The sequence below is a fragment of the Frigoribacterium sp. Leaf8 genome, assembly GCF_001421165.1.
Lineage (GTDB): Bacteria > Actinomycetota > Actinomycetes > Actinomycetales > Microbacteriaceae > Frigoribacterium.
This window is the reverse complement of the sequence record NZ_LMKB01000001.1, coordinates 171,259-286,601: the sequence shown is the minus strand read 5'-3', so window position 1 is coordinate 286,601 and position 115,343 is coordinate 171,259. Positions and strand designations below refer to the sequence as shown.

The window sequence follows — 115,343 nt, the reverse complement described above, 5'->3', positions numbered from 1 at the left end:
ACCCGGGCACGACGCCCGGAGCCGGTCCGACCGTGCCGGGTGCCGGTCCCGGGGCGGTCACCCCGGGCACGAGCGCACCGACCGCGGACGGCTCGCTCGCCTTCACGGGTTCTGCGCCCCTGGCCGGGTGGCTGGCGCTCGCCCTGGTGCTGATGGCGATGGGTGGCACGGTCCTCGTGGTCCGGCACCGCGCCTCCCGCATGGGCTAGGCGGAGGCGCCCGACGGCGGTCGTGACCCGGGTGACCGGGTCGCGGCCGCCGTCGTCGTCCGCCGACCCGACAGGCCGAGGAGGCGCGGTGTCGGCCCCGTAGGATCGTCGGGTGACGATCGACGCCCCGGCCCTGACGCGCCTCCGCCTCGGGGTGGCGTACGACGGCACCGGCTTCTCGGGCTGGAGCGAACAACCCGGCCGTCGCACGGTGCAGGGCGAGATCGAGGCCGCTCTGCAGACGCTCTTCCGTCGGCTGGGGGACGTGCCGACCGTGACCGTGGCGGGTCGCACCGACGCCGGCGTGCACGCGCGCGGACAGGTGGTGCACCTCGACCTCACCGACGCCCAGATCGCCCAGCTGCAGAAGCCGCACCGCGGCATGCGCGACCAGTCCCCGCTCGACGCCCCGACCGTGCTGGCCCGGCGGTTGAACGGGCTCGCGGGCGCGTCCGACGAGATCGTGATCTCGGGTGCCCGGGTCGCGCCTCCGGGTTTCCACGCCCGCTTCGGCGCCCTCTGGCGCCGCTACGAGTACCGCATCGCCGACCGGGGGGCCGAACGCGATCCGACGAGGCGCAGCCACACCCTCTGGTACGACCAACGCCTCGACCTCGAGCTGATGAACGCGACGGCGTCCGCCCTGCTCGGCCTGCACGACTGGGCCGCGTACTGCCGACACCGCGACTACGCGACCACCATCCGCGAGCTGCAGGAGTTCTCGTGGAGGCGCGAGGCCGACGGCGTGCTCGTCGCCTCGGTGCAGGCGGACGCGTTCTGCCACAACCTCGTGCGCAACCTCGTGGGCGCCTGCGTGGCCGTCGGCGAGGGAGCGATGGAGGCGCATCGTGCGGTGGGCGTGCGGCGCGAGGCCCAGCGCAACGGCGAGTTCCGGGTCGTGCCCGCCCACGGACTCACGATGGTCGAGGTCGGCTACCCGCCCGACGCCGAGATGGCCGCCCGGGTGGCCCTGACGCAGGTGAAGCGGTCGCACGATCAGCTGGGGGAGTGACTCCCCGGGGCGAGGCGGGCGATGGTTGACCGTCCGGCCCGTGTCGGGTAACGTGAACCCTTGGTGTCTGCGCAACTGCGCGCTTTCGCCCGAAGTTGAGCCCTCCACCTGACTCGTTCTCATCGCCTCTGCGGTGACAACGGCAACGGAGCGGGATTCACGAACCTCTCACCTCGACCAGAAAGCAGCACTACTGTGACGCGCACTTTCTCCCCCAAGCCGGCTGACGTTCAGCCGAACTGGCTGATCATCGACGCCAACGACGTCGTGCTCGGCCGCCTCGCGAGCCACGTGGCAGCCCTGCTGCGCGGCAAGCACAAGCCGACCTTCGCCCCCCACATGGACATGGGCGACTTCGTCATCGTCATCAACGCCGACAAGGTGGCCCTCACCGGCTCCAAGCTGGCCGAGAAGCTCTACTACCGTCACTCGGGTTACCCGGGCGGCATCACGGCCACCACGTACTCCGAGATGGTCGAGAAGCACCCCACCCGTGCGGTCGAGAAGGCCATCCGTGGCATGCTGCCGAAGAACTCGCTGGGCCGTGCCCAGATCAAGAAGCTGAAGGTGTACGCGGGTGCCGAGCACCCCCACGCTGCTCAGCAGCCCACGGTTTACACCCTCGACCAGGTCGCCCAGTAGCGTCCGCCTTCAGACTTAAGGACCCCCACACAGTGGCTCAGATCGCAGATTCCATCGACCAGGCTCCCGAGAGCTTCACCACCGAGAGCTCGGCCCCCGAGGCCGCCGCGACGCCCCGCCCCGTGCTGAGCGTCGGCGGTTCCGCCGTCGGTCGCCGCAAGGAGGCCATCGCTCGTGCGCGCCTCACGCCCGGCTCCGGCACGATCGTCGTGAACGGTCGCACCCTCGAGGACTACTTCCCCAACAAGCTGCACCAGCAGCTGATCAACGACCCGTTCAAGGTCCTCGATCTGCTCGGCTCGTACGACGTGGCCGTCAAGGTCACCGGTGGTGGCCCCTCGGGCCAGGCCGGTGCCCTCCGTCTCGCCATCGCCCGTGCGCTGAACGAGATCGACCGCGAGAACAACCGCGCCACGCTCAAGAAGGCCGGCTTCCTCACCCGTGACGCCCGCGTCATCGAGCGCAAGAAGGCCGGTCTCAAGAAGGCCCGCAAGGCCTCGCAGTTCTCGAAGCGCTAACCAGCACCACACAAGGCAGGTCTCGCGATGTCGCGTTTGTTCGGTACCGACGGTGTCAGAGGCCTCGCCAACCGTGAGCTGACCGCCGCGCTCGCCCTGGGGCTCTCCCAGGCGAGCGCGGTGGTGCTCACGAAGGGGCATCACGCCGATGCCCGTCGTGCCGAGGGACGGCGCCCCGTCGCCGTCGTCGCGCGCGACCCCCGCATCTCCGGTGAGTTCCTCACCGCGGCCGTCTGTGCCGGGCTCGCCAGCTCGGGTGTCGACGTGCTCGACGCCGGAGTCATCCCGACCCCCGCCGCGGCCTTCCTGGTCGACGACATCGGCGCCGATTTCGGCGTGATGATCAGCGCCTCGCACAACGCCGCGCCCGACAACGGCATCAAGTTCTTCGCCTTCGGCGGCACCAAGCTCCCCGACGAGGTCGAGGACCGCATCGAGGCCGCCATGGCCGATCCGCAGCTGATGCCGATCGGTGGCGACGTGGGCCGCATCCGTCGGTTCGCCGACGCCGAGGACCGCTACGTGCTGCACCTGCTCGGCGCCCTGCCCAACCGACTCGACGGCATCCACGTCGTCCTCGACTGCGCCCACGGGGCCGCCTCGGCCGTCTCTCCCGAGGTGTTCACCGACGCCGGCGCGACGGTCACCCTGATCGGCGCCGATCCCGACGGCGTGAACATCAACGACGGCGTGGGGTCGACCCACCTCGACAACCTCGCGAAGGCCGTCCTCGAGCACGGGGCCGACGTCGGCATCGCGCACGACGGCGACGCCGACCGCTGCCTGGCCGTCGACGCCACCGGCGCCGTGGTCGACGGCGACCAGATCATGGCCATCATCGCCCTGGCGCAGAAAGAACGTGGCGCGCTCGTCGACGACACGCTCGTCGCGACGGTGATGAGCAACCTCGGCCTCATCCGCGCCATGGCCGAGCACGGCATCACGGTCCGCCAGACCAAGGTCGGCGACCGCTACGTGCTCGAGGACATGAACGAGCACGGCTTCACCCTCGGCGGCGAGCAGTCCGGCCACATCGTCTTCGCCGACTACGCCACCACCGGTGACGGCATCCTCACCGGTCTCTCGCTCGTGGCCCGCATGGCCGCGACCGGCAAGAGCCTGGCCGAGCTCGCCTCGGTCATGACGGTCTTCCCGCAGATCATGATCAACGTGCGGGACGTCGACCGCTCGCGAGCCGCGTCCGACGAGGGCGTGGCCGAGGCCGTCCGCCGGTTCGAGGCCGAGCTCGGCGACACCGGCCGCGTACTGCTCCGCCCCTCGGGCACCGAGCCCGTGGTGCGCGTGATGGTCGAGGCCGCCGACCAACCGACCGCCGACCGCGTCGCCCACTCGCTGGCCGACGTCGTGCGCGAGCGACTCGCCCTCTGACCCGGGCGGCGGACGGGGCGCGACGTCCCGGTGACGTCACCCGCGCCTCCTGACCGGACGCGGCGCCCGACCGGACGCGGTGCGCGACCGGCTGCGGCGCCCGACCGGACGCGGCGCCTGAGCCGGCCCGGCGTCGCCGCGGGTCAGATCTTGCGCAGCAGGACCGAACTGACCTTGTGGTCGGCCGACTTCCGCAGGACGAGCGTCGCCCGTGACCGGGTCGGCAGCACGTTCTCGATCAGGTTGGGCTCGTTGACCGACTTCCAGATGCCCGAGGCGAACGACCGCGCCTCGGGTTCGCTCATGTCGGCGAAACGGTGGAAGAACGAGCGCTCCTGGGTGAACGCGCCCTTCTGCAGCGCGAGGAACCGTTCGACGAACCAGTTCTCGATGTCGCCGGTGCGGGCGTCGACGTAGACCGTGAAGTCGAACAGGTCGCTCAGGGCGAGCCGGCCGGCGACGGCGGGCTGCAGCACGTTCAAACCCTCGACGATCAGGATGTCGGGCCGCCGCACGACGACCTCGGCGCTCGGCATGATGTCGTAGCTGGTGTGCGAGTAGAACGGCGCACGCACCTCTTCGGCGCCGCTCTTGACCTGCGAGACGAACCGCAGCAGGTGGCGGCGGTCGTACGACTCGGGGAACCCCTTGCGGCTCATGATGCCGCGGCGTTCGAGTTCGGCGTTCGGGTAGAGGAACCCGTCGGTGGTCACCAACTCGACGCGGGGGGTGTCGTCCCAGCGGCTGAGCAGCTCCCGCAGGAGGCGCGCGACGGTCGACTTGCCGACGGCCACCGACCCGGCGACGCCGATCACGAAGGGCGTGCGCTGGGCCCGTTCGCCGAGGAAGTCGCTCGTGGCCCGGTGCAGGTTGCGGGCGCCGGCGGCGTAGAGGTTGAGGAGGCGGCTGAGCGGGACGTAGACGTCCTGCACCTCGCGCATGTCGAGGCGGTCGCCGAGGCCGCGCAGCTGGACGATCTCGGTCTCGGTCAGCGGCAGGCGCGTCGTCGGGGCCAGGTCGGCCCAGGCGTCGCGCCCGATCTCGACGAAGGGGCTCGCGTGCACGGCGGAGGGCGCGGTCGTCGGGTTGGCTTCGGCCATGCGCACGAGGCTACCGGTCCGGGGTCGACGCGAGTCGGCACGGCCCGCCGGGCTCTCGGACGGGAACCTCTAGGATCGACCCCATGTGTGGAATCGTGGGATACGTCGGAACGGGTGACAAGAGCATCGAGGTGCTGCTGGGCGGCCTCAAGCGACTCGAGTACCGCGGGTACGACTCGGCGGGAGTCGCCGTGATCGACGCCGCGGGCGACCTCGGCACCCGCAAGAAGGCCGGCAAGCTGCAGATGCTCGTCGACGACCTCGAGGCGACGCCGCTCACCGACGGCACGACCGGCATCGGCCACACCCGGTGGGCGACCCACGGTGGCCCGACCGACGCGAACGCGCACCCCCACCTCGCGGACGACGGCAAGCTCGCCCTCATCCACAACGGCATCATCGAGAACTTCTCCGAGCTCAAGGCCGAGCTGCTCGCCGAGGGCGTCGAGTTCCTCAGCGAGACCGACTCCGAGGTCGCCGCGCACCTGGTGGCCCGGGCCTACCGTTCCTCCGGCGACCTGACCGAGGCCCTGCGCACGGTCGTCAACACCCTCGACGGCGCGTTCACGCTGCTCGTCGTGCACGCCGACCAGCCGGGCGTCGTCGTCGGCGCCCGCCGCAACTCGCCCCTCGTCATCGGCCTGGGCGACGGCGAGAACTTCCTCGGCAGCGACGTCGCGGCCTTCGTCGCCCACACCCGTCGGGCCATGTCGATCGGGCAGGACCAGCTCGTGACGATCCGTCCCAACTCGGTCGAGGTCGTCGACTTCTCCGGGGCGCCCGTCGAGACGACCGAGTTCGAGGTGGACTGGGACGCCTCGGCCGCCGAGAAGGGCGGTTGGTCCAGCTTCATGGCGAAAGAGATCAGCGAGGAGCCCGAGGCCGTCGCCAAGACGCTGCTCGGCCGCATCACCGCCGAGGGCGCCGTGACCCTGACCGAGCTCGACGGCGTGCGCGAGCGCCTCCTGACCGTCGACCGCGTCATCGTCATCGCCTGTGGCACCGCCGCCTACGCCGGCATCCTCGGCAAGTACGCCATCGAGCAGTGGGCCCGCATCCCCGTCGAGGTCGAGCTGGCGCACGAGTTCCGCTACCGCGACCCGGTCCTCGACGAGAAGACCCTCGTGGTGTCGATCAGCCAGTCGGGCGAGACGATGGACACCCTGATGGCCGTCAAGTACGCCCGAGAGCAGGGTGCCCAGGTGCTGTCGATCTGCAACACGCAGGGCTCGACGATCCCGCGCGAGTCCGACGCCGTGCTCTACACGCACGCGGGCCCCGAGGTCGCCGTCGCGTCGACCAAGGCGTTCGTCGCCCAGGGCACCGCGCTCTTCCTGCTGGGCCTGCACCTGGCGACCCTGCGCGGCACGCTCAGCGCCGAGGCCATCGCCGAGCAGGTCACCGACCTGCACGAGATCCCCGGCAAGATCGAGCAGGTGCTCGAGTCGTCCGAGCGCATCAAGACCCTCGCCGGCTGGATGGCCGACACCCGGTCGGTGCTGTTCCTCGGGCGTCACGTGGGCTACCCCATCGCCCTCGAGGGTGCGCTCAAGCTGAAAGAACTCGCCTACATCCACGCCGAGGGCTTCGCCGCCGGCGAGCTCAAGCACGGCCCGATCGCCCTGATCGAGCCCGGTCAGATCGTCTTCGTCGTCGTCCCCAGCCCGCGCGACCCGCGGTCGTTGCACCCCAAGGTCGTCTCGAACATCCAAGAGATCCGCGCGCGCGGCGCCCGCGTCATCGCGATCGCCGAAGAGGGCGACGCCGCGGTGCTGCCCTTCGCCGACGAGGTGCTGCACATCCCGCTGGCGGCCCCGCTCTTCGAGCCCCTGCTGTCGGTCGTGCCGCTGCACATCTTCGGCATGGAGCTCGCCGCCGCCAAGGGCCTCGACGTCGACCAGCCGCGGAACCTGGCCAAGTCGGTCACCGTCGAGTAGCGGGTCGTGCAGCCGGGGCAGGGCGTCAGGCGGGTGAGGACGTGATCGTGGGCATCGGCGTCGACGTCGTCGACCTCGGACGCTTCGACCGCTCGATCGAGCGCACGCCGGCGCTCGCCACGCGTCTGTTCCGAGCCGACGAGCTCGTCCTCCGGGACGGCAGCCCCCGCGGGCGCCCGTCGCTCGCGGCCCGCTTCGCCGCCAAGGAGGCGCTGATCAAGTCCCTGGGCGGCTCCACCGGGGTGCGCTGGCACGACGTCGTGGTCGTCTCCGACGACCAGGGAGCCCCGTCGCTCGTGCTCAGCGGGGGAGCGCGGTCGCTCGCCGACTCGCGAGGCGTCTCGCGCCTCCATCTGTCGCTCAGCCACGACGGCGGGGTGGCGGTCGCGTACGTCGTCGCCGAGGGCGACGGCCGGGCCCCCGTCGACCACGACGCACACCACGAAGGGGCGGACCGATGACCCACGACGTCACCATCACCGTCGACACGGCCGCGTTGCGCCACAACGTCGAGGTCCTCCGGGCCGCCGTCGCGCCGTCGGCCGTCATGGCCGTGGTCAAGGCGAACGCCTACGGCCACGGTGCCGTCGAGTGCGCCCGGGCCTTCGTCGAGGCCGGCGTCGACTGGCTCGGGGTGGCCGACCTGACCGAGGCCGTGGCCCTGCGTCGAGCCGGTGTCGAGGCGCCGGTGCTCGCGTGGCTGCACGCTCCCGACGAGGACTTCGTCGAGGCCGCGGCGCTCGGCATCACCCCCGCGGTGTCGAGCGTCGACCAGCTCGAGGCGGCCGTGGCGGCCGGCGTCCGCGCGGTCCACCTGGCGATCGACACGGGTCTGAGCCGCAACGGGGCCGTCGAGTCCGAGTGGCCCGAGCTGTTCGACCGCGCGGCCGACCACGACGCCGTCGTGCCGGTCGAGGGCCTCATGACCCACGTGTCGAACGCGTCGTCCGAGGACGACGGCCTGCAGACGGCCCGCTTCGCCCGGGCGTCCGCGATGCTCGACGAGCGGGGGGTGCGGCCGCCCCTGCTGCACGTGGCCGCCTCGGCGGCGGCGCTCGACTACGTGGGGACACGAGCCACGATGGTGCGCTTCGGCCTCGCGAGCTACGGGCTGAGCCCGTACGCCGACCGCACGTCCGCCGAGCTCGGCCTGCGCCCGGCCATGACCGTCACGGCGCCGGTGACCACCGTCAAGCGCATCCCGGCGGGCGAGGGCGTGTCGTACGGCTACCTCTTCCGTCCCGAGCGCGACACGTCGATCGCCATCGTGCCGGTCGGGTACGCGGACGGCATCGACCGGGCCGCGAGCGAGCGCGCCTCCGTCACGATCGGTCGGGGCACCTACCGCGTCCGGGGGCGCATCGCCATGAACGCCCTCGTGATCGACGTGGGCGACGACCCCGTCGAGATCGGCGACGAGGTCGTGCTCTTCGGCGACCCGGCGCTGGGTCGGCAGTCCGCCGCCGACTGGGCCGAGGCGATGGGCGGCATCACCTACGAGGTCGTCGCCTGCCTGGCCGCCGGCCTCACCCGGAGGTACACCGCATGAGCGCCGCGACGTCCCTGCGACGGGCCACGGTCGACCTGGCCGCGTACCGGGCGAACCTCGAGTCGTTGATCGCCCGTCTCGACCCGGTCGAGATCCTGGCGATCGTCAAGGCCGACGCCTACTCCCACGGCGCCCCCGTGCTCGTGCCCGAGGCCGTGGCGGCGGGCATCCGCTGGTTCGGCACGGTCGAACTCGCGCCGGCCCTCGAGATGCGACGGCTGGGCATCGGAGGCGACGCCTCGTTCTTCGCCTGGCAGCTCAGCCCGTCCGACGACCTCGAGGCGGCCGTCGACCTGCGCGTCGACCTGGGGGTGTCGACCTTCGACCAGCTCGACGCCGTCGCGGCGGTCGCGCGGGCCCGCGGCGGGGTCGCCCTCGTCCACCTGACGATCGACACGGGCCTGCACCGCGAGGGGTGCCTGCCCTCGGACTGGCCGGCCTTCGTCGCCCGTGCCGTCGAGTTGCGCGACGAGGGAGTGGTCCGCCTGCGCGGCATCTTCTCGCACGTCAGCGAGACCAGCGAGGCCGACGACCAGGCCGCGGCCCGCGTGTTCGAGCAGGCCGTGGCCGAGGCCGAGGCGCTCGGGGCCACCGTCGAGAAGCGGCACATGTCGTCGAGCTCGGCCGCGCTCGAACACCCCGAACGACGCTTCGACATGGTGCGCATGGGGTCGAACGGCCTGGGCATCCCCGTGACCGAGGGCGTCACCGCCGCCGACCGGGGACTGCGTCAGGTGCTCACGCTGAGCGCGTCCGTGGTCAAGGTCAAGCGCGTCGCCGCGGGCACCGGCGTCTCGTACGACTACACGTTCCGTGCTCCGTCCGACACGACGCTCGCGCTCGTGCCCCTGGGGTACGCCGACGGCGTCAGCCGGCGGGCACAGGGCACCGTGCACGTCGTCGTGAACGGCGCGCCCCGCCCGATCGTGGGCCGCGTCGCGATGGACCAGTTCCTGGTCGACATGGGCGACGACCCCGTCGCGGTCGGTGACGAGGTCGTGTTGTTCGGGCCGGGCGACCAGGGCGAGATGACCATCGGCGAGTGGGCCGACGCCACCGACACGATCCCCGAAGAGGTCGCCTGCCGCGTCGGAGCCCGGGTGCCCCGTGTCTACGTCGGCGGACGGCCGTGACCGTCCAGGGCGACCCCCTCGAGCTGACCGTCGCCGACGCCGACGCCATGGAGGCGCTGGGGCGTCGGATGGCCGGGTCGCTGCGGGCGGGTGACCTGCTGGTGTTGACCGGACCGCTCGGCGCCGGCAAGACGACCTTCACGCGCGGCCTCGGTGAGGGGCTCCAGGTGCGCGGCCAGGTGGCGAGCCCGACGTTCGTCCTGGCGCGCACGCACCCGACCGCGTCGGGTACGCCCTTGGTGCACGTGGACGCGTACCGGCTGTCGGGCGAGGCCGAGCTCGACGACCTGGACCTCGACTTCGAGGGCTCGATCGTCGTGGTCGAGTGGGGAGCCGGGCTGCTGGACGGCGTCGCCGAGTCGTGGCTCGACATCGTCATCGAGCGTCCGACCGGGGCGGCCGAGGTGCCGGTCGTCGACGCGTCGGACGACGGGTCGGCGGGCCACGGGCCGGACGACGGGCAGGAGGCGCTCGCTCCCGAGGTGCTGGACGAGCCGAGACGCGTGACGATCACGCCGCACGGCACCCGCTGGGCCGACACGGCCCTGCTCGCCGACTGACCGTCACGGGCACGGGCACCCCCTCCGGGGGTCGTGAGGACCTCTCTGCTCCGGGTATGCTCGCCAGGTTCCACCACCTCAACCCGGGAGTGTCCGTTGGATCCTCAGCACTACTGGCGCGCTCTCCTGAAGAGTTGGCCCCTCGTCGTCGTCCTCGCCCTCGTCGGCGGAGGCGCGGGTTACGCGTACGCCCAGACGCAGCCCGACTCGTTCCGGGCCACGAGCAGCGTGTTCGTCTCGGCGACCGAGGGCTCCGACCCCAACGAGCTGTTGCAGGGGTCGTCGTACACGCAGAACCTCGTGCAGAGCTACACGCGTCTCGCCACGTCGTCGGTCGTGCTCGAACCCGTCATCCAGCAGATGGGCCTCGACGTGACCTCGACGCAGCTGGCACGTCAGATCACCGCCGAGAACCCTCTGAACACCGTCATCATCGACGTCGCCGTGGTGGACGGCGACGCGCAACGGGCGGCCGACGTCGCGAACGCGGTCACCATCTCGTTGAGCCGGCAGGCCCGGGCGCTGTCGCCCGAGAACACCGCCGGCAACTCGACGCTGAGCGTCGCGCCGATCGCCGAGGCCACGCCCCCGACGTCGCCCATCAGCCCGAACCGCCGACTGATCGCCCTGAGCGGTCTCGCCGTCGGAACCGTCCTCGGCATCGCCCTGGCGCTGCTGCGATCGGTGGTCGACACCAGGCTCCGCACCGCCCGCGACGTCGAGGACCTGCACCTCGTGCCGTTGCTCGGCAGCGTCACGCGCCGCAACCGTGGCGTGCTGGCTCTCTCCGACGAACCCCAGGGCGCGGCGGCGGACGACTTCCGTCGCATCCGGGCCCAGCTGCAGTTCGCGGACGTCGACCGGGCCACCCGGACCATCGCTGTCTCGTCGGTCGCGGCCGACGAGCGCGAGGGTCGGGCTGCGGTCGCCCTCGACCTCGCGCTGGCCTTCGCCGAGCGGGGCCTCGAGGTGCTCGTGGTGGACGCCGACCTGCGCGGCAGCGGTCTCGCCGAGCTCGCCGCCGTCTCGGACGAGGTCGGCCTGACCGACGTCGTCGTCGGCCGACTCGAGTTCGCCGCCGCCGTGACGTCGTGGCGCGACGGCGTCGACATCCTCACGGCCGGCGACGTGCCGCCGAACCCGAGCCCGCTGCTGAGCTCGCGATCGATGGCCCTGCTGCTCGAGACCGCCGGGGAGCGCTACGACGTCGTCGTGGTCGACGCCCCCGCGGTGCTCACGTCGTCCGACACGCTCGAGATCGGTCGCCTGACCGACGGCGTCGTCATCGTCGCCACGGCGGGCCGGTCGACCCGGCCGCGGCTCGTGTCGGCCGTCCGCGCGCTGACGAACGTCAAGGTGCGCGTCATCGGCGTCGTGTTCGACGGGGTGGCCCCGGGCCGTCAGCGGGCATCGCACGACCTGCCGCCGTCGGTGCTCGTGCCCGTCTCGACGTCGTCCGACGAGCAGACCTATCCCTTCGGCTCCGCCACGTCGGCCGACGCGACCGCCACGACGGCCGCCACGACCGACGCGGCGGCCCCGGGCAGGTCCCGCCGCACCGCGGGCCGCCAGGGCGACGCCACGTCGTGAGCCCCACCCGCCCGGCCCGCCCGTCCCGGGGGCGCACGCCGCGCCTCCCGGCGGTCCGCCTCTACGAGTCCGTGCGCACGGCCCACCTCGAGCGGGCGCACGAGCTGGCGCCCGCCAGCATCGTCTACCGCGTCACCCGCTACGACTTCGACGACTCGCTCGCCGCGGGGCTCGACCTCGTGCAGGCCGGTCCGCTCGCGTCGGCCTGGCTGATCGCGCGGTCACGGGTCGAGACGCTCGAGGTGAACGAGCCGCTCATGACGTCGAGCCTGCCGACCACGGCGCTGGTGCTGGCCGCCCTCGCGGTGCGACGCCGGCTGACCGGCCGCCGCACGGTCGTCGTCAGCTACCTGATCGGCAACGCCGACCCCTTCGACGCGGCCACTGCTCCGCGCCTGCGGACGCGACTGCGCCGACGAGGCGAACGCGTGCTGGCACGCGCGGTCTGGCGCCGTCTCGACCGGGTGGTCTTCGGGACGGACGCCGCGCGCGAGACGTACGCGCGCCTCCTGGGGGCCGCCTCGCCCCGCGTCACCACGACCACCGTGCCGGCCCTGCCGACCCGGCACGCGGACGCCCGCGGTGGCGGCGTCCGCCCGCCCGCGGTGGCCTTCGTCGGCTCGTTCGTCGAGCGCAAGGGGCTGCGCGTCCTGGCGGCGGCCTGGCCGCTCGTCGTCGCCGCCCGCCCCGAGGCGACGCTGACCCTGCTCGGCAAGGGCGCCCTTGAGCAGGAGGCGCGGGCCCTGTCGGTCGCGCAGCCCTCGGTCGCCGTCGAGGTCGACCCGCCCCGTCCCCGCATCCACTCCGTGCTCGAGGAGGCGCGCGTGCTCGTGCTCTGGTCGCAGCCCAGCCCGACCTGGCGCGAACAGGTGGGGCTGCCGATCGTCGAGGGGCTGTCGCACGGCTGCACCGTCGTCACGACCACCGAGACGGGGCTCGCCGACTGGCTCGACGCCCACGGTCACGTGGTCGCGTCCGACCCCCGCGCACCACAGGTGTTGGCCGACGCGATCGTCGAGGCGCTCGACGCCGGACGCGCCGCGGACGACGTGCTGGCCGACCTGCCCGACCGGGACGGACGCCTCTCCGCGGACGACCGACTGTTCAGGAGCGCCTCGTGAGCCGGTCGACGACGGGCTCGGCCGGTCGTCCCCGCCGGGGCGGCGCGATGGCCGCCGTGGGCTCGACCGCGGCGACGAAGGTCATCGTGATGGGCCTGTCGGGCGTGCTCGGCATCATCACGAGCCGCATGATCATCCAGAACTTCGGCACCGACGCCTACGCGCAGTACGGGCTGCTCTCGACCTTCCCGACCCTGTTGCCGTTCGCCGACCTCGGCATCGCGGCCATCGTCATCAACGCGGTGGCCGGGTCGTCGTCGGTCCGCACCGACGACTTCGTCAAGCGCTCGATCGTGACCGCCTTCCGCGTGCTGCTGGTGTCGGGCGGCATCATGGTCGCGGTCGCCCTGCTCATCACCCTCGCGGGCTGGTGGCCCGTGCTGCTCGGCGAGGGGTTGCTGCCCGACGGCGGCTCGCTCGCGGCGGGACTCTGCCTCGCGGTGTTCGGCCTCGTGATCCCGCTCACGGTCGGGCAGCGCATCCTCGTGGGGCTGAAGAAGACCAGCACGCAGGTCGCCAGCCAGGCCGTCGTGGCACCGTTCATGCTGCTCGCCATCGGTTCGGCCGTCATGTTCAGCGTGCCGGTCGGCAGCTACCTCGCGGTCATCTCGTACGTGGCCAACAGCCTCGTCTCGGTGATCTGCCTGATCGTGGCGGCGCGCGCGCTGTCGCCCCAGATCGGGTCGGCCGTCAAGCTCGTGCCCCGCATCCGCAGCTACCGCGGCGTGCCCGCGCTGGGCCTGGCCTGGCCGATGCTCGTGCAGATGATCGCCCTGCCGGTCGCGATGCAGACCGGCCGCCTGCTCCTCAGCCACCTGGCCGGGCCGGACGAACTCGCGCAGTACAACCTCGCCTCGCAGCTCTTCGGCATCGTGCTGCAGACCGTCGCGGCCGCCGGCATCGCCCTCTGGCCGGTCTACGCCGCGGCCCGCTCGGCCGGGCGGGTGGAGTCGCCCACCGTGCCGACGCTGTGGTTCCTGCTGGGGGGACTCGTGCTGGGCACGGCGCTCGCCGTGCTGAGCCCGTTCCTGGCGCGCTTCGTCTCGGGCGGGGCGATCACGCTCGACGGCTGGATGCTCGTCGGCTTCGTCGTGTTCGTCGGCCTGCAGGCGGCGAAGTACCCGGTCGGCATGTACATGACCGACAAGACCGGGCTGGTCTTCCAGGTGCTGCCGATCGTGCTGATGGTGCCGCTCAACCTGGGGCTGTCGTGGTGGTTCATCGGGCAGGTCGGGGCCGCCGGACCCGTGCTGGGGTCGGCGATCTCGGTGGCGCTCTGCCAGCTCGTGCCGAACCTCTGGTACGTGTCGCGCGACCTCGGTCGCCGTCGGGCCGAGGCGGCAGCGGGCGGAGCGGCCGGCGACGATGCCGACGACGACGGCACCGTGGGCCTCGACGTCGACGAGCAGCGTGGCGACGAGACGGCGACCGACCAGGCCATCGTCGAGCGGGCGGCGGCCGAACAGGCCTCCGACGCACGGTCCGGCGACGGGCGTGGCGACGGACCCGAGGAGGCGCGGTGATCGAGGTCCTGTTCGCGAGCGAACGCGACGTCCCCGGTTGGGCGGCCGACCACGCGGCGGGCCTCCGCCCCGGCCTCTGGCCGTACGGCCTCGAGGCGCTGCGCGACGCGGACCGGGAGGCGCGCATCGCATCGGTCCCGGAACCCGGCCGCCTGCAGGTGCTGCGCGACCGGGTGGTGCCGCGCCGCGCCTCCTCGTCCGGGGTGCCGTCCGACGACGTCGGGGTGACCTGGGACGAGAACGTCGCGCGTCGGATGCTGCTGGCACGGCCGCACGAGCGCATGTACACGGGCGTGATCTGGGTGACGGACCGGGTCGAGCGCGGGCAGGACGTCGGGCGCATGCGTGACGTGCTGCGACGCATGAGCGGACTCTGGGTGATCAGCCGCGGGCAGGTCGAGCCGTTGCGACGGTTCGTCGGCGAGGACGGCCCGCCGGTCGGGTTCTTCACCTTCGGGGTCGACGAGGACTTCTTCGCGGCGCGCCCGTGGCCCACGCGACCGATGGTGCTGAGCATCGGAGGCGACCGCGACCGCGACCCGGCGACCCTGTTCGCGACGCTCGAGCAGGTCCACGCCGAGCGACCGGACGTCGAGCTGGTCGTGCAGACGACGAGCGACGCGGCCCCGCCCGAGGGCGTCACCGTGGTGCCGCACGTCTCGCACCGCGAGCTGGCCGAGCTGTACGCCCGTGCCTCGCTCGTCGCCGTGGCGACGCGCCACAACCTGCACGCGTCCGGCATGACGGTCAGCCTCGAGGCGATGGCCACGGGTCGGCCCGTCGTGATGACGGACACGCCGGGCATCGAGGACTACGTGGTGCACGAACGCACCGGGCTGCTCGCGCCGGTGGGGGACTCGGCGGCCCTCGCCGGGCACGTGCTGCGGCTGCTCGGCGACGAGGCCGAGGCACGCGCGTTCGGCGCGGCGGGACGGACCCTCGTCGAGGAGCGGCTGACGACGCGGCACCTCGCGGCGTCGCTGGCGGAGTTCGTCGGCGCCTCGGCATGAGCTCGGGGGCGCCGAGGGGCATGGCCCGGTTGTGGCCGTTCAAGCGCAGGGACGCGAAGGTGCCGGGTGTCGGTGGCGGAACCGTCCGGACCGAGGCGAGCGAGGCCGTCGAGGGTGCCACGCACGTGAAGGTCCGCGTCCTGCTCGACCAAGAGGACGGGTGGCCGGACACGGAGTCCGAGGGGCTGTGGGCGCTGCCGCTGATCTCCGGTGACTACCGCCTCGAGAACACGCCGTTCTTCGCCTTCGGGATGTCGAACGGCGACGAGGTCGCGGTCTCGTCGGATGCTGACGGCGTGCTCTGGGTGAGCGGAGTCGTCTGGCGCAGGGGACGCATGACGGTCCGCATCATCACGAGTGATCGAGACGACTCGCTCGAGGGCATCCTCGCGGAGTTCGCGCCCCTTGGCGTGATGGGTGAGGGCTTTCAGCAGTTCCGGTTGCTGTCGTTCGACCTCGGCCCGGAGTCGGACGTCCCCGCCGCGAAGAGGCTGCTGGCGCACGGTGCGGCGTCCGGGCGCTGGGAGTACGAGGAAGCCGACGTGTCGGACGCGTGGCTGGCCCTCTGAGGTAGTCAGCGAGCGGCCGGCGGTCGCAGGCGTGGATCATCAGGGCGCCGTCGGGCTCAGGCGGTCCGGGGCCAGTCCGTCGTCAGGTAGGCCTCGACGGCACGGTTGCGGAACGCGTACGGCTTGCCCCGGCTCACCACCCCGCGCACCGTGTCGAGCCGTTGGGAGGTGGGCCCGAGCTGGGCGCCCGAGGCCAGGCCCATCGCCTCGGCGATGGCGTTCAGGGTGCGCCCTGCCGGGGGCAGCGACGCCATCGCCCGGAGGAACTCGTGCTCTCGTGGGGGGAGGCGGTTCAGGATGCGCTCGACGTGGGCCGACGCTTCGCCCTCGGCTCCGCGCCAGCCCGCCACGACGTCGTCCTCGGACACGACGGGTGCCGTCCCGACGTTCCACGCCCGCTGCCCGGCGAGCTGGAACAGGAAGGGCTCTCCGCAGCTGAGGGCCGCGATGGCCCTGGCCGCCGCGGGGTCCATGCGGACGGTCTCGACGACGCCGTGTTCGCCCGGGGTCTCCCAGCCGGCGATCACGAACGGCTGGAGTGCCTCGAGGATGTCGCCCTCGTCGAGGGGGCCCAGCGTGGTGGTCCGGAACCGCCGGGCGAAGGTCGCCCCCTTGCGGGCACCCGCCATGTCCTCGAAGTCGGGGAGGCCCGTCAGGTAGACGGCGACGGGCAGGTGCCGGGACACGGTGCCTCCACCGGGGACGGCGACCTCGACCTCGTGCGAGAGGGTGTCGCCGAGCGCGATGAGGAGCTGCGAGAGGGCGGCCTCGTCGCCGATGTTCTGCACCTCGTCGACGTGGATCACGACGACGGCGTCCTGCTCGATCGCCGCCTGCCCGAGTTCGACGAGGAGTTCGAAGAGCGCCGTGAACGGCTCGGGGCCGTCGGCGCCGCGCGTCGTCACCGAGAAGCCGGTCACGGCCACCTGCTCGACCCTGGCGAGCAGGTCGAGCACGCCCCGACGGGTCGAGGCACGAAGCCCGGCGCCGTCGGCCAGACGCAGGACGGCGGAGGCGATGATCTTGAGCGGATCGGCCCCGGTGGGCATGCGCAGCTGAGGCGTGACCCAGTCGCCGACCTCGGCGGCGTCGCGGGCGATGCGTCGGACGAGGCTCGACTTGCCGGTGCCCGGTTCGCCGAGGATCGTCCGTCCGGTCTCGTACAGACCCGCACGTCGGCGGGGTCGCAGGACCTGGTGCCAGTCGCTCAGCTGCTCGGTTCGGCCGGCCCAGACGTCGGGGACGACGTCGGAGCCCGCCTGGAACGGGTTGGTGAGGGGAGATCGCACGGTGATAAATTTATCAGACGGAGCTCCGGCCGGTGATAAATTTATCGACGACCTGGGACGAACGAGCCGACCTGGCTGAGCGGGTCAGCTCCGGGCGGCGGAGACGGCCTCGGGTCGCTCCGGCCGATCCGTCGCGCGCTTCTCGAGCCGTGCCTTGAGGCCCGCCACGGGGCGCTCCACGACCACCCAGCTGACGATGCCCGCCGCGATCGAGACGACGACCGTCGTGACGGGCACCTCGGGGGCGCCGCCGTCCCTGAGCCACCAGCTGACCGGATAGTTCCAGAGGTACACCGCGTACGAGATGACGCCGAGCTTGACGAGCAGGCCGAGCCCCCGCGGCACGACCGTCCACTCCTTGAGCTTCCAGAGCACGAGGACGGTGCTGACGCCGATGGCGGAACCACCCACGAGGTAGGTGACGAGGTGGTCCTTCGCCTCGGGCACGAGGGCCATGGCGACCAGCGCCACCGCGCCGACGACGGCCGCCCGAGCGGACCGGCGGCCGCCGACGAGGGCGTCGAGCCGTGGTTCGGCGAGCTTCGCCGCGGCGCCGACGACCATCGAGATGGTCCACGTCGTGGGGTAGTTGTAGATCGTGCCGATGTCGTCACGATGCCAGGCCACCGTGGCGACCAGCAGGACGAGGAGGACGCCGGCGGTGACGGCGACGACGACGCGCAGCTTGCGGTAGCGGACGCCGACCAGGACGACGAGCGGCCACACGAGATAGAACTGTTCTTCGTTCGCCAGGGTCCACAGGTGGCTGAAGTTCGGGCTTCCGTGGTTGAACAGGGGGATGTTCATCGTGTACGTGAGGGCGACGCCGATGGTCCGGGGTACGAACCGGCGGGTGTCCGAGACGTCGAGCAGCCCCTCCATGACGACGAGGCCGACCAGGACGAACAGCAGCGCCGGGATCAACCGGAAGAACCGGTTGCGGTAGAAGCGTCCGTAACGGATGCGACCGAAGCGTCGGACGTCGTCGGCGAGCAGACCGGTGATCAGGTAGCCGCTCAACGTGAAGAACACGACCACCCCGACGATGCCCGCGCCCCCGAAGTGGTCGGGCCACGAGTGTCTCAGCAGCACGAGCAGGATCGCGGCTCCGCGCAGCAGGTCGAGCCCCTGGATGCGACGGTGGACGGGGACGGAGGGCAGGGGCGTCGCGGTCATGGCTGCCCTTTCGGGGAGGAGGACGTCCGGCGGGCCGGCCAGGCGTAGAGACCGGCGACGAGCCGCGACCGGCGGGAGAGGCGCGCCATCACCCACGGGGCCGTGAGGCCGGCGGTCAGCAAGGCGACGATCATCAGGGTGCCCTGGTGGAGGCCGATCAGACCGAGGGCGTGGACCCCGAGGGTGACGACGATCCAATGGGTCGTGTAGTAGACGATGGAATCTCGGCCCATGGCGCTCAGCCCCCGCCCCAGCAGGGTCGGCGCGAGTCGGCCGCCGAGGGGCACGGCGACCACGACGAGCCCGACCACGCCGACCGCGGCCACGAGGTCGTATCGCAGACCGGGCAGTTGCGTCGACGCGATCGCGGTGCCCAGGGCGGCGACGGCACCCAGGGCGATCACGATGCGACGTCGGGCCAGGGACTCGAACACGTCCTGGTGTCGGGCTGCCGCGTCCCCGAGGAAGAAGAACGCAAGCAGGAAGGTCACGCGGGTCCAGCCGTCGCCGTCGTGTACGACGACGCTGACCACGAGCAGCAGGGGCACCGCCGCCGAGCGGGCCGCAGGGGGGATGACGAGGGAGACCACGTAGAAAGCCAGCAGGTACGCGAGGTACCAGGTGTACGTCGTGGGGGAGAGGACCAGCTCGACGAGTCGACCGGGGCCGTAGTTGCCGTCGCCGGCCACCGAGCTGCCCGCCCAGAGGAACACGACGATGACGGTCGTCCAGACCGCCCAGGGCCAGGCGATGTGCCTCAGCTTGCCGACGAGGTACGTCCCGGGTGGTTTCCGCAAGGAGCGGGCCAGCAACAGGCCCGAGCAGAACATCAGGGTGGGGATGCGGAAGGGCGCCAGGGCGTCGTTGAGCACGACGGCCCACCCGGGCGCGGCCACGGAGTCGACCTTCAGGGCGATCACGACGTGGTAGAAGACGACGAGCAGGACGGCGAGCCCGCGCGTCACGTCGACCCAGTGCAGTCGACCGGGGCGTGCGACGACCGGTGTCGAGGGTCCCACGGCCGTCATGACGGGGCTCCCGGTGACGTGCGTCGTCGACGCAGCTCGGTCGCCACGATCCGTCGCCCCTCGAGGACGGCCCGCAGTCCGACGAGCAGCGTGCCCGGTGACCGGACGAACTGGCGCCGCCCGCCCTGCAGCAGCACCTCCCACGCGATGCGGGGGGTCAGTCGGCGCCACCGGCGGAGGTCGTCGTCGCCGAGGTGCTTCGCGGCGAACAGCAGCCGGTTGCGGATGTTGTACCGGTAGTACCCCGCCGATTTCGCCTGCCCCGACCGGTCGGCCCCGCCGTCGGTCTGCGTGCCGCCCTCGGCGTGGACGACGGTGACGTCGTCGAGCAGCCGCAGCGCGCCTCCCGAACCGACGACGCGACGCGACAGGTCGACGTCCTCCCAGTACAGGAAGTAGTCGTCGTCGAAGCCGCCGCAGCGCTGCCAGAGGTCGTCGCTCAGCACGAGGCAGGCGCCGCTCAGCCACTCCTCGACGCGGGCGCCGGGCAGCCGTCGTCGCCGCGAGCGGATGCGGCCGTCGTCGAGGTACAGGTCGCTGCCCGCCGACCAGACGCTGCCGTCGGGGCGCAGCACGGTCGGCGCGCTCATCGTCAGCGGGTCGGACGAGGAGGCGCGGTGCAGGGCGGCGAGGGCTCCCGCGTCCGCGACGGCGTCCGGGTTGAGCAGCACGTGGTGACGCGCCCCGGCCTCACGGGCCCGGGCGACGCCGAGGTTCACGCCGGTGCCGAAGCCCTCGTTGCCGTCGGGCGCGACGAGGTGCCAGCCCTCGGCCGCGGCGAGCTCGCTCACGCGGGCGCGCTCGGCCGCTCCCGACCAGTTGTCGACGACGACCACGACGAGGCCCTCCGTCGACCGCGAGACGGGCGCGAGGTTCTGGCGCAGCAGGTCGGTCGAACCGTAGTTGACGACGACCACCGAGAGGCCGGCGAGCGACTCACCCACGGTTCGTCCCCCGTCCACCCGCAGGAGGCGCGGTGCAGGGCCCGTCGCCCCTCACCGACCTGACATGCTGGGGGCCGTGACGACCGACCCGACCACGCCGCGCCTCCTGACCATCGCCGTGTTGACCTTCCGCCGGCCGCGCGATCTCGACGCGGTGCTGCCGCTGCTCGTCGAGCAGGCCCGCAGCGTCCGCGGACGCGGCGTCGAGGCGCGCGTGCTCGTCGTCGACAACGACGCGAGCGGATCGGGCCGTGGACGCGTCGAGGCGGCGGCGCTCGCGGCGGCCGACCCGGGCGACGGTGCCGGACCCGTGACGGTCGACTACGTCGTCGAGGCCACGCCGGGCATCGCCTCGGCCCGCAACCGTGCGCTCGCCGAGAGCGGCGACGGCGACGTGCTGGTCTTCATCGACGACGACGAGCGGCCGTCCGACGGGTGGCTGGGCGCCCTGGTCTCCCTGCAGGCCGAGACGGGTGCCGCGGCCGTCGTCGGTCCCGTGCGCAGCGAGTACGAGGTCGAGCCCGAGCCCTTCATCGTCGAGGGACGCTTCTTCGTGCGACGCCGGCTCGCGACCGGCACGCCCGTCGACGTCGCCGCCACCAACAACCTGCTGCTCGACCTCGTCGAGGTGCGTCGCCAGGGCCTGGCCTTCGACGTGGCCCTCGGCCAGCTCGGCGGTGAGGACACCCTGTTCACCCGCAGCCTGGTCGCCGGTGGCGGCACGATCCTGTGGTGCGCCGAGGCGGTCGTCACGGACGTCGTCCCCGCCCACCGCGTCACGCGGCGATGGGTCGTGCGGCGTGCCTACAGCAGCGGCAACGGTTGGAGCCTCACCTCGGTGATGCTGTCCGCGCGAGGGGCCTCGCGACTGTCCACGCGCCTCCGGCTCTCGGCCAAGGGCGGCGTGCGCGTCGTCGGCGGGCTGGGCCGGTACGCGGTCGGCACGGTGACCCGCCCCCTCGGTCGACGGTCGCTGGGGCAACGCGCTCGCGGCATCCGGACGATGGCCCGGGGCGCCGGCATGGTGGCGGGTGCGTGGGGCGCGGGGTACCGGGAGTACGGCCGCGTCGACGGCTGAGCTCACGGGCGCGCCCGGCGTCCGCCGACGGCACGTCGACCACGGGTCGCGGCGATCGCCCGACGGTAGGCCGCGACGTGTGCCTCGCCCGCGCGGTCCCAGTCGCGGGCCGACAGGTCGGGGCGCGCGTCGTCGTCGAGCCGCGAGGCCGCGTCGAGCGCGTGCTCGACGTCGTCGGGACCGAGTTCGTCGGCGTACTGCCGGACCCAGTCGGCGCCGACCTCGTCGGCCAGGCGGGCGTTGACCTCGTTGGCGGGTACGAGCACGGGCCGGCCGAGCGACAGCGCCGTCAGCACCCCGCCCGAGTTGTGCATCTCGCGGTAGGGCAGCACGACCAGCTCGGCCCGGCGCACCACGTCGATGAGGTCCTCGTCGTCGAGGAAACGCAGGTCGAGGCTGACCCGGGGATCGTCGGCCGCGAGCTGCTCGAGCCCGTGGGCGAGCTCGGGCGTCGAGGGCTTGCCGGCGGCGTGCAGCCTCCGGTCGTCGCCCCGGACGCCTCGGAAGGCCCGGACGAGGCCGTCGACCCCCTTGTAGCGGCGGATGAAGCCGAAGTACGACACCCGGCCTGCCTCGCGCGACGGCCACGGCCAGCGGGCGAACCAGTCGACGTAGTGGCCGTGGGGGATGAGCGCGCCGAGTGCGTCGGCGTGCTCGGGCGTCTCGTCGTTCAGCCGCACCCAGAGCGCGGTGCGTCGCTCGATCCAGCGCAACAGGACGCGCTCGCGCCGGGAGATGCCGCTCGGCAGCTCGAGGTTGTGCTCGGTGCGGACGATCGGGGTGCGCGTCAGCCGCAGCTTCGTCACCAGGGCGACGGTCAACGCCTGACGCACGAGCGCCTTGAGCGGGCTCTGCCCCGAGACGAGGATCTCGGGCCAGTGCACGTGGAAGACGTCGTAGCGGCCCAGCAGGGCGCCCTTCCAGTCGAAGGTGCGCACCTCCACCCCGGGCACCGCGCCGACGGCGTCCCGGAGCATCACGAGGTAGGGGTTCGTCGTCGGGCGCGGTCGCGGGAACGACTGCTGGACGACGAGCCTGCTCGCGTGCTCCGGGGCGGCGTCGGTCACGGCTTGAAGACGCTCAGGTCGTCGAACGAGACCGTCTGCGGGGCGTTGGTGGTGCTTCCCGAGGCGTAGGCGCCGAGGGCGACCCAGCCGGGTGCCTGCAGGCCGGCGAAGGTGTCGGTTGCCGACACCGTCCACGCGGTCGGCTCGGCCGTGCCGTCGGCCCAGACCTTCGCACGGATGGTCGTCGTGCCGGTGCCGCTGACCTCGAGTCGGACGTTCAGCTTCGCGCCCGGTGCGACCTTGCCGGGGACCAGGGTCTCGGCGGCGAGGTTCGTCCCCGAGGTCGATCCCTTGAAGGCCGTGAGGCCCACGACGACGGTGCCGTCGGGACGGTAGCGCATCGACGCCCGGTACTCGGTGTTCGCCGCGACCTTGCGCCCGGTGACGTAGACGTAGGTCCCTCCGCCGGTGGCCACCTTGTCGAGGCTGACGCTGGTGCGGAGGTCGGCGTCCGTCGTGCTGACCCCGGTCAGGGCCATCGACGTGTTCCAGCCGGCCGCCCCGAGGTACTGGGTGCCGACGCCGCCGGCCACCGAGTACTGCGAGGCCTGACCCGTCCTGGTCCAGCTGCCGCCGACCTCCGCCGTGCCCCAGCCGCCCGTCACCGAGCGTCCGAAGCCGTCCTTGACCGCGGCCGTGACCACGGGAGGCGCGGTGACCGTCACCGTGGAGGTGCGGGTCGCGGTGGCTCCCTTGTCGTCGGTCACCGTGAGGGTCACGGTGTAGGTGCCGCCGACGGCATAGTCGTGGGCCGCCGTGCTGCCGGTCGCCGTGCCTCCGTCGCCGAAGTCCCAGGCGTACGCCGTGACGGTGCCGTCGGAGTCGGTCGAGGCGCGTCCGTCGGTCGACACCGAGAGGGCCTTGGTCGACGTCGTGAACGAGGCCGTCGGAGCAGCGTTCGGGATCGGCGCGACGGTCACGCTGCCGGTCGAGGTGCCCGTGGCGCCCTTGTCGTCGGTCACGGTGAGGGTCACCGTGTAGGTGCCGGCCGCCGCGTAGGTGTGCGCGGCCGTCCTGCCCGTGGCCGTCCCTCCGTCACCGAACGTCCAGGCGTAGGCCGCGACGGTGCCGTCGGGGTCGGTCGACGCGGTGGCGTCGGTCGAGACGGCCAGTCCCGTGGCGGCGCTCGTGAACGAGGCCGTCGGGGCCACGTTCACCGGGGGAGCCGGGGCGACCGTGACCGTCCCCGTCGAGGTGCCGGTGGCACCCTCGGTGTCCGTCACGACGAGCGTCACCGTGTAGGTGCCGGCAGCGGCGTAGGTGTGGTTCGCGGTCGGGCCCGTCGCGGCGACGGTGCCGTCACCGAAGTCCCAGCGGTACGACGCGACGGTGCCGTCGGAGTCGGTCGAGGTGCTCGCGTCCACGGCGACGGCCAGGTGGTCGACCACCGAGGTGAACGAGGCGGTCGGTGCCGCGTTGACCCGGGGCGCCGTCACGGTGACGGTGGCCGTCGACGTGCCGACGGCTCCCTGGTCGTCCGTCACGGTGAGGGTCACGGTGTAGGTGCCCCCCGCGGCGTAGGTGTGCGAGGGGGCGGCGCCGCTGGCCGGGGCGCTCCCGTCGCCGAAGTCCCAGCCGTACGAGGCGATCGTCCCGTCGCGGTCGACCGAGGTGCGGCCGTCGAAGGCGACGCCGAGACCGGTGGGCGACGAGGTGAAGGCCGCCGTGGGCGCGGCGTTCGGCTTGTTCGCACCGAGCGCGTAGTGCTGCGCGACCGTCGTGGCGTCGAGGGGTCGGGCGTAGACCGCGGCCTCGTCGAGGCTCCCGGCCCAGTAGCCCGAACCCGAGTTCCACGAGCTGTCGCCGCCGAGGCGCCAGAACCCGCGGTAGCCGTCCGAGGCCGTGGTCGGGTTCGACCCGACCTGGGCGCCGTCAACGTAGAGCTTCATGCCGTCCGAGCCCTGCGTGGCGACCACGTGGTGCCAACGGCCGTCGTTGTAGCTCGCCGTGCTGCTCGCGAGGTTCATCCGACCGGTCCAGTTGCCGAACTGCAGGCGACCGTCCTGCTCCATGTACACGTGGCGGTCGTAGTTGCCGCTGTAGCCGGTCTGCTGGTTGCCGAAGCCGATCAGCTTGCCACCCGAGGTCGTGGTCGTGTTGAACCAGGTCTCGAGCGTGTAGTTGTTCGGGGTGTCGTACGAGGTGGTGGTCGCGACGCCGGCGTCCTGGCCGTTGAACGTCGCCGACTGCCCGGAACCGCCGACAGCGGGCGTGCCGCCGGTGCCCACGCCCCCGGCGACGACGCCGTTGGTGCCCACGGGCGACGAGTCGGCCGAGACGGTGGAGGCGTCCCCGTCGAGGCGGAAGTACGCCTCGGGGTCGTCCTGGAACACCCGGGCGCCGTAGGCGTCGGCCGGGGCCTTGGGCAGCTTGCTCGTGCGACCCGAGGCGACCCACTGGCCGTCGACCTGCTTGGCGCTCAGGGCGGCCGGGTACACGGAGACGTCGTCGATGTCGCCCTGGAAGTACGGGGCGCCGTCCCAGTTGTTGTCACCGCCGATGCGCCAGTAGCCCGTGTAGTCCTGGGCACCCGTCGTCCCGGCGTCGGTCGCGACCTTCTTGCCGTCGACGTAGAAGGACTGGCCGGCCGAGCTCAGCGTCCCCACCACCTGGTGCCATTGGCCGTCGTTCAGAGCCGTGGGGCTGGTGATGATCCTGCTCGCGTTCGGGTACACGCCGAACGACACGCGGCCCCGCGGGTCCATGTACAGGTGCCGGTCGTACGAGTTCGAGTTGCCGGTGCGGCTGCTGCCGAAGCCGACGATCTTGCCACCCGTGGTCGACGTCGTGCGGAACCAGGCCTCGACCGAGAAGGTCTGCGGGCCCGCGATGGCGGAGGTCGTCGACGCGAGGCCCGTGGCCGTGCCCGAGAAGGTGCTGGCGCCGTCGGCGTCGGTCGTGGTCTGACCGGTGACACCACGGGTCACGCCGTCCTGGGCCTGCTGGTCGTCGTAGCCGACCCAGTCGTAGACGGTCGTTCCGCTCTTCTCGCCAAGGCGCCAGAGCGAGGTGGCGCCGTCGGCGGCGACCTGCTTGGCGTAGGGCGAGACCGCGTCTGCGGTCACGGTGACGTTCACGCCGTCACCCAGGACCGTGTTGCCGAGCGGGTCGGTGGCCCGGATGCGGTAGCTGTGGGTGCTGCCGGGTGCGAGGTCCTTGTCGACGAAGCCGAGCGCGGGGCGCTTCCAGAAGGTCGACGATCGGGTCGTCGTGTAGACGGGGTTCGTCAGGTCGCCGTCGCGGTACACGGCGTACGTCAGGTTCGCGTTGTCCTTGTCCCAGTTGGACTGCCAGCTGACCCGGACCGTGCCGGACGACAGCGAGACGAGGTTCGGGGTGAAGAGGGCGCCGGAGGCCTCCGGGCCCATTTTGTTCGGGGCGATGCTCGACACCGCGAAGCGCACGAGGCCGTTCTGCGCCTTGCCGTTGACGGACGGGAACTCCCCGCCGTAGACCACGTACTTGTCGTTGGCGGCGACGCTCCACGGGCCCTGGCTCAGGCCGGTGTAGCTGCCGGTGGCGAAGTCGGGGAACCAGTTGAGGATGCTCGGCGCTGGTTGGCCGGCGAAGTTGTAGTAGCCGTAGGGGTCGTTCGTCGCGGTCTGCGTGGCCGAGTCGCTGAAGGCCATCGCCCGCTGGAAGGTCCAGGGATCGGTCTGCGGCTGCCCGCCGATGTTGCCGCAGTAGTGCGGGTGGCCGGCGACGAAGACGGCGGTGCTGTTCGCGGCCACCGAGTACGTGTCGCCGTGGCAGTCCTCGACCCAGGCGAGGTCGCCGCTCCAGGTCGACTTGAAGGCGCCTTCGAGACGACCGCCGCCGCCGAAGGTATAACCCGACCCGTAGAAGCCGTTGGCGGTCGCGCTCAGGCTGTAGATCGCGGCCTGTCCGCCACCGTTGCGGATCACGTCGTTGGTCTGCAGAGGCAGGTTGGCGCCGGTCGAGGAGTCGACCATGGCGAGACCGTATCCCGGTTGCGCCGACCCGTTGACCGATCCGAACGAACCGCCCAGGACGATCTTCGAGCCGTCAGGGCTCGTGACGAGGCCGAGCACGTCGCCGTTGGCGATCTGGGGTGCCCAGGGCAGGTTGGTGCCGTTCGAGGCGGTGACCGCCGCTGCCTTGATCCGGGTGTCCTTACCCACGCTGGAGAACGCTCCGGCGAAGTAGACGTTCGGGCCCACGGCGGCGATGGCGTTGACCGATGCGTTCGTGCCCGGGTTCCAGCCGCTGAGGACGGCGCCGGTGGTCGGGTCGAGGGCGGCCAGGCGGTACTTGTTGACGCCGTTGACCTTGGTGAACGCCCCACCGATGTAGAGGCGCTTGCCGTCCGGAGAAGCCGCGATGGCCTTCACCTGCTGGTCGATGACCGGCGCGAAGGTCGTTGAGAGCGCTCCCGTGGTGATGTCGTACGCGAGGAGGTAGCTGCGGGGGACCTCGTCGACGCCCGCTGCCGAGCCCGCCGGGCGGGCCTTCGTGAACTTGCCCGCGGCGTAGACGGTGTTGCCCACGATCACCTGCGTGAAGACGGACCCGTCGATCTGGGGTGCGGGGAGCGCGTCGGCCGTGACGGTCGCCGGCGTCGACGGCGACGTCGGGTCGAGGGGGGCGGAGTCGGCCGCAGCGGGCTGGACTCCGACCAGGACGGACAACAGCACGGCGGACGCAGCGACGATCGCGGGGAGACGAAGGCGCGACGAGACGGTTCTTCCCATGGGGGAGCCTCATTCGGGTCGGGTAGGCGTCATCGGCATTCGGGTACCGATGGCTTGACGACTATAAGGTCCCCCCAAGGGGGGACAATGGCCCCCGTTGTGGGTACAGGGGTATTACGAGGTCGATCCCTCGAAGACGACGACCGGCACGTCGACGGCGTAGTCGAAGGTCAGGCGGAGGTCGGAATGCCCGTCGACGGGCACGGCGAAGACGTAGACGCCGTCGGCCGTGGCGCCCGCGGCCACGCTCGCCGGGAACGAAGAAGTCCCGGTCGAGAACGTGTTCGCGGGTGTGCGGTCGACACCGTAGGCCAGGTTGACCACGACGGTCGAGAGGTCCACGGGAGCAGCCGACGAGTTGTACACCTCGAGTTCGGCACGGACGGCCGGGCCGGTCACCTCACCGGGCAGCGCGGCCTCGCCGTCGACCGCGTCGAGGCTTTTCACCCGGACCGTCACCCCGTCCACGACGGTGGGCGACTCGTCGAGGCCCACGGGTGGTGCCTCGGGTGTGTCCGGCCCCGCGGCGGGAGGCGCGGTATCGGTCGGGGCCGTCGTCCCGTCGTCCGACGACTCGCCGGTCGTCGACGAGCTCGAGCCCGACCCCGGTCCGGCGGCGCCGGGTTCGTCGGCGTCGCCGCCCGAGACGGCGGGCACGACCACGAAGGCGACGACGAGGGCGAGCGCCACGGCGACGGCGGCCAGCGCGATCACCAGGCGCCGACGGGACCTCGTCGGTGTGGGGTCGGGCGTCTGGTCGTCTGACGACATGGTGGCTCCTCGGTCGGGTGGCCCGTCCCGCCGGACGCCGGTGGGGTCCAGGGCCGCTGCTAGCATGCCAGCACTCCGGGCCACCCGCACCCGACCCGTCGGTCCGGTCGCCCTCTCCCTCGTCCACGAGGCGAGGGCTCGCGGTCGGCACGCACGAGGACGGCCATGACGACCACCACCCCGACGACGACCCACCCGGCCGGGTCCACGGCGTCCTCGAGACGACCTCGCGCCTCCTCGATCGGCGTCCCGCTCGCGCTGGGTCTCGCCGGCACCGCCGTGGCGCTCGTCGGTTCGTCGACGGTGTCGCTGTGGACCGACGAGGCCGCGACGGTCTCGGCGGCCACCCGCAGCCTCCCCGAGCTCTGGGCCCTCGTCCAACGCATCGACGCCGTGCACGCCGCCTACTACCTGCTGATGCACGTCTGGACGACCGTCGCCGGGACCTCCCCGGTGGCCCTCCGCCTCCCGAGCGCGGTCGCGGCCGGAGTCGCCGTCGTCGGCGTCCACCGGCTGTTGGTCGTGCTCGGACGCCGGGACGCGGCCGTCGCGGGGGCGGTGGTCGCCGTCGTGCTGCCGCGCATCACCTGGATGGGGATCGAGGCGCGTTCCTTCGGGCCCAGCGCGGCCGTGGCCGTGTGGGCGACCGTCCTGCTCGTCGTCGCGCTGAACCGAGGAGGCGCGGCGCGGTGGATCGGGTACGCCGCCCTCGTCGGGGTGGGCACCGCCCTCAACATCTACGTCGCCCTGCTGGCCGTCGCCCACGCCGTGACCGTGGCCGCCTGGCGTCGGGTCCCGGTGAGGCGCCGCCTGGCCTGGCTCGCCTCCGCCGCGGCGGGCGGTCTCGCGGCGTCGCCGGTGGTGCTGCTGGCAGCCGGACAGCAGGGGCAACTGGGCGACAACGATATGGGTCTCGTGCAGATCGCCCGGGGGGTGGTCGTCAACCAGTGGTTCCTCGGTGGAACGCCGACGCGCGTGACGTCCACGGCTTCTCCCACCGAGCCGTGGGCCCTGGCGTCACTCGTGCTGGCCCTCGTCGGGTGGGCGGCCATGGCGGTCGCGGTCGTCGTCGGGGCCCGCCGTCGGCAGGCCGCGACGTCGTGGGTGCTCGTGCCGGTCCTGGTCGTCCCGACCCTCGTCGTCGTGGGCTACAGCCTCGTCGTCAGCCCGCTCTACAACCCTCGCTACTTCACGTTCGCCGCTCCGGTCTGCGCGGCGCTGATCGGGTTGGGGGTCACCGCCCTCCGGGGGCGGGTCCTCCGGCTGGTCGCCCTGGCCGTCGTGGTCGTGCTGGCCGTCCCCGTGTACGTGTCGCAGCGACAGGTGACCGGCAAGAGCGGAACGGACTGGTCCGAGGCCGCGGCGGTCGTCGAGCGTGGTGCCTCCGCCGGCGACGGGGTCTACTTCGCGCCGCTCGACGACTCGTCGGACCCGGTGGTCAGGAGGACCACCGACAACGTCGAGGTCACGTACCCGGAGGCGTTCGACGACCTCGTCGACGTGACGCGGCGGAGCGAGCCGACCGACGAGGACAGCCTGAGGGGCACGTCGTGGCTCCTGTCCTCGGACCGGACCCGACTCGCGGACGTCGACCGCGTCTGGGTGGTCGAACCCGCGACCGCCCCCACGGGTGACGCCGACGAAGGTGTCCTGACCGACGCCGGGTTCGAGCGCGTCGATCGGTGGGACGGCGGGATGACGGCCGTCGAGGAGTGGATCAGGGCCTGAGCGACTCGTCGGGCATGAGCGTGCCCGAACGGGGGCCTCGCTCGCGTCGCCGTGCGACCGGCAGGAACGCCAGGCCGAGGGCGAGGATCAAGGTCGTGAGCGCGCCGTAGAACGGTGAGAAGAAGAGGTTCCAGATGCTCTGGGCCGAGGCGTAGAGCAGGATCCCTGTGGCGGTGCCGTCGGCGATCCGGCGTGCCATGCCGAGGGCCAGCACGGCGAACATCAGGCCCACGAGGACGAGCCCGGCGACCCCGGTCTGCGACCACAGGTTGCCGAAGACGGAGTGCAACTCGAAGTTGCCCCCGAACATGAAGCGTTCGACGTAGCCGTTGTTCGGTTGGTAGCCGATGCTGCTCATGCCTTCTTTCGCGATGAGGATGTCGTCGGGCGTCGGGACGGATCCGGCTCCGAATCCCCAGGGGTGGTGCTGCATCAGGGCCAGGGTCGCTGCCAGCTCGGGGCGTCCGCCCAAGATCAACGAGCCCGACACGCGCAGCTGTTCAACGCTGCGCGACTGGGCGGCGAGGCCCAGGTAGCCGTCGAGGATGAGGGCTTGGCCGAGTTGGAACACCACGAAGCCGAGCGCCCCGAGGCCGACGAGCACGGCGACGGGTGAGGGGCGTCGGTGAGGCCTGACGATCGCCAGCTGGACGAAGACGAGGATGGCCGCGAGCAGCAGCAGGCCGAAGGCCGACCGGAAGTCGTTGAGGGCGGCCACCAGCGTGAGCACGAGCAGCGTCGCGAGCTCCCAGCGCCGACCGAGGCGGGCTGCCAGTGCCAGCGCGATGACGGTCGCGGGAAGGGCGAATCCGAACTTCCAGGGGTTGCTCGCGAAGAGGGCGGTGCTCGGGGTGAGTTGCAGCGCCAGTCCCACGCCGAACCAGAGCGTCGCCCATTCGGCGCCCAGGACGTCCCTCGCCCAGATGAAGAGCCCCACGCCCAGCAGGGCGCCCACGAGCAGGATGGTCATTGGCAGGGCCGACGCCGGATCGACCTCGTGGTCGCCCAGGTTGGCGACGCCGAGCCAGAGTCCCGCGAGCGCCGCCACGGCGCCCACCACCATGAACGCGACACCCCAGCGACGGCGCGTGACGTTCGCCCACCAGACCGGCAGCAGGACGGCGGCCACGACGAACCCGAGCTGCAGGCCTTGCGGCAGCGTGAGGCGCATGCCGAGGACGACGACGGCTGTCGCGGCCAGGACGCGGACCCAGGTGCGGGCCTCGACGCCGCTGCCGGAAAGGGCGACCGACGAGCCGGTCGCCGCGACCGCCGGGTCGGTTCGAGGCTGGATCATCCGTGAACTCTAGGCGACCCAGACGGCTCCGACGACCCCCGTCCTGGTGTCCCCCACAGTGCCGACACCCGAGGGGGAGCCACCTTGTTGGGGGCTGACGCCCCCTTGCGGAGTACGCGTGAATGTAACAAGATCACCTCTTGTCCTGACCGGGTGAGATTCCGTCCCCTCAGATCCATTCCGCGCAAGCCCCCGTCCTGGGGGCACGGCGTGGTGTTCTCCCTCTCGCACGAGCCTCCGTTCCCGAGGCATGTCGCGGGATCGCCCACACCTTCCCTTGATGAAAGCAGTGACGATGCCCAGCGCCCCCGAGCACCGCCCCTCTCCGCCCATCCGTGTCCGAACCGCGATCGGTGCCCTCGCGACGGTCGTCGCCGTCGTGGCCGGCGTGGTCGTCCCGGTCACCAGCGCGTCCGCAGCTCCGACCACCGTCGCCTCCGACTCGTCGGCACGCGTGTCGACGTCCGGGTGGGGAACCGCCGACAAGGGAGGGGCCTGGTCGACGTGGTCCGGCCCGTCCACGGCGTCGTTCTCCGTCGCCTCGGGGGTCTCGACCATCTCCGGCCTCGCACCGGGCGGCTCGGCCACGGCAGCGCTCGCCAGCGTCTCCGTGAAGGACGTCGAGGTCCGCGGCAAGATCCGTCTGCCCGACTCCAAGGCCGGGTTCTACCAGGGCTGGGAGCTCCGCCGTCAAGGTGACGGCTCGGCTTACCGGGGCCGCCTCGAGACGGGCGGTTCGGGTGCGGTGTCACTGGCCGTGACCAAGGTGAAGAAGAGCGGCGAGACCTCCCTGGGTCGTGTCGCACTCCCGGCCGGCATCTCGGCCGGCTCCACGGTCTCGATCGCGTTCCGGGCCGAGGGCTCGACCGCCGTCAGCCTCAAGGGGAAGGCCTGGCCCGTCGCGTCGTCCGAACCCGGCTGGCAGCTGTCGGTCTCCGACTCCGCCGCCGACAGGGTGTCCCAGGGCGGTTCGGTCGGTCTCTGGCAGTACGCAAGCGCCGGCAACACGAGCCGCTCGACGACGAGCTTCGACGACCTCGTGGTCGTCGGCTCGCCCTCGGAGTCCGCCGAGGCCGCGCCCGCGCCGACGACTCCGGCTCCCGCGCCGACGACTCCGGCGCCTGCGCCGACGACTCCCACTCCCGCGCCGACGACTCCGGCGCCCCAACCCGCTCCCGCTCCCGCGCCCGTCCCGGCGTCACCTGACTCGTCACAGGGCTCGGTGCCGGTCGGCTCGGCCCGTTACGCCGTGCCGTCCGGAGCCATCGTCGTCGCCCCGTCGGGTTCCGACTCGGCGGCCGGCACGAGTGCCGCTCCGCTGCGCACGGCGACGGCGGCGGTCGCCAAGGCGAAGTCGGGCGGCACGATCGTCCTCCGCGCCGGCACGTACAACGAGGGCGTCGTCGTCCCCTTCCAGAAGAAGCTGACGATCCAGTCGTGGCCCGGTGAAGCCGTCTGGTTCGACGGTTCCGTCCCGGTCGGCGCCTGGCAGCGCTCCGGCTCCGGTTGGAGCACCCCGTGGTCCTTCTTCCCCTCGGCGGAGATCGGCGGGGCGGTGGACAACCCCCGGTTCGTCTCCCCGGCCTTCCCCTACGCCGCTCGACCCGATCAGGTCTTCCTCGACGGCGTCCAGCTCACGCAGGTCGCGCCGTCGCAGCTCGCGCCCGGCACCTTCGCCCCCGACCCCTCGTCGGGACGCGTGCTGTTGGGGACCGACCCGGCCGGGCACGAGGTGCGGATCAGCAACAAGCAGCAGGCCATCTGGGTGCAGTCGGCCGACTCGACCGTCCGTGGCATCGGCATCCGTCGCTACGCGACTCCGAACTCGGACAAGGGCGCCATCCGCTTCGGCAACACCGGGGCCACGGCCGAGAACCTGGTCATCCAGGACAACGCCATGATCGGTCTCAACCTCGAGAACAACGGAGGCACCCTGTCCAGGCTGACCGTCGAGCGCAGCGGCATGCTGGGCGTCGGGACCAACGCCTCGTACGACCTGTCGATCACCGATTCGGTGATCCGTCAGAACAACTGGCAGCGCTTCAAGGAGGCGCCGGTCTCGGGCGGCATCAAGATCACCCGCTCACGCGGCGTGACCGTGTCGAACAACGACATCAGCCGCAACTACAGCTCGGGTCTCTGGCTCGACGAGTCCGTCTACGACAGCAAGGTCATCGGCAACACGGTCGAGGGCAACGAGTGGACGGGCATCCAGCTCGAGCTCTCGAGCAAGGCCGTCGTGGCGGGCAACACGATCACCGGTGGCAAGGCCGGGCTGCAGCTGATGGACACGGACGACGTCCGCGTCTACAACAACTCGATCGGCGGCTTCAGCCAGTACGGCATCAAGGTCACGCAGGACGAACGTCGGCAAGCGACGGCGCCCACCGGGCAGGACCGTCGACGCCCGATCCCCGACCCGACCATGACCTGGGTCACCGGCAAGATCACGATCGCCAACAACGCCTTCGGCAGCGGGGGTTACTACCAGGTGTTCGTCCTCGACAGCAAGACCCACCGGTCGGCCGACTCCATGGGCATCACGGTGACGGGCAACGCCTTCAACCAGCGACGCACCACGGCGCAGGCGACGCTCGTCGGCTGGGGGGCCGGGGACAACAAGACCGTGACCCGTCTCGACTCGGTCGCCGCCCTGTCGGCCAAGAACGGATCGTGGCGCAACGTCGAGACGTCCGGGGTGCTCGACCTCGGCGGCATGGGCAGCCTGCTCGCCTCGTCGCTCGGCATCGTGTCCACCCTGCCGGCGGACGTCGCGGCGCTCCTCGGGCAACCCGGGACCGCCCGCCGCATCGGCGCTTTCTGATCGACCGACGACGCCCGGCACCTCGTGGTGCCGGGCGTCGTCGCGTCCGGTCCGGGGTCGACGAGGCATCGGTCGAGGAGGCGCGGGTCGCCTCGTCGACACCGCTTACGATTGACCCCGTGATCCTGGCCATCGACACCTCCGCCGGCTCGTCCGTCGCCGTCGTCGACCGCGACGGCGGCGTCCTCGCCGAGCACACGGTCGCCGACACCCGGCGACACGCCGAGGTGATCGGCCGTCTGATCGCCGACGCCCTGCGCGAGGCCGGCGTGACCCCGTCCGAGCTCTCGGCCGTGGTGGCCGGTCGGGGCCCGGGCCCCTTCACCGGCCTGCGCGTCGGCATCGCCGCCGCCCGGGCCTTCGCCTTCGGTGCCGGGGTGCCGTGCCTCTCGGTCGGCAGCCACGACGCCGTCGCGTTCGAACGGCTCTCGGCGGCGGCGGGCCGTTCCGTCGGCACCGCCGGCGGGTCCGTCGACTCGCCGCTCGTCGTCGTCACGGACGCCCGTCGCCGCGAGGTGGCACACAGCTCGTGGTCGGGGCTCGACGACGACGGCCTGCCCGTGCTGGTGGCCGGCCCCGCCCTCGTGAGGCCGGCCGACCTCGACGAGGCGACCGGCGCCTCCTCGTCCTGGCCGCGCACCGACCCCGACGCGACGACGGTCTCGGCGGCCGCGCTGGGCATGCTGGCCGAGCGGCTCTTCGAGCACGGCCGCGCGTTCGCCGCCGCCGAGCCGCTGTACCTGCGCGAACCCGACGTCACCCCGTCGGCCGGCCCGAAGCCGGTCACGCAGTGAGCGTCCTGCTGCGCACGGCCACCCTCGACGACCTCGACGGCATCATGGCCATCGAGACGTCGACCTTCCTCACCGACGCCTGGTCGCGGGCGAGCATGACGCACGAGCTCACCGCCCCGGGCGGTCGCTATCTGGTCGCCACAGCCGAGGGGGACGACACCACCGTCATCGGTTACGCGGGCATGCTGGCACTGAAGGGGGCCCCCGAGGCCGACATCCAGACCATCGCCGTCCTCGCGGAGCACCAGGGGCGCGGGCTCGGGCGGGCGATGCTGACCCAGCTGCTCACCGAGGCTCGTCACGGCGGGGTGCGCGAGGTGTTCCTCGAGGTGCGGGCCGACAACCCCGGGGCGCAGCACCTCTACGAGACGCTCGGCTTCGAGCGCATCGCCGTCCGTGCCCGGTACTACATGCCCGACGGGGTCGACGCCGTCGTCATGCGACTGCGCGTCCCGCCGGCCGTCACCGAGACCACCGCGGGCCCCCTCGAGCCGATCGACGACGTGCCCCTCGACGAACAGGACGTCCGCCCGTGACCGCGACCCGCGCCTCCTCGTCCGCCGCCGAGCAGGCGGCCGCCGAGCCCGCCGTCCGCGAGCCCCTCGTGCTCGGCATCGAGACCAGCTGCGACGAGACCGGCATCGGCATCGTCCGCGGACGCACCCTCCTCGCCAACGTCATCTCGTCGTCGATGGACGAGCACGCCCGCTACGGCGGCGTCGTGCCCGAGGTCGCCGCGCGCGCGCACCTCGAGGCACTCGAGCCCGCCCTCGCCGCGGCGCTCGCCGAGGCCGGCGTGACGACGGCCGAGCTCGACGCGATCGCCGTGACGAGCGGACCCGGGCTCGCCGGGGCGCTCATGGTCGGCGTCGGTGCCGCCAAGGCCCTCGCCCTGGCGACGGGCAAGCCCCTCTACGCCGTGAACCACCTCGTCGGCCACGTCGGGGCGGACGTGCTCCGCGCCGACGGCAGCGAGCTCGAGTTGCCGACCATCGCGCTGCTCGTCTCGGGCGGTCACACCTCGTTGTTGCACGTGCGCGACCTCGTCGACGACGTCGAACTGCTCGGCGAGACGATCGACGACGCCGCGGGTGAAGCGTTCGACAAGGTGGCCCGCCTGCTCGGCCTGCCCTACCCCGGCGGGCCGCAGATCGACCGCGTCGCCGAAGGCGGCGACCCGAGGGCCGTCCGCTTCCCGCGCGGGTTGACCCTCCCGAAGGACCTCGCGAAGCACCGGTACGACTTCTCGTTCTCGGGGCTCAAGACGGCCGTCGCCCGGTGGGTCGAACAGCGTCGCAGCGAAGGAGGCGCGGTGCCCGTCGCCGACGTCGCCGCCAGCTTCCGCGAGGCCGTCGCCGACGTCCTGCTCACCAAGGCCCTCGCGGCCTGCGCCGACCGGGGCGTCCCCCGCCTGCTGCTCGGCGGGGGAGTCGTCGCCAACGCCCGCGTGCGCGAGCTCGCAGCCGAACGCTGCGCGGCGGCCGGGGTCGAGCTGCGCGTGCCGCCCCTCTCGCTCTGCACCGACAACGGCGCCATGATCGCGGCACTCGGTGCCGAGCTCGTGTCGCGGGGTCGGGCGCCCTCGCCTCCCGACTTCGGGGCCGACTCGACGCTGCCCGTGACGACGGTCCAGGCCGTCTGAACCCCTCGGCGGGGCCCGGGCGACCGGCCCCCGGTCGCCAGCCATGGGCCGCCGATAGCATGGGCGCTCGACCGACCGCGGCCGTCACCGGCCGACCCTCAGCAGAAGGACGTCTCCGATGACCGACCAGAACCCCACGCCCCACGGCCAGCCCTCGCCGCAGAACCCCTACCAGGGCCAGCAGCCGGCCTACCCGGGGCAGCCCTCCGGTGGTCAGCCCTCTTACCAGGGGCAGAACGCTCGTCCCGGTCAGCGCAACACCCTCGCCCTCGTGTCGATGATCCTCGGCATCGCGGGCTTCGTGACCTCGATCACGGCCATCGGTGCCATCGTCACCGGCCACATGGCGTTGAGCCAGATCAAGAAGCGGGGCGAAGAGGGCCGGGGGATGGCCCTGACGGGGCTCATCCTCGGCTACGTCGTCGTGGCGCTGACGATCCTAACGATCATCCTGCTCTTCGTCGTCTTCGGTGCGATCGCCAGCAACCCCGACCTCTACGACGGCAGCTACAACTCCTGAGGCCGCGGGCGCGCCCCCGTGGACGACGCCTCCCAGGGGCCGCTCATCGGCGGCCTCGCTAGCATGACGGGGTCCGCACCGGACGGTGCGGGCCCTTTCGTGTCCCGGGACGCGACCGTCACGGGTGTGACCGGCCGCTCCGACGGCACGACCGACGCACCGCTCGCGAAAGGCAGCTGATGGCCACCGACGACACCACCCCCGAGAAGCCGTCCTCGGCGCCGACCGCGCCCTCGGCTCCGACGCCGCCCGCGGCACCCACCGCGCCCCCGATGCGCCCGACCGAGGGGGGCGACGCGGCCACCGCCTCACCGCCGCTGCCTCCCACCGCCTTCCCGGGAGCCGCGTCGCAGCAGCCGTCGTCCCAGCCGCCCGCGTCGTCGCCCTACGCCGGGGCCGGCGTGCCGCCGACGGGGTCGGCGCCGTACGGGGCACCCCAGGGCGCCCCGGCGCCGCAGTCCCGTCCGGGTCAGGTCCCGCCGGGTGCTCCTCAGCCGCCCCGGCCGCCCTACGGCCAGCCGGGTGCACAGCCGCCGGCGGGGTACGGGCAGCAGGGCTACGGGCAGCAGGCGCAGAACCGGCCGCAGGGCTACGGGCAGCAGCCCGGGTACGGCCAGCAGCCGGGTCATGGCCAGCAGCCTGAGTACGGCCAGCAGTCTCAGGGTCAGCGACCTGGCTACGGGCAGCCACAGGGGCAGCCCTCGGGCCAAGGCCAGCCTGAGGGCTACGGCCAACACCCCCAGGGGCAGCAGCCCTCCGGGCAGTCCGGTGCGCCGTACGGTCAGCAGTCGTTCGGCCAGCAGGGTCAGCCCGTCGGACAGTACGGTCAGCAGCCCTACGGCCAGCAGCCGTATGGCCAGCAGGGCCAGCCCGGCGGAGCGTACGGCCAGCAGGCCTACGGCTCGCCCTACCCGCCGTACGCCTCGGCCGGCGCCGCACAGCCCCCGCGCCTCCTCAGCCTCCTGGCGATGATCGGCTCGATCGCCGGTCTCGTGCTCGCGCCCGTCACCTTCGGGCTCTCGATCGTGGCGTCCATCGCGGGCATCGTGCTCGGGCACCTGGGCATGTCGCGTGAGCGTCCCGCGAGGGGGTTCTGGCTCACCGGGCTCATCGTCGGCTACGCCGGCGTCGTGCTCATCGTGATCGGCTGGATCGCCTTCGGCCTCTTCATCGCCGGCTTCTCGTCGGGTTCCGACTACTACGGCGGGTACTGACCCTCTCGACGGGACGTCGGGCGGCTTCCTCTGGGTGAGGCAGCCGCCCCTCACCCTTGCGCCCCTCCTCCCCGGGTGAACCCAGGGCGGAAAGCCGCCGCGGACGAGGTGTCCCGGGGCCGCGACGAGCTATCGTGTCCTGCCACCACCCGAACCGTTCCCCGGCACCCGAATGCGACACGGAGGACCGATGTCCGCGCCTGCCCGCGACCACGCCGCCGTCGACCCTGCGTCGGCCCCGAACCGGGCCGACGTCCTCGGGGACGTCCTCGATCCGCGGCGCAACGCCTACAACCTGATCCGCCTCGTCATGGCCTCCGCTGTCGTCATCTGGCACTCCGTCCCCCTCACCGGCCACGACATCGGTTTCGAGCCCGCCCGGCAGCTCGCGTCGCGCCTGCCGGTCGACGTGTTCTTCGCGATCTCGGGCTACCTCATCGTGATGTCGTGGTCGAGGACGCCGCAGGTCGTCGCATTCCTGCGGGCGCGCGTGCTCCGGATCTTCCCGGCGTTCTGGGTGTGCCTCGTGCTCACCGCCGCCGTCTTCGCGCCGGTGTCGCTGCTCATCCGCGGTGTCCCCGTGCCGGACGGCTTCGTGGGCGACGCCGTCTCGTACGTCCTCCGCAACGGCCTCCTGCGCGTGTGGCAGTACGACATCGCGGGCACGCCCCTGGGCACGCCGGTCGAGGGGGCCTGGAACGGATCCCTCTGGACCCTGGGCTGGGAGTTCGCCTGCTACCTCGGCGTCCTCCTGCTCGGCGTCGTGGGACTCCTGCGCTCGCGCTGGGCCCTCCCCTCCGCCTACGTCCTCTGCACGGTGGGCGTGGCGGCGAGCACCTACGGTGGCGTCCACAACTGGTACGTGACCAACGGGTCACGCTTCGGCATCGTCTTCGTCGCGGGGGCCCTCGTCTACCGCTGGCGGAACGCGATCCCGGTCCGGCCCTGGCTGCTCGTCCTGGCAGCCGTGCTCGTCTTGGCATCGTCGGCGCTCCCCGACTACGGCCTGGTGGCTGCGCTCCCGCTCGCGTACCTCGCGCTCGGCGTCGGTGCGCTCGTCAAGCACCCGCGGGCGTCCATCCGCACCGACATCTCGTACGGCACGTACATCTACGGTTTCCCGCTGCAGCAGCTGCTCGCGACGGCGGGCGCCGCAGCATGGGGCGTGCCCCTCTTCGCCCTGGTGTCGTTGGCGGCCACCTTCGCGGTGGCCACCCTCAGCTGGCATCTCGTCGAACGGCCGACGATGAAGTTCAAGAGACGCAGGCGGGTCGTCGAGCCGACCGATCCCGTCGCGACGGTCGCCTGACCCGACGCCGCTCTCGCGTCCCGCCCGGCGTCAGACCAGGCGCTCGCAGAGCAGGGCCGTGTGCCGCCCGGCGACCCGGGTGAGGACGAGGGTCGCCGACCCGGTCCCCTGCAACGAGAGTCGCTTGCGGAACGTCGCGGGGTCGACGTCGACTCCGCGCTTCTTGATCTCGAGTCGCCCGATGCCCCGGGCCCGCAGCTCGCGCTTCAGCGTCCGCTCGTCGAGCGGGAACGTCTCGAGCACGCGGAATCCCTGCGCGAAGGGGGTGTCGACCCGCGCCTCCGTCGTCAACCAGGCGATGTCGCGACTGATCATCCGGGCGTCGATCGAGCGGGCCAGGTCGCCGATGAGGCGTGCCCGGATCACCGCGCCGTCGGGTTCGTAGAGGTACTCGCCGAGGTCGCCCGGGTCGACGTCGTCCGAGTCGGCGGCGGCCGTCAACTCCGACGCCCCGGAGGCGCTGATCACCAGGGCGGACCGGCCCACTCCCGGCCGCGCGAGCGGCCCGAACCACACGCCCACCTCGACCACGTCGCGGTCGACCGAGATCCACTGGCATTCGGCGTCCGTCGGCAGCAGCTCGCGGTCGACGCCCGGACCGAGCTTGACCCCGGTGGGCAGGCGGTCGGCGAAGCCGAAGGCGACGTCGAGGCCGGGGGACCAGTCGGCCGGATCGGCGAGGCGCTTGGTGGCGGTGTGGCCGGACGTCCGTCGCGCCGGGTCGAGGAAGACCCCCTCGACGCCTGCGAGGTCGGTCGTGGCGGCGTCCCCCTGTTCGACCCGTGACGACGGCCACGGCGCGAGGTTGTACGAGGCGACGGCCGCGGTCACCTCGTCGCGGTCGACGGCGAGCACGTCGAGGTCGAGTGCGGCGAAGGCCAGGGCGTCGCCCCCGATGCCGCAGCCCAGGTCGGCGACGCTGCCGATCCCCGCCGCGGCGTAGCGTCCGGCGTGGCGGGCGGCGACCGGGAGGCGCGTGGCCTGTTCGAGGCCCGCGTCGGTGAACAGCATGCGGCTCGCGAACTCGCCGAACTTGGCCACGGCCCGGCCGCGGAGCCGGGCCTGTGTGAGCACCGCCGACACGAGGGCGGGGGAATGGCCCTGCTTGCGCAACGCGGCCACCTTGCCGACGACGTCGTCACCGGAGGCGCCGCCCGCCGGCAGCGAGTCGAGCAGCCGCAGCCCCTCGGGCGAGAGGACTTCGAGCAGCTCGGAGGAATCCATGTCGTCCAGTGTGACGCACGCGGGCAGACGCGTTGGCACTCGGATTGACCGAGTGCCAGTCTCGTCCTACAGTTGTTCTGGCACTCGCCCCCGGCAAGTGCCAGCCCCCATGTTTTCGTAGCACCGAGAAAGAAGAGGTCACCCGTGTCGGTCAGCATCAAGCCGCTCGAAGATCGCATCGTCATTCGTCAGGTCGAAGCCGAGCAGACCACTGCTTCGGGTCTCGTGATCCCCGACACCGCCAAGGAGAAGCCCCAAGAGGGTGAAGTGGTGGCGGTCGGCCCGGGCCGCATCGACGACAACGGCAACCGCGTGCCGCTCGACGTCGCCACCGGCGACAAGGTCATCTACAGCAAGTACGGCGGAACCGAGGTGAAGTACGGCGGAGAAGACCTCCTCGTCCTCTCGGCTCGCGACGTCCTGGCGGTCATCGTCCGCTAGCACCCCGGCACGGTTCCGGCCGTGCTCCGCGACCCCGGTCGCCGTCCCGAAGGCCCCTGCTCCGGCAGGGGCCTTCGCCGTGTCGGCACCGTGTCGGCCGACGAGGGTCCGTCCCCAGGCGTCGTCGTCCGTCGATCGATCCACGGTGGCAGGAGTGGCCGTTCCTGCGGCGGGCGCAGCCACCTAGAGTCGCCTGGTGACCTCGACCCGCGCCTCCTCGTCCCCCTCCGCCCCGACCTCGGGGCTCGGCGTCGACGGGGCCGGCGGGGCGGGCCTCGCCTACGCCCTGGGGGCCTACGGGCTCTGGGGCGTCCTGCCGGTGTACTTCCTGCTGCTGGCCCCGGCCGGCCCGTTCGAGATCGTCGCCTGGCGGGTGCTCTTCTCGCTCGTCTTCTGCGCGGTGCTGCTCGTCGTGACGGGGGCGCTGCGCTCGTTCCTGGCCCTGCTGCGACAGCCGCGCCTGGTGGCCACCATGGGGGTGGCCGGCGCGTTCATCGTCGTCAACTGGACGGTCTTCATCTCGGCGACGCTCAGCGGGCACGTGGTCGAGGCGGCGCTCGGGTACTTCATCAACCCGATCGTCACCGTCCTGCTCGGCGTGGTCGTGCTGCGCGAGCGTCTCCGCACGACCCAGTGGGTGGCCGTCGGGCTGAGCGCCGTCGCCGTCCTCGTGATCGCCGTCGGGGCGGGCCGGCCGCCGTTCATCTCGCTCGTCCTCGCGTTCTCGTTCGGGCTCTACGGCCTGGTCAAGAAGCAGGTCGGCGGTCGGGTCGACGCGGTCGGCGGGCTCACGCTCGAGACGCTCTGGATCGCCCCCTTCGCGGCCGTCACCCTGATCGTGCTGCACGTGACGGGCCTCGGCGGCGGCGTCGTGCTCGGCACCGTGAGCGTCGGGCACACCCTCGCGACGATCGGCACGGGCGTGATCACGGCCGTGCCCCTGCTGCTCTTCGCCTCGGCGACGCGTCGGTTGCCCCTGACGACCGTGGGGTTGACCCAGTACGTCGCTCCCGTGCTGCAGTTCGTCGTGGGGGTCGTCGTGCTCGGCGAGCACATGTCGACCGCGCGGTGGGTCGGCTTCGCCATCGTCTGGGTAGCGTCGATCGTGCTGACCGTCGACATGGTCCGTGCGGGGCGACGATCACGCCGGCCCCTCGCCGTGGCCCCGACCGCCTAGAAGCGACCATCCCTCGCAAAGTCACGAATGGCTAACGAAACGTCACTTTGACGTCGAGAACACACGCCAGAAACATTCGACCCCTAGTTTCGGACCAATCGCGGCAGGTTCGACCGCCACCGGTCGGGCTGCACTGCCGCTGTCCACGAAAGGGTTCCACGGATGATCCGATCCAGCACCGCCCTCCGAGCACTGGCTCTCGCCGGCGCAGCCTCCGTGCTGCTCGCTGCCTGTTCGACGGCATCTCCCTCTGACGACGCCTCGTCGTCGTCGTCGGCCAAGGCCGATCCCGCCGCCAAGTGCGAGGTCGGGACGCCCAGCACCGATCCCTTCGCGATCGGCACCATGCTGCCGCTGACCGGAACCCTGGCCTACCTCGGCCCGCCCGCCATCGCGGGCGCCAACCTGGCCATCAGCGACATCAACGCCGCCGGCGGCGTGCTCGACCAGCCGGCCGAGATCTCGACCAGCACCGACTCGGGCGACAGCAACGACATGACCGTGTCGAGCAACGCCGCGACGCAGCTGATCGACGCCAAGGTGCCCGTCGTGCTCGGTGCCGAGTCGTCGAGCGTCACGCTCAACGTGGTCGACCAGCTCACCAGCAACTGCATCATCGAGATCTCGCCCGCCAACACGGCGAGCTCGCTCAGCGGCTACTCGTCCTACTACTACCGCACCGCTCCGCCGGACTCGGTGCAGGGCTCGGCGCTCGGCCAGCAGATCACGGCCGACGGCAACGCCAACGTCGCGTTCCTCGTCTTCAACGACACCTACGGCACGGGTCTGCGCGACTCGACGCAGAAGTCGATCGAGAGCTCGGGCGGCACCGTCGTGTACGGCGGCACCGGCAAGGGCGAAGAGTTCCCTCCCGGTCAGACCACCTTCTCGTCCGAGGTGTCGGCGGCCATCGCCGCCGAGCCCGACGCGATCGTCATCCTGGCCTTCGACGAGACCAAGTCGATCGTGCCCGAGCTGAAGAGCCAGGGCTGGGACATGAGCAAGGTCTACATGTCCGACGGCAACACGGCCGACTACAGCGCCGACTTCGAGCCCGGCACCCTCGCGGGCGCCAAGGGCACGATCCCCGGTGCCGACGCGAGCGCCGACTTCAAGTCGAAGCTCGTGGCCGGCTACAAGGCGAGCGAGGGCGGCGACCTGGCCGACTTCTCGTACGCGGCCGAGTCGTACGACGCCGTCATCCTGACCGCTCTCGCGGCACAGGCCGGTGGCGGCACCGACGCCGGGACGATCCAGGCCAACATGGCCGCGGTCTCCGGAGCGGACGGCGGCACCGAGTGCACGACGTACGCGGACTGCAAGACCGCGCTCGACGCCGGTGACGACATCCACTACACCGGCCCCTCGGGCATCGGAGCGTTCAACGACAACAACGACCCGTCGTCCGCCTCGATCGGCGTCTACACGTTCGACGACGACAACAAGCCCGTCTACCAGACCGGCATCGAGGGCAAGGTCGAATAACGGCACCTCGCACCACCCGGGGCCCGGCACGAGTCATCGTGCCGGGCCCTTCGGCGTGCCGAGGAGGTGACGTGTCGGGTCTCGGCCCCGGCCCCGGCCCAGCACCTGTCCGCTCCGCCCCACACCTCGTCACACCGCGTTTCGTGCACCGCACCGCGTCGAGACGGGGTGCGCTGCACGAAACGCGGCGCGCAGCACCCGCGTCCCCGACGCCAGCGCCCGACGCCAGCGCCCGACGCCAGCGCCCGGCGCCCGGCCCCCGGCGCCGGACGCACGCACGAGGCCCCGACCACGCCAGGGCGTGATCGGGGCCTCAAGGCGCCACCGGGGGCGTCAGGACGCGTCGACGTCCTTCGCCAGGGTGCCGAGGTAGAGCTCGATGACCTTGGGGTCGTCGGCCAGCTCGCGGCCGGTGCCCGAGTAGGCGTTGCGGCCCTGGTCGAGGACGTAGCCGCGGTCACAGATCTGCAGGCAGCGGCGGGCGTTCTGTTCGACCATGATCACCGAGACGCCGGCCTTGTTGATGCGGCGGGTGCGGATGAACGTCTCGTCCTGGCGCACGGGCGACAGGCCGGCGGACGGCTCGTCGAGCAGCAGCACCTTCGGGTCCATCATCAGGGCCCTGGCCATGGCGACGGACTGCCGTTCGCCGCCCGAGAGTGAGCCGGCACGCTGGCCGCGACGGTCGGCGAGCACCGGGAACAGGTCGTAGATGACCTCGAGGCGTTCGGCGAACTTCTTGGGCCGCAGGAACATGCCCATCTGCAGGTTCTCCTCGATGGTGAGCGAGGGGAACACGTTGTTGGTCTGCGGGACGAAGCCGACGCCCGCCTCGACCAGCTTGTTGGCCTTGAGGTTCGTGATGTCGGTGCCGCCGAGCGTGACCGATCCCGAGTGGATCTTGACCTGGCCGAAGAGCGCCTTGAGCAGCGTGGACTTGCCGGCGCCGTTCGGGCCGATGATGCCGATCAGTTCGCCCGGGTAGCAGACGAGGTCGCACCCGTTGAGGATGTTGACGCCGGGCAGGTAGCCCGCGACGAGGTCCGTGGCGTTCATCACCGGCTCGACGCCCGCGAACTTCTCGGTGCCCGGGTGCTTGGCCGCGGTGGTGGCGCCCGCGCCGTCCTGTGCCGTGCTCATCGCTTGTCTCCGCTCTGCCGTCCGTCGGACAGCTGGTCGTCGGCCGCGTTCGTGGCCTGCGGGGTCGAGGGGTCGGGGTGGCCGGGCAGGTCGCGTCCGGCGACGCCGCCCGTCGACGAGGAGGCGCTGGTCGCCTCGGCCGCGCGGGCCGCGTCCTCGCGTGCCACCTCTTCTTCGAGCTGTTCGAGCGTGGCGTCGTCGAGCAGCGAGTCGTCGCCCAGGTCGGTGTCGTGGTGCGCACCCAGGTAGGCGTCGATGACGGCTTGGTCGTCCATGACCGTGTCGGCCGGGCCCTCGGCCACGATGCGTCCCTCGGCCATGACGATCACCCAGTCCGAGATGTGGCGGACCATGTGCATGTCGTGCTCGACGAAGAGCACCGTGGTGCCGTCGTCGCGCAGGCTCTGGATGTGCCCCAGCAGCGACTGCGTCAGCGCCGGGTTCACGCCGGCCATCGGCTCGTCGAGCATGATCATGGCCGGGTCGCTCATCAGGGCACGGGCCATCTCGAGCAGCTTGCGCTGGCCGCCCGAGAGGCTGCCGGCGAAGTCGTCCTTCTTCTCGAGCAGCTTGAACCGGGCGAGGAGGTCCTCGGCCTTGGCCTCGATCTCGCGCTCGCGCTTGCGCCAGAGCGGCGCGACGATCGCGACGAAGAAGTTCTCCCCGGGCTGGTCCTTCGCGCCCAGGAGCATGTTCTGCATCACCGTGAGCCGCGAGAGCGCCTTGGTGAGCTGGAACGTGCGCACCATGCCCGAGCGGGCGACCTTGGCGGCGCCGACGTTGCCCATGGCCTTGCCCTCGAACACCCACTTCGCGACGCCCGGGCCGCTGCGCTTGAACGCCGTGGGCGCGGACGAGGCCTTGTCGAAGCCGGTCAGCAGGTTGAAGAAGGTCGTCTTGCCGGCGCCGTTGGGGCCGATCAGCGCCGTGATGGCACCGCGCTGCACCTCGACGTGGCCGACGTCGACGGCGGTCATGCCGCCGAAGCGTCGGACGACGTTGTCGACCGTGAGGATCGGGTCGGGCTTGGCCGCCCCGGGGGTCCGCTCGACCGTGGTGAGCTTCGAACGCAGGACGCTGCGGTCGTAGTCGTAGCCCTCGCGGCGGGGCAGCGTGCTGCCGCTCGAGGCCGGTCCGTTGGTGGTGCTCGAGGTGTCAGACACTGAACGCCAACTCCTTCTTCTTTCCGAGGATGCCCTGTGGCCTGAAGATGATCAGCAGCATGAGGGCGATGCCGACGAGGATGTACGAGAACTGCTCGGCCTGCTGGCCGTTCATGATGCTCGACGGGATGAAGTCGCCGGCGAGGGTGCGCACCAGCAGGCGGGTGACGAAGAACAGGATCGCTCCGAGCACCGGGCCGAAGACGGTGGCGGCACCACCGAGCAGCAGGGCCGTCCAGATGAAGAAGGTCATCGACCGTCCCATGCTGTCGGGCTGCACCGAGCTCGGCAGCACGTAGATGATGCCGGCGAGCGACCCCATCAGCGCACCGAGCACGAGCGCCTGCATCTTGTACGAGTAGACGTTCTTGCCGAGGCTGCGCACGGCGTCCTCGTCCTCACGGATGCCCTTGAGCACGCGGCCCCACGGGCTGCGGCTGAGCAGGAAGACCAGGAGGCTGAGGAGGGCGACGATGCTCCAGCCGGCGATGCGGATCCACCAGCCGTTGACGCCGTTGTTCTCGTAGGTGAACCACAGGATCGTCGTCTGGCCGTCGGGCAGCGGCGAGAGGGCGGTGAAGGCCTCGCGGTACGAGGCCCCGGGGATGCCGTTCGAGCCACCCGTCGTGGTCGTCAGGATGCTCGACCGTCCCACGTACCGGATGATCTCGGCCGAACAGATGGTGACGATGGCCAGGTAGTCGCCCCTCAGCTTCAGCGTCGGCACGCCGAGGATGAGCGCGAAGACCAACGAGCAGAGCAGGGCGATGATGACGGCGAGGCCGAGGGGCAGGCCGTTGCTGATCGAGATGGCGAAACCGTAGGCACCGAGCAGCAGGAACGCCGCCTGGCCCATGTTGATCAGGCCGGTGAAGCCGAAGTGGATGTTCAGGCCGATCGCCGCGATGGCGAAGGCGGCCGTCGTGGGCGCGAGGGCCTCGGCGCTCAGCGCCCGCAGGAGTTCGATGAAGTACATGGTCGTGTCCCCTTAGCCCACTCGTTCTTTTCGCCCGAAGATGCCCTGTGGTCTGAACACGAGGATCAGGATCAGGATCAGCAGCGCCGTTGCGTACTTGAAGTCGCCGGGCAGCCAGATGTTGGTCAGCTCGACGATGATGCCGATGATCAGCGAACCGACCAGGGCCCCGAAGGCCGTGCCGAGGCCGCCGAGGGTGACGGCGGCGAAGATCAGCAGCAGGATCTGCAGGCCGGTCATCCAGTTGACGCCGTTGAGCACGAGGCCGAGCATGACGCCCGAGAGGCCGGCCAGGCCGGCGGCCAGCGTCCAGACCAGGCGGATGATGCGGTCGACGTCGATGCCCGAGGCCGCGGCGAGGGCCGGGTTGTCCGACACGGCGCGGGTGGCGCGGCCGGTGCGGGTCTTCAGCAGGAACAGTCCCGTGCCGACCAGCACGACCACCGAGATCGCCATCGCGACGTACGACTGGACGGTCAGGGTCACGCCGAGGAAGTCGACGGTGGTCGGGTTGTCGCGGTCGATGCGCACGGTGCCGGCGCCGTAGAAGTACTGGAATGCGTACTGCAGGGCGATCGAGAGGCCGATGGTCACGATCATCAGCTGGGTGAGGCTGAGTCGGCGCTTCCGCAGCGGTTTCCAGATCGCGAGGTCCTGCAGGTAGCCCGTCGCCGCACAGATCACCGTGCTGAGCACCGCGGCCAGGATCAGTGGCACCCCGATCGAGGTGAACGAGTAGGCCAGCAGACCGCCGAGGGTCACCTGCTCGCCGTGCGAGAAGCTGCTGAGGCCCGTCGTGCCGTAGATCAGCGACAGGCCGATGGCGGCGAGGGCGAGCAGCAGGCCGAGCCGGATGCCCGAGGCGAACTGCTGCGCGAAGCGGTCCCAGTTGAAGCTCGACGCGGTCGCGGCTCCGCTCGTGGCGCCTTCCTCGGCGGTGAGGGCGAACAGGGCGCTCGCCGTGGCGCCGAGGTTCACGGTCACGGTGCGCTCGGCGTTGTCGGCGTTCACCAGGAACTGGCCGTCGGGCAGGGTGTCCTGGTCGACCGTCACGGTGTAGCTGCCGGCCTCGGTCACCGCGATGCTCCACCGACCGGTGTCGTCGGTGGTCGCGGTCTGCTCGTCGCCGGTCGCGTTCGTCGCGGTCACGTCGACGCCCGAGGCGGGTTCCCGCTCGCTGTCGTTGATCGTTCCCTGGATGCAGCCGGTCGTCGCGTCGGTGGTGCAGGCGGCGGCCGCGGCGTGGGCGGCCGTCGGGGCGAAGGCCCCCATGAAGGTCGCCAGGAGTCCGAGCAGTACGGCGGAGGCCGTCACGATCAGGGACTGCCGCAGCCGTGGCCGCGACGCGATGGTCGTCGAGAGTCTCACAAAACCTCCTGGTGGGAAGCGCCCCGTCGAGATTCGGGCGGTCTCGTTCTGCTCCCGGGGCGTCGTCGTCGCTGACAGTAACTCCGCTGTGTGTCGAGCATGTTTCAGGTGCGCGACGGAGTGGAGTCGGTACAGAATCCCCCATGTCGAGCGAGAATCACGAATCTTCCGTGTGTCGGATCGGTAACGGTGCCGTTCCGTTGCGTCCCGGGGGGCCGCGCGCGCCTCCTCGGCGATGCGGCGGGTGCGCCGCCGAGAGGAATGCAGGAGGCGCGGGCTGGGTTAATATCGACTACCGGGCTCGACGGCGATCCGGTGCCAACCCACCCACCCTCATCTCGCTCCTTCGAAGGGGACTCATGGACCAGCCGGACCCGTTCGGATTCATCGGACTCACCTACGACGACGTCATGCTGCTTCCGGGCCGCACCGACGTCATCCCGAGCGAGACCGACACCTCGTCGCAGCTCACCAAGCGCATCCGGGTCGCGGTGCCGCTGCTCTCGGCCGCGATGGACACCGTGACCGAGTCGCGCATGGCCATCGCCATGGCGCGCCAGGGCGGCATCGGAATCATCCACCGCAACCTCTCGATCGCCGACCAGGCCGCGCACGTCGACAAGGTCAAGCGCAGCGAGTCGGGCATGATCACCAACCCCGTCACGACGACGCCCGACGCCACGGTGGCCGAGGTCGACGCGCTCTGCGGGCAGTTCCGCGTCTCGGGCCTGCCGGTCGTCGAGGGCGACGGCACGCTGGTCGGCATCATCACCAACCGCGACATGCGATTCGTCTCGCCGTTCGAGATGTCGACGACGCTCGTCCGCGACGTCATGACGAAGGCGCCGCTGATCACCGCGCCCGAGGGCGTCGACCCCGACTCGGCGATCGCCATCTTCGCGCAGCACAAGATCGAGAAGCTGCCCCTGGTGGACGAGGCCGGGCACCTGCGCGGCCTCATCACCGTCAAGGACTTCGACAAGAGCGAGAAGTACCCCGACGCCACGAAGGACGACGAGGGCCGCCTGCGGGTCGGCGCCGCGATCGGCTTCTTCGGCGACGCGTGGGAGCGCGCCAGCGCCCTGCGTGACGCGGGGGTCGACGTGCTCGTGGTCGACACCGCCAACGGCGAGAGCTCGGGCGAGCTCGACATGATCCGTCGCATCAAGGCCGACCAGAGCTTCGCGCACATCGACGTCATCGGCGGCAACGTGGCCACGCGCAGCGGCGCCCAGGCGCTGATCGAGGCCGGCGCCGACGCCATCAAGGTCGGCGTGGGCCCGGGCTCCATCTGCACCACCCGCGTCGTCGCGGGCGTCGGCGTGCCCCAGGTCACGGCCGTCTACGAGGCGTCCCTCGCCGCTCGCGAGGCCGGCGTCCCGGTCATCGCCGACGGCGGGCTGCAGTACTCGGGCGACATCGCCAAGGCCCTGGTGGCCGGCGCCGACACGGTCATGCTCGGTTCGCTGCTCGCCGGCTGCGACGAGAGCCCGGGCGACCTGGTCTTCGTCAACGGCAAGCAGTTCAAGAACTACCGCGGCATGGGCTCGCTGGGTGCGATGCAGACGCGCGGCAAGAACACGTCGTACTCGAAGGACCGCTACTTCCAGGCCGACGTGCCGAGCGACGACAAGCTCATCCCCGAGGGCGTCGAGGGTCAGGTGCCCTACCGCGGCGCGCTCAACAACGTCGTCTACCAGCTCAGCGGTGGTCTCCGTCAGTCGATGTTCTACGTCGGGGGCCGCACCGTGGCCGAGCTCAAGGCGAACGGCAAGTTCGTCCGGATCACCGCCGCCGGCCTGAAGGAGAGCCACCCCCACGACCTGCAGATGGTCGTCGAGGCCCCCAACTACCGCCGGTGATGTCGCCGGGCCGGGGGCGCGACCCCCGGCTCCGGTAGGGTGGCACGGTGACTGAGGTAGAGATCGGCGTCTCCAAGCGAGCCCGCCGCGCGTACGCGTTCGACGACATCGCCATCGTTCCGAGTCGGCGTACGCGCGACCCGCGCGACGTCTCGGTCGGGTGGTCGATCGACGCGTTCCAGTTCGAGTCGCCGGTCATCGCCGCGCCCATGGACTCGGTGGTCAGTCCGGCCACGGCCATCCGCATCGGCCAGCTCGGCGGCCTCGGCGTCCTCGACCTCGAGGGCGTCTGGACGCGGTACGACGACCCCGAGCAGGTGCTGGCCGAGATCCGCGAGCTCTCCGACGACGACTCGGTCGCCCGCATGCAAGAGATCTACAGCGAGCCGATCAAGCCCGAGCTCGTCCGCGACCGCCTCGCCGAGATCCGCGCCGCCGGGGTCACCGTCGCCGGCGCCCTCAGCCCGCAGCGCACCCAAGACCTGTACCAGACGGTCGTCGACGCCGGCGTCGACCTCTTCGTCATCCGGGGCACGACGGTCAGCGCCGAGCACGTCGCGAAGAACAGCGAGCCGCTGAACCTCAAGAAGTTCATCTACGAGCTCGACGTCCCCGTCATCGTCGGTGGCGCCTCGACCTACACCGCCGCCCTGCACCTGATGCGCACCGGTGCCGCCGGCGTCCTCGTCGGGTTCGGGGGCGGCGCAGCCAGCACGACCCGCGCCTCCTTGGGCATCCACGCTCCCATGGCGAGCGCCGTGGCCGACGTGGCGGGCGCGCGCCGCGACTACCTCGACGAGTCGGGCGGGCGCTACGTGCACGTCATCGCCGACGGGGGCCTGGGCACCTCGGGCGACCTGGTCAAGGCCATCGCCTGCGGCGCGGACGCCGTCATGCTGGGTGCCGCGCTGGCCCGCGCCGACGACGTGCCCGGCGGCGGCTACCACTGGGGCGCCGAGGCGCACCACCCCGAACTGCCCCGCGGCCGACGCATGCACGTGGGCACGATCGGCTCGCTCGAGAAGATCCTCTACGGTCCCGCCACGACGGTCGACGGCACGTCGAACATCATGGGCGCGCTGCGTCGTTCGATGGCGACCACCGGCTACAGCGACCTGAAGGAGTTCCAGCGCGTCGAGGTGGTTGTGGCCCCCTACCAGCCTCACTAGCGTTTGATGGGGTGGTCCGGTCGAGAGACCGGGCCGACCGAATCCAACGATGGAGGCTCGCATGGCCAAGTCCGCGTCCGTTTCGCTCTCCACGAAGCTCGGCCCCGACGAACGGGCCGCAGCCGTCGAGGCGTTGAAGACGAAAGAACTCGACATCCTCGTGATCGGGGGTGGCATCGTCGGTGCGGGTTCCGCGCTCGACGCCGTGACCCGCGGGTTGAGCGTCGGCATCGTCGAGGCCCGTGACTGGGGCTCCGGCACGTCGAGTCGCTCGTCGAAGCTCGTGCACGGTGGCATCCGCTACCTCGAGCAGCTCAACTTCCGTCTCGTGCGCGAGGCGCTGATCGAGCGTGGCCTGCTGCTGCAGCGCCTGGCACCGCACCTGGTGAAGCCCGTGCGGTTCCTCTACCCGCTCAGCAAGCCGGTCTACGAGCGGTTCTACATCGGTGCCGGCATGGCGCTCTACGACATCTTCAGCTGGACCGGTGGCCGCCCGCCCGGCGTCCCCCACCACCGTCACCTCACCAAGACGCAGGTGCTCCGCGCCATCCCGAGCCTGTCCAAGGACGCGGTCGTCGGCGGCCTCACCTACTACGACGCCCAGGTCGACGACGCCCGGTACGTCTCGTCGCTGGTGCGCACCGCGTCGAGCTACGGCGCCCACGCGGCGAGCCGCATCCGGGTCGAGGGCTTCGTCAAGGTGGGCGAGCGGGTCGTCGGCGTGAAGGCCCACGACTACCAGACCGGCGAGCACTTCGAGATCCGCGCCAAGCAGGTCGTCAACGCGACCGGCGTCTGGACGGACGACACGCAGGCCATGGTCGGCGAGCGGGGACAGTTCAAGGTGCGGGCGTCGAAGGGCGTGCACCTCGTGGTGCCGCGCGACCGCATCCACTCCGACATGGGCATGATCTTCCGCACCGAGAAGAGCGTCCTGTTCGTCATCCCGTGGGGCCGCCACTGGCTCGTGGGCACGACCGACACCGACTGGGATCTCGACAAGGCCCACCCCGCGGCGACGGCAGCCGACATCGACTACATCCTCGAGCACGTCAACAAGGTCATGGCCGTGCCGCTCACCCGGGCCGACGTCGAGGGCGTCTACGCCGGTCTGCGTCCGCTGCTGGCGGGCGAGTCCGACCAGACGTCGAAGCTCTCTCGCGAGCACATCGTCGCCCACACCGTGCCGGGCCTCGTCGTCGTGGCCGGTGGCAAGTGGACGACCTACCGGGTCATGGCCGAGGACGCCATCGACGAGGCCGTCGCGGCCCTCGACGGCCGCATCCCGTCGAGCACCACGATGGAGATCCCGCTGATCGGCGCCGAGGGCTACCACGCGGCGTGGAACAAGCGCGGCAAGATCGCGAAGGCGTTCGGCGTCCACAAGGTGCGCATCGAGCACCTGCTCAACCGGTACGGCACCACGACGGACGAGATCCTCGACCTCATCCGCGACGACCCGTCGCTCGCCGAGCCCCTCCCCGGGGCAGACGACTACATCCGCGCCGAGGTCGTCTACGCCGCGAGCCACGAGAGCGCCCTGCACCTCGAGGACGTCCTCGCCCGCCGCACCCGCATCTCGATCGAGGCGTGGGACCGGGGCGAGTCCGCCGCTCCCGTCGCCGCCAAGCTGATGGCCGGCGTGCTCGGCTGGAGCGACGACGAGGCCGAGGCCGAGGTGGCCAACTACCTCAAGCGGGTCGCCGCCGAGCGGGCGAGCCAGCTCGAGCCCGACGACGAGTCGGCCGACCGCGTCCGCCTCGAGGCGCCCGACATCACCTTCGGCTTCGACGAGGACGACATGGTCGTCGCCGGTGCCGACCAAGGAGGCGCGCCCAAGCCGGGAGAAGAGGTCACCGAGCCCGCGGGCACGCCGGGCGACGACACCTCGGCGGGCAGCCCGGGCGGTCGCCAGGGCTGACGCCCGGTCGCTCGCGCGACCACCTGCAGGAGGCGCGGTGCCCGTTCGTCGGGCACCGCGCCTCCCGCGGTTCCTCCGTCCGCGGACGCGGGAACACCTGTGGAGGGTGACGGGTTGTCCCCACCGTGAGCAGCCCGGCTGCTGCGGCCGAACCCGCCGCTAGGCTGAGACGACTGCCCCCGAGTCCACTGGAGACGAACCATGGTTGACGTGCGTCGAGTCAAGCTCCCCGGCGTGGGTGTGCTGCACACCTTCATCACCGACGACGGCGGCAAGTGCGGTGTCATCACGCACCGCTCGGGTCACAGCGACCTCATCACGTTCAGCGACGACGTCGACGGCGACCACGTCAAGAAGGTCTCGCTGCGCCTCAGCGAGGACGAGGCGCACACGCTCGCCGAACTGCTCGGCGGCACGCGCATCACCGAGTCGCTCTCGGCCCTCGACCAGATCCCCGGCCTCAGCATCGACTGGTTCACGGTCGACTACGACGACCACATCGCCGGTCAGCCGCTCGGCGACCTCGGCGCCAAGGGCGTCGTCGGCCTGACCGTCGTGGCGGTCGTCCGGGGCGACGCGGCCAACCCGGCGCCGTCGGGCGACTTCAAGGTGTTCCCCGGCGACACGCTCGTCGTGGCCGGTTCACCCGAGAAGGTCGCCAAGGCGTTCTCGTTCTACCGCACGGGCGAGCTCAAGCACCGCTCGCCGGTCGACGCCCCGCCCGGGGGCTAGGCCGATGCACCTGGGTGAAGAGCTGATCGTCCTCGGCATCCTGCTGCTGATCGCGTACGTGCTCGGCCGCGCCGGCAAGCTGATCGGCCTGCCGTCGATCCCGATCTACATGATCGTCGGCCTGCTCGCCAGCACGAACACGGGGTGGTTCCCGCTCAGCTTCGAGTCCGACAACATCGAGTTGATCGCCATCTTCGGGTTGATCCTGTTGCTGTTCAACCTCGGCCTCGAGTTCGACCAAGACGAATTCTTCTCGAACGCGGGGCGGCTCATCGTCTCGGGCGGCAGCTACATCGCCATCAACATGGGCGTCGGGCTGATCTTCGGCTTCATGCTCGGGTGGGGCACGCGCGAGGCGCTGATCATCGCGGGCATGACGGCGACGTCATCGAGTGCGATCGTCACCAAGCTGCTGATCGAGTTGAACCGCCTGGCGAACCGCGAGACGCCGATGATCCTCGGCGTCACGGTCGTCGAAGACATCTTCATCGCCATCTACCTCGCGATCGTGTCCGTCGTGCTCAGCGGCGAGACCGACCCGGGGCCGGTGATCCTGAAGCTCGGCATCGCCTTCGCGTTCCTCGTCGTGATGTTCGGCGTGGCCCGATGGGGTGGTCGCGTCGTCTCCCGGCTCATGCGCACGCGGGACGACGAACTCTTCACCGTGCTGTTCTTCGGACTGGCCGTGCTCTTCGCCGGCCTCGGCGAGGTGCTCGGGGTGACCGACGCGATCGGCGCGTTCCTCATCGGCCTGATCATCGGGGCCACGAAGTTCCGCAACCGGGTCGAACAGTTCGCCCTGCCCATGCGCGACGTCTTCGGGGCGTTCTTCTTCCTGAACTTCGGCCTCGGGCTCAACCCGGCCCTGTTCCCGAGCGTGCTCGGCCCCGTGGCCATAGCCGTGGGCATGACCGTGCTGCTCAACGTGGGTGCCGGGCAGTTCGTCGCGTGGCTCAACAAGCTGGGGCCGCAGGCGGGCATCAACACCACGGTCATCCTGGTCAACCGGGGCGAGTTCGCGTTGATCCTGGCGACGCTGTCCGCGGGGGCGGGTCTCGACGAGCGGTTGCAGCCCTTCGCCGGTCTGTACGTGCTGATCATGGCGGTGCTCGGGCCGGTCCTCGCCTCGAACAGCGAGCGCATCGGCTCGGTGCTGTTGCGGTCGCGCAAGAAGGCCGAGCGTGCCGAGGCCGAGGCCCGTCGTCTCGAACGCGAGGCGCGCAGCGGTGACGAGATCGCCCTGATGGAGGCCGCCCTCGCCGGTGACGACCTCGACCAGGCCGAGGTCACCGAGGACGACGACGAGCGCGAGACCGAGCGGGTCCGGGCCGGTGCGGCGCGGGCCGCCGCAGGCCGGGTCGACACCACGCGACACGGGGCCGACGGTGATGCCGACGCCGACGACGACCTGGACGACCTCGACGCGATGGACGCCGACGAGGCCCGCATCTGGGCCGAGCAGGCGGGCCAACAGAGCGACCAGCGGGCCACGCGCCGACGCGACCCCGAGTACTGAACCGCTCGCCGTCGTCCCAGCGGGTTCGTGGGCGACGCGAGGTACGATCGCCTCCGTGACCCAGACCGAGCAGCGCCCCGCCCTCCTCGGCGTCGACGGCGAACCGCTGCCCGCGACCATGTGGCACGTCGCCCGTCGACCCCGCTGGATCGCCCTGCTCGGCCTCGCCCTCGTCGTGGCGGCGATCTTCGCCTGGCTCGGGCACTGGCAGATCGAGCGCAGCGTCGAGAGCGTGCAGGTCGTCAACCCCGAGACCGAGACCAGCAAGGTGCTGTCGTCGGTCGCGACCCCGCAGACGCCCTTCGCCGATTCGCTCGGTGCCCAGCGCGTGTCCGTCACCGGTGAGTTCGACCCGGACGACTTCGCCGTCATCGGTGACCGCGTCAACGGTGGCGAGACCGGCTACTGGCTGATCGGCCGTTTCGTCGACGACGCCAACGGCGCCTCGCTGCCCGTGGGGCTCGGCTGGTCCGCGACCCGCGAGGGTGCCGAGGCCGCCGAGCCGTCCGTGGCCGCGACCTCGACCGTCACGGTCGAGGGCCGCTACTTCCCGTCCGAGTCGCCGACCGAGAGCGACTTCGAGAGCGGTGCGCAGACCGTCGTGTCCGTGGCCGCCCTGATCAACGAGTGGCCCGGCTTCGACGGCCAGGTCTACGGCGGCTACGTCGTCTCCGACTCCGCACCCGCGTCGCTGAGCGAGATCGACTCCGCGCCTCCGGCGTCCGACGTGCAGTTCAACTGGCTCAACGTCTTCTACGCGATCGAATGGGTCGTCTTCGCCGGCTTCGCGGTCTTCCTCTGGTTCCGGCTCGTCCGCGACGCGTTCGAGCGCGAGCACGAAGAAGCCGAGGAGGCGCGGGCCGAGGCGGACGCGCGCGGCGCGACCCAGCCGACCCGCGCCTCCTGACCCCGCGCGTCCCGACCTGTCGACGTCGACAGGTGCCGTCCTGGCGCAGGGGCGGGCGCGGCTAGAATCGTCCCCATGCCTCTGAAGCCCCGGCAACGCGACATCCCGAAGATCCCGGGTGCCGTCAGGTTCTACAAGATCTCGGCATACGTCACCGGCGTGATGCTGCTGCTGCTCATCTTCGAGATGCTGTTCAAGTACACGCCCCTGCAGCTCGAGATGCAGCTCGGCGGTCAGGGCGGGTTCCTCGTGCCGGTCGACTCGACCACGGGCTTCAACCTGTCGACCGCGATCCTCATCGCGCACGGTTGGCTCTACGTCGTCTACCTCTTCGCCGACTTCCGTCTCTGGAGCCTGATGCGGTGGCCGTTCTCGCGGTTCTTCCTCATCGCGCTCGGCGGCGTCGTGCCCCTGCTCTCGTTCTTCGTCGAGAGCCACATGACCAAGCTCGCGACGCGGCAGTACGAAGCCCTGACCGCCGAGACCACCCCCACGACCGAGGGAGCCCCCGCGTGACCGACGCACCCGAGACCGCCGAGGCGTCGGCGACGACCGCCGCCACGGCCCCCGCACCGGCCGACCGCGCGCCCGAGACCGCGCAGAGCCCCGTGCTCGTCGTCGACTTCGGCGCCCAGTACGCGCAGCTGATCGCCCGGCGCGTGCGTGAGGCCAACGTCTACAGCGAGATCGTTCCCCACACGATCACCGCGGCCGAGATCGCCGAGAAGAACCCCGTGGGCATCGTGCTCAGCGGTGGTCCGTCGAGCGTCTACGAAGAAGGCGCGCCGAGCATCGACGCGGGCATCTTCGACCTCGACATCCCCGTGCTGGGCATCTGCTACGGCTTCCAGGCCATGGCCAAGGCGCTCGGCGGCGAGGTCTCGCAGACCGGCCAGCGTGAGTACGGCGCCACCGACGTCACGCTCGCCGAGGGCGACAGCACGCTGCTGTCGGGCCAGCCGGCCTCGCAGACGACGTGGATGAGCCACGGCGACTCGGTGTCGAAGGCCCCCGAGGGCTTCGACGTGCTCGCCTCGAGCGCCTCGACCCCCGTCGCCGCGTTCTCGAGCGACGCCCGCAAGCTCTACGGCGTCCAGTGGCACCCCGAGGTCAAGCACTCGTCGTACGGCCAGGCCGTGCTCGAGAACTTCCTGCACCGCGCCGCCGGCATCCCCGCCGACTGGAACAGCGGCAACGTCATCGCCGAGCAGGTCGCCCGCATCCGCGAGCAGGTCGGTGACGCACGCGTCATCTGCGGCCTCTCGGGCGGGGTCGACTCGGCCGTCGCGGCCGCCATCGTGCACGAGGCCGTCGGCGACCAGCTGATCTGCGTCTTCGTCGACCACGGCCTGCTGCGCGCCGACGAGCGTCGTCAGGTCGAAGAGGACTACGTCGCCTCGACCGGTGTGCGACTCGTCACGATCGACGCCGAGCAGCAGTTCCTCGACGCCCTCGCCGGGGTGACCGACCCCGAGCAGAAGCGCAAGATCATCGGCCGCGAGTTCATCCGCAGCTTCGAGGCCGCCGCCGAGGCGCTGGTGCTCGAGGCCGCGGCCGAGGGCGACTCGGCCGTGAAGTTCCTCGTGCAGGGCACCCTCTACCCCGACGTCGTCGAGAGCGGTGGCGGTACGGGCACGGCGAACATCAAGAGCCACCACAACGTGGGCGGCCTGCCCGAAGACCTGCAGTTCGAGCTCGTCGAGCCGCTGCGCACCCTCTTCAAGGACGAGGTGCGCGCGATCGGGCGCGAGCTCGGTCTGCCCGAGGTCATCGTCGGGCGTCAGCCGTTCCCCGGCCCCGGTCTCGGCATCCGCATCGTGGGCGAGGTGACGCACGAGCGACTCGAGCTGCTGCGTGCGGCCGACGCGATCGCGCGGGCCGAGCTGACCGCGGCCGGCCTGGACGACGAGATCTGGCAGTGCCCCGTGGTGCTGCTCGCCGACGTCCGCTCGGTGGGTGTGCAGGGCGACGGTCGTACGTACGGTCACCCGATCGTGCTGCGTCCGGTGTCGTCCGAGGACGCGATGACGGCCGACTGGACGCGTCTGCCCTACGACGTGCTGGCCCGCATCTCGAACCGCATCACGAACGAGGTGGACGGCGTCAACCGCGTCGTGCTCGACGTCACCTCCAAGCCCCCGGGAACGATCGAATGGGAATGACCGGGCTGTTTTCGATGCGAAGCATCGAGCCCGGTCATTCCGGGGGAGCCTGCGACCCCGGTGCCCACCAGTAGCCGCGAACGTGGAGTGAGGGAGACCTCCCGCGAAGCGCAGTGACGACGAAACCCCCTCCGGCAGACACCTGCCCGAGGGGGTTTCGTCGTCTCCGCGGGATGTCGTCGTCCCTGGATCTCGGGGTGCTCTCGGGCCAGGGCGCGAACGAGCGGGCAGAACGTGCCCTTCATCTGCCCACGAGCAGCACCTTCTGCCCCCTCGGCCATCGACCCCCACCCCCTCGGCCGTCGACCCCCACCCACACAGAAGCGGGGCCCGTCCCGGTCGGAACGAGCCCCGCTTCGGGGTGGTGCGGGTGACGCCGCGCTGGCTAGTCGCTGCCGCGCAGGATGGCGAGCATGCGCAGGATCTCGACGTAGAGCCAGATCACGGTCATGACGATGCCGAAGGCGGCCGACCAGGCGTAGATGCGGGGTGCGCCGCGCTCGACGCCGGTCTTGACCTGGTCGAAGTCGAGGACCAGCGAGTACGCGGCCATGATCACGACGAGGATGCCCAGGATGAAGCCGAGCGGGATGCCGAAGATCTCCATGCCGCGGAGGCCCCAGGGGTTGCTGTTCGCACCGAAGATCATCAGACCGAAGTTGATCAGCGAGAAGACGCCGTAGCCGATCATCGCGATCATGAAGACCTTGGTGGCCTTGGCCGACGCGCGGATCTTGCCACTCTTGAAGAGCAGCAGGGTCGTGGCGAACACCGCGACGGTGCCGATCAGGGCCTGGGTGACGATGCCGTCCCACCGGCTCTCGAAGATCGACGAGATGCCACCGACGAAGAGACCCTGTGCCGCCGAGTAGGCGAGCACGAGCCCGGGGGAGGGCTTCTTCTTGAAGATGTTGACGAGCGCCAGCACGAAGCCGGCGATGGCCCCGACGAAGGCGAGGGCCGGGATGAACCATCCGATGGCCGCACCGACGAGCACGACACCGAACGCGAGCAGCGTCTTGGTGATGGTGTCTTCGTAGGTCATGCGGTCGGTCTGCGTGGGGCCGGCGGCGGGCTGCGAGTAGAGCTGCTGCAGCTGTTCGGCGGTCATGCCGTTGTACTCGACCGGCTGGGCTGCGCCCTGCTGCTGACGGATGACGGGCCCGCCGTTCTTCGAGAAGGCCGGCGACTGACTGAAGCCGGGATTCGAGAATGCCAAGGGGTTCCTCTTCTGATCGCTAGGGATGTGTGGATCGCCCGCGCAGGTTCACGAAGGCGTTTCCGTACAAATGAGGCTAACGCCTGTCGTGCAACGAATGGCTGAAGATCTGCCTGATGAGAGCCGCATTCTCGCAGGGCGAACGTGCGTGCCGTGCATCTTTTGCGTCTGCGGGGGGCGAGACGCCTCGTCCCCAGGGGCCGCGCCTCCTCGTCTCTCCACAGACGGTCTTTCCGCAGATGGCCTCTCGCCGGGAGGTCGGGCGGCTCGGGCTGCGCACGGGGACGCCGGTTAGCGTGACCGGGTGTCCACCTCGCCTCTCGTCATCGCCCATCGCGGCGCCAGCGGTCACCGACCCGAGCACGGCGAGGACGCCTACCGTCTCGCGATCGAACTCGGGGCCGACGCCATCGAGCCCGACCTGGTCGCGTCGAGCGACGGCGTGCTCGTCCTGCGGCACGAGAACGAGATCTCGGGCACGACCGACGTCGCCGACCACGACGAGTTCCGTCACCGCCGCACGACCAAGACCATCGACGGCACGAAGGTCACGGGCTGGTTCACCGAGGACTTCACCTGGGACGAGCTCAGCACGCTGCGCATCCGCGAACGGCTGCCCGAGCTTCGGCCCGAGAGTGCGGCGCACGACGGCGAGGGGCGCATCCAGCGGCTGGGCGACCTGCTCGACCTGCTCGATGCGGCCGACCGGCCCGTCGGCCTCGTCGCCGAGGTCAAGCACGCCACCTACTTCGACTCGATCGGCCTGCCGCTCGGCGAGCTGCTCGCCGACGAGCTGCGGCAGCGGCGCTGGGTCGACGACCCGCGGCTGACCATCGAGTCGTTCGAGCAGACCGTGCTCGGTCGCCTGGCCGACCAGCGGCTCGGGGCCCGGCTCGTCTACCTGCTCGAGAAGGCGGGCGTGGCGGCCGACCTGGTCGCGTCGGGCAGATCGTCGGTGGGCTACCGCGACCAGCTGCACGCCGAGTCGCTCGAGTCGTTCGTCGACGCCGGGCTGCACGGCGTCAGCCTCGACAAGCACACGCTCGTCGACGCGCAGGGGGCGACCGACGGTCGGGTCGTCGACCGGGCGCACGCGGCCGGCCTCGACGTCTTCACCTGGACGCTCCGTGCCGAGAACGCGTTCCTGGCCAAGGCCCACCGCGGCCCCGGTGGCAAGGCGGCCTTCGGCGACTGGCAGGCCGAGTTCACCTCGCTCCTGGCGCTCGGCGTCGACGGGGTCTTCGCCGACCAGCCCGAGCTCGCCGAGGAGGCGCGGGTCGCCTCCGCGTCCCGCTGACCCCGCGCGACGCCGCCTGCGACCGTGGTCGCCCCGCACCCTCTCGCCATGTCGGTGGTCGCGCTTAGACTCGACGGGCCATGACGATCGTGCTCGAGCCCTCTGACGCTGCCGGCGGTTCCGGCGACCCCCTGACCGCCGGTCTCAACCCCCAGCAGAAAGAGGCGGTCGAGTACCGCGGGCAGTCGCTGCTGATCGTGGCCGGTGCCGGCTCGGGCAAGACCAGCGTGCTGACCCGCCGCATCGCGGGCCTGCTGGCGACGCGCGAGGCGTGGCCCAGCCAGATCCTCGCCATCACCTTCACCAACAAGGCCGCGGCCGAGATGCGCGAGCGCGTGGCGCACCTCGTCGGTCAAGCAGGCGAGGGCATGTGGATCAGCACGTTCCACTCGGCGTGCGTGCGAATCCTCCGGCGCGAGGCCGAGCAGTTCGGCTTCACCAAGAGCTTCACGATCTACGACTCCGCCGACTCGAGGGCACTGCTCAAGCGCATCCTGAAAGAGCTCGACGCCGACCAGCTCGGGCTGACCGTCAGCATGGCCTCGGGCAAGATCTCCAAGCTCAAGAACGAGCTCAGCGACGTCGAGTCGTACTCGCGCCAGATCAACATGAACGACCCGCAAGAGGTCATGTTCCTCGAGATCTTCCGTCAGTACACCCGCGAGCTGCAGCGGGCCAACGCCTTCGACTTCGACGACCTCATCGCCCAGACCGTCTACCTGTTCCGCGCCTTCCCGCACGTGGCCGCCCAGTACCAGCGGCGGTTCCGGCACATCCTGGTCGACGAGTACCAAGACACCAACCACGCGCAGTACTCGCTCATCCGCGAGCTGACCCGGCCGGTGCAGGCCGACCTCGTCGACGAGCTCGAGAGGGGCGGTCAGTTCGTCCAGTCGATGCGCGACGGCAGTGGCGGCATCCCCGGGGCGTCGCTCACCGTGGTGGGTGACTCCGACCAGTCGATCTACGCGTTCCGGGGCGCCGACATCCGCAACATCGTCGAGTTCGAGCGCGACTTCCCGAACTCGAAGGTCATCCTGCTCGAGCAGAACTACCGCTCGACCCAGAACATCCTCGACGCCGCCAACGCGGTCATCTCGAACAACTTCGACCGTCAGGCCAAGAACCTGTTCACCACGGTCGGCGCCGGCAGCAAGATCGTCGGGTTCACCGGCTACACCGGTCACGACGAGGCCCAGTTCGTCGCGGACGAGATCGCGGCGCTGCACGAGTCCGGCACCGACTACAAAGACATGGCCGTCTTCTACCGCACCAACTCGCAGACGCGTGCACTCGAAGAGATATTCATCCGCTCAGCCATCCCCTACCGCGTGCTCGGCGGCACGAAGTTCTACGAGCGTGCCGAGATCAAGGACGCCATGGCGTACCTGATCACCGTCGCCAACCCGGCCGACCCGCTCGCCCTGCGACGCATCATGAACGTGCCCAAGCGCGGCATCGGTCCCGCGACCGAGACCGCGATGCAGCGCTGGGCCGACACCAACGAGGCGCCGCTGCGTGACGCGATGAGCAACGCCGACCAGCTCGGTCTCGGGCCGAAGGTCACCGGTGCGATCACGGGCCTGGCGAAACTGCTCGACGACGTGCAGGCCACGGCGGCGACCGCGCCCGTCCACGAGATCCTGTCGGCCCTGATCGCGGGCAGCGGCCTGGTCGAGGTGCTGCGGGCGTCGCGCGACCCGCAAGACGAGGCCCGCGCCGAGAACATCGACGAACTCGTCGCGGTGACGAAGGAGTTCCAGAAGAACAACCCCGACGGCACGCTGCTCGACTTCCTCACCGAGGTCACGCTGGTCGCGGCCGCCGACGACCTCGACGACACGAGCGGCACGGTGTCGCTGATGACCCTGCACACCGCCAAGGGGCTCGAGTACGAGGCCGTGTTCCTCACCGGCGTCGAAGAAGACCTGTTGCCGCACCGCATGTCGGCGAACGAGCCCGGCGGTCCGTCCGAAGAGCGACGACTGTTCTACGTCGGCATCACTCGTGCTCGGCAGCGGCTGTTCCTGTCTCTCGCGATGACCCGGGCGCAGTTCGGCGAGGTCAACGTGGCGATGCCGTCGCGGTACCTGCAAGAGATCCCCGTCGAACTGATCGACTGGAAGCAGTCGCCGGGCATGGCCACCAGCCGCGGGGGCACACAGCCGCGGGCGCTCAACGCCCGTCGCGAGGGGGGCGACGGCAACCGCGGTGCGACGCCGCGGGCCTCGGGCGGCTACGGCTCGGGCAGCTACGACCGGGCGACGGCGGCGGCGAAGACCAAGCCGAAGACCGAGTGGGCGAACCGGGTCACGGGCACCGTGCGCGACAACGGTGACATGGAGCTAGAGGCCGGCGACCGCATCTCGCACGTCGACTTCGGCGAGGGCCGCGTCATGGCCGTCACCGGCATCGGCGCCCGCCGCATCGCCGAGGTGCTCTTCGACGGAGCCGGGCGCAAGAAGCTGCTGATCAAGGTCGCTCCGATCGAGAAGATCTAGCCCCCTTTCGCGTTCTCGCGAGAGGTCGTGTCGTGTGTCCTGGAAGGCAGGAGGGCCGCGGTCGTGTCGCTCTCGGGTCGGTGCCGGACGACCGTCACGCTGTGGTCGCCGATCGACAGCAGCGATCCGACCCGGGCGCGCGCCGGGGTGTGAGCCTCGAGTTCAGTGACCTCGCCGCTGGGCGACACGAGGGTGGTGCCGTTTCCCGAGCCGAGATCGGTAACCCAGACGGCCGCGTCGGCCCCGATCGCGATCGAGACGTGATGGCGAGACAACGATCGGCCGGCGTCGTCGAGCGCCACGACATCCGCGTCGGTCGGAACGGGCAGGGGGCGGTCGGTGCGACGCCCGACGACGATCGCGCGCCGTGTGACGGGGACGACGCTCTCGTCCGGCAGCCGCAGGCCGTAGTGCCGAGGGCGCACCGTCGTCGCCTCGAGATCGGGAACGGGTGGCACCGCGTCACCGCCGGCCGGCTGATCGGGGGCTGACCGCCTCGGGGTGGTGGCGGCAAACTGCGGCGCGTGAGGGATCGGGGCAGCGCGGGGCGCGAGGGGCGCGAGGGGCGCGGGGGGTGCGGCGGCGGACGGTCCCGTGCTCTCCGGGATGACGGGAGCCTGCTGCGCCGGCCCGCTTCGGCGCTCCTCGACGACGAACCCCGAGGAGGCGCGGGTCGGCGGGGGAGGGGACGTCACGATCGGTGCGGGCGGCTGGAGGGGCAGGGTGGTGACGCGCGAGAGCAGCCCTGCGGCGCGTTGCTCACGAATCGTCTCGGCGGTGATCACCGGAGGTGGCGTCGGGTGTTGCTCGCGCCTCCTGGGCTTGTCCTTCTTGCGACGCATGTCGACTCCGATCTGTGGAGAACCGTTACGCAAACTATCAGGCATGACATATTGGTCGAGTCCGACCGACCGGTCGGCACCACCAACGAGAGGGACCACCTCATGGCCAATGTCACCGTCACCTACGACGACCTGCGCACGCAGGCCACCCAGCTGCGCAACGGGCAGCGTGCGATCGAAGACCAGCTGGGTCAGATGAAGTCGCAGATCGACAACCTCGTCGGCTCGGGCTACGTGACCGACAAGTCGTCGAAGGCATTCGACGCGACGTACACCGAGTTCACGACCGGGGCGTCGAAGACGATCTCGGCGGTCGAGAGCATGGCGACGTTCCTCGAGAACGCGGCCAGCACCCTCGAGGGCGCCGACCAGCAGCTCGCCAGCAGCCTGGGCTGACCGACCACACACAGGGACGGCCGGGGCGGGTCGCGGTGAGACGCGACGCGCTCCGGCTTCCGGCACGAGGGGAGGACCTCATGGCTCGAACGAGCCTCAACATCGACGGTGCGGGTCTCGAGGCGTTGCTCGCCGACCTGGCCACCGTGAAGACCGAGTTCGAGTCGAACGACTCCTCGGTGTCGGCCACGGCCGAGGCTTGCGGGCACGTCCGGCTGGCGGCGAAGGTCACGTCGTTCGCGACGAACTGGAACGACCGGCGGGCGAAGCTCGCCGAGCAGATCACCGAGCTGGGCACGGCGTTGTCGACGATCGACGAGACCTTCACCGAGGTCGACGGAGAACTCGAGGGCGTCTTGGTCGGGGGCGACAGATGACGGCCGGCACGCTCGCCGGTGTGGCGGCCGATTCGCTGGTTGCGGTGTCGGGCGACCCGGTGCTGTTGAACTCCATGGCGAGCCATTACGAGTCGGTGGCGGCCTCGATCCGAGGTGCGGCAGCGAAGCTGCGATCGCTCGAGACGGGGTCGTCGTCCAGCGACGCCCTGGACGCGTTCGTGGTCAAGGCCGAGGCGGTCTCCGCGAGTCTCGGCAAGGCCGAGGGACGATACGGAGAAACGGGGGCTGCGCTCAAGGCGTACGCGTCCGAATTGTCGCTGGCCCAAGAGGCAGCTGCGCCGGCCCTGGCGAACCACCGAGATGCCGTCGACGACCTCGCCGCAGCCGAGAAGCTGGTCGAGCGGTACGAGCACTTCGCGCTGGTGGCCACCGACGAGGTGACGAAGCAGGAGCACCTCGACCAGGCCGCGGCGCAGCGCACGAAAGCCGAGGAGGCGCGGGGCCGGGTCACCCTCTACGCGCGCCGCCTCACAGACGCACACACGTCCGTCGAGACCGCCGCGACGGCTGCCATCGCGAGGATCGACGACGCCACCGACGACGGCCTCGCCGACACCCTCTGGGACGACCTCGGAGGCGCGTGGGACGCCGGCTTCGCCGCCTTCCAGAAGTGGATGGAGGAGAACGACTCGTGGATCAGCACGCTGCTGGACGTCTTGACTGTCGTCGGGGTGGGGCTGGCAGCCATTGCTCTCCTCATACCAGGAGTCAACATATTGGCCGCCATAGTTGTCCTCGCCTCATTTGCCATCACGGCAGCTCGAGCGACCGCAGGAACAGGCACCTGGACCGACGTCGCCCTTGCTGGCCTCTCAGTCGTGACCATGGGGCTCGGAGGTCTCGCCGTAGGTTCGGCTCGCGGCATGATGGCGGGACTTGCTCGGACGAGAGCGAACCACCTAGTTTCGCAGGGCTACTCGAAGGGGCTCGCCTTCGGGTCCGTGAGCAGGAGTTGGCAGCGCGCCCGCCCCGGGTTAGGTGACTGGTCGCTCGTCAAGGGGTTAGGTGACGCCGACGTCGGTCGCATGCTTCATTTCATGAGGGCCAGTCGGCCGGGTGCGCTGGCTGATGATGCTTCCGAAGTCTCACGTGTGATGGTCCGCCTCAATGTGGCGCGGGGGTTACAGTCCTTCGACCACTTGCGCGGGTTGAGCGACGCGACGCAGCTGGGCATGAGGCAGATGCAAGAATCCAAGGGCTCGCAGAGCACGTGGCGTATGTCGCCGGGCACTCAACTCTGATGGCGGGCCGACGAGTCGCAGTGGTGTCGCCGCGTCAGCGACTAGACGGGCTCCTGCCCGTCATCGCCGGGGCCTTGGCTATCACGCCGGCTGTCTATTCACAGGCGATGCGCCTCACCCTCGGTCTCATCGCCATTCCGCAGGGCGGTAATCTCCGCGTGAACCCTGCGGGCAAATCCCTTTTCGAAGCGGGACAGAATTGGCCCCCCGCTCCCTGGCCTAGTTTTCCCTTCTGGGTTTCGGCAATAGGGCTGGCGCTGGTTGCCGTCCATCTCCTACGACGAGGGGGCTTCGATGTCCCCTACACCATGCATCCCTGGGTTTTGGCGTTCTGGTGCGGGCTCAGCGCTGGATACGCCTGGGTCTTCGGAGATCTCTTCAGAAGGTCCGCAGACTGGCCGCGCGATTCGGCTTTAGCCGTAGGTCTATTCCTCGCGGAGTTCGTCGCCTTCATCGGTTTGGGAATCGTCTTTCTGCAGCGAAAGAGAAAACACGGACGCGAGAAGACACGGGCTCAGGCAGAGGTGCCCCTCGCCGAGAATCGTCCATCGTGTTCAGCCAGCACGAACCCGAAGGACATTCCGTGAGCGGCCCGGGGCGCGTGGGGCGGACGGCCGGGACGGTGGCGGCGTCGTATTCGATCGTCGTGCCTCCGGGGTTCGTCCGGGTGCCGGGTGGAATGGACGCGCCTGACGCAGCGGCGTTCGTCGCCGAGCAGCTGGGAGACCAGCCCGCACCCGGAACCGGAACGGCCCCCGACGACTGGCGGATGCGGTTCGGGTCGGCACTCGGGCGTGCGCTCGCGGCCGACGTCAACGGCCGTGTGCTCGACTCGTACCTCAGTGCGGGCCCGCTGCCCGGCACCGACATCGTGTGCTCGATCGTCGTCGCGTCCGTGCCCGTCACCCGGTCCGCGCATGCCGACCTCGACCGGCTGCTGCTGCGACGCGTCGCCACCCACGGGGCGGCTCCGATCGTCCTCGCCGGCGACCCGGCGGTGGTCTGGACCGACCCCGCAGCTGAAGCCCCGGCGCAGGACGACCGTGCCGCACCCGACGAGGTCGCCGACCTGACGCCCCTCCGCCGTCGGACCGTCCTCACGCGAGTCGCCGGTCATGACGACCGACTGCTCACCCTCGTCCTCACCATCGGCTCAGCGACCGATGCGTCGGCCGCGTCGGCCGCGCCGGGCGACGCCGACGCCGACGCCGGGTCCGACATCGACGCGCGAACCCGCATCGTCGACGCCGTCACCGACGTCTTCGACGCCATGCTCAGCACCTTCCGCTGGCGTGACGCCGAAGGGCGCCTCGTCACCGACCGGCCCCTCGCCTGAACCCCCTCGACTGCCACAGAAAGCGACCTGCACCGTGACCGAAACCGACACCGACGCCACCACCGACTTCGACATCCTCATCGGGCACGACCCCGAGACCTGGGTGGCCCTTCCGACCTCCTGGCCGCATGACGGTCACCGCGCGCCGCGGTCGTGGATCAAGGCGACCATGCGTACCGTGGCCGAGCGGTCCGAGGTGTCCACCCGCGCCTCCCGGTCCTGGCTGACGGAGGTGCTCTCGGCCCTCGCGCGCTGGTCGCCCGAGGACGAACGCCGGTACCTCTACCTGCCGGACATCGCGACCCCTCCGTCGCTGCTGCGCGTCCAGTACGGGTTCGTCGAAGGCGATCGTGATGTCGCCCTCCGGGCCATGGTCTTCGACAGCGACGTCGCCGCGGTCGAGCCTCCCGTCGTCGAGCAGGTCGAGGCGAGCGGTCTCGGGCAGGGGCTCCGAGGCGTGCGGTACGCGGCCGTCGACGGCGACGGCGACGCCGGCCTCCACGCCACGCTCGTCTACGCCTTCCGGGCCGAGCCGTACGATCTCCGCGTCACCTGCCAGGTCGGCGGGCCGGAGGGCGTCCTCGGCATGATCGACGAAGTCGACGTGTTCGTGGACGACATCAGCGTGGTGCCCGCCGCGTGAGGCTGAGCGTCACCGTCCTGCACGTCCCGACGGGCCACCGGGCGGACCGCTCGGTCCTGGTCGATCCGGACACCACCGTCGACGCCGTGGCGCGGCACCTCGCGTCGTCGCTGGGTCACTCGGGTCACGCCCCGCCCGCTGAGGCCGGGAGCATCACGGTCGACGGGGTGCCGGTCGACCCGACCGCGCGCATGAGTTCGGGAGTCCTGCTCGACGGCGCCGTCGTCGGCTTCGGCGGCCCCGCGACGCACCTCCGTTCGCCTGCCGATCTGCCCACCATCCGCATCATCGGAGGCCGCGGGGCAGGGACGATCCACGTCGTCGACGTCGGGCTCGTGCACCTCGGAAGCGATCCCGACGCAGGCGTGAGGCTCGACGACGCGCGGGTGCCGCCGATCGTCGCGACGATCGAACTCGACGGCGCCGGACGCTTCACGCTGACCCCCACGGCAGACGCCTTCCCCGAGTCCGACGACGAAGCGCGCGGGCCACTCGTCCTCGTCGACCGGGTTCCCGCCCTCGGCACGGCCGTGGTCGACGAACACTGCGTCATCACGATCGGCGACGTCCTCCTCGCCGTCGCACCGGCCGGGCGGCCGTCTGCCGCCATCACCGTGAGCGAGGGGGGAGGCACCCTCGACCACGCACGCCCACCGCGCCTCCTGCCGGAACCGCCGACCACGACGTTCCGGTTCCCCGCCGAACCCCAACAGGGTGCGAAGCGGCCCCTGCCGATCGTCGCGGCGCTGGCGCCGATGCTGATGGCCGTCGTCATGGTCAGCGTGTTCGGGAACGTCGCCTTCCTCGCCTTCGGGCTCATGTCGCCGGTGGTCATGATGGGCAACCACCTCTACGACAAGCGCAACGGGAAGGTCTCGCACCGGCAACGCCTCGCCGACCATCAGGCCACGAAGGAGGCGGTGGCGGCGGATGCCGAGAGCGCCGTGCGGCAGCTGCAGCGCGAGTTGCGACACCTCAGTCCCGACGCCGCCACCGTGCTCGACATCGCCGCCCGGCGTCGCTCACGGTTGTGGGAACGCCGTCGTGACGATCCGGACCACCTGCGCGTCAGGATCGGCACGGCAGATCTGCCCTCGGGTGTCACCATCGAGGACCCGGCCGAACTCGAGCACCGTCGGACCGTCGCTCGCCCCGCGGTCGACGTGCCCGTCACCGTCGATCTGGCCGACCACGGGGTCGTCGGGGTGGCCGGCCGATCCGAACACGCCAGACCTCTCGTCGCGTGGATGCTGGCTCAGCTCGCCGTCGCCCAGAGCCCCCGCGACGTGCGGTTGGTCGTCCTGACCGAACACGCTGCGGGCGACGACTGGTCCTGGCTGGCCCATGTCCCCCATGCCCGTCCCGAGAACGGTCGTCCAGCCGTCGCCTGGGTCGGCAACGACGCCGAGACCGTCGCCCGCCGCATCGCCGAGCTCGGGGCCGAGATCGACTCTCGCCGGCGGGCGGTGCGGGAGTCGCAGGGGACCCTCCGTGCGGCCACCGACATCGTCCTCGTCGTCGACGGTGCGCGGCGGTTGCGGGCACTGCCCGGGCTCGTCCGCGTCCTGCGGGACGGGCCCTCCGTCGGCGTCTACGCCGTGTGCGTCGACGCCGAACGCCGATCCCTTCCCGAGGAGTGCGTCGCCGTCGTCACCTGCGGCCTCGCGCGGCATTCCCTCGACGTGCACCGCACCGCCGACGTGCGCGAGGTCAAGGCCGACCTGCTGCCCGTCGGTTGGTTCGAGGCCGTCGCCCGGGCCGTCGCCCCGGTGGTCGACGTCGACGACGGCGACGGAACGGGCGGGCTCCCGGCGCGTTCCCGGCTGCTCGACGTGCTGCAGCTCGAACCCCCCACCGTCGAGGCCGTACTCGACCGATGGGCTCGCACGGGCCCCACGACCGAGGTCGTCATCGGAGACAGTCTCGACGGCCCGTTCGCATTCGACCTCCGCAGGGACGGTCCGCACGGTCTCGTGGCAGGCACGACCGGCTCCGGCAAGTCCGAGTTGCTGCAGAGCATGGTCGCGTCGCTCGCCGCCGCGAACACCCCCGAGTGGATGACGTTCGTCCTCGTCGACTACAAGGGTGGTGCCGCGTTCCGGGACTTCGCGCCGCTGCCCCACACCGTCGGGATGGTCACCGACCTCGACACGCACCTCGTGGAGCGGGCGTTGCACTCGCTCGGGGCCGAGCTGCGACGCCGCGAGCACCTCCTCGCCGACGCCGGAGCGAAGGACCTCGAGGACTACGTGGAGGGCGCGGTCGGTGACGATGCGAGGCCTCCGTTGCCGCGCCTCCTGATCGTGATCGACGAGTTCGCCAGCATGGTCCGCGAGTTGCCGGACTTCGTGACCGGCCTCGTCAACATCGCCCAGCGCGGGCGTTCTCTCGGAATCCACCTCGTGCTCGCGACGCAGCGGCCGACGGGCGTCGTCACCGGCGACATCAGGGCGAACACGAACCTGAGGATCGCCCTTCGCGTGACCGATGCAGGTGAGAGCAGCGACGTCATCGACGCGGGTGACGCGGCCGGCATCTCCAAGTCGACACCGGGTCGCGCCTTCGTCCGATTGGGGGCCAGTGCACTCGTCCCGTTCCAGGCAGGCCGTGTCGGTGGCCGACGCCCCGGGGCGGTGGCCGAGGTCGTGCCCGAGGTGTGGTCGAGTCCGCTCGACTGGCGGGACCTCGGGCGGGTCGTGGCCGAGCCGCCGCCACGGACGACGACCGAGTCCGTCGGTCGCACCGACCTGGCCGAGCTCGTCGACGCGCTCGCCGCGGCCTGCACCCGTCTCGGGATTCCTCGCCCGCATCGTCCGTGGCTCGACGCCTTGCCCGACAGGCTCGTGCTCGACGACCTGGCAGGGTCCCGGACGGGCTCGGACGTCGACGTGTGCGTCCCCGGCGACGTGGCCGTGCTGCCCTTCGGTCGGCAGGACTTCCCGGCCGAACAGCACCAGGCCCCGGCCGCGCTCGACCTGCAGACCCTGGGGCATCTCTTCGTCGTCGGCGCCCCGCGGACGGGACGCTCGCAGGTGCTCCGCACGGTCGCGGCCTCCCTCGCCGACCGGACGAGCTGCGCCGACGTGCACCTCTACGGCATCGACTGCGGCAGCGGTGCCCTGCTGCCGCTCGAGAGCCTTCCGCACGTCGGAGCCGTCGTCCAGCGGACCCAGCTCGACCGGGTCCGGCGCCTGCTGACGAAGCTCGTCGACGAGACCTACCGGCGGCAACAGGTGTTCGCAGCGGGAGGTCATGCGGGCGTGGTCGAGCAGCGACGAGCCTCTCCCGAGGGGGACCGCCTGCCGCACCTGGTCGTCATGATCGACCGGTGGGAAGGGTTCACGGGCAGCTTCGCCGAGATCGAGCACGGCAAGCTCGTCGACCAGGTGGGGGTGCTCTTGCGTGAGGGTGCCGCGGTCGGGCTCCACGTGCTCGTCACGGGTGACCGGCAGCTCGTCGCGGGCCGGCTCGCCGCCCTGGTCGACGACAAGCTGCTCCTGCGCCTGACCGACCGGGCCGACTACGCCCTCGCCGGTCTGAACGCGCGGGCACTGCCCGACGTCCTGCCCCCAGGGCGGGGCTTCACCGCCGAGACCTCGATCGAGACGCAGGTCGCCTTGATCGATGCCGAGGCCACGGGGCAGGCGCAGGCCGAGGCGCTGAGACGGCGGGCGGCGTCGGCGGCTCACCGTGACCGTGATGTTCCTGCCGCCCGTCGGCCCTTCCGCGTCGACGAACTGGCGGGCCCCATCTCGTTCGACGACGCCTGGTCCCGCCGGGGAGCGGCTGACCCGGCGAGCGTCTTCGCCTTGATCGGCGTCGGTGGCGACGACCTCGTTCCGTGGGGTCCCGACCTCGCCGACGGCCCGGGCAGCTATGTCGTGACGGGCCCCCCGAAGAGCGGGCGCAGCACCGTCCTGGTAGCCGTCGTCCGGTCGCTCACGGCCCAGCGCATCGGAGTGGTCGTCGTCGCCCCACGGCGATCGCCGCTGCGGGCGCTCGAGGGGTTGCCCGGCGTGGTCGCGGTGATCACCACCCGGACCGTCGAGGAGGCCCTCCTCGCGCCCTTCTTCGCAGACGCCGACGGCCCTCGCGTGCTCGTCATCGACGACGGCGAACACCTCAAGGACTGCCCCGCGGGCGAGTGGCTCGCGGAGTTCCTCAGGTCGTGCCCCGACACCGGTCGCGCACTCGTCGTGGCCGGGACGACCGGCGAGGTGTTGTCCGGGTGGGCCGGCTGGCAGGTCGACGTGAGGAACAACCGGTGCGGCGCCGTGCTCAGCCCACAGCTGCCCAATGAAGGTGACCAGGTGGGGCTCCGGCTGACGAAGTCCGACCTCGCCGACCGGCCGACGCCAGGGTTCGCCCTCGTGGACGACGGCAGCGGTCGAGCCGTCCGGGTGCAGGTGCCGTTCGACCGGGCCGGGTGAGCCCGGGCCGCTTCGGGGCACCTGCACCCGGGGGCTCATCGCGCCTCGCCCAGGCCGAACGACGACAGGGCGTCGGTCTCGACCGCACGGCAGGCAGTCTCCGAGCCCCGGGACGGGCGGCGCCTCCGAAGGTGCAGCGCACCTGCCGCCGTCACGAGCACCAAGCCGGTACCCATGATGCCGAGGGCGACGAGCAACGGTTGCCCTCCACCGGTCGAACCGGTGAAGGCCAGCCTCGCCGGAGGCGCGGGGGCATCGGCCGGCACCGGTTGTCGGACGGTCGTCATCTCGCTCCGGTAGACGGTGGTGTCGGCGAAGGCCGGCACGATCCTGCTGCCGTCCTCGGCGGCCGCCGACCCCTCCGACGAGAACAGGAAGACGTACGTGCCAGGTCGCTCGAGCGTGACGCAGGGTGTGGCGTAGGTGCCGTCCTCGCTGGTGGCCACCGTCTCGCGGGCCACGATCAGGTCCGGGTCGAGGCGGCCGATCGGTCCGAGGTCGCTTCCCACCTCGGGGGCCTCGGCGAACGGTCCGACGAGCACCGACTCGACGTCGACCCCTCCGGGGACGTCGGGATGGAGGTCGACGACGGTGAGTTCGTCGCTGACGCAGACACCAGGGTCGATCTCGGCGTCGGACACCACGGTCGAGATGGTCGGCGTCCAGGGCACGAACGTCGTCTCGGTCGCCGTGCCGAAGGGAGAGCGCCAGGAACCCACCCGGTCACGCCCCGCTTCGACCGGAGTGTCCGCAGGATCGATGGTCTCGACCCACGTGTAGTAACCGCCGGCGGGCAGCTCGCAGCCCGGCGTCGAGTAGGTGCCAGGACCGTCGACTACCTCGAGGGCGACCTCGCAGACCAGCGGGGCGTCGTCCGGCCACGCGGCGGCCTCGACCACCGGAGCGAGGAAGGGCCCCAGCAGGCGGCTCCGCACCGTGACCGGTACGGGACGCCAGCTCCCCGCGTCGTCGTATCGACCCCACTCGGACAGGAGCCCGTCTCCGGGCCGCACGCCGAGCGTCACCTGGTCGGTGACGACCGTCCCGGTCTCGGCCACGGTGTCGCTGGTGACGGTCGACACCGTGGGCTGGAACGGCAGGGGCGACAGCTGCTCGACACTCGCGGCTTCGGAGGCGGAGGCCGCGACCCCGCCCGAGAAGAGGATCATCTGTGAGCCCGCGGGGCTGTTCCCCACCGTGGTCACCCGTCCGTACGGCAGGTCGACGAACTCGACCGAGGCGTTCACGGTGACGTGGGCAGCGTCACCGGTGGCGACGACGGACACGCCCTCGCCGTTGCGGACGACGGCCGTGGTCGAGCCGTCCGCGAACACGGCGCCGTCCAGGGTGACCGTGCCTGCATGTGTCGGTTCGAGGCTCGTCGGCCCGCCCGCCACACGGTCGACCGTGAGGTCGGGGCGGATCAGCCCGGTGCCGTCGTCCGAGAGTTCGACGGTGATCGATGCCGCGACGGATTTCGACGCGGCCGACGAGGCCTCGGCGAGCATCTGGTTCGCGCGTTCGAGCACGATCGGCCACCGCTCGTTGGCACGGCCGGCGTAGTACCGCTGCGTGTGGCCGTTCAGGCCGGTGATGGTCCAGACCGCGAGCTGTCCCGCGGCGGCCGTGTCGGCGTCGGTCGTGCCGCCCCAGGTGCGGGCGATGTACGCGAGCCGCGCGTGGTCGTCGGTCGAGACGCCGATCACGTCACCACCCGTGGTCGTGTCGTAGTGGTTGCCGACGGGCGAGCTCTTCCCTGCTTCGAGGCAGAACGCCTGGGTGCCGTCGTCGAGTCGGTAGGTACCGAGCCACGAGACGTCGTCGCCACGCCAGAGGTGGCCCGGGCCGAGTCCCGTGCCGGTCACGGCGGCGGCCGGAGCGTGGCCGAGCAGCCCGACGGCGACCGAGAACAACAGGGCGAGGGCGAGCGCGAGGCGCCGTCTGGGGGGCCCGAGGGCCTTCGTTGGTGATGTCATGCACCGACGATCGGGCAGCCACCCCGGCTGCCGAGGCCGGCACCGCGCCTCCTGTGCACGGTTCCCGCTGACACACGCCGGGGGAGGAGCCGTGATGCAACGACGCCCCCGCCGCGAGGTGCGGCGGGGGCGTCGTCAGACGGTGGTGACCGAGGTCACTCGGTCTCGTCGAGGTCGATCTCGTCGCCCTCGAGGTCGTTCGAGGCGTACTCGGGCGAGCCCTCGCGGGGCGCGCCACCGGTGGGGCCGTCGTTGCCCTCGCCGACGCCGGGGAAGACCGTCTCGCCGGCCACGGCGTCGTTCGTCGCGATCTGCTCGGACTCGGCGAACTCGTCGGCCTGGTCGTAGGGCTGCTCGCCCGATGCTGCGGGGGTGTTGGTGTCGCTCATGGTGTGTCCTCTCGAAGGCGGTGCGGGGTGGTGGGGGAGCGGCTCAGGCCAGACCGAGTTGCTGCTTCATGCCGGCCTCGTCGGTGGCGCCCCAGCGCTCGACGAGCAGGCCGTCCTCGTCGAACCGGCCGACCTGGATGCCGCGCACGGTGAACGACTTGCCCGTGGGTTCCGCGCCCTGGAACGTGCCGGTGTGCGTGCCCGAGATCGTGAAGACGGCGGTGACGTTCTCGTCGTCGGCGACGAGGGTCTCGACCGCGAGGTCGGCGTCGGGGAAGGCCGCGAAGAACTCGGTCCAGAAGGCCTGGATGCCGGCGAGGCCGGCGGGTGCGTCGGGGGCCGGGTCGTGGTCGACGACGTCGGCGTGGAAACCCTCGCCGAGGCGGTCGATCTCACGGGCGGTCAGGATCTCGCCGAGGCGCTCCTGCGTGGCGAGGTTCTTCTCTTTCGACATGCGTGTCTCCGTCTTCTGGTTCTGTCGGGGTGTCTCTCGTCTACTCCCCAGGCGGCAGCGGGCCCCCGATGCTCACAGCAGACGCCCCGCTCGGCGTACCCCTGGGGTCGCCCGCTAGGCTGACCGCGGCCCATATGTCTTCATGTCGAGATGGCTCGATGTCGAGACGGATCATGGTGAGACGACGCAGCGATGCGGATTGGAAGAACAGCGTGGATCTTTTCGAGTACCAGGCCAGAGACCTGTTCGAGCAGTACGGCGTGCCCGTGCTGCCGGGCATCGTGGCCGACACCCCCGAGGAGGCGCGAGCGGCGTCCGAGAAGCTGGGTGGCGTCACCGTCGTGAAGGCCCAGGTCAAGGTCGGCGGCCGAGGCAAGGCCGGCGGCGTCAAGGTGGCGAAGACCCCGGACGACGCCGAGGCCGCGGCGAAGGACATCCTCGGGCTCGACATCAAGGGCCACGTCGTCAAGCGCGTCATGATCGCCGGCGGCGCCCAGATCGCCCGCGAGTTCTACTTCTCGGTGCTGCTCGACCGTGCCAACCGTTCGTACCTGTCGCTCTGCAGCGTCGAGGGCGGCATGGAGATCGAGCAGCTCGCCGTCGAGAAGCCCGACGCGTTGGCGCGCATCGAGGTCGACCCCCGCGCGGGCATCGACCTCGCGAAGGCCACCGAGATCGCGAAGGCCGGCGGGTTCCCCGACGAGCTCGTCGAGAAGGTCGCCCCCGTCCTGGTGAAGCTCTACGCCGTCTACGAGGGCGAGGACGCGACCCTCGTCGAGGTCAACCCGCTCGTGCTCACCGAGCAGGGCGACATCGTCGCCCTCGACGGCAAGGTCTCCATCGACGAGAACGCCGAGTTCCGTCACCCCGGCCACGCCGAGCTCGAGGACGCCGACGCGGCCGACCCGCTCGAGGCGAAGGCCAAGGCCGCCGGCCTCAACTACGTGAAGCTCGACGGCGAGGTCGGCATCATCGGCAACGGTGCAGGTCTCGTCATGTCGACGCTGGACGTCGTCGCGTACGCCGGCGAGGCGCACGGCGGCGTCAAGCCCGCCAACTTCCTCGACATCGGCGGCGGAGCGAGCGCCGAGGTCATGGCGGCGGGGCTCGACGTGATCCTGGGCGACGCCCAGGTCAAGAGCGTCTTCGTCAACGTCTTCGGTGGCATCACCGCCTGTGACGCGGTCGCCAACGGCATCGTCGCCGCCCTCGGCATCCTCGGCGACGCGGCCACCAAGCCGCTCGTCGTGCGACTCGACGGCAACAACGTCGACGAGGGTCGACGCATCCTGGCGGAGGCGGCCCACCCGCTGGTCACCGTCGTCGCGACCATGGACGAGGCTGCCGACAAGGCCGCCGAGCTGGCTTCGAAGTAAGGACTGCACAGAACAATGTCGATCTTCCTCAACAAGGACAGCAAGGTCATCGTCCAGGGCATCACCGGCGGCGAGGGCACCAAGCACACCGCACTCATGCTCAAGGCGGGCACGAAGGTCGTGGGTGGCGTCAACGCCCGCAAGGCCGGCACGACCGTCACCCACGGTGACGTCGAGCTCCCCGTCTTCGGCACCGTGACCGAGGCCGTCGCCGAGACCGGCGCGGACGTCTCGATCGTCTTCGTGCCGCCGGCGTTCGCCAAGGACGCCGTCGTCGAGGCCATCGAGGCCGAGGTGCCGCTCGTCGTCGTCATCACCGAGGGCATCCCGGTGCAGGACAGCGCCGAGTTCTGGGCGCTCGCCAAGGCCAAGGGCGGAACGACCCGCATCATCGGCCCGAACTGCCCCGGCATCATCACGCCCGGCGAGTCGCTGGTGGGCATCACGCCCGCCTCGATCTCGGGCTCGGGGCCCATCGGCCTGGTCTCGAAGTCGGGCACCCTGACCTACCAGATGATGTTCGAGCTGCGCGACCTCGGCTTCTCGACCGCCATCGGCATCGGTGGCGACCCGGTCATCGGCACGACGCACATCGACGCCCTCGAGGCGTTCGAGGCCGACCCCGACACCAAGGCGATCGTCATGATCGGCGAGATCGGCGGCGACGCCGAAGAGCGTGCCGCCGACTACATCAAGGCACACGTCACCAAACCCGTCGTCGGCTACGTCGCGGGCTTCACCGCCCCCGAGGGCAAGACGATGGGCCACGCCGGTGCGATCGTGTCCGGCTCGGCCGGCACCGCCCAGGCGAAGAAAGAGGCGCTCGAAGCCGCTGGCGTCAAGGTCGGCAAGACGCCGAGCGAGACCGCGGCGCTGCTCCGCGAGGTCTACGCCTCCCTGTAGGGGCCGACCCGCGCCTCCTCGACGGGCGTGTTCGTCACGGCTGGTCGTCCTCGGACGCCGGCCACGACGGACACGCCCGTCGTCGTGCGGGCGGGCCGGCGGGTGCGGAGCGGCGTCGTCGTCGCGGGCGGCGGGGCAGCAGGCCGGCCCCGGTCGGCACCGGTACAGTCGCTCGCGATGAACCGCCCAGTCACCGCTCTCTTCTCCGCGCTCGAAGCCCTGCTCGTCGTGGCCATCGGCGTCGGCATCCCCCTCGTCGTGCTGACCTCGCTCTGGGCGTTCCAGTACGGCCTGCAGATCGACTGGGTCGTCTTCTGGCGCGCAGCCGTCGACTCGTGGCTCGTCGGGCACGGCGCCGACCTGACCGTCCAGCTCAGCGCCGACGCGGCCGCGGCGACCGGCATCCCCGGGGCGGACGCCCCCATCGTCATCTCGCTGGCCGCGCTCGGCTTCGCCCTGCTCACGGTGCTGATGGGCATCCGCGCCGGCCGCGCCGCGGCCGAGACCGCGCACCGCCTGACGGGCGTGCTCGTGACCATCGGCACCTTCGCCCTGCTGTCCCTCGCCCTGGCGGCCTCCGCGCAGCACGAGCTCGCACGCCCGTCGTTGTGGCAGGGCACGCTCCTGCCCGCGCTCGTGTACGCCGTGCCCGTCGTGGCCATGGCGGAGGTCACGCGCCGGCGTCGGGGTGAGGCCGCCGACCCCGTGACCGGTGCCGTGATCGGCCTCCTGTCGCGACTGCCCCGACAGGTGACCGGCATCGCGGCCGCCGGACTGCGGCTCGGGACCGTGGCCGCATCCGCCGTCCTGGCCGTGTCGGCCCTGATCGTCTCGGTGCTGATCGTGACGAACTACGCCCAGATCATCACCCTGTACGAAGGCGCGCACGGCGGGTTCCTCGGAGGGCTCGCGTTGACGCTCGGTCAACTCGCCCTGCTCCCCGACGTCGTCGTGTGGGCGGCGTCGTGGCTGGTCGGCCCAGGCTTCGCCATCGGCACCGGGTCGTCGATCTCGCCCCTGGGCACCGCCGTCGGCCCGATGCCCGCGATCCCCTTCCTCGGCGCCCTGCCCACCGCCGACCTGACGTTCGGTTTCGTCGGGCTGCTGGTCCCGGTCGTCGCCGCGTACGTCTGCGCGACCCTCCTGAGGCCGCGGCTGCAACGGATGCTCGCCGGGTACGGGGTCGACGACCTGGTCCGCCGCATCGTCGTCGCGGTCGTCGGCGGGCTCGTCGGGGGAGCGCTGCTCGGTCTGCTCGCCTGGGCGGCCTCCGGCTCGGCCGGGCCCGGACGCCTGACCGACGTCGGACCCGACCCGCTGCTGGTCGGCGGGTTCGCGGCGCTCGAGTTCGCCGTCGCCGGCGTGCTCGCGATGGTCGTGACGCCACCGAGGTTCGCGGGTGATCGAGCCGAGACGACGCCGGACGGCTTCGGCGCGAAGCGGCACGACGACCCGGTCGTCGACGACGACACGCCGACGGGCCCTGTGCCCGTGACCACCCTGCGGCGCGACGGCGACGACACCGAGCGCATCGAGGGCATCACGCGCTGACGCCGTCGTCCGACGGACCGCCGACCGCCCCCCCGGTGCGCGTGCCCGGGCCGCTAGGCTTGCCTGGTGCTGAAGCTCGTGGTGCTCATCTCCGGTGGCGGCTCGAACCTCCGGGCTCTGCTCGAGGCCGCGAGCGACGCCGAGTACCCCGCCCGGGTGGTCGCCGTCGGCGCCGACCGCGAGGCCGACGGCTTCGAGCACGCCGAGCACTTCGGGGTGCCGACCTTCTCGGTCGCCTTCTCGAACTTCGCCGACCGTGCCGCCTGGGGTGACGAGCTGTTGGCCCAGATCGAGCAGTGGCAGCCCGACCTCGTCGTGCTCAGCGGTTTCATGCGGCTCGTGCCGCCGCGGGTCGTCGCCGCCCTCGCACCGAACCTCATCAACACGCACCCCGCCTACCTGCCCGAGTTCCCCGGCGCGCACGGCGTGCGCGACGCGCTCGCGGCGGGCGTCGAGCAGACGGGCGCGAGCGTCATCGTCGTCGACGAGGGCGTCGACAGCGGCCCGATCCTCGCCCAGCGTCGCATCCCCGTCCTGCCCGGCGACGACGAGTCGTCGCTGCACGACCGCATCAAGGTCGTCGAGCGCGAACTGCTCGTCCAGACCGTGCTCGACATCGCCAACGGAACGACCACCCTCGAACAGGAGCCCACCGCATGAGCGGCCACGCCATCGACCCCAGCCTCTACCGCGACCGTGACGCCGTGACCGTGCGTCGTGCCCTGATCAGCGTCAGCGACAAGACCGGCCTGCTCGACCTGGCCGCCGCCCTCTCGGCCTCCGGCGTCGAGATCGTGTCGACCGGCTCGACCGCCCAGGCCATCCGGGACGCCGGCCACGCCGTCACCGAGGTCAGCAGCGTCACCGGGTTCCCCGAGTCGCTGGACGGCCGCGTCAAGACGCTGCACCCCGCGGTGCACGCCGGCATCCTCGCCGACCTGCGGCTCGAGTCGCACGAGGTGCAGCTGGCCGAACTCGACATCGCCGCGTTCGAGCTCGTCGTCGTCAACCTCTACCCGTTCGTCGAGACCGTCGCCTCGGGTGCCGACGTGCCGACCGTCATCGAGAACGTCGACATCGGGGGGCCCGCGATGGTCCGGGCCGCCGCGAAGAACCACGCCAACGTCGCGATCGTCGTCTCGCCGACGAACTACCCGCAGATCGAGAAGGCGCTCACGCTGGGGGGCACGACCCTCGCCCAGCGTCAGCGCCTGGCCGGCGAGGCCTTCGCCCACACGGCCGCGTACGACACGGCAGTCGCGGCGTACTTCGCCGCACACGTGGGTGTGCGCGCCGAGGCCGACGCGTCCGCCGCGGCGACCCGCGCCTCCTCGTCCGTCGTCGACGAGCAGGAGGCGTGGGCCGGCTTCGAGCCCACGGTCACCGTCTCGGCCGAGCTGCAGGACACCCTCCGCTACGGCGAGAACTCCCACCAGGCCGCCGCGATCTACGCGACGCCCGGCGCGCACGGCATCGCGCAGGCGACGCAGCTGCACGGCAAGGAGATGTCGTACAACAACTACGTCGACGCGGACGCGGCCCTGCGCGCCGCCTACGACTTCGACGAGCCCGCCGTCGCGATCATCAAGCACGCCAACCCGTGCGGCATCGCCGTGGCCTCGCCCGACGCCGTCGACGCCATCGCCGACGCGCACCAGCGGGCGCACGCCTGCGATCCCGTCTCCGCGTTCGGCGGCGTCATCGCGGCCAACCGCCCGGTGACCCGCGCCATGGCCGAGACCGTCGCGGACATCTTCACCGAGGTCGTCATCGCCCCGGCGTTCGACCCCGAGGCCGTCGAGATCCTCAGCGCGAAGAAGAACATCCGCCTGCTGACCCTGCCCGCCGACTTCACCCGCGACGCGGGCGAGGTCAAGCAGATCTCGGGTGGCCTGCTCGTCCAGGACGCCGACCGGTTCGACGCGTTCACGTCCGACGGCTGGACGCTGGTGGCCGGCGACGAGGCCGACGCCTCGACGAGAGCCGACCTCGAGTTCGCCTGGAAGGCCTCGCGCGCCGTCAAGTCGAACGCGATCCTGCTCGCCTCGGGCGGCGCGTCCGTCGGGGTGGGCATGGGCCAGGTCAACCGCGTCGACTCGTGCCACCTCGCGGTCGACCGCGCCGGTGCGCGTGCCGCCGGGTCGGTCGCGGCGTCCGACGCGTTCTTCCCCTTCGCCGACGGCCTGCAGGTGCTGCTCGACGCCGGCGTGGCCGCGGTCGTCCAGCCCGGCGGGTCGATCCGCGACGACGAGGTCGTGGCCGCGGCGAAGGCTGCCGGCGTGACCATGTACTTCACGGGCGAGCGCCACTTCTTCCACTAGGTCGCCGTCGGCCGGGGCCCCGGAGGCGTGCGTCGCGTCGTCCATGATTCCGAACCGTTCCGTCTTGCGGCGGAGTCGACGGCACGCATATCCTGTAAGGCTGCTCGCAGCCGGTCGGACACGACCGCACGGACGGATGACGACACTCAGGAGGACATGATGACGACGACGACACTGACCACGGTGGGCACGGCCACCGATGGTGCTCGCGTGGGTCGCGCCTCCTCGGCCTCTCCGAGCCCGGCGCCGATCGTCTAGACGAGACGGTCCGCCGCCCACCGGCACCCCTCCGACACACCGCCCGCCGACGTCTCCGGGCGCGACCGCGGGACCGCGCGTCCTCCCCGGACGGTCGCCGCACCACCTTCTCCACCACGGGTCACCGCTCCGTTCGGTCGCCCGTGCCAGATCACGACACTTGGATCACCCATGTCTCAGAAGTCCTCGTCCGCACGCCCGCCCGACCCGGCGAAGCGCCCCTCGACGGTGCAGTCGCTCGTGCGGCTCCACCCCTACGTCAAGCCGGCCCTGCCCCGCATCGTGTTGGGCATGGTCGCGGCCCTGCTCGCCGCCGTCGTCGCCCTGCTGATCCCCCTCGTCCTGCAACTGCTCGTCGACGGCCCCCTGTCGAGCGGTGACCGATCGCAGGTCTGGCCCGCGTTCGCCGTCGTGCTGGGCCTCGGAGTGGCCGAGGCGATCCTGATCGGTGCCCGCCGTCGCCTGGTGCTCACACCGAGCACGCACGTCGAGGCGACCATGCGCAACGCCCTCTACGCCAAGCTGCAAGACCTTCCGGTGGCGTTCCACGACCGTTGGCAGAGCGGTCAGCTGCTCAGTCGGTCGGTCAGCGACCTGAGCCTCATCCGCCGCTGGCTCGCCTTCGGTGTCGTGCTGCTCGTCGTCAACGTGCTCACGATCGTCGTCGGCTTCGTCGTCCTGTTCTCGTACAGCTGGGTGCTCGGCCTCGTCTTCCTCGTGGCGTCGCTGCCCGTCTTCTTCGTCAGCTTCGCGTTCGAGAAGCGCTACTCGGTCGTCGCCCGCCGCAGCCAGGACCAGGTCGGCGACCTGGCGACCAGCGTCGAGGAGAGCGTCCACGGCATCCGCGTGCTCAAGGCCTTCGGTCGCGGCAAGCACTCGCTGCGCGAGTTCGCCAAGCAGGCCGAGGACCTCCGCGGGACCGAGATCGAGAAGGCGAAGGCCATCTCGAAGCTGTGGCTCTGGCTGCTGCTCGTCCCCGACGTGGCCTTCGCGCTCTGTCTGCTCGGCGGCGTCTGGTTGGCCGCCGACGGCCAGCTGACCGTCGGCCAGCTGTTCGCCTTCTTCGCGACGGCGACCGTGCTGCGCTGGCCGGTCGAGTCGATCGGCTTCCTCCTGTCGATGACCTTCGACACCCGCACGGCCGTCGACCGCTACTTCGAGGTGATGGACAGCGAGAACACGGTGACCGACCCCGAGGACCCGGCGACGATCGCCGAACCCCACGGTCGACTCGAGTTCAAGGGCACGCACTTCCGGTACCAGGACTCGCCGGCCCAGTTCTCCGACCTCGTCAACGGGGTCGACCTCGTCGTCGAGCCCGGCGAGACGATGGCCCTCGTCGGTCTCACCGGTTCGGGCAAGACGACGCTCCTGTCGCTCGTGTCCCGGCTCTACGACGTCACCGGCGGGCAGGTCCTGATCGACGGTGTCGACGTCCGCGACCTCAGCCGTGAAGAGCTCCGCCGTCACATCGGCATGGCGTTCGAGGACGCGACGCTGTTCAGTGCGTCCGTCCGTGACAACGTCCTGCTCGGTCGCCCCGACCTCGCCGACGACGCCGACGAGGCCGACCGGGTGATGCGCGAGGCACTCGAGATCGCGCAGGCCGACTTCGTCGAGCGGCTCCCCGAGGGCGTCGACACCCGCGTGGGTGAAGAGGGCCTCAGCCTGTCCGGCGGCCAGCGTCAGCGCCTCGCGCTGGCACGGGCCATCGCTGCGCGCCCGGCCGTGCTGGTGCTCGACGACCCGTTGTCGGCCCTCGACGTCGACACCGAGGCGCGGGTCGAGGCCGGTCTGCGACGCGTGCTCGCGTCCACGACCTCGCTGATCGTCGCGCACCGGCCGTCGACGGTCACCCTGGCCGACCGGGTCGCGCTGCTCCAGAACGGCACGGTCACCGCGGTGGGCCGGCACTCCGACCTCATCGCGAGCAACGAGCACTACCGCTACGTCATCTCGTCGCTCGACGACGACTCCACCACCACCCGAGAGGAGGTGCTCGCATGACCGACACGACACTCGAGGACGACCGTCCCGATCGCCCGGCGGTCGCCGACGGCCCCGTCGAGCGCGAGGCGTTGGACGGCCGCACGCCGGCCGAGAAGCGCGCCGAGCAGGGCTCGACGACGCAGGGCGTCCGCGGCGAGGAGCGCGAGAACTTCACCAAGGACGAGAGCAAGAGGCTCCGCCGTCGGTCGCTGCGCCTCCTCGGCTCGCTCGTGCACCCGCTGCGCTGGCGACTCGCGTTGATGGGCGTCGTCGTCGTGATCAGCACGGCCTCGCAGGTCGCGGGGCCGGCCCTGATCGCGATCGGCATCGACACCGCCCTGCCGGCCCTGATGGACGACCAGGACTGGGCACCGGCGATCCTCGTCGTGGTCGCCTACCTGGTGACCGGCGTGATCGGTGCGGTGCTGATGGCGCAGTACACGGTGCTGTCGGCGCGGATCAGCCAGGCGATCCTGTTCGACCTGCGCAAGCGGCTGTTCCTGCACACGCAGCGGCTCAGCCTCGAGTTCCACGAGACGTACACGTCGGGCCGCATCATCTCGCGCCAGACGAGCGACCTGGACTCGATCCGCGAGCTGCTCGACTCGGGCATCAACCAGCTGGTGTCGGGCCTGCTGTACATGGTCTTCACCGCCGTCGCCCTGGTCGCGCTCGACCCGCAGAGCGGCCTCGTCCTCGCCGTCGCCCTCGTGCCGCTCGTGGCGTTGACCCGGTGGTTCCAGGTGCGCTCGCAGAAGCTGTTCCGGGCGACGCGCGTCACGAGCGCCCGCGTCATCGTGCACTTCGTCGAGACGATGACGGGCATGCGTGCCGTGCAGGCCTTCCGCAAGGAGGCGCGCAACGAGAAGGAGTACGCCGGTCACGTCGAGGACTACCGGCAGGCCAACTCGAAGGTGTTCACGTTGTTCGGCACCTTCGACCCGGGCCTGGTGCTCATCGGCAACGCGACCCTCGCGGCGGTCGTGCTGTTCGGCGGCTTCCGGGTGATCGACGGCTCGCTCGAGATCGGTGCCCTGCTGGCGGTGGCGCTGTACGCGAAGCGGTTCTTCGACCCGGCCGAAGAGATGGCCATGTTCTACAACGGCTACCAGTCGGCGTCCGCCGCGCTCGAGAAGATCTCGGGCGTGCTCGAGGAGCAGCCGAGCGTGCCCGACCCGACGCGCCCGGTCGACCTGTGGGACGCCAAGGGGCAGGTGCACTTCGACGACGTCGAGTTCGCCTACAACGCCGACACGGTCGTGCTGCCCGGCTTCGACCTCCACGTGCCGGCGGGGCAGACCATCGCCCTCGTCGGATCGACGGGGGCCGGCAAGTCGACGTTGGCGAAGCTGATCTCGCGCTTCTACGACCCGACGCGCGGTGCCGTGACGCTCGACGGCGTCGACCTGCGCGACCTGCACCCGAAGGACCTCCGCCGCGCCATCGTCATGGTGACGCAGGAGGCGTACCTCTTCTCGGGTTCGGTGGCCGACAACATCTCGCTCGGCAAGCCCGACGCGACGCGCGACGAGATCGTGCGGGCGGCGAAGGCGGTCGGGGCGCACGAGTTCATCGAGGCCCTGCCCGACGGGTACGACACCGACGTGAACAAGCGCGGCGGCCGGGTGTCGGCCGGGCAACGCCAGTTGCTGTCGTTCGCCCGGGCGTTCATCGCGAACCCGAGCGTGCTGATCCTCGACGAGGCGACCGCGTCGCTCGACATCCCGTCCGAGCGCATGGTGCAAGAGGCCCTGCAGACGCTGCTCGCCGACCGCACCGCGGTCATCATCGCGCACCGCCTGTCGACGGTCGCGATCGCCGACCGGGTGCTCGTGATGGAGCACGGCAAGATCGTCGAGGACGGCACCCCCGACGACCTGATCGCAGGCACCGGCCGCTTCGCGCAGCTCCACGCCGCGTGGCGCGACTCGCTCGTGTGAGGCGGGGCCCGGACGGCGGGCCCCGCCCGCCGTCCGGGCTCGGCTAGCGTGGCCTCGATGACCGACGCGACGAGCTACCTGCAGGCCTACGACGAGCAACTCCGCACCGACGCCGAGACGCCGAGTGCGATCGCGGTCACCCGCCACGGTCCGTTGCGGCTCGTCACCTTCGCCGGTGGTCGCGGGTTCGTCACCTACCGCGACCTCGGCGACGCGGACGCCGACGCGGTGCGCGCGCTGGTGGCGGCCGCCGTCGAGCACTTCGACGCCGACGACGAGATCACCCGGGTCGAGTGGAAGACCCGGGGGCACGACCGTGCCCCCGGGCTGCACGACGCACTCATGGCCTCGGGTTTCGAACCCGGCGAGCCCGAGTCGATCATGATCGGGCCGCTCGCCGCAATAGCGGGCCTCGGCGAGGTGCCCGAGGGCGTGACGGTGCGTCGGGTCACCACCGAGGCGGACGTGCGGGCGATGAGTGCGATGGTCGACGAGGCGTTCGGCGAGGCGGTCGACGCGCGGATGGCCGACGCGCTGCTGTCCCGGTTGGGCCGTGGCGACGGCATGGAGCTCTGGGTCGCCGAGGTCGACGGCCGGATGGTCAGCGGAGGCCGGCTCGAACCCGTCCCCGGCACGGACTTCGTCGGCATCTGGGGCGGCGCCACGCTCGAGGCGTACCGCCACCGGGGCATCTACCGGGCGTTGACCGCGGCGCGCGCGCGTTCCGCCCTCGCGCAGGGCAAGACCCTCGTGCACAGCGACTCGACCGACGACTCGCGTCCGATCCTCGAGCGGTCGGGTCTGGTCGCCGTGTCGACGACGACCCCCTACGACCGGACGCGCTGAGGCGACCCGGGCGACGGCGGGCGGCGCCGGGGGAGGCGGGCGGCCGTGGACGACCGTCGTCGTCGAACTCGCCCGTTCCGGCCACGAGCCGTCGGCCCGGCCCTGAGTCTCGGCCCGGTCAGGGGCGGTGGGAGGCGCGCTCCAGATCGACGCGGAAGGTGCCCGACCGGCTCCACAGCAGAGGCGTGCCCTCGACCCGGTACTGCTCGAGGGCGCGCTGCTCGTGGTCGCGCGGGGCGTGGCCCGAGGCGCGGATCACCCGCCACCAGGGCAGGTCGGCCCCGGCGTAGGCCATCACCTGGCCGACGGCACGGGAGGCCCGCGACCCGAGGGCGGCGGCGACCGACCCGTAGGTCATCACGCGGCCCGGCGGGATCGACTCGACGACGGCGAGGACCTGCGAGACGAAGTCGTCGGGGTCGGGGCCGGGGCCGGGGGCCAGGCCGGGCCCGGGGTCGGGGCCGGGGTGCGGCGCGGGCTCGCCGCCGCGGGTGGAGGCGCCCGGGGTCACGTCGTCGGCCTCACGCGGTGCCGGCTCAGACCTGTGACGACGCCAGGGTCAGGCCCGCGACGTGCTCGCCGTAGGGCGTCTCGCCGATGACCTCGAAGCCGATGTGGTGGAAGAAGTCCTCGGGCCCGTCGTCACCCGGCTCGTAGATGACGGTGACCCGGTCGAAGCCGCGGCTGCGGGCCTCGTCGGCGAGGGCGTGCACGGCGAACCGGCCGATGCCCCGGCCCTGGGCGTCGGCCTCGACGTTGATGCGCCAGATGCAGCTGCGCAGCGCCTCGTCGTCGGCCTCGGCGTCGAAGTTGCCCATGATGAAGCCGACCACCGTGTCGTCGTCGTCGACCACGACGCGGGGCCAGGCGGTGGTCGGGTTGACGTACGCCTCGGCGATCGAGTGCGAGACGGGGGCGACGAACTGCTCTTGCCCCGGCTTGAGGGTGAGGTTGTTGGCCGCGACGACGGTGGCGGCGGACAGTTCTTCGAGGCGCAGTCCAGACATGCGTTCAGGGTAACGGGGCGTCCCGACGGGCACCACCGTCGGGCGGATGACCGGCGGTGGTGCGCGCGCGACCCCCCGACGTCGTGGATGATGACGAGAATGAACCGCGGGACGAACCTGCCGGCGATCGGCGGCTACAACCGGTCGGTCGTGCTCGACGCCATCCGGCGGGAGAGCGCGGGCCTCAGCCGGACCGAGATCGCCGGGCGCACCGGACTCAGTCCCCAGGCCGTGACGAACGTCTCGCGCCGATTGATCGAGGCGGGGCTCATCCGCGAGAGCGGCACCGTCATCAGTGGTCCCGGCAAGCCCCGCACCATGCTGCAGCTCGAGTCCCGCGGGCGCTTCGCCGTGGGCGTGCACATCGACCCCGCCGTGCTGACGTTCGTCCTGCTCGACCTCGTCGGCACGGTCGTCGCCCACGCCCGAGAGTTGACGCCCTCCGCCAGCGAACCCGACGAGGTGGTGGCCCTCATGGCACGGGCCATCGACGGACTGGTCGTCACGAGCGGCGTCGACCGCGACCTGCTGCTGGGGGTCGGCATCGCCTCGCCCGGCCCGGTCGACATCGGGCCCGGCCTCGTGCTCGACCCCCCGATGATGCCCCTCTGGCGGCACGTGCCGTTGCGTCGGGCGCTCAGCGAGGCGACCGGTCTGCCGGTGCTGCTCGAGAAGGACGTCACGGCCTGCGCGGTCGCCGAGCTCTGGCTCAGCGACGGAGGCGCGGGTGAGCGCAGCGACTTCGCCTTCGTCTACTACGGCACCGGTTACGGCACCGGGCTCGTGCTCGGCGGCGACGTGCTGCGCGGGGCCAGCGCGAACGCGGGGGACTCGGGGCACGTGATGGTCGACGACCACGGCCACCGCTGCACCTGCGGGCGCATCGGCTGCGTCGGGGAGCTCATCACGCCGCACGCCCTCGTGCGGGAGGCCGCGGCCACGAGAGTGCTGCTCGAGGGGGACGTCTCGGACGAGGCGCTCGCCGAGGCGGCTCGCAGCGGGGACGACGTCGACATGCGCCGCATCGACGAGGCGTTCGGCGCCCTGGTCGGCAAGGCCGACCTGGGAGACGCGGGCGCCCTCGGGGTGCTGCACGGCGCGGGCCGACACCTCGCGCGTGCCCTCGTGACCATCGTCAACCTGCTCGACCTCGACGAGGTCGTCTTCGGCGGCCCGTTCTGGGCGCCGCTGTCGCGGCACGTCCTCGCGGTGCTGCCGGCCGCGCTCCGCGACGACCCGGCGCTGATCCCGAAACACCCGATCCGGCTCGTCGAGTCGTCGATCGGCATCGACGTCGCGGCCGTCGGAGCCGCCTGCCTCGTGCTCGACCAGACGTTCTCGCCGCGACCCTCCGCCCTGCTGATCCGCGCCTGACGGGGCCGACCCGCGCCTCCTCGGGTCCCGACCCGCGCCTCCTGCGGTCGCGACCCGCGCCCCGCGGGGGCCCGACCCGCGCCTCCTCGGCTCGGGCGCCGTTACCGGACCGATGCGGTCCGGCGTCTTGACACGAGTTACTCCATACGATGTAGTAATCGCATCGCGGTCGGGCAGAGCAGCCCGGCGCCGACGCGACTGGAGCAAAGGAGCACCATGTCACGCACGTTCACCTCGGTCCGGGGGCGCAAGCGCGCACTGGCCGTCGCCGCCGCAGCGGTCGCCACGGCCCTGCTGGCCTCGGGTTGCTCGGGGGGCGCCGGCAGCGGCGACTCCGACACCATCAAGGTCGCCTACCAGAAGTTCGGCACGTTCACGCAGATGGACGCCCACATGAAGGAGACCGCGAAGACCTTCGAGGCGGCCAACCCCGGCATGAAGGTCGAGTTCGTGCCCATCGCGGCGCAGAACGACGACTACTTCACCAAACTCGCGCTGATGAACCGGTCGGCGGCCACCGCGCCCGACGTCATGTACGAGGACACCTTCAAGGTCAAGAGCGACGCAGCCGCCGGCTACCTGCTGCCGCTCGACGAGTACACCGACGCGTGGGAGGACTGGGACGCGTTCTACGACAACGCCAAGGAGGCCGGCGTCGGCGAGGACGGCAAGACCTACGGCATCCCGATGGGCACCGACACCCGGGCGCTCTGGTACAACAAGGACCTCTTCGCGCAGGCCGGCCTGCCCGTGCCGTGGGAGCCGAAGACCTGGCAGGACGTGCTCGACGCGGCCGAGACGGTCAAGGCGAAGGTGCCCGACGTGGTCCCGCTCAACGTGTACTCGGGCAAGCCGCAGGGCGAGGGCGCGACCATGCAGGGCTTCGAGATGCTGCTGTACGGCACGCCGACCGGCACCCTGTACGACGACGAGACCGGCAAGTGGCTCACCGACTCGCAGGGCTTCGTCGACTCGCTCGGCTTCATCGAGGACGTCTACCAGGGCGGCATCGGACCGAAACCCGAGGAGGCGCTGGACACCAACATCGCCACCATCGTCGGTGGGGAATGGCTCCCGCAGGGCAAGCTCGCGATCGCCCTCGACGGCTCGTGGATGAGCGGCACCTGGCTGGAGACCGGCACCAACCCGTGGCCCGAGTGGAACGACGTGATGGGCCAGGCGCCCATGCCCACCCAGGACGGTGCGAAGCCGGGTGCGACGAGCATGTCGGGCGGCTGGACGCTGGCCGTCGGCTCGAAGACGAAGAACCCCGACAAGGCGTTCGAGTTCATCGCCGACGCCCTCGACAAGGACGGTTCGCAGAGCTACGACATCGCCGCCAGCCAGATCGCGGTCCGCAGCGACGTCGCCGAGGACCCCGAGTACGTCGGCAGCAACCCGACCTTCGAGTTCTTCTCGTCGATCGTGCCGGTGACGCACTTCCGTCCGGCGACCACCGACTACAGCCGCATCTCGAACGAGATCACCGTCGCGATGGAGGCCGTCATGACGGGCCAGCAGAGCCCCGAAGAGGCGGCCGCCGCCTTCGACGACCAGCTGGTCGGCATCGTCGGTGAGGACCAGACGCAGAAGGCGGGGGACTAGCCACATGGCGACCATCGCCCCCACCCCGGTCGGCCGTGAGAGCGGCCGACCGGGGGCCTCCGGGCCCGGCCCCGGGCCCCACGGCGAGAAGCCGGGTCGCCGGGCGGGGGCGTCGAAGGCGCGCGCCCTGCGCACCGGCGCCCGCACCCTGCCGCTCGTCCCGGCCTTCGTCCTGCTGGCCCTGTTCCTGTTGGGGCCCGTCATCTCGAGCTTCTACGGCTCGTTCACCGACGCGTCGCTGACCGGCTACGCCGCCGGCGGCTCGGAGTTCATCGGGTTCCGCAACTACACCGAGCTGTTCGCCGACCCGGACTTCCCGAAGTCGGTGCTGCTGACGCTCGCCTTCGTCTTCTTCTCGGCCGTGGTGGGCCAGAACGTCGTCGGCCTGGGGCTCGCGCTGCTGATGCGGAACGGCCACAAGGTCGTGCGCTCGATCGTCGGCACGTTCGTCATCGCCGCGTGGGTGCTGCCCGAGATCGTCGCCGCCTTCGCGGCGTACGCGTTCTTCAACGACGCGGGCACCCTCAACACGGTCCTGTCCTGGTTCGGCATCACGGGCGCCAACTGGCTCTACGCGATGCCGATGCTCTCGGTGATCCTCGCCAACATCTGGCGCGGTGCCGCGTTCTCGATGCTCGTCTACTCGGCGGCGGTGCAGGAGGTGCCCCCCGAGATCACCGAGTCGGCGGAGGTCGACGGCGCCACCGGTTGGCAACGCCTGGTCTTCATCACGCTGCCGGTCATCCGACGGAGCATCTCGACCAACCTCATGCTGACCACGTTGCAGACGCTCTCGGTGTTCACCCTGATCTACGTGATGACCGGCGGCGGGCCCGGCGTCAACAGCACGACCCTGCCGATCCTGGCCTACCAGGAGGCGTTCCAGTTCTCGCAGCTCGGCTTCGGGACCGCCATCGCCACGATCATGCTGCTCGTCGGCGCGGTCTTCTCGATCATCTACATCAGGGCCCTCAAACCGGAGGTCGACTGACCATGGCCATGACCTCACCCAGCGGCCGCAGCATGAAGGCCGTCTCGAACGCCGTGCTGATCGTCATCGCGATCTGCTTCGCCGTCCCGCTCGCCTGGCTGCTGCTGGCATCGTTCGACCCGTCGGCCACGCTGTCGGCGAAGGTGCCGTCACAGTTCACGCTCGACAACTTCACCGCCGTGCTGACGCCCGAGATCTCGTTCGTCCCGCTCGCCAACAGCCTCATCGTGTCGGGCGGCTGCGCCCTGGTGACCGTCGTCGTGGCGATCCTCGCGGCGTACCCGCTCTCGCGGTACCGGATGCGCATCAACAAGCCGTTCCTCTACGGCATCCTCTTCGGCACCGGTCTGCCCATCACCGCGATGATGGTGCCCGTCTACAGCCTGTTCGTCTCGCTCAACCTGATCGACTCGATCGGCGGCACGGTGTTCTTCCTGGCCGCGACCAGCCTGCCGATGGCGATCTGGATGGCGAAGAACTTCATGGACTCGGTGCCGATCTCGCTCGAGGAGGCCGCGTGGACCGACGGGGCCTCGATGTTCTCGACCCTGACGCGCATCGTGGTGCCGCTCATGCGGCCGGGCATCGCCGTGGTGTTCATCTTCGTGTTCATCCAGGCCTGGGGGAACTTCTTCGTGCCGTTCGTCCTGCTGCTCAGCCCCGACAAGCAGCCGGCGGCCGTGAGCATCTTCAACTTCTTCGGGCAGTACGGCTCGGTGGCGTACGGCCAGCTGGCGGCGTTCTCGATCGTCTACTCGGTACCCGTCATCGCGTTGTACGTCCTCGTCTCGCGGACCCTCGGCGGCTCGAACGCGCTGGCCGGCGCCGTGAAGGGGTGAGGCGCCTCCCCACCAGTGCCCCCGCCGCCCTCCCGGTCCACAGAACGACCCGCCCCACCGTGCGCCCCGGCGCGCCCGTCAGGAGACTGATCCCATGCACGACAACACCGTCCTCGTCGAGGCCCGCATCGACCGCTTCGTCCGCGACCGCATCACCCCGGCGGTCTACCGCCGGGCCGTCCCGCTGACGATCACGGCCTGGGAGGCGCCGGGTGAGCCGGTCCCCTTCGCCGAGGCCGTCTCGCAGGCGTTCGAGCCGTTCGCCGTCGGCTCGCCGTGGAGCAGGCCGTGGGGCACCACGTGGTTCCACGTCACGGGGACGGTGCCCGACGATCTCGGCACCGACCCGGCGACCGCCCTCGAACTCGTCGTCGACCTGGGCTTCAGCATCAGGCAACCCGGGTTCCAGGCCGAGGGCCTCGTCTGGCGACCCGACGGCACGATCGTCAAGGCCATCGAGCCGTACAACGGCTACGTGCCGCTGACGGCGATCGGCGCGGGCGTCACCCCGGGCAGCACGATCGACGTCTACGTCGAGGCCGCGTCGAACCCCGACATCGGTGGCGACGACTTCCACGGCGAGACACCGCTCGGCGACCCCGAGACCGCGGGCGACGCCCCGATCTACGCCCTGCGCAGCATCGTGCTCGCCGAGCGCGACGAGGTGGTCGCCGAACTCGACCGCGACGTCTGGACCCTCGTCGGGCTGATGCGCACCCTCGAGCTCACGTCGCCGCGACGGCACGAGATCCTGCGGGCGCTCGACCGGATGTGCGACGCCGTCGACCACGGGGACGTCGCGGGGACCGCGGCAGCCGGGCGTGCCGCGCTCGCCGACGTGCTCGCGGCACCGGCGAACGCGAGCGCGCACCGGGTCGTCGCGACCGGCCACGCGCACATCGACTCGGCCTGGCTCTGGCCCGTCCGCGAGACCCAGCGCAAGGTCGCCCGCACCTTCTCGAACGTCGTCGCCCTGATGGACGACGACCCCGACTTCGTGTTCGCCGCCTCGAGCGCCCAGCAGTACGCCTGGTTGAAGGAGCGCTACCCCGAGCTTTTCGCACGGGTCGCGCAGAAGGTCGCCGAGGGCCGGTTCGTGCCGGTCGGCGGCATGTGGGTCGAGTCCGACACCAACATGCCCGGCGGCGAGGCACTGGCCCGTCAGTTCGTCGCGGGCAAGGGGTTCTTCCTGCGCGAGTTCGGCGTCGACGCCGACGAGGTCTGGCTGCCCGACTCGTTCGGCTACACGGGCGCGATGCCGCAGATCGCCCGTGCGGCCGGGGCCAGCTCGTTCTTCACGCAGAAGGAGTCCTGGAACGAGACGAACCGCATGCCGCACCACACCTTCCTGTGGGAGGGCATCGACGGCAGTCGCGTGTTCACGCACTTCCCGCCCGTCGACACGTACAACTCCGACCTCTCGCCGGCCGAGCTCGCCCACGCCGAGAGCGGCTACGCCGAGAAGGGGTTCTCGAACGTCTCGATCGTCCCGTTCGGCTGGGGTGACGGCGGTGGCGGCCCGACCCGCGAGATGATGGCGGCCGCGCGCCGGGCCGGCGACCTCGAGGGCTCGCCCCGCGTGACCGTCGGCACCCCCGCCTCCTTCTTCGCGCAGGCACGGGCCGAGCTGGCCGACCCGGCCGTGTGGTCGGGCGAGATGTACCTCGAGTTCCACCGCGGCACGTACACGTCGCAGGCCCGCACCAAGCAGGGCAACCGTCGCAGCGAACACCTGCTGCGCGAGGCCGAGCTGTGGAGCGCCACGGCGACCGCCCGCGGCCTGCTCGACTACCCCTACGACGAGCTCGAAGAGATCTGGCACGTCGTGCTGCTCCAGCAGTTCCACGACATCCTGCCCGGGTCGTCGATCGCCTGGGTGCACCACGAGGCCGAGCGGCACTACGCGCGGGTCGCCCAGCAGCTCGAGGCGATCATCGGCTCGGCCCAGCGGGCACTGGCGGGGACGGGGTCGGCGACGACCACGTTCAACGCCGGGCCGGTCCCGTCGGCCGGGGTCGACGCCGCGGCCGGGTCGGCCGCGGGACGGGCCCAGGAGGCGGGGGTCGGGTCGGTGGCACCGGTGGCCTCCGACGGCGGCTGGGTGCTCGACAACGGGTCCGTGCGTGCGGTGTTCGACGGTGACGGCCTGGTCGCCTCGCTCATCGACGCCACGTCGGGACGCGACCTCGTCGCCCCGGGGGCCCGGCTCGGGCTGCTGCAGCTCTTCCGCGACACCCCCAACCAGTGGGACGCCTGGGACGTCGACCAGGCCTACAAGAACGTCCGCACCGACCTGGTCGAGGCCGAGTCGGTCGTCGTCGACGGCGGCGCGCTCGTCGTCACCCGCCGCATCGGCGACTCGACCATCGTGCAGCGCTGGTGGCTCGACGACGGCGAGGGCGAACTGCACGTGCAGACCGAGGTCGACTGGCACGAACGGCAGAAGCTGCTCAAGCTGGCGTTCCCGCTCGACGTGCACGCCGACCGGGCGGCCTCCGAGGTGCAGTTCGGTCACGTGCAGCGCCCGACCCACCAGAACACGTCGTGGGACTTCGCCCGGTTCGAGACCGTCGCACACCGCTGGGTGCACGTCGCCGAGCCCGGCTTCGGCGTGGCCGTGGCGAACGACGCCACCTACGGCCACGACATCACGCGGAGCACCCGCGACACGGCCGAGGGCGGCGACGGCGGCACGACGACGCTCGTGCGCCAGTCGCTGCTGCGGGCACCGACGTTCCCCGACCCGCACGCCGACCAGGGGCGGCACGTGCTGCGCTCGTCCGTGCGGGTCGCGCCCGACGTGCTCGACGCCGCGACCGCGGGCTACCGCATGAACCTGCCCGTCCGACGGGTCGAGGGGTCGTCGGGCGCCGGGGTCGCTCCGCTGGTGTCGTCGTCGTCGCCGGCCGTGCTGATCGAGGCGGTCAAGCTGGCCGAGGACCGGTCAGGCGACCTGATCGTGCGGCTCTACGAGGCTCGCGGTGCTCGGGCGGCCACCACCGTCACGGTCGACGCCGACAGCGGGTTCGGCGAGGCGTGGCGCACCGACCTCATCGAGCGCGAGCTGGCGTCGGGCACGGCCGGGGCCGGTCGGTGGGCGTCGGGCTCCGCGGTCGAGTTGACGCTGCGCCCGTTCGAGATCGTGACGCTGCGGGTGGCCCGGGCGTAGCGCCGCACCGGCGGACACCGCACCGCGAGATGGTCACAGTTCCAGGTTTTCTCCTGGTGCTGTGACCATCTCGTGGCGGCGTGGCGACGTGGGGGCAGGGCCGTGGTGGCGGTCAGAGGGCGGCGGCGACGGCCGTCGCGGGCCCGCGGGCGCCGATCGTCGCGGCACCGACGGCTGCCACGGGGAACCCCGGCGGCAGCAGCTCGATGCGCGACGACAGCTCGAGCGAGGCGAGGAACGGCGACCCCGCCGCCCACCGGTCGAGCACCCCGGCGACGTCGTCGAGCAGGGGGCGACCCAGGTTGCTGAGCCCGCCGCCGATCACGACGGAGTCCACGTCGGTCGTCAGGACGAGGAGGCGCACCGCGGCCGCCACCCCCGCCGCGAGGTCGACACGCACGCGGACGGCCTCGGGGTCGCCGGCGTCGGCCGCCGCGAACAGCGCCACGGCCGGGTACGCCCCCTCGGTCGGCCAGTGACGGGACACCGCGGCGCCGGCCGCGACGGTCTCGAGGCAACCGCGCTGCCCGCAGGGGCAGAGCTCGCCCCCGGGGTCGACGGGGACGTGACCGATCTCGCCCGAGACGCCCCGCGAGCCGCGCCAGAGTTCGCCGTCGACGACGAGGCCGGCAGCGAGGCCGGTGCCGAGGTTGAGGTAGCCGACAGATCCCGACAGCGACATGGCGAGGTACGCGCCGAGCGCGGCCGCGTTGACGTCGTTCTCGACCCGGACCGGGACCCCGAGGCGGGCGCTCAGCGTCGGCCCCACGGCGACGTCGTCGAAGCCGATGTTCACGGCGTGCCGCACGCGACCCGTCGTGCCGTCGACGAGGCCGGGGATGCCGACGCCGACCGACTCGAAGGCCTCGACGGCGACGCCGGAACGGTCCGCCAACGAGGCGACCGCCGTGGCCGCGTTCGTCAGCACGGCGTCGGGGCCGAACCCCGTGGGCAGGCGGAGGCGATGGACGGGGGCTCCGGACCCGTCGACGACGACCGCGTCGATCTTGGTGCCGCCGATGTCGAGGCCGACCCTCACGGCCACTCCGTCGACCCGGCTGCGGACGGTCCCGCCGGCGCACCGCCGACGGCGACGTGAGGCGCGGCGACGGACACGGTGGCGAGCGTGGACATGTTTGTTAGTAAAGCTTACGAACCTGCTCGCGGCAAGGGGCCGCGGCCCGTGGGTCGCCGTGTTTCGGGTGTTGACCGCCGGTGTTTCGTGTGCGTAAACTCGCCGCCACGCACCTTGACACGTGTTTGTAAGGCCCATTTACTAACGGCACGCCACCACGGCGACGCCACCCGGCACCGCTGCCGACGGGCCCTCTCACCGGGTCCGAGGTCGGCGACGATGCCGAGACGAGAGGACGCGCCCGTGACCAGCACGACGATCACCCGGCAGCAACAGCCGCCGGTCCGCGCCCACAACCGGTCCCTCCTCCTACAGTCCCTGTACCGCGACGGCTCCATGAGTCGAGCCGACCTCGCGCGTCGCTCGGGTCTGACGCGCCCCACCGTCTCCGCCCTCGTCGCCGAACTCATCGACGACGGCATCGCCCGCGAGCTCGGCGTCCGCGACGACGCGCGGGTCGGCAAGCCGGCGACGCTCGTCGGCATCGAGTCGGACGCCTTCCACATCGTCACGGTCGACCTGTCGAGTGCCGAGCGTTTCGTCGGGGCCGTCGTCGACCTGCGGGGCGGGGTCGTCGAGCGCGCCGGGGTCGAGCTCGACGGGGCCGTCGGCGAGGCCGCCGTGAGCCTGGTCGAGCGGCTCGTCGACGACCTCGCCTCGCGGACGACCCGTCGGCTGCTCGGGGTCGGCGTCGCGACCCCCGGCATCGTCGACCACGACGGCGTCGTGCGCACGGCCGTCCACCTCGGTTGGTACGACCTCCCGCTGCGGTCCCGACTGTCGGCCCGCACCGGTCTGCCCGTCCACGTGGGCAACGACTCCAACGCCGCGGCGATGGGCATCCGCACCTTCGGCGAAGAGGTCGGGAACGATGAGACCGGGCGGGGCGCGACCGGACCGGGCGCGACCGGACCGGGCGCGACCGGACCGGCTGCGGCCGGGCAGAGCGGCGGCGGACGGTCCCCGGCGGGACAGAGCCTCATCGTCGTCACGATCGACCACGGTGTCGGGGTCGGGCTGATCGTCGCCGGTGCGCTTGTCGAGGGCGACCAGTTCTCGGCCGGCGAGATCGGGCACGTCACGGTCGACGAGAACGGCGACGTGTGCGCGTGCGGTCGACGCGGCTGCCTCGAGGAGGCCATCGCCGCCCCGCAGCTGAGGGCGCGCCTCCGACAGCACGACGAGGGATCGCGCGGCGCCGTCCTCCACGAGGCCGGTCGCGCGCTCGGCCTGGTGCTCGCCCCCATCGTCAGCGCGCTCAACATCGACGAGGTCGTGCTGTCGGGCCCGGCCGACCTGGTCGAGGGCGCGATGCTGCGCGCAGCCCGCGAGACCGTCCGGCAGCGCACGCTGTCCGCCGTCAGCAACGGCCTGACGATGCGGATCGCGGGCAGCGGCACCGACCTCGCCCTGCGAGGCGCCGCGTCGTTCGTGCTGCAGGCCGAACTGGGGTTGACGTGAGCCCGGCGTCGGCACGCCCGGCGTCGGCCCGCCCGGCGTCGGCCCGCCCGGCGTCGGCCCGCCCGGTGCCCGGCCCGCCCGGGGCGACCGCCCCACCACAGACCTCGGGGGTCCACCCCCGGAGGCGGCGAGGGCCTCGGCCCGTGCCGCATTCCCGACCCGACGCTTGTGCGAGCGCGGGCCGGGACCACAGCGATGCGGCATCCCCGCTTCGAGAACGAGGAGATGAAATTGCGAATCCAACGCTACACGGCGGTCGGGGCCCTGGGCCTGGCCGCGGCACTCGCCCTGTCCGCCTGCTCGAGCTCGGGCACGGGCGGCAGCTCGTCCGACGAACCCCAGGCCGTGCCCACCACCAAGGGTGACGGCAAGACCCTGACGGTCTGGGTGATGACGGGCGACTACACGCCCGAGACCATCGATGCCGTCAACGAGGAGTTCACGAAGCAGACGGGCGCCGACGTCGACGTCCAGATCCAGCAGTGGGACGGCATCACCACCAAGATCAGCACGGCACTCGCCACGAGCACCCCACCCGACGTGCTCGACCTCGGCAACACGCAGGTCGCCAGCTACGCGGCCAACGGTGCACTCCTCGACCTGACGTCGTACCGCGACGACCTCGAGCAGGGTCAGACCTGGTTGACGGGCCTCGAGGAGCCCGCGACCGTCGACGACTCGCTCTACGCCGTGCCCGGCTTCGCCGGTGCCCGCGCCGTCATCTACAACAAGACGATGTGGGCCGAGGCCGGCGTGACCGAGGCGCCCACCACCTACGACGAGCTCACCGCCGACCTCGACAAGGTGAAGGCCGCGAACACGGCGTCCGACTTCTCGGCGTTCTACCTGCCCGGCCAGTACTGGTACGCGGGCATGCAGTTCGTCTGGGACGCCGGCGGAGAGATCGCCACGTCGAGCGACGGCACCTGGAAGGCGGGCCTGGCGAGCGACGAGGCGCAGCAGGGACTGGCCGACTTCACCGAGTTCCAGAACGCCTACTCGACGCCCGCCTCGCAGACCCTCGACACCGACGCGCCCGACCAGACGCAGGTCTTCGCGGACGGCAAGACGGCGACGATCCTGCACACCAACGGCTCGATCGACCTGATCCAGAAGGCCAACCCCGCCCTGACCGACGACGACTTCGGCACGTTCCCGATGCCGGGCAAGTCGGGCGAGACGCAGCCGGTCATGCTCGGCGGCTCGGACTGGGGAATCGCGGCCAAGAGCCAGAACTCCGACCTGGCCCTGCAGTGGACCAAGATCGCCACGAGCCCGGACATCCAGAGCGAGTGGGTCGTGGGCAACGACGGCTGGATCCCGAACAGCGAAGAGGGCATCGAGGCGGCCGGCAGCGTGGTGACGCCGATCCAGAAGGGCTTCTTCGACGCCGCGCTCAACTCGAAGGCCACCCCCGCCAGCGCGAACTGGGCGGCCCTCGAGGGCGACAAGAGCATCAACCAGCTCTTCTCCTCGGTGGTCTCGGGCTCGAAGTCGCCCGAGGCGGCCGCGAAGTCCTTCGACGAGGCCACCGACGAGGCGCTGAACGACTAGCACCGAGCCCTCGGCAGCACCCCGGGGGCGTCACGCGACCACCTGATCGCGCGACGCTCCCGCCCCCTCGACCCGCACCTCCTGGACTCGAACCGAAAGAGGAACCGTGGCCCTCTCGATCGCCCCCGGTCTCACCGAGACCCCGCCCGGCGCGGCACCCGACCGGAAGGGCGGCCGGCGCCCGAAGGCCGAACGGAAGGCCCCGGTGCGCCCCGGCGGGAAGCGCCAGCTCGCCCCGCTCTGGCTGCTGTCGCCCGCGGGCATCGTGCTGCTCGCCGTGACCGTCGCGCCCATCGTGTTCCTGGTCTTCACGTCGTTCACCGACTACGACCAACGCTCGCTCTTCACCGGCGCGTACGACTCGGTCGGCGTGCAGCAGTACGCGACCCTGCTGGCCGACACCGACTTCTGGTGGTCGCTCGTCCGCACGCTGGTCTTCACGGCCGCGATGGTCGGTGGCAGCGTCGTGATCGGCACGGGCGTCTCGCACCTGCTCACCCGGCTCGGCACGCCGATGCGCTACACGGTGACCGTCGTGCTGATCCTCGCCTGGGCCATGCCCAACGTGGCGTCGTCGATCGTCTGGAAGTGGCTGTTCCAGCCCGGCTACGGCGTCGTGAACTGGCTGTTGACCCGGACCGGCCTGGTGGGCGACATGACCAACGTCGACTGGTCGAACGACGCGGCCCTCGCCTACACGAGCATCTGGCTGCTGATCGTGTGGCAGGCGGTGCCCTTCATCGCGCTGACCATGTACGCCGCCGAGACGCAGATCCCGCTCGAGTACAAAGAGGCCGCGCGGCTCGACGGGGCGAGCGAGTGGCGCGTGTACCGGACCGTCACCCTGGTCTTCCTCAAGCCGACGCTGCTGCTGATCACGATCCTGTCGATCATCTGGGACTTCAACGTCTTCAACCAGATCTGGCTCGTCTCGGCCGGCGGCCCCGACGACGCCACCTCGACCCTCGGCGTCTTCACCTACGTCACCGCGTTCGTCGGCTTCGACATCGGGCAGGGCGCCGCCATCTCGGTGGTCACCACCCTGCTGCTCGTCGTGTTGACCGCGTTCTACGTCCGCAACCTCGTCCGATCCGGAGAAGACCTGTGACCACGACCGCACCCGCCGGCGTCGGCACCACGACGACCGAGACCGTCGCGCGCGACGAGAGAAGCAAGGAGGCGCGCTCGGGCCACGGCACCGGCCGCCCGTCGCCCGCCCGCCCGACCCGTCGCCGCCGGAAGCCCCGCTGGGTCAGCAACGCGATCGCGATCGTCTTCAGCCTCGTGTGGCTGTTCCCCGTCTACTGGATGGTCAACACGGCGTTCAAGCCGCGCCCCGAGGTGATGACGGCCACCCCGCTGTTCTGGCCGCAGAACCCGACCCTCGACAACTTCGTCGTCGCGGTGACGCAGTCCGACTTCTTCACGAACCTGCGCAACAGCGTGATCGTCGTGGTCGGGGCCGTCGTCTTCTCGATCGTGCTCGGACTGTTCGCCTCGGCCGCCCTGTCGCGGTTCCGGTTCCGGGGGCGGCGCACGATCATGGTGTTCATCCTGATCGTGCAGATGCTGCCGGCGACGGCCCTGTTGATCCCGCAGTTCCTGATCTTCAACAGCCTCGGGCTGCTCGGCACCTACGGCGGGCTCATCCTGGCGTACGTCGCGTCGACGCTGCCGTTCTCGATCTGGGTGATGCGCGGGTTCTTCCTGGCGATCCCGGTCGAGGTCGAGGAGGCCGCGCAACTCGACGGCGCGAGCACCTGGCAGGTGCTGACGCGGATCATGTTCCCGCTCGTGCTGCCCGGCATGATCGCGACGAGCATCTTCGCCTTCATCGCCGCGTGGAACGACTACCTCGTGGCCTACACGTTCATGAAGGACCAGTCGATGTACACGCTGCCGGTCTGGCTGGCCTCGTTCAGCACGCCGACCAGCGGCACCGACTTCGGCGGACAGATGGCGGCCTCGGTGCTGTTCTCCCTGCCGGTCGTCGTCTTCTTCATGATCATCCAACGCAACCTGGTGACCGGCATGTCCGCCGGCGCCGTGAAGGGCTGACCCCGTGACGACCGACTCCTCGACCCCCTCGACCACCAGGCGGGCCGGCACCGCGACCCCCGAGACCGCACCGGTCGCGATCGTGCCGAGTCCTGCCCGGCTGACCCGCGCCTCCGGGGCGTTCCGGCTCGACTCCGCGACGCGCGTCTCGGCGCCCGACGAGCTGGCCGGAGTCGTCGCCTGGCTGCAGCAGGCGCTGCGCCCCGCGACCGGCCTGCCGCTCCGCGAAGGCAGCGCCGACGGGACCGGCATCTCGTTCGACCTGGACGCCTCGCTCGGTGCCGAGGCCTACCGGCTGGAGGCGCGACCCGCGGGGGTGCGCATCACCGGTGGCGACGCGGCCGGCGCGTTCCACGGGGCGCAGGTGCTGCGACAGCTGCTGCCCGCGGCCGCGTACCGGACGGCCCTCGTGCCCGGGGTCGACTGGGTCGTGCCCGCCGTCGACGTCGAGGACCGACCACGCTTCGGCTGGCGCGGCACGCACCTCGACGTCGCCCGGCACTTCCTGCCCAAGCGCGACGTCCTGCGGTTCGTCGACCTCATGGCCCTGCACCGGCTCAACACGCTGCACTGGCACCTCACCGAGGACCAGGGCTGGCGCATCGAGATCACGAAGTACCCGCGCCTGACCTCGGTCGGCGCGTGGCGGGGGTCGTCGCAGGTGGGGGCGGGGCCGGACGCGACCCAGGACGGCCGACCGCACGGCGGCTTCTACACGCAGGACGACATCCGCGAGGTGGTCGCCTACGCCGCGGCCCGCCACATCACGGTCGTGCCCGAGGTCGACGTGCCCGGCCACTCGATGGCGGCGATCACGGCGTACCCGCACCTCGGCGTCGGCGCCGTCGAGGTCGGCGGGACGCCCGTGGCGGCGCCCCGGCAGATCGCCGTGGGGACCGAGTGGGGCATCTTCGAGGACGTCCTCAACACCGAGCAGACGACCGTCGACTTCTACACCGACGTGCTCGACGAGGTGATGGAGCTCTTCCCGGGCACCTGGATCGGCATCGGCGGCGACGAGTGCCCCAAGGCGCAGTGGCGGGCCGACCCGCGCACGCAGGAGCTCATGCGGGACCGCGGCCTCGCCGACGAGGAGGAACTGCAGGCGTGGTTCATCGGGCGGCTCGACGCGCACCTCACCGCGGCCGGGCGCCGCACCTTCGGGTGGGACGAGATCCTCGAGGGGAACGCCACGATGTCACCCGGCGCGACGGTCGCGTCGTGGCGGGGCATGACCGGCGCGATCACGGCGGCACGACGCGGCTACGACGTCGTGGCGTGTCCCGACGACCAGGTCTACCTCGACTACCGGCAGTCGGACGGGCCCGACGAGCCGATCCCGGTGTCGATCCCGCTCACCCTGGCCGACGTGTTCGCGTTCGAACCGGTGCCCGCGCAGCTCACCGAGGACGAGGCCCGTCACGTGCTCGGAGGCCAAGCCAACATCTGGACCGAGCACATGGACTCGCCCCGCACCGTCGACTTCTTCGCGTTCCCCCGGTTGTGCGCCGTCGCCGAGGCGCTGTGGACGACCGAACCGCGGGACTTCGACGACTTCTCCACACGGCTCGCCGTGCACCTCGGACGCCTCGACGCCCTCGGCGTCGAGTACCGGCGGGAGTCGGGGCCGCTACCGTGGCAGCAGCGTCCGGGCGTGCCCGGGCGGCCGGCCTCACGCGAAGAACGCGAGGCGTACATCGCGTCGGTCGTGGCCAACATCGTCTGACGCCTCGGCAGCAAGGAGCCCCATGGAGATCGTCATCGTCCGCGACGCCGACGAGGTCGGCCGTGTCGCCGCCCTCAAGATCGCGTCCGTCGTCCAGCGCGACCCCGAGGCCGTGCTGGGCCTCGCGACCGGGTCGTCGCCCACCGGCATCTACGCGTCGCTCGCGGCCCGGGTCGCGGCGGGCGAGCTCGACTTCGGCCGCGCCTCCGGGTTCGCGCTCGACGAGTACGTCGGCATCCCGCTCGAGCACCCCGAGAGCTACGCCTCGGTGATCGAGCGCGACGTCGTCGTGCCCCTGGGCATGGACGCGTCGAAGGTCCACGTGCCCGACGGGCGGGCGTCCGACGTCGAGGCCGCGGTCGTCGAGTACGAGCGGGCCATCGCCGACGCGGGCGGCATCGACATCCAGATCCTCGGCATCGGGGCGAACGGGCACATCGGCTTCAACGAGCCCACCTCGTCCTTCGCGTCGCGCACCCGCATCAAGACGCTCGCCCCGCAGACCCGGGCCGACAACGCCCGGTTCTTCGACGACCCGTCGCAGGTGCCCACGCACTGCCTGACGCAGGGGCTCGGCACCATCCTCGACGCGCACGAGGTCGTGCTCGTGGCGCAGGGGTCGTCGAAGGCGTCGGCGGTCGCGGGCATGGTCGAGGGGCCGCTCGGTGCGATGTGCCCCGGCAGCGCGTTGCAGTTGCACCGGCACGCCACGATCGTCGTCGACGAAGCCGCGGCGTCGCTGCTGCAGCTGGCGGACTACTACCGCTACACCTACGCGAACAAGCCCGTGTGGCAGCGCTTCGAGTAGCGCACCCGTCCTGGCGACGACCGCGGTGCTCCCGTGACGGCGGCGGCGTCCGCGTGACGGCGGCGTCCTCGTGACGACGCTGGTGCTCGCGGGCGGGACGGTCTGGGACGGGTCCGGAGGCGCGGGTCGCGTCGCGGACGTCGTCGTGCGCGACGGCGTGGTCGCGGCCGTGGGGCCCGGGGCCGCGGCGTCCGCGGGTGACGGTCACCGCGCCTCCTCGTCCGGGGTGCCGGCCGGGGTCGAGGTGGTCGACGCGAGCGGACTCGACGTGCTGCCGGGGTTCGTCGACGTGCACGCGCACGACGACGCCGCGTTGTTCCGCCCGGGAGGGGTCGCCCCCAAGACCGGGCAGGGCGTGACGACCACGATCGTCGGCAACTGCGGCCAGGGCGTCGCGCCGTCGCCGACCGATCCTGACGACCGTTCGCTCGAGGACTACTCGCGGCCGGTGCTCGGCGGGTTCCCTGCGCGACGATGGGCGACGTTCGCCGACTACGTGCGGACGCTGGCCGAGGGCGACGCCGACGGCACCTTCGGCCTGCACGCCGCGACCCTCGTCCCGCACGCCCCGCTGCGGGCGGGCGTGCTCGGCTTCGACCGCCGACCGGCCGACGGCGTCGAGCGGTCGCTCATCGCGGCGTCGGTGGGCGAGGCGCTCGACGCCGGGGCGCTCGGCGTCTCACTCGGCCTCATGTACGCACCCGGCGACGCCGCCGACCGGCCCGAACTCGTCGCCCTGGCCCGGGAGTGCGCGGTGCGGGGCAAGCTGCTGGTCGCCCACGTCCGCAACGAGGCCGACGGACTCCGCGACTCGATCGACGAGCTGGCGTCGCTGGGGCGCGAGACCGGGGCCGCCGTCCACGTCAGCCACCTGAAGGTGACCGGGCCGCGGAACGTCGGCGGCATGCCCGCGATCGTCGAGCACCTCGACGCCCTGCACGACGACGGTGTCGACGTCAGCGCCGACGTCTACCCCTACGACGCGGGCAGCACGACGGTCGCGTCGCTGTTCCCGCCGGCCACGGCCGACCACGGGGTCGAGAGCCTGCTCGAGGCGCTCCGACCCGGCACGCGCTCGCGGCGGCAGGTGCTCGACGGGTTGCTCGAACCCTGGGCCGGATCGACGCTCGAGAACCAGTACGCCGCGATCGGCCCCGAGCGGATCTCGGCGGCGGGGTTCACGCGACCCGAGCACGCGGGCTTCGAGGGGCGGCCGCTCGCCGAGATCGCCGAGGCGGTCGGTGCCGACCCGCGCGAGGTGCTCGCCGACCTCGTCCTCGCCGAACGGGGCGCCTTGACCGTCATCGTGTTCCACACCGACCTCGAGGGCATGCGGACGGCCCTGGCGTGGCCGCACACCCTGGTCGGCTCGGACGGGCTGCCGCGCGAGACCGGCACCGTGCATCCCCGCCTGTACGGGACGTTCTCGCGCGTGCTCGACGAGTACGCCGCGTCGGGACCGCAGGCCGTGCTCTCGCGGGGCGAGGCGATCGCGCGCATGTCGACCCGCGCCTCCTCGCGGTTCGGGCTGGGAGGCACGCGTGCCAGTGCAAGTGCGGGTGCCGGTGCCGGTGCGGGCGGGATCGGCGGTGGCGGTGGCGGCGGCGACGGCAGTGTGGGCGGTGGCCGGGCAGGAGGCGCGCTCGGCATCGCCGCCGGGGCCGTCGCCGACCTCCAGCTGGTCGACCCGGGGGCGTACGCCGACCGGGCCACCTACGCGACGCCCCGCCTCGGCCCGTCGGGGCTGGTCGGCCTCTGGGCCGCGGGCCGTCGCCTCCGCTGAGCTTGCCTCTGGTGACCCCGACTTGGCCGACCTGCATCGGCTGACCCGACCCGACCCGACCCGACCCGCCCTGTTCCGACCCGACCTGCCCCGACCCTGCGCCGACGTTCTCGGCCCGCTCTTGGTCGGACGGTGTTCGCTTCGATGAACGACAGGAGGCGCGATGAAGGTTCTGGTGTTGGGAGCGACCGGGGGCACGGGCTCCCACGTCCTGCGGGTCGCCCTGTCGGCGGGGCACGACGTGACGGTGCTCGTCCGCGATGCCTCGTCCCTCGACGTGACGGAGGGCGTCCGGGTGCTCACCGGGGACGCGACCTCGGCCGAGGACGTCCGCGCCGCCGTCGCCGGCCAGGACGCTGTGCTGAACGCGATCGGCTCGCGGAACATGCGGCACCCGGTGGAGGTCGAGGTCGGGCGGGCCCTGCTGCCGGCGATGCACGACGCGGGCGTCGACCGACTCGTCGTCTGTTCGGCCTTCGGCGTCGGCGAGAGTCAGGCCGACGCGAACACCTTCCAGAAGATGTTCTTCCACACCGTGCTCGGCAAGGTCTACGCCGCCAAGGACGTCGCCGACGCCGAGGTGCGCGAGAGCGGACTCGACTGGACGCTCGTCTACCCGACGCGCCTCACCGACGACCCGGCGACCGGGTCGCTCGCCACGGGGGAGCGGTTGCCCCAGGGGGCGGGCAGCCACGTGACCCGTGCCGACGTGGCGCGTTTCATGCTCGCCCAGCTGACCGACGCGACGTGGTCACGGAAGATCGTGGTCGTGACGGGCGCGACCGACTGACCTGCGCCTCCTGTGGTCGCGCCGCCTGGACGCCGCGCCACCCCGAACACGGGCGTGTCCGGGGTGGGCGGGCGATCGTGCCGACCAGGAAAGTGCGAACTCGCCCGCTGTCGACGAGCGGCAGGGCGGCAGAGCCGCAGGCCGCAGGCCCGGAGAGCCGCAGCGCGTCAGCTGAGGATGGCGAGCGCGTCGATCTCGACGAGCATGGCCTCGTTCGGCAGCTCGACGAAGACCGTCGTGCGGGTGGGGAACACCCCGCTCGGGACGTTCTGCAGCAGGTAGGTCTCGTACGCGGCGTTCATCTCGGCGAAGTCGTCGCGCGTGGTGAGGAACACGCGCAGCGACACGACGTCGTCGAACGTCCCGCCGGCGCCCTCGACGATCGCCTTGACGTTGTCGAGCGTGCGGACGGTCTGCGACGTCAGGTCGCCGGGGTGCAGGTACTCGCTCGTGGCGGGGTCTTGCGGGCCCTGGCCCGACACGCTGAGGAACCCGTTCTTGAGCACGCCCTGCGAGAAGGTCGAGATGGGGGTGGGGGCGCCGCCGGTGCGGACTTCGGTCTTCTCGCTCACAGGTCTGCTCTTCTCTGGTGGATGGTCGGTGGGCCCGACGTGAGGTGTCGCCCGTCGGGGGTGGCTGCAAAACTACCGTCAGGTACCGACACACGGCCTGACCGCAGCACCACTCCGCACACCCCCGAACCGCACCCGTCGGAAGGCACCATGACCACGTCGTCCTCGACCCCGTCCGCCCCCGTCCCCACCAAGGTGGGCTTCGGCCGCGAGCCCCGGCCGGTCCCGCTGATCGACCTCGCGACCCCGCTGCTCACGATCGACCTCGACGCCCTCACCCACAACGTCGAGACCATGGCCGCCTGGTGTCGCGAGGGCGGGGTCGACCTGGCGCCGCACGGCAAGACGACGATGGCGCCCGAGATCTGGCGCCGGCAGCTCGACGCCGGCGCGTGGGGCATCACGCTCGCGACGGCGTTCCAGGTCGCCGTCGCGCGCGAGGCCGGGGTGCCGAACGTCGTCCTGGCGGGCACCGCGTTCGCGCCCGCGACCCTCGCGGCGCTCGCCGCGCCCGGCGTCGACGTGCTCATGTGGGTCGACTCGGTCGAGACGGTGCGCCTCGTCGACGCCGCCCTGGCGCGGGCCGAGGGCGAGCGTCCGCTCGCCGTGCTGGTCGAGTTCGGGTCGCCGCTCGGCCGGACCGGCGCGCGCTCGGTGCGCGAGGCGCTGCTCGTCGCCGAGGCCGTGGCGGCGGCACCGCACCTCGTCCTGGCCGGGGTGGCCGGGTACGAGGGCGCCCTCACGCACGACGTCGACGCGGCCGGCATCGCCGTGGTCGACGACTACCTGCGGGGGCTCCTCGAGGTGCTCGACGGCATCGGTGCGCCGGCCTTCGACCCGTGGCTGTCGAGAGGTCACGACGTGGTGGTGACGGCCGGCGGCAGCGTCTACTTCGACCGTGTCGTCGCCGTGCTCGGCGACCGGCACGACCCCTCGGGTCTGCAGGGGCCGCGCACGCGCGTCGTACTGCGGTCGGGTTCGTACGTCGCCCACGACCACGACCTCTATCGCCGGCTGACCCCGTTCGCCCGCGACACGATGCCGTCGACCCGCCACGCCGTGCCGTCGACCGCAGGAGGCGCGGCCGGCGTCGACGCCGACGTCACGGTCGTCGTCGGCGACGGTTCGGCGGGGTCGCAGGCCGACCGCGAGATGGGCGGGCCGACCGACGGCGAACTCACCGGGTTCGACGGAGCGGCCGAGGGGTTCGACGCCGAGCGGGCCGCGGGGTTCGACGCCGAGCAGGTCGAGGGGCCGACGATCGAGCCCTCGTTCCTGCCGACCCTCGAGCTCTGGGCGTCCGTGGTGTCCCGTCCCGAGCCCGGGCTCGCCCTGCTCAACGTCGGACGGCGCGACACGTCGGACGACGAGGGGTTCCCGGTGCCGCTCGAGGCGTGGCGTCCGCAGGCGGCCGACCGGCGCCTCCCGGGGGTGCTCGACGGGTCGCACGTGTCGGCCCTCAACGACCAGCACGCCTTCCTGCGGCTCGACCCGGCGTCCGGGCTGCAGGTCGGCGACCTGGTGCGGCTCGGCGTCTCGCACCCCTGCACCACGATCGACAAGTGGAACGAGATCGCCACGGTGCGGGGCTCGGCCGACCGCCGCGGTGTGCCACCCGTCGTCGAGGGCAGCATCACCACGCGGTTCTGACGGAGCCTGCTGTTCTGACGGAGCCTGCTGTGCTGACCGGTGCCGGCGCTTCCGAGCGGCCGGCGCCCTGACGGCCGGTGCGGCCGGCGCCCTACGAGCCCGAGCCCTCGTCGGTGCCGGGGGTGGGCGTCGGCGCGTCCGTGGGAGGGGTGGGCGCATCGGTCGGCGGGGTGGGGCGGTCGGAGTCGTCCTCGGTGTCGCCGGAGTCCGTCTTCGGGCCGCCCTTCTCGCCGGGGCCGTGGCCCGGGCCACCCTTCGGTCCACCAGCCATCGGGCCGCCGTCGGCAGGGCCGCCCTCCGGTGCCTCGGGCAGGGCCTTCCCGTCGGGGCCGGTGCCGGGGGTCGGCATGGCCTTCCCGTCGGGCCCGGCGCCGGGGGTCGGCAGCGCTTCGCCGTCGGGGCCGACGCCCGGGGTCGGTAGGGCCTCGCCGTCGGGCCCGGTGCCCTCGGCCGGAGTGCTCTCGTCCGAGTCGCCGCCCGCAGCAGGCGGAGTCGGCGCGTCGGTGGGTGCACCGGTGGCGTCGTCGGAGCCTCGTCCTCCCGGCCCCTGGCGTGAGCCGTCGGCCTGGTCCGCCGCGTCGTCCCGGCCCGGCGTCGCGCTCGAGGAGGCGCTGGTCGAGCTCCCGGCGTTCGACACCGCGACGGCGGTGCTGGTCCCGACCAGGGCGAGGCCGGCCGCCGCGATGCCGATGCCGACGAGCAGGCCCTTCCTCGGGCGCCGTTGCGGGGTCGACCCGGCTCGGAACGCGCTGCCGTCCGTGGGCAGTTCGCGGGTGCGCTGGTCGTCGGCGACGATCGGGGTGGTCGGGGCCGTGGGCTGGCCCGACGGCCGGGCCGGCAGCTCGGTCGTCGTACGGGCGTCCTGGTCCTCGTCCTCACGACGCAGTCGCTCGGCCCACGCATCGTCCTGCGCGGGGGTGTTCTCGTCGCGACGGTCGTCGTCGCGACCGTCGGGGGTGATGTCCTTCGCCATGGTGTCTCCAGATGTCGGGTGCCGGGCGAGCCGCGGTGCGGCTGGCGGTCGGGGCGTTCCCTCCGGCAGACACCACTCTCGGAACCGAATCTGAAGCGGGGCTTAAGTCGCGTCGACACCGACTGCTACCGTCACCGCATGTCCGAGCGACGCGTCCTGGCACCCGAACCGCCCACCGACGGCCAGACCGTCAAAGGCCCGGCGTCGTACTTCCCGAGCATCGAGCGCACCTACGGGCGGCCGGTCCAGGAGTGGCTCGACCTGGTCGACGAGCGTCTCGACGAGCACGCGCACATGCAGGTGGTGTCGTGGCTCAAATCCGAACACGGCCTGGGCCACGGGCACGCCAACGCGATCGTCGCGTACGTGCGCCACGCCCGCGGCTGACACGACGTCGGGACGTCGCAACGTCGGGACGCGGTCAGCGACCCCCGGCGGACTGTCGTCCCCTGAGCTCGACGACGACCTGGTCCAGGAAGTCGTCGACCTCGTCCTGGTCGTAGCCTTCCCTGAACCTCGTCGGTCGGAACCGGGCGGCCACGACGTCGACGTCCGCCAGGAGGCCGACGGTGGTCCCCTGCTCGTAGGCCGCGAGGGTGGCCCGGATGCGCTCGAGGAACGGGTCCACGTCCTCCATCGCGTAGCCGTCGCGGAAGCGGGTCGGGGTGAATCTCTTCTCGGTCACGTCTCGTGCGAGCACGCCGCTCCTCGGGGTCGGGTGTCGACAGGTCTGTCCTGATCTTTCCACGCCCGTGGTCGCCCGGACGTCCGGAGGTGCGACGATGAGCCCATGCCCGTCGTCGAGTCCCGGTGCGTCGTTCCTGTCGACCTCCACGTCGCCTTCGCGGTGTCGCAGACCCAGGGGGAGGCGCGAAAGCGGTGGGACCCGTTCATCCGGCGGCAGTACCTGGTGGGCGGGGCGACCCGGGCCGCCAAGGGGGTCCGGACGTTCACCGTGCAGCGTTTCGGGTTCCGGATGGAGAGCGAGTACGTCTCGTACAACCCACCGACGAACGTCGGCATGAAGATGACGAAGGGGTCGTGGTTCTTCGCGCGCATGGGCGGGGGATGGCGGTTCAGCGAGGTCGACGGCGACCCGAGCTCGACCGAGGCCGTCTGGCGCTACAACTTCTCGTGCAAGCCGGCATGGCTGGCGCCCCTGGCCGAGCGCATCGGCGCCGTCCTCCTGCAGCGCGACATCGACCGACGCATCCGCGGTTTCGCCCGGGGCTGCGTCGATCCGTTCGTCCTCGCCCACCTCGACCCCGACCTCGGCGGCGCCGGTGACCCGGCCCGCACCGTGCCTCCGGCCCTTCCGTAGAACCCGCTCACCGACGGTCCAGCGGCGCCTCCCCGCATCGATCCGTCTCGGTGGCTCGGCACGGACGAGTCAGGTGTCGGTGGGACCGAATGCCGGTGCCGGGTCGGACTCGTGCGCGTGCCGCAGGACGTCGCGAAGGCGTCGCGTCAGCTCGCCGCCCGCGAGGCGCGCCTCGCGCCCGTCTTCACCGCCACCCTCGCCGCTGCCGCCGAGTCGTTGGACGGCGGCGAGGTCGAGGTCGATGAGCCCCTCGACCACTTCCTGGAGCGAGTTGGTCACGGCCTGGAGCTGGTCGAAGGGCACGACGAACCACGGATCGCGTCGGGCACCGACCTGGGCGTCCTGCCCGAGGGCCCAGGCCGTCCAGCCGATCCGGCGTGCTCCGACACCAGAGGCCCGAATCGGGTCGAACCGCGGACCCGGTGCGTCGCGAGCGGCGCGGGCTGCGCGACGCGACCACGCGAGGGCCTCGTCGTGCGAGAAGCCGGAGTCCCACGGTGAGGCGAGGGCGTAGTCGGCGGCGGAGTTCAGGACAGCCGACATCATCAGCAGGTCCTGGGTCGAGAGGGCGATGACGATCTCCCTCGACCCTCCGATGGGCCCTTCGCCTCGATCGTCGGCGAGCAGGAGTTCGAGGGCGCCGTCGGCATCGACGCGTCGCAGTACGGGGATGCTGCGCGGTCGCCAGATGAGGGGGACCCAGTCCGTGTCGCTTGCGACGTTCTCTCGTGGAGGGATCGGAGGCTGCCGCCGCTGGAACGGCCACCAGCCCGGGGAACTCGGACGGGTCGGGAGGGTCGGGGCGCCAGAGGGCGGCCCCTCACGCTCGGCGATGACGAGGAGGAACAACCACAGGGCGACCAGGAAGAGCCCGAACGCCGCCAACCCCACGGTCAGGTAGGCCGACGGCCACCGGGCCGAGATCGGCCCTCCGAGCCAGAACGCGAGCAGCGACAGCCCCAGCAGGACGCCGCCCGCGACGAGTTGCCGTCGTCGGCGCTGTCTCCCCATGCGCCGACCCTAGCGGCAGGCCGAGCCCGTCGGCGGTCCACCCCTGGTGGCAGTCCGCGGCCACGCGACCCACACCGCACCCCCAGCCCGTCCATAGCCTCCGCCCACCGACCGGCCCTACCGTTCGGAGGATGCTCAGCCCCGCCCGCGTCCTCGTGATCGACGACGACGAGACCATCCGCACCGCCGTCGTCACCGCTCTGGGCGCCGAGGGCTTCGCCGTGCACGGTCTGGCCGACGGCGCGGACCTGCCCGAGCAGCTGAAGGCGTTCGTACCCGACCTCGTCGTGCTCGACTGGATGCTGCCCGGGGCGAGCGGCATCCGCCTGGCGAGCACCATCCGCACCTCGTCCGACGCCGCCGTCGTCATGCTGACCGCCCGCGACGAGGTCGACGACCGGCTGCGCGGCTTCTCGGAGGGCGTCGACGACTACGTGGTCAAGCCCTTCGCCGTGGCCGAGCTGATCGCCCGGGTCACGGCCGTCCTCCGCCGCCGCGGTCGGATTCCCTCGGTGATCGAGATCGGCGACCTGGTGGTCGACCCCGAGGCGGCCCGCATCACGCGCGGCGGCGAACCACTCGACCTCACGGCCACCGAGTTCCGTCTGCTCGGCTTCCTCGCCGAGAGCCGCGGGCGCACCGTCTCGAAGACACAGATCCTCACCCAGGTCTGGGGCTACGACGACTACGACCCCAACCTCGTCGAGGTGCACCTCAGCGCCCTGCGCCGCAAGATGGAGACCCGGGGCCCCCGCCTGATCCACACCGTCCGCGGCCTCGGCTACCGCATGAGCGCGTGAAGCGCGCCCGCCGTCCCGCCGCGCTCACGACGGGACACCACCCCCGAGGAGGCGCGGTGTCGGCCCCCGAGGCCGCCGCCCCTGGGCTGCGCACCGGTTCGTTGCGCGTCCGCACGGTCGTCGCCGTGCTGCTGCTGCTGGCCGTCCTGCTGGCGGCGCTCGCCGTGACGGTCGAGCTCACGCTCGGCCAGCGGCTCCGCGCCCAGGTCGTCGACCGGCTGTCGGACCGCGCCGCGGCCGCCGCGGCCCTGGTCGGCACGGTGGACGGCGACGAGCTCGCCGACCGGCTCTCGGCCCAGGGGCTCTCGGTCGTCATCCGCGACGCCGACGGCGACGCCATCGTCGCCGGCCCGAGCCCCGACCAGCTGCGCGAGGGCCCGCCCTCGCTCGGCGACGGCCCCGGACGCGGCGGCCCGGCCTCGGGGCTCGACGACGGACCAGGAGGCGCGGGCGTCGGCAGCCTGGACGGCACCGGCACCGGCACCGGCACCGATGAGACCGGCACCGACTCCTCGAGCGGCACCGACGCCGGGGACGCGACCGGCACCTCCTCGTCCGACGCGGTCACGGTCACCTCGTCCGAGGTGCGGAGCGACGACGAGGTGACCACGCTCGTCTCGCAGCTCAGCGACGGGTCGACGATCACCCTGACCACGGACTCACGGTCGGTGGGCGAGACCCTGGTGCAGCTGCGCTGGGTGATGATCGGCGCCTCCGCGGCGTTCCTGCTGATCGCGGCGATCGGCCTCGCCCTCGTGGTGCGAGCCACCCTGCGGCCGCTCGACCGGATGACCGGCGTCGCCCGGTCGATCGCGCACGGCGACCGGGGCCGACGCCTGCGGCCGGCCCGACGCGACACCGAGATCGGCCGGGTCGCCGTCGCTTTCGACGAGATGCTCGACGGCGTCGAGGGGGCCGAGCGGGCCGCGCTCGACGCCGAGACGCGGGTGCGCGCGTTCGTGTCGGACGCCGCCCACGAGCTGCGCACCCCCGTCGCCGGGATGCGCGCCGCGGCCGACACCCTCGTGCGGTCGCCCGGCACGGCCGACGAACGCGAGCGGCTGGCGACGCACGTGGTGCGCGAGGCCGAGCGCGCCTCCCGGTTGATCGACGACATGCTGCTGATGGCCCGCGTCGACCAGGGCATCTCGCTGGACGTCGCACCCGTCGACCTCGGGGCGTCGCTGCTCGCCGACGTCGAGCGTCAGCGGCTGCGACGGCCGTCGCTCGACCTGCGGGTCCTGCTGCCCGACGGGCCGGTCGTGGTGGCGGCCGACGCGGGTCGGGTCTCGCAGATCGTCGGCAACCTGGTCGACAACGCCGCCCGGGCGACGGGGGGCACCGGGCCCGTGACGCTCTGGCTCGACGCGTCGCGTGCCGACGAGGTCGCGGTGCTCGTGTCCGACGACGGCCCGGGCGTGCCCACGCGCGACCGCGAGCGGGTGTTCGACCGGCTGGTGCGGCTGGACGAGGCCCGACGGTCCGGGGACGGAGGCGCGGGCCTGGGGCTGCCCATCGCCCGCGGTCTGGCCCGCGCCCACGGCGGCGACCTGGTCTGCGAGCCTCCCGGGGTCGGCCGGCCCGGCGCGGTGTTCCGGCTGACGCTGCCCGTCGCCGTGCGTGCGGTCCGGGCCGGATCGGAGGCGGCTGCGGCTGGTGCGGCGGCTGCGGCGGCTGGCGCCCCGACGGCCGCAGCCGCGCCCGCGCCCGCGCTGCGTCGCACCGCCCACTGAACATCGCACCGCCCACATCGGCGGTGCGACGTTCAGCCGGCGGTGCGACGGCGGGTACGGTGGCCCGGCCCGGCCCGGTGGTCCGGCCCGGCCCGGCCCGGGGCCGAGGTCGCACCACGCCCGTGTCGTGGAACCACGCCCCCGGGTGGTTCGAGGACGCGACGGTGGTGCGACGTTCC

94 protein-coding genes and 2 pseudogenes (1 of these 96 running past the window's edge) are annotated in these 115,343 nt (G+C 71.6%); 69 read left to right on the top strand and 27 right to left on the bottom strand.

Features of this window, described 5'->3' with window-relative positions; genetic code table 11:
* The 5 genes from ASL10_RS01300 to glmM form a co-directional block, all read left to right on the top strand.
* On the top strand, window positions 1–209 hold the end of the coding sequence (locus ASL10_RS01300) for an ExeM/NucH family extracellular endonuclease (RefSeq protein WP_056043540.1). 2,551 nt of this gene lie to the left of the window's left edge; 209 of the gene's 2,760 nt are visible here — the last part of the coding sequence; its start codon lies off the left edge, out of view; the stop codon is at window positions 207–209.
* Between the two features lie 112 nt (window positions 210–321).
* Entirely contained in the window at window positions 322–1,221 is a 900-nt protein-coding gene (locus ASL10_RS01295) for a tRNA pseudouridine(38-40) synthase TruA (RefSeq protein WP_082460058.1), read from the top strand.
* A 195-nt stretch (window positions 1,222–1,416) separates the two neighbouring features.
* Window positions 1,417–1,863, top strand: coding sequence for a 50S ribosomal protein L13 (rplM, locus tag ASL10_RS01290; protein WP_043593314.1), 447 nt, complete (start codon window positions 1,417–1,419; stop codon window positions 1,861–1,863).
* Window positions 1,864–1,895: 32 nt separating this feature from the next.
* Window positions 1,896–2,381: a 30S ribosomal protein S9 gene (gene rpsI / locus ASL10_RS01285; RefSeq protein ID WP_082059799.1), complete on the top strand. Its 486-nt coding sequence runs from the start codon at window positions 1,896–1,898 to the stop codon at window positions 2,379–2,381.
* 27 nt (window positions 2,382–2,408) lie between these two features.
* Window positions 2,409–3,770: a phosphoglucosamine mutase gene (gene glmM / locus ASL10_RS01280; RefSeq protein ID WP_056043535.1), complete on the top strand. Its 1,362-nt coding sequence runs from the start codon at window positions 2,409–2,411 to the stop codon at window positions 3,768–3,770.
* Between the two features lie 143 nt (window positions 3,771–3,913).
* Here the strand turns inward: glmM and coaA are convergent, their stop codons facing one another.
* A complete protein-coding gene (gene coaA, locus ASL10_RS01275) occupies window positions 3,914–4,870 on the bottom strand; it encodes a type I pantothenate kinase (RefSeq protein ID WP_056043533.1) in 957 nt (318 codons plus the stop codon).
* An 83-nt stretch (window positions 4,871–4,953) separates the two neighbouring features.
* Between coaA and glmS the strand changes: the two genes are divergently transcribed.
* The 10 genes from glmS (at window position 4,954) to ASL10_RS01225 (ending at window position 15,862) form a co-directional block, all read left to right on the top strand.
* Window positions 4,954–6,807 carry a glutamine--fructose-6-phosphate transaminase (isomerizing) gene (gene glmS, locus ASL10_RS01270; protein ID WP_056043529.1) on the top strand — a complete coding sequence of 618 codons (1,854 nt, stop codon included), beginning with the start codon at window positions 4,954–4,956 and terminating at the stop codon, window positions 6,805–6,807.
* Window positions 6,808–6,848: 41 nt separating this feature from the next.
* A complete protein-coding gene (locus ASL10_RS01265; protein WP_056043525.1) occupies window positions 6,849–7,268 on the top strand; it encodes a holo-ACP synthase in 420 nt (139 codons plus the stop codon).
* Window positions 7,265–8,356 (top strand): alanine racemase, encoded by a 1,092-nt coding sequence (alr, locus tag ASL10_RS01260; protein ID WP_056043522.1) that lies wholly within the window; start codon window positions 7,265–7,267, stop codon window positions 8,354–8,356. Before ASL10_RS01265 ends, alr (ASL10_RS01260) begins: the two co-directional genes overlap by 4 nt.
* Window positions 8,353–9,489: an alanine racemase gene (gene alr, locus ASL10_RS01255; protein WP_056043518.1), complete on the top strand. Its 1,137-nt coding sequence runs from the start codon at window positions 8,353–8,355 to the stop codon at window positions 9,487–9,489. Before alr (ASL10_RS01260) ends, alr (ASL10_RS01255) begins: the two co-directional genes overlap by 4 nt.
* A 47-nt stretch (window positions 9,490–9,536) precedes the next feature.
* On the top strand, window positions 9,537–10,049 hold the full coding sequence (tsaE, locus tag ASL10_RS01250; protein ID WP_056044519.1) for a tRNA (adenosine(37)-N6)-threonylcarbamoyltransferase complex ATPase subunit type 1 TsaE: 513 nt from the start codon (window positions 9,537–9,539) through the stop codon (window positions 10,047–10,049).
* 96 nt (window positions 10,050–10,145) lie between these two features.
* Window positions 10,146–11,639 (top strand): polysaccharide biosynthesis tyrosine autokinase, encoded by a 1,494-nt coding sequence (locus ASL10_RS01245; RefSeq protein ID WP_056043514.1) that lies wholly within the window; start codon window positions 10,146–10,148, stop codon window positions 11,637–11,639.
* Complete coding sequence (locus ASL10_RS01240; RefSeq protein ID WP_235452272.1) at window positions 11,636–12,760, top strand: glycosyltransferase family 4 protein; 1,125 nt, start codon at window positions 11,636–11,638, stop codon at window positions 12,758–12,760. The genes ASL10_RS01245 and ASL10_RS01240 overlap by 4 nt, the downstream gene beginning before the upstream one ends.
* Window positions 12,757–14,283 (top strand): lipopolysaccharide biosynthesis protein, encoded by a 1,527-nt coding sequence (locus ASL10_RS01235; protein WP_199736336.1) that lies wholly within the window; start codon window positions 12,757–12,759, stop codon window positions 14,281–14,283. The genes ASL10_RS01240 and ASL10_RS01235 overlap by 4 nt, the downstream gene beginning before the upstream one ends.
* Window positions 14,280–15,293 (top strand): glycosyltransferase family 4 protein, encoded by a 1,014-nt coding sequence (locus ASL10_RS01230; RefSeq protein WP_157485177.1) that lies wholly within the window; start codon window positions 14,280–14,282, stop codon window positions 15,291–15,293. Before ASL10_RS01235 ends, ASL10_RS01230 begins: the two co-directional genes overlap by 4 nt.
* Before the next feature lie 125 nt (window positions 15,294–15,418).
* Entirely contained in the window at window positions 15,419–15,862 is a 444-nt protein-coding gene (locus ASL10_RS01225) for a DUF4265 domain-containing protein (protein WP_235452270.1), read from the top strand.
* Between the two features lie 56 nt (window positions 15,863–15,918).
* On the opposite strand, the gene ASL10_RS01220 is transcribed toward ASL10_RS01225, so the two are convergent.
* From ASL10_RS01220 to ASL10_RS01205, 4 genes are all read right to left on the bottom strand, one after another.
* Window positions 15,919–17,151: an ATP-binding protein gene (locus ASL10_RS01220; protein ID WP_056043508.1), complete on the bottom strand. Its 1,233-nt coding sequence runs from the start codon at window positions 17,149–17,151 to the stop codon at window positions 15,919–15,921.
* An 84-nt stretch (window positions 17,152–17,235) separates the two neighbouring features.
* Window positions 17,236–18,327, bottom strand: coding sequence for an acyltransferase (locus ASL10_RS01215; protein WP_056043505.1), 1,092 nt, complete (start codon window positions 18,325–18,327; stop codon window positions 17,236–17,238).
* Window positions 18,324–19,355: an acyltransferase gene (locus ASL10_RS01210; protein WP_056043501.1), complete on the bottom strand. Its 1,032-nt coding sequence runs from the start codon at window positions 19,353–19,355 to the stop codon at window positions 18,324–18,326. The genes ASL10_RS01215 and ASL10_RS01210 overlap by 4 nt, the downstream gene beginning before the upstream one ends.
* On the bottom strand, window positions 19,352–20,299 hold the full coding sequence (locus ASL10_RS01205; RefSeq protein WP_056043498.1) for a glycosyltransferase family 2 protein: 948 nt from the start codon (window positions 20,297–20,299) through the stop codon (window positions 19,352–19,354). The genes ASL10_RS01210 and ASL10_RS01205 overlap by 4 nt, the downstream gene beginning before the upstream one ends.
* 76 nt (window positions 20,300–20,375) lie before the next feature.
* Between ASL10_RS01205 and ASL10_RS01200 the strand changes: the two genes are divergently transcribed.
* Window positions 20,376–21,377 carry a glycosyltransferase family 2 protein gene (locus tag ASL10_RS01200; RefSeq protein ID WP_235452268.1) on the top strand — a complete coding sequence of 334 codons (1,002 nt, stop codon included), beginning with the start codon at window positions 20,376–20,378 and terminating at the stop codon, window positions 21,375–21,377.
* Between the two features lie 2 nt (window positions 21,378–21,379).
* Here the strand turns inward: ASL10_RS01200 and ASL10_RS01195 are convergent, their stop codons facing one another.
* The 3 genes from ASL10_RS01195 to ASL10_RS01185 all read right to left on the bottom strand — a co-directional run bounded on the left by ASL10_RS01195 (window position 21,380) and on the right by ASL10_RS01185 (window position 27,927).
* Window positions 21,380–22,444 (bottom strand): glycosyltransferase, encoded by a 1,065-nt coding sequence (locus tag ASL10_RS01195; protein WP_056043492.1) that lies wholly within the window; start codon window positions 22,442–22,444, stop codon window positions 21,380–21,382.
* Window positions 22,441–27,156 (bottom strand): PKD domain-containing protein, encoded by a 4,716-nt coding sequence (locus tag ASL10_RS01190; RefSeq protein WP_056043489.1) that lies wholly within the window; start codon window positions 27,154–27,156, stop codon window positions 22,441–22,443. The genes ASL10_RS01195 and ASL10_RS01190 overlap by 4 nt, the downstream gene beginning before the upstream one ends.
* Before the next feature lie 114 nt (window positions 27,157–27,270).
* A complete protein-coding gene (locus tag ASL10_RS01185) occupies window positions 27,271–27,927 on the bottom strand; it encodes a hypothetical protein (RefSeq protein WP_056043486.1) in 657 nt (218 codons plus the stop codon).
* Between the two features lie 165 nt (window positions 27,928–28,092).
* Between ASL10_RS01185 and ASL10_RS01180 the strand changes: the two genes are divergently transcribed.
* Entirely contained in the window at window positions 28,093–29,655 is a 1,563-nt protein-coding gene (locus tag ASL10_RS01180; RefSeq protein WP_056043483.1) for a glycosyltransferase family 39 protein, read from the top strand.
* Here ASL10_RS01180 and ASL10_RS01175 read toward each other — a convergent pair.
* A complete protein-coding gene (locus ASL10_RS01175) occupies window positions 29,645–30,952 on the bottom strand; it encodes a hypothetical protein (RefSeq protein WP_056043481.1) in 1,308 nt (435 codons plus the stop codon). The two genes, ASL10_RS01180 and ASL10_RS01175, sit on opposite strands and share 11 nt — an antisense overlap.
* 280 nt (window positions 30,953–31,232) lie before the next feature.
* Here ASL10_RS01175 and ASL10_RS15790 point away from each other — a divergent pair, with 280 nt between their 5' ends.
* The 7 genes from ASL10_RS15790 (at window position 31,233) to ASL10_RS01140 (ending at window position 39,255) form a co-directional block, all read left to right on the top strand.
* A complete protein-coding gene (locus ASL10_RS15790) occupies window positions 31,233–33,776 on the top strand; it encodes a right-handed parallel beta-helix repeat-containing protein (protein ID WP_157485176.1) in 2,544 nt (847 codons plus the stop codon).
* 119 nt (window positions 33,777–33,895) lie between these two features.
* Window positions 33,896–34,570 carry a tRNA (adenosine(37)-N6)-threonylcarbamoyltransferase complex dimerization subunit type 1 TsaB gene (tsaB, locus tag ASL10_RS01165; RefSeq protein ID WP_056043474.1) on the top strand — a complete coding sequence of 225 codons (675 nt, stop codon included), beginning with the start codon at window positions 33,896–33,898 and terminating at the stop codon, window positions 34,568–34,570.
* The gene (gene rimI, locus ASL10_RS01160) at window positions 34,567–35,106 is read left to right on the top strand and encodes a ribosomal protein S18-alanine N-acetyltransferase (protein WP_056043471.1); all 540 of its coding nucleotides are present in this window, start codon (window positions 34,567–34,569) and stop codon (window positions 35,104–35,106) included. Before tsaB ends, rimI begins: the two co-directional genes overlap by 4 nt.
* A 68-nt stretch (window positions 35,107–35,174) precedes the next feature.
* Window positions 35,175–36,212 (top strand): tRNA (adenosine(37)-N6)-threonylcarbamoyltransferase complex transferase subunit TsaD, encoded by a 1,038-nt coding sequence (tsaD, locus tag ASL10_RS01155; RefSeq protein WP_200922559.1) that lies wholly within the window; start codon window positions 35,175–35,177, stop codon window positions 36,210–36,212.
* Window positions 36,213–36,330: 118 nt separating this feature from the next.
* The gene (locus tag ASL10_RS01150; protein WP_056043463.1) at window positions 36,331–36,732 is read left to right on the top strand and encodes a DUF4190 domain-containing protein; all 402 of its coding nucleotides are present in this window, start codon (window positions 36,331–36,333) and stop codon (window positions 36,730–36,732) included.
* A gap of 179 nt (window positions 36,733–36,911) precedes the next feature.
* On the top strand, window positions 36,912–37,946 hold the full coding sequence (locus tag ASL10_RS01145) for a DUF4190 domain-containing protein (RefSeq protein WP_056043460.1): 1,035 nt from the start codon (window positions 36,912–36,914) through the stop codon (window positions 37,944–37,946).
* Window positions 37,947–38,136: 190 nt separating this feature from the next.
* Window positions 38,137–39,255: an acyltransferase gene (locus ASL10_RS01140; RefSeq protein WP_056043457.1), complete on the top strand. Its 1,119-nt coding sequence runs from the start codon at window positions 38,137–38,139 to the stop codon at window positions 39,253–39,255.
* Between the two features lie 30 nt (window positions 39,256–39,285).
* On the opposite strand, the gene ASL10_RS01135 is transcribed toward ASL10_RS01140, so the two are convergent.
* The gene (locus ASL10_RS01135; RefSeq protein WP_056043455.1) at window positions 39,286–40,479 is read right to left on the bottom strand and encodes a class I SAM-dependent methyltransferase; all 1,194 of its coding nucleotides are present in this window, start codon (window positions 40,477–40,479) and stop codon (window positions 39,286–39,288) included.
* Between the two features lie 144 nt (window positions 40,480–40,623).
* Between ASL10_RS01135 and groES the strand changes: the two genes are divergently transcribed.
* From groES to ASL10_RS01120, 3 genes are all read left to right on the top strand, one after another.
* Window positions 40,624–40,920 carry a co-chaperone GroES gene (gene groES, locus ASL10_RS01130; RefSeq protein WP_043595988.1) on the top strand — a complete coding sequence of 99 codons (297 nt, stop codon included), beginning with the start codon at window positions 40,624–40,626 and terminating at the stop codon, window positions 40,918–40,920.
* Between the two features lie 196 nt (window positions 40,921–41,116).
* Window positions 41,117–42,097: an EamA family transporter RarD gene (gene rarD / locus ASL10_RS01125; RefSeq protein WP_082460051.1), complete on the top strand. Its 981-nt coding sequence runs from the start codon at window positions 41,117–41,119 to the stop codon at window positions 42,095–42,097.
* A 162-nt stretch (window positions 42,098–42,259) separates the two neighbouring features.
* Window positions 42,260–43,582: an ABC transporter substrate-binding protein gene (locus ASL10_RS01120; RefSeq protein ID WP_056043452.1), complete on the top strand. Its 1,323-nt coding sequence runs from the start codon at window positions 42,260–42,262 to the stop codon at window positions 43,580–43,582.
* A gap of 333 nt (window positions 43,583–43,915) precedes the next feature.
* Here ASL10_RS01120 and ASL10_RS01115 read toward each other — a convergent pair whose 3' ends face one another.
* The 4 genes from ASL10_RS01115 to ASL10_RS01100 form a co-directional block, all read right to left on the bottom strand.
* A complete protein-coding gene (locus ASL10_RS01115) occupies window positions 43,916–44,638 on the bottom strand; it encodes an ABC transporter ATP-binding protein (RefSeq protein WP_043595993.1) in 723 nt (240 codons plus the stop codon).
* A gap of 80 nt (window positions 44,639–44,718) precedes the next feature.
* The gene (locus ASL10_RS01110; protein WP_082460139.1) at window positions 44,719–45,834 is read right to left on the bottom strand and encodes an ABC transporter ATP-binding protein; all 1,116 of its coding nucleotides are present in this window, start codon (window positions 45,832–45,834) and stop codon (window positions 44,719–44,721) included.
* Between the two features lie 43 nt (window positions 45,835–45,877).
* The gene (locus ASL10_RS01105) at window positions 45,878–46,861 is read right to left on the bottom strand and encodes a branched-chain amino acid ABC transporter permease (protein WP_056043448.1); all 984 of its coding nucleotides are present in this window, start codon (window positions 46,859–46,861) and stop codon (window positions 45,878–45,880) included.
* A gap of 12 nt (window positions 46,862–46,873) precedes the next feature.
* Window positions 46,874–48,229 (bottom strand): branched-chain amino acid ABC transporter permease, encoded by a 1,356-nt coding sequence (locus tag ASL10_RS01100; RefSeq protein ID WP_056043445.1) that lies wholly within the window; start codon window positions 48,227–48,229, stop codon window positions 46,874–46,876.
* Window positions 48,230–48,588: 359 nt separating this feature from the next.
* Here ASL10_RS01100 and guaB point away from each other — a divergent pair, with 359 nt between their 5' ends.
* The 8 genes from guaB to guaA all read left to right on the top strand — a co-directional run bounded on the left by guaB (window position 48,589) and on the right by guaA (window position 58,498).
* The gene (gene guaB / locus ASL10_RS01095) at window positions 48,589–50,091 is read left to right on the top strand and encodes an IMP dehydrogenase (RefSeq protein ID WP_056043442.1); all 1,503 of its coding nucleotides are present in this window, start codon (window positions 48,589–48,591) and stop codon (window positions 50,089–50,091) included.
* A gap of 47 nt (window positions 50,092–50,138) precedes the next feature.
* The gene (locus ASL10_RS01090; protein ID WP_056043439.1) at window positions 50,139–51,260 is read left to right on the top strand and encodes a GuaB3 family IMP dehydrogenase-related protein; all 1,122 of its coding nucleotides are present in this window, start codon (window positions 50,139–50,141) and stop codon (window positions 51,258–51,260) included.
* Window positions 51,261–51,321: 61 nt separating this feature from the next.
* Window positions 51,322–53,181 carry a glycerol-3-phosphate dehydrogenase/oxidase gene (locus ASL10_RS01085; protein ID WP_082460137.1) on the top strand — a complete coding sequence of 620 codons (1,860 nt, stop codon included), beginning with the start codon at window positions 51,322–51,324 and terminating at the stop codon, window positions 53,179–53,181.
* Window positions 53,182–53,382: 201 nt separating this feature from the next.
* The gene (locus ASL10_RS01080) at window positions 53,383–53,913 is read left to right on the top strand and encodes a cation:proton antiporter regulatory subunit (RefSeq protein WP_043595745.1); all 531 of its coding nucleotides are present in this window, start codon (window positions 53,383–53,385) and stop codon (window positions 53,911–53,913) included.
* Window positions 53,914–53,917: 4 nt separating this feature from the next.
* Window positions 53,918–55,429, top strand: a complete 1,512-nt coding sequence (locus tag ASL10_RS01075; RefSeq protein ID WP_056043436.1) for a cation:proton antiporter — start codon at window positions 53,918–53,920, stop codon at window positions 55,427–55,429.
* 55 nt (window positions 55,430–55,484) lie between these two features.
* The gene (locus ASL10_RS01070; protein ID WP_056043434.1) at window positions 55,485–56,336 is read left to right on the top strand and encodes an SURF1 family protein; all 852 of its coding nucleotides are present in this window, start codon (window positions 55,485–55,487) and stop codon (window positions 56,334–56,336) included.
* Between the two features lie 75 nt (window positions 56,337–56,411).
* Window positions 56,412–56,852, top strand: a complete 441-nt coding sequence (locus ASL10_RS01065) for a DUF3817 domain-containing protein (RefSeq protein ID WP_043595742.1) — start codon at window positions 56,412–56,414, stop codon at window positions 56,850–56,852.
* Between the two features lie 92 nt (window positions 56,853–56,944).
* Window positions 56,945–58,498, top strand: a complete 1,554-nt coding sequence (guaA, locus tag ASL10_RS01060) for a glutamine-hydrolyzing GMP synthase (protein ID WP_056044511.1) — start codon at window positions 56,945–56,947, stop codon at window positions 58,496–58,498.
* Window positions 58,499–58,883: 385 nt separating this feature from the next.
* On the opposite strand, the gene ASL10_RS01055 is transcribed toward guaA, so the two are convergent.
* Window positions 58,884–59,717 (bottom strand): Bax inhibitor-1/YccA family protein, encoded by an 834-nt coding sequence (locus ASL10_RS01055; protein ID WP_056043431.1) that lies wholly within the window; start codon window positions 59,715–59,717, stop codon window positions 58,884–58,886.
* Window positions 59,718–60,021: 304 nt separating this feature from the next.
* Here ASL10_RS01055 and ASL10_RS01050 point away from each other — a divergent pair, with 304 nt between their 5' ends.
* Together ASL10_RS01050 and ASL10_RS01045 are read left to right on the top strand one after the other, a co-directional pair.
* Window positions 60,022–61,014: a glycerophosphodiester phosphodiesterase family protein gene (locus tag ASL10_RS01050; RefSeq protein ID WP_056043428.1), complete on the top strand. Its 993-nt coding sequence runs from the start codon at window positions 60,022–60,024 to the stop codon at window positions 61,012–61,014.
* A gap of 80 nt (window positions 61,015–61,094) precedes the next feature.
* Window positions 61,095–63,515: an ATP-dependent helicase gene (locus tag ASL10_RS01045; protein ID WP_056043426.1), complete on the top strand. Its 2,421-nt coding sequence runs from the start codon at window positions 61,095–61,097 to the stop codon at window positions 63,513–63,515.
* On the opposite strand, the gene ASL10_RS16425 is transcribed toward ASL10_RS01045, so the two are convergent.
* A complete protein-coding gene (locus ASL10_RS16425) occupies window positions 63,512–63,940 on the bottom strand; it encodes an FHA domain-containing protein (RefSeq protein ID WP_235452265.1) in 429 nt (142 codons plus the stop codon). The two genes, ASL10_RS01045 and ASL10_RS16425, sit on opposite strands and share 4 nt — an antisense overlap.
* Window positions 63,941–64,459: 519 nt before the next feature.
* On the opposite strand from ASL10_RS16425, the gene ASL10_RS01035 reads away from it, so the two are divergent.
* The 6 genes from ASL10_RS01035 to ASL10_RS01010 all read left to right on the top strand — a co-directional run bounded on the left by ASL10_RS01035 (window position 64,460) and on the right by ASL10_RS01010 (window position 72,801).
* A complete protein-coding gene (locus tag ASL10_RS01035; RefSeq protein WP_043594286.1) occupies window positions 64,460–64,753 on the top strand; it encodes a WXG100 family type VII secretion target in 294 nt (97 codons plus the stop codon).
* Between the two features lie 80 nt (window positions 64,754–64,833).
* Complete coding sequence (locus tag ASL10_RS01030) at window positions 64,834–65,130, top strand: hypothetical protein (RefSeq protein WP_056043422.1); 297 nt, start codon at window positions 64,834–64,836, stop codon at window positions 65,128–65,130.
* Complete coding sequence (locus ASL10_RS01025; protein ID WP_056043420.1) at window positions 65,127–66,392, top strand: putative T7SS-secreted protein; 1,266 nt, start codon at window positions 65,127–65,129, stop codon at window positions 66,390–66,392. The genes ASL10_RS01030 and ASL10_RS01025 overlap by 4 nt, the downstream gene beginning before the upstream one ends.
* A 583-nt stretch (window positions 66,393–66,975) precedes the next feature.
* Window positions 66,976–67,728, top strand: a complete 753-nt coding sequence (locus ASL10_RS01020) for a hypothetical protein (RefSeq protein ID WP_157485174.1) — start codon at window positions 66,976–66,978, stop codon at window positions 67,726–67,728.
* 34 nt (window positions 67,729–67,762) lie between these two features.
* Window positions 67,763–68,371, top strand: coding sequence for a hypothetical protein (locus ASL10_RS01015; RefSeq protein WP_157485173.1), 609 nt, complete (start codon window positions 67,763–67,765; stop codon window positions 68,369–68,371).
* Window positions 68,368–72,801, top strand: a complete 4,434-nt coding sequence (locus ASL10_RS01010) for an FtsK/SpoIIIE domain-containing protein (protein ID WP_056043412.1) — start codon at window positions 68,368–68,370, stop codon at window positions 72,799–72,801. The genes ASL10_RS01015 and ASL10_RS01010 overlap by 4 nt, the downstream gene beginning before the upstream one ends.
* Before the next feature lie 35 nt (window positions 72,802–72,836).
* Here ASL10_RS01010 and ASL10_RS01005 read toward each other — a convergent pair whose 3' ends face one another.
* The 3 genes from ASL10_RS01005 to ASL10_RS00995 form a co-directional block, all read right to left on the bottom strand.
* Window positions 72,837–74,777 (bottom strand): thioester domain-containing protein, encoded by a 1,941-nt coding sequence (locus tag ASL10_RS01005; protein ID WP_157485172.1) that lies wholly within the window; start codon window positions 74,775–74,777, stop codon window positions 72,837–72,839.
* A 155-nt stretch (window positions 74,778–74,932) separates the two neighbouring features.
* Complete coding sequence (locus tag ASL10_RS01000; protein ID WP_056043406.1) at window positions 74,933–75,166, bottom strand: hypothetical protein; 234 nt, start codon at window positions 75,164–75,166, stop codon at window positions 74,933–74,935.
* A gap of 43 nt (window positions 75,167–75,209) precedes the next feature.
* Complete coding sequence (locus ASL10_RS00995) at window positions 75,210–75,620, bottom strand: ester cyclase (RefSeq protein ID WP_056043403.1); 411 nt, start codon at window positions 75,618–75,620, stop codon at window positions 75,210–75,212.
* Window positions 75,621–75,832: 212 nt separating this feature from the next.
* Between ASL10_RS00995 and sucC the strand changes: the two genes are divergently transcribed.
* The 8 genes from sucC (at window position 75,833) to ASL10_RS00955 (ending at window position 86,804) form a co-directional block, all read left to right on the top strand.
* Window positions 75,833–76,996 (top strand): ADP-forming succinate--CoA ligase subunit beta, encoded by a 1,164-nt coding sequence (gene sucC / locus ASL10_RS00990; RefSeq protein WP_056043401.1) that lies wholly within the window; start codon window positions 75,833–75,835, stop codon window positions 76,994–76,996.
* Window positions 76,997–77,011: 15 nt separating this feature from the next.
* On the top strand, window positions 77,012–77,899 hold the full coding sequence (gene sucD, locus ASL10_RS00985) for a succinate--CoA ligase subunit alpha (protein WP_056043398.1): 888 nt from the start codon (window positions 77,012–77,014) through the stop codon (window positions 77,897–77,899).
* Window positions 77,900–78,076: 177 nt separating this feature from the next.
* On the top strand, window positions 78,077–79,450 hold the full coding sequence (locus ASL10_RS00980) for a DUF6350 family protein (RefSeq protein WP_235452263.1): 1,374 nt from the start codon (window positions 78,077–78,079) through the stop codon (window positions 79,448–79,450).
* Window positions 79,451–79,516: 66 nt separating this feature from the next.
* Window positions 79,517–80,110: a phosphoribosylglycinamide formyltransferase gene (gene purN, locus ASL10_RS00975; RefSeq protein ID WP_054147430.1), complete on the top strand. Its 594-nt coding sequence runs from the start codon at window positions 79,517–79,519 to the stop codon at window positions 80,108–80,110.
* A complete protein-coding gene (gene purH / locus ASL10_RS00970) occupies window positions 80,107–81,771 on the top strand; it encodes a bifunctional phosphoribosylaminoimidazolecarboxamide formyltransferase/IMP cyclohydrolase (protein WP_056043394.1) in 1,665 nt (554 codons plus the stop codon). The genes purN and purH overlap by 4 nt, the downstream gene beginning before the upstream one ends.
* 429 nt (window positions 81,772–82,200) lie before the next feature.
* Window positions 82,201–84,036 carry an ABC transporter ATP-binding protein gene (locus ASL10_RS00965; RefSeq protein WP_056043391.1) on the top strand — a complete coding sequence of 612 codons (1,836 nt, stop codon included), beginning with the start codon at window positions 82,201–82,203 and terminating at the stop codon, window positions 84,034–84,036.
* On the top strand, window positions 84,033–85,958 hold the full coding sequence (locus ASL10_RS00960; protein ID WP_082460047.1) for an ABC transporter ATP-binding protein: 1,926 nt from the start codon (window positions 84,033–84,035) through the stop codon (window positions 85,956–85,958). Before ASL10_RS00965 ends, ASL10_RS00960 begins: the two co-directional genes overlap by 4 nt.
* 57 nt (window positions 85,959–86,015) lie before the next feature.
* Window positions 86,016–86,804: a GNAT family N-acetyltransferase gene (locus ASL10_RS00955; protein ID WP_056044507.1), complete on the top strand. Its 789-nt coding sequence runs from the start codon at window positions 86,016–86,018 to the stop codon at window positions 86,802–86,804.
* 118 nt (window positions 86,805–86,922) lie between these two features.
* On the opposite strand, the gene ASL10_RS00950 is transcribed toward ASL10_RS00955, so the two are convergent.
* Both ASL10_RS00950 and ASL10_RS00945 read right to left on the bottom strand, forming a co-directional pair.
* Window positions 86,923–87,315 (bottom strand): MGMT family protein, encoded by a 393-nt coding sequence (locus ASL10_RS00950; RefSeq protein WP_235452261.1) that lies wholly within the window; start codon window positions 87,313–87,315, stop codon window positions 86,923–86,925.
* A 25-nt stretch (window positions 87,316–87,340) separates the two neighbouring features.
* On the bottom strand, window positions 87,341–87,811 hold the full coding sequence (locus ASL10_RS00945; RefSeq protein WP_043594266.1) for an N-acetyltransferase: 471 nt from the start codon (window positions 87,809–87,811) through the stop codon (window positions 87,341–87,343).
* A gap of 99 nt (window positions 87,812–87,910) precedes the next feature.
* Here ASL10_RS00945 and ASL10_RS00940 point away from each other — a divergent pair, with 99 nt between their 5' ends.
* From ASL10_RS00940 to ASL10_RS00920, 5 genes are all read left to right on the top strand, one after another.
* The gene (locus ASL10_RS00940; RefSeq protein ID WP_056043388.1) at window positions 87,911–89,185 is read left to right on the top strand and encodes an ROK family transcriptional regulator; all 1,275 of its coding nucleotides are present in this window, start codon (window positions 87,911–87,913) and stop codon (window positions 89,183–89,185) included.
* 216 nt (window positions 89,186–89,401) lie between these two features.
* Entirely contained in the window at window positions 89,402–90,790 is a 1,389-nt protein-coding gene (locus ASL10_RS00935) for an extracellular solute-binding protein (RefSeq protein WP_056043385.1), read from the top strand.
* 4 nt (window positions 90,791–90,794) lie between these two features.
* Entirely contained in the window at window positions 90,795–91,781 is a 987-nt protein-coding gene (locus ASL10_RS00930) for a carbohydrate ABC transporter permease (protein WP_056043381.1), read from the top strand.
* Between the two features lie 2 nt (window positions 91,782–91,783).
* A complete protein-coding gene (locus tag ASL10_RS00925; protein WP_043594260.1) occupies window positions 91,784–92,620 on the top strand; it encodes a carbohydrate ABC transporter permease in 837 nt (278 codons plus the stop codon).
* A 94-nt stretch (window positions 92,621–92,714) separates the two neighbouring features.
* Window positions 92,715–95,789, top strand: a complete 3,075-nt coding sequence (locus ASL10_RS00920; RefSeq protein ID WP_056043379.1) for a glycoside hydrolase family 38 C-terminal domain-containing protein — start codon at window positions 92,715–92,717, stop codon at window positions 95,787–95,789.
* 112 nt (window positions 95,790–95,901) lie between these two features.
* On the opposite strand, the gene ASL10_RS00915 is transcribed toward ASL10_RS00920, so the two are convergent.
* Entirely contained in the window at window positions 95,902–96,828 is a 927-nt protein-coding gene (locus ASL10_RS00915; protein ID WP_056044502.1) for an ROK family protein, read from the bottom strand.
* A gap of 339 nt (window positions 96,829–97,167) precedes the next feature.
* Between ASL10_RS00915 and ASL10_RS00910 the strand changes: the two genes are divergently transcribed.
* The 8 genes from ASL10_RS00910 to ASL10_RS00875 all read left to right on the top strand — a co-directional run bounded on the left by ASL10_RS00910 (window position 97,168) and on the right by ASL10_RS00875 (window position 107,104).
* Window positions 97,168–98,385: an ROK family transcriptional regulator gene (locus tag ASL10_RS00910; protein ID WP_056043376.1), complete on the top strand. Its 1,218-nt coding sequence runs from the start codon at window positions 97,168–97,170 to the stop codon at window positions 98,383–98,385.
* Window positions 98,386–98,616: 231 nt separating this feature from the next.
* Window positions 98,617–99,939 (top strand): extracellular solute-binding protein, encoded by a 1,323-nt coding sequence (locus ASL10_RS00905; protein WP_200922550.1) that lies wholly within the window; start codon window positions 98,617–98,619, stop codon window positions 99,937–99,939.
* Between the two features lie 106 nt (window positions 99,940–100,045).
* Window positions 100,046–101,047 carry a carbohydrate ABC transporter permease gene (locus ASL10_RS00900; RefSeq protein ID WP_200922549.1) on the top strand — a complete coding sequence of 334 codons (1,002 nt, stop codon included), beginning with the start codon at window positions 100,046–100,048 and terminating at the stop codon, window positions 101,045–101,047.
* Window positions 101,044–101,997, top strand: a complete 954-nt coding sequence (locus tag ASL10_RS00895) for a carbohydrate ABC transporter permease (protein ID WP_199736328.1) — start codon at window positions 101,044–101,046, stop codon at window positions 101,995–101,997. The genes ASL10_RS00900 and ASL10_RS00895 overlap by 4 nt, the downstream gene beginning before the upstream one ends.
* Window positions 101,998–102,001: 4 nt before the next feature.
* Window positions 102,002–103,723 carry a beta-N-acetylhexosaminidase gene (locus ASL10_RS00890; protein WP_235452258.1) on the top strand — a complete coding sequence of 574 codons (1,722 nt, stop codon included), beginning with the start codon at window positions 102,002–102,004 and terminating at the stop codon, window positions 103,721–103,723.
* A 22-nt stretch (window positions 103,724–103,745) separates the two neighbouring features.
* Window positions 103,746–104,531, top strand: coding sequence for a glucosamine-6-phosphate deaminase (gene nagB, locus ASL10_RS00885; RefSeq protein ID WP_056043373.1), 786 nt, complete (start codon window positions 103,746–103,748; stop codon window positions 104,529–104,531).
* 70 nt (window positions 104,532–104,601) lie between these two features.
* Entirely contained in the window at window positions 104,602–106,314 is a 1,713-nt protein-coding gene (locus ASL10_RS00880; RefSeq protein WP_056043369.1) for an amidohydrolase family protein, read from the top strand.
* A gap of 163 nt (window positions 106,315–106,477) precedes the next feature.
* Entirely contained in the window at window positions 106,478–107,104 is a 627-nt protein-coding gene (locus tag ASL10_RS00875; RefSeq protein ID WP_056043366.1) for an NAD(P)-dependent oxidoreductase, read from the top strand.
* A gap of 167 nt (window positions 107,105–107,271) precedes the next feature.
* Here ASL10_RS00875 and ASL10_RS00870 read toward each other — a convergent pair whose 3' ends face one another.
* A complete protein-coding gene (locus ASL10_RS00870; RefSeq protein ID WP_056043363.1) occupies window positions 107,272–107,676 on the bottom strand; it encodes a RidA family protein in 405 nt (134 codons plus the stop codon).
* Between the two features lie 150 nt (window positions 107,677–107,826).
* Here ASL10_RS00870 and ASL10_RS00865 point away from each other — a divergent pair, with 150 nt between their 5' ends.
* The gene (locus ASL10_RS00865) at window positions 107,827–109,326 is read left to right on the top strand and encodes an alanine racemase (RefSeq protein ID WP_056043360.1); all 1,500 of its coding nucleotides are present in this window, start codon (window positions 107,827–107,829) and stop codon (window positions 109,324–109,326) included.
* Window positions 109,327–109,417: 91 nt separating this feature from the next.
* On the opposite strand, the gene ASL10_RS00860 is transcribed toward ASL10_RS00865, so the two are convergent.
* A complete protein-coding gene (locus ASL10_RS00860; protein WP_056043357.1) occupies window positions 109,418–110,299 on the bottom strand; it encodes a hypothetical protein in 882 nt (293 codons plus the stop codon).
* A 138-nt stretch (window positions 110,300–110,437) separates the two neighbouring features.
* Between ASL10_RS00860 and ASL10_RS00855 the strand changes: the two genes are divergently transcribed.
* The gene (locus ASL10_RS00855) at window positions 110,438–110,686 is read left to right on the top strand and encodes a DUF4287 domain-containing protein (protein WP_056043354.1); all 249 of its coding nucleotides are present in this window, start codon (window positions 110,438–110,440) and stop codon (window positions 110,684–110,686) included.
* Between the two features lie 61 nt (window positions 110,687–110,747).
* On the opposite strand, the pseudogene ASL10_RS16420 reads toward ASL10_RS00855, so the two are convergent.
* Both ASL10_RS16420 and ASL10_RS16640 read right to left on the bottom strand, forming a co-directional pair.
* A pseudogene (locus ASL10_RS16420) lies at window positions 110,748–110,858 on the bottom strand (DivIVA domain-containing protein); the annotation flags it as partial.
* A 45-nt stretch (window positions 110,859–110,903) separates the two neighbouring features.
* Window positions 110,904–110,984 (bottom strand): annotated as a pseudogene (locus tag ASL10_RS16640) (DivIVA domain-containing protein); the annotation flags it as partial.
* A gap of 105 nt (window positions 110,985–111,089) precedes the next feature.
* On the opposite strand from ASL10_RS16640, the gene ASL10_RS00845 reads away from it, so the two are divergent.
* Entirely contained in the window at window positions 111,090–111,620 is a 531-nt protein-coding gene (locus ASL10_RS00845; RefSeq protein ID WP_056043348.1) for an SRPBCC family protein, read from the top strand.
* A 69-nt stretch (window positions 111,621–111,689) separates the two neighbouring features.
* Here ASL10_RS00845 and ASL10_RS00840 read toward each other — a convergent pair whose 3' ends face one another.
* Window positions 111,690–112,631, bottom strand: coding sequence for a hypothetical protein (locus ASL10_RS00840; protein ID WP_056043345.1), 942 nt, complete (start codon window positions 112,629–112,631; stop codon window positions 111,690–111,692).
* Window positions 112,632–112,762: 131 nt separating this feature from the next.
* Here ASL10_RS00840 and ASL10_RS00835 point away from each other — a divergent pair, with 131 nt between their 5' ends.
* On the top strand, window positions 112,763–113,431 hold the full coding sequence (locus tag ASL10_RS00835) for a response regulator transcription factor (RefSeq protein WP_056043342.1): 669 nt from the start codon (window positions 112,763–112,765) through the stop codon (window positions 113,429–113,431).
* Entirely contained in the window at window positions 113,428–115,164 is a 1,737-nt protein-coding gene (locus ASL10_RS00830; RefSeq protein ID WP_235452256.1) for a HAMP domain-containing sensor histidine kinase, read from the top strand. Before ASL10_RS00835 ends, ASL10_RS00830 begins: the two co-directional genes overlap by 4 nt.
* The last annotated feature ends 179 nt before the right edge of the window (window positions 115,165–115,343 follow it).

Excerpts from the sequence above, each read along its gene's own strand:
- glmM (WP_056043535.1), top strand. The coding sequence starts at position 2,409 with ATGTCGCGTTTGTTCGGTACCGACGGTGTCAGAGGCCTCGCCAACCGT.
- coaA (WP_056043533.1), bottom strand. The coding sequence starts at position 4,870 with ATGGCCGAAGCCAACCCGACGACCGCGCCCTCCGCCGTGCACGCGAGC.
- glmS (WP_056043529.1), top strand. The coding sequence starts at position 4,954 with ATGTGTGGAATCGTGGGATACGTCGGAACGGGTGACAAGAGCATCGAG.
- alr (WP_056043522.1), top strand. The coding sequence starts at position 7,265 with ATGACCCACGACGTCACCATCACCGTCGACACGGCCGCGTTGCGCCAC.
- alr (WP_056043518.1), top strand. The coding sequence starts at position 8,353 with ATGAGCGCCGCGACGTCCCTGCGACGGGCCACGGTCGACCTGGCCGCG.
- tsaE (WP_056044519.1), top strand. The coding sequence starts at position 9,537 with ATGGAGGCGCTGGGGCGTCGGATGGCCGGGTCGCTGCGGGCGGGTGAC.
- ASL10_RS01215 (WP_056043505.1), bottom strand. The coding sequence starts at position 18,327 with ATGACCGCGACGCCCCTGCCCTCCGTCCCCGTCCACCGTCGCATCCAG.
- ASL10_RS01210 (WP_056043501.1), bottom strand. The coding sequence starts at position 19,355 with ATGACGGCCGTGGGACCCTCGACACCGGTCGTCGCACGCCCCGGTCGA.
- ASL10_RS01190 (WP_056043489.1), bottom strand. The coding sequence starts at position 27,156 with ATGGGAAGAACCGTCTCGTCGCGCCTTCGTCTCCCCGCGATCGTCGCT.
- ASL10_RS01185 (WP_056043486.1), bottom strand. The coding sequence starts at position 27,927 with ATGTCGTCAGACGACCAGACGCCCGACCCCACACCGACGAGGTCCCGT.
- ASL10_RS01180 (WP_056043483.1), top strand. The coding sequence starts at position 28,093 with ATGACGACCACCACCCCGACGACGACCCACCCGGCCGGGTCCACGGCG.
- ASL10_RS01175 (WP_056043481.1), bottom strand. The coding sequence starts at position 30,952 with ATGATCCAGCCTCGAACCGACCCGGCGGTCGCGGCGACCGGCTCGTCG.
- ASL10_RS15790 (WP_157485176.1), top strand. The coding sequence starts at position 31,233 with ATGAAAGCAGTGACGATGCCCAGCGCCCCCGAGCACCGCCCCTCTCCG.
- ASL10_RS01150 (WP_056043463.1), top strand. The coding sequence starts at position 36,331 with ATGACCGACCAGAACCCCACGCCCCACGGCCAGCCCTCGCCGCAGAAC.
- ASL10_RS01145 (WP_056043460.1), top strand. The coding sequence starts at position 36,912 with ATGGCCACCGACGACACCACCCCCGAGAAGCCGTCCTCGGCGCCGACC.
- ASL10_RS01140 (WP_056043457.1), top strand. The coding sequence starts at position 38,137 with ATGTCCGCGCCTGCCCGCGACCACGCCGCCGTCGACCCTGCGTCGGCC.
- ASL10_RS01135 (WP_056043455.1), bottom strand. The coding sequence starts at position 40,479 with ATGGATTCCTCCGAGCTGCTCGAAGTCCTCTCGCCCGAGGGGCTGCGG.
- ASL10_RS01120 (WP_056043452.1), top strand. The coding sequence starts at position 42,260 with ATGATCCGATCCAGCACCGCCCTCCGAGCACTGGCTCTCGCCGGCGCA.
- ASL10_RS01115 (WP_043595993.1), bottom strand. The coding sequence starts at position 44,638 with ATGAACGCCACGGACCTCGTCGCGGGCTACCTGCCCGGCGTCAACATC.
- ASL10_RS01105 (WP_056043448.1), bottom strand. The coding sequence starts at position 46,861 with ATGTACTTCATCGAACTCCTGCGGGCGCTGAGCGCCGAGGCCCTCGCG.
- guaB (WP_056043442.1), top strand. The coding sequence starts at position 48,589 with ATGGACCAGCCGGACCCGTTCGGATTCATCGGACTCACCTACGACGAC.
- ASL10_RS01085 (WP_082460137.1), top strand. The coding sequence starts at position 51,322 with ATGGCCAAGTCCGCGTCCGTTTCGCTCTCCACGAAGCTCGGCCCCGAC.
- ASL10_RS01080 (WP_043595745.1), top strand. The coding sequence starts at position 53,383 with ATGGTTGACGTGCGTCGAGTCAAGCTCCCCGGCGTGGGTGTGCTGCAC.
- ASL10_RS01075 (WP_056043436.1), top strand. The coding sequence starts at position 53,918 with ATGCACCTGGGTGAAGAGCTGATCGTCCTCGGCATCCTGCTGCTGATC.
- ASL10_RS01065 (WP_043595742.1), top strand. The coding sequence starts at position 56,412 with ATGCCTCTGAAGCCCCGGCAACGCGACATCCCGAAGATCCCGGGTGCC.
- ASL10_RS01045 (WP_056043426.1), top strand. The coding sequence starts at position 61,095 with ATGACGATCGTGCTCGAGCCCTCTGACGCTGCCGGCGGTTCCGGCGAC.
- ASL10_RS01035 (WP_043594286.1), top strand. The coding sequence starts at position 64,460 with ATGGCCAATGTCACCGTCACCTACGACGACCTGCGCACGCAGGCCACC.
- ASL10_RS01030 (WP_056043422.1), top strand. The coding sequence starts at position 64,834 with ATGGCTCGAACGAGCCTCAACATCGACGGTGCGGGTCTCGAGGCGTTG.
- ASL10_RS01025 (WP_056043420.1), top strand. The coding sequence starts at position 65,127 with ATGACGGCCGGCACGCTCGCCGGTGTGGCGGCCGATTCGCTGGTTGCG.
- ASL10_RS01005 (WP_157485172.1), bottom strand. The coding sequence starts at position 74,777 with ATGACATCACCAACGAAGGCCCTCGGGCCCCCCAGACGGCGCCTCGCG.
- ASL10_RS01000 (WP_056043406.1), bottom strand. The coding sequence starts at position 75,166 with ATGAGCGACACCAACACCCCCGCAGCATCGGGCGAGCAGCCCTACGAC.
- ASL10_RS00995 (WP_056043403.1), bottom strand. The coding sequence starts at position 75,620 with ATGTCGAAAGAGAAGAACCTCGCCACGCAGGAGCGCCTCGGCGAGATC.
- sucD (WP_056043398.1), top strand. The coding sequence starts at position 77,012 with ATGTCGATCTTCCTCAACAAGGACAGCAAGGTCATCGTCCAGGGCATC.
- ASL10_RS00980 (WP_235452263.1), top strand. The coding sequence starts at position 78,077 with ATGAACCGCCCAGTCACCGCTCTCTTCTCCGCGCTCGAAGCCCTGCTC.
- purH (WP_056043394.1), top strand. The coding sequence starts at position 80,107 with ATGAGCGGCCACGCCATCGACCCCAGCCTCTACCGCGACCGTGACGCC.
- ASL10_RS00965 (WP_056043391.1), top strand. The coding sequence starts at position 82,201 with ATGTCTCAGAAGTCCTCGTCCGCACGCCCGCCCGACCCGGCGAAGCGC.
- ASL10_RS00960 (WP_082460047.1), top strand. The coding sequence starts at position 84,033 with ATGACCGACACGACACTCGAGGACGACCGTCCCGATCGCCCGGCGGTC.
- ASL10_RS00955 (WP_056044507.1), top strand. The coding sequence starts at position 86,016 with ATGACCGACGCGACGAGCTACCTGCAGGCCTACGACGAGCAACTCCGC.
- ASL10_RS00945 (WP_043594266.1), bottom strand. The coding sequence starts at position 87,811 with ATGTCTGGACTGCGCCTCGAAGAACTGTCCGCCGCCACCGTCGTCGCG.
- ASL10_RS00940 (WP_056043388.1), top strand. The coding sequence starts at position 87,911 with ATGAACCGCGGGACGAACCTGCCGGCGATCGGCGGCTACAACCGGTCG.
- ASL10_RS00935 (WP_056043385.1), top strand. The coding sequence starts at position 89,402 with ATGTCACGCACGTTCACCTCGGTCCGGGGGCGCAAGCGCGCACTGGCC.
- ASL10_RS00930 (WP_056043381.1), top strand. The coding sequence starts at position 90,795 with ATGGCGACCATCGCCCCCACCCCGGTCGGCCGTGAGAGCGGCCGACCG.
- ASL10_RS00925 (WP_043594260.1), top strand. The coding sequence starts at position 91,784 with ATGGCCATGACCTCACCCAGCGGCCGCAGCATGAAGGCCGTCTCGAAC.
- ASL10_RS00920 (WP_056043379.1), top strand. The coding sequence starts at position 92,715 with ATGCACGACAACACCGTCCTCGTCGAGGCCCGCATCGACCGCTTCGTC.
- nagB (WP_056043373.1), top strand. The coding sequence starts at position 103,746 with ATGGAGATCGTCATCGTCCGCGACGCCGACGAGGTCGGCCGTGTCGCC.
- ASL10_RS00875 (WP_056043366.1), top strand. The coding sequence starts at position 106,478 with ATGAAGGTTCTGGTGTTGGGAGCGACCGGGGGCACGGGCTCCCACGTC.
- ASL10_RS00865 (WP_056043360.1), top strand. The coding sequence starts at position 107,827 with ATGACCACGTCGTCCTCGACCCCGTCCGCCCCCGTCCCCACCAAGGTG.
- ASL10_RS00860 (WP_056043357.1), bottom strand. The coding sequence starts at position 110,299 with ATGGCGAAGGACATCACCCCCGACGGTCGCGACGACGACCGTCGCGAC.
- ASL10_RS00855 (WP_056043354.1), top strand. The coding sequence starts at position 110,438 with ATGTCCGAGCGACGCGTCCTGGCACCCGAACCGCCCACCGACGGCCAG.
- ASL10_RS00845 (WP_056043348.1), top strand. The coding sequence starts at position 111,090 with ATGCCCGTCGTCGAGTCCCGGTGCGTCGTTCCTGTCGACCTCCACGTC.
- ASL10_RS00840 (WP_056043345.1), bottom strand. The coding sequence starts at position 112,631 with ATGGGGAGACAGCGCCGACGACGGCAACTCGTCGCGGGCGGCGTCCTG.
- ASL10_RS00835 (WP_056043342.1), top strand. The coding sequence starts at position 112,763 with ATGCTCAGCCCCGCCCGCGTCCTCGTGATCGACGACGACGAGACCATC.